Genomic DNA, 115343 nt, shown 5'->3' on the forward strand with positions numbered 1-115343 from the left:
AGAATGGAAAAGTATGTGGAATTTTAGCTGTTTTGTTTGCTTTTCAACATAGGAGACATTTATGCAGAGCATTTAAACCCATTCTTCCCGAGAAACCAGACCCTGTTAGCAGGAAGCATATTTAAATTAATTCAATTTTTTATTGTTTAACAATAAATATTTATTGTTATTTGAAAAATAAACCCCCGAAGACAATGAACTGGAAAGAAGCTTGGAAAAATAAGTGGGAAACCCAACCTGTATTGATGTTACTCACCATCGTAATTTGGTCTATTTTTATAGGAATATGTATCAAAGGCGGAACCTTGTTGTTTACCTTCATATACAGCCTCTTCAATCCGGCGGTGGCGCAAGACCTTTACCAGGGATTGAATTTGTCGGTGGCCAGGGAATGGCATACGGGATATTACCTGGGGGCCGTGTCCTTGCTACTGGGAATTTTGGTAGCTAAGGCCTATATTTTCTATTTGGTAATCCAGGTTTTCCTGACCATTGACCTCGTTCATCCTTTCAGTAGGGAAGTTTCAGTCCTTATTTCCAGAATTGGCAGAGTTACCCTTGAGGTAGGTATTTTAATCATAATAGCCTCCGGGTATTTTCATTGGTTGTCTTCCCGAACGATGCATAGTCCTGCTCTCGGTGGATTCTTGGGTGGGGCGTTTGAATACCTGATTATGGGTGCGGTTATCTATGCCATTGCGTTGGTCTTCAAACGCGGTGTAGAAATCCAAACCGATAACGACCTAACTGTTTAACCATGCCCATTGTCGTAAATTTAGATGTCATGATGGCAAAACGGAAAATGTCCTTAAACGAACTCTCGGAAAAGGTGGATATCACCCTATCCAATCTTTCCATCCTTAAGACCGGTAAGGCAAAAGCTGTACGGTTTACCACCTTGGAAGCAATTTGCAAGGCCTTGGACTGTCAGCCGGGGGATATCCTGGAGTTTGTGAAGGATTGAGGTAATTTAATTTCGGCTAAGTTTTAACTATATAGGAACTACAAAGGCCACTCTGATACAGAAGTAATCGCCAACCGAATACCTAGCGGCAACGGTAATAGAGGTGAAATATCCAAAAATCTCAGTTGGGATATTTTGGTAGAAATCAAATGTTTCAACCATTTGTTTTTATGGTTAGAACGGACGGCCGTCTTTTATACGGATTAAATTGCGCACTTCCCGTCGGTGATCGGTGGGTACCATACGCTGATACCTTTTCGTTGTCTACCAAACTGTCGGGACGAACCACTACCCATTCGATGTACGGATTAGCCTGTCCTACGTGCAACCGTAAATAATCTGCGGCCTCTTCGTTGTCAGGCTGTGGTGGCAGTATCCATCGAAGCAATTGCATTGATAAGATGTACGCTTATGGAAATCCGGTTAATTGTTTTTCTGTCAATCATTGTCTTCGTTTTAATTCGAGATTAAAGGTGCACATGCTATGCTGCGCCAAGGTTCGGAATCTCAAATATAGGTTCGGAATTACCTATCCGAACCAATAAAAGACAGTAAAACGGAATCAACCATATAAAAACTCCTTAGGTATAGCGCCGATTTCCTTTTTGAAATACGTACTAAAAACGTATTTGGAATGAAAAACCCAGCTATTATAGCCTATGGACATCAGTGGTGGGTGTGAAATCTTAAGAAGTTTGGCCAAATCCTTGACTACCTGCACGTGATACTGGTTGAGGAACGCGTTAACGTTACTACCCAATCCATCCTCCAATAACCGGAAAAGTTGGCTGGCATGGATCTCCAGCCTGCCAGCAATAGCAGGTCCAATGCGGATTACCTTAAAAGTAGGAAATTTGTGGTTCCCTAGAATTTTGTATAACGGCCAAGGCTAAGAGCAGGCGGGCATAAAACTCAATTCGCTGTCCGCTACGACAAAAGTTTATTGAGGTAATCTCTTTCGATTTAACACTTTCCGCCCGCTTGCTTTTAGCCATTGTTATCGGTTTTTTATTGGAAAATGCTGTTTCAAGAATGCCAGAATCAGTCCATGATTTCTTGTAAATTCAGCATGGCCTCCCTTTAGTTCTATGTGTTCATAAAAATGCTGAAAATTGTTCCCTTCAAGTCTCTCCACCATTCTGTTACACATCAAAGTAGAAGGCCAAACTTCATCTTGAGAAGCTGAAATGAAAAGGATAGGTGCATTTATCCTTTCAACCTTTATTTCAGATTCAATAATGGCCTTTTGATTCTCAATCATCCTGCTGAATCCACCGTAGAAATCACCATTGTTTATCAAGTCCAAGGATTCTTCAGATGCAGATATCCAAGGTATTTCTTCCTGTTTAAATGACCATGAAGCAGTTTCACCCCATCCCCATCTTGAAGGTAAGGATACATTAGGTGGTAAAATTGCAATTACAGCATCAATCTCATTAAATCTTGACGCTAAGTTAAGCACAAGTTCGCCACCTCTTGATCCTCCAAAAACTGCAATTCGGCCTTGGTCAACCATAGGTTGTTGACTGACACTCTTAATCGTGTCATAAATGGCATCAAGGGAGATTCTGTCTAATTCCTTCGGAGTATTTGGAGTGCCAAAATAACCTACGGCAAGAAAATGGTACCCGAGGGTAAGAATGCTGTCTCTAAGAATCTGAGTTTCTTTATCTGCATACACCATTCCTCCTTCGCTGCCACCAAAGGCGACAACCATTGGTCTTTTCTCCTGAGCAGATAAAAACAACTTATAATCAACTACCCCATGATTCTTAGGATGAACGAAATGGGATAGTGTGATAAATAATACCAATACCAAACTAATCAGCCCGATTCCTATTGCGATCTTCTTTTTCATCTTTAAAATGACCTAAAATTAGATTGATAGCAAAATCACAATCAAAAGAAAGCCAACTATTGGAAAACCCAAGACCATCATTAGTTTTTTGGTAAAGTTCTTTTCTTTGCGAATGGCTCTTATCCCAATTACGTCATACAAAAATCCAATTATTAATTCCCTTTTCTATTCTTTAAGTTCAATTTAATAACGTGATTAGAGATAAGCGGTTCTCAAATTACCGATATCATCCGAATAAAGCGATGTTCCACAACGGGGTTGCGTGTATCCGCACTATATCCAACAAAGCTTCCCCGGCTTGCCGTTGTCAAATTAAGAAATTCGGAGGCAAAAACCGGCAGACTGTTCGCTTTTAGCAGGGAAAATACCAAACGATACGTACAAAACCTCAAAAAAACCCTTCTAACTGCTTCTCAGTCCATGCACCCATTCCCTCTACCTCCCGGGCCCCAGCAGGGTTCTGTCGACCGCCACGGAATCGATTTTCTCCCGGGAATAATACAAGGGGAAGTATTCGTCCCTGGCCCAGGTTTCGAATAAATTGCCGTAAAAGGGACTGTCCGGATCGCCGGACTGCCCGGGGGCATTGCTGGCCTGGGTGGCGTCCCAATCTCCCGTATTCACAATGATCCGAAAGGAAGCACCGGAACTTTGCCGGTTGTTGCCCCCCGTGGAGCCGGGCGTGTAAGCATTGCCGCCCCGCGGCATCGGACCTAGGTTCAGTTGGGCATTCACCTCCTCGGTACTCAGCGTTCCCAGGCTGTGCACCAGATACGCATGTTTGAACCGCTCCTGCCCGTACTGCCAGTTGTCCCGGTCCTCGCCGAGGTTTTCTTCCAGGTAGGCCAGCCCCTGCGCAAAGGCATCTGCCAGGAGGCGGTCGCGGCCGGCCTCCGGGTCGGGACCGAAACGGCTATCCGGCGCGGCGATCCAATCCAGTATTTTCTTGAGCTGTACCCTGCCAATCGTTTCGCTTCCGGCTTCCGGCACCAAGCGTTCGCTAGCCAGGCGCATCAGCGCATTTTCAAAGGCCACGTAGATGGCGGCCGGGATGGAATTCGGGTCCAGGCTATGATCCCAGTCCCGGAGCCTTTCCCGGGCTTCCGCCGCCTTGCCGGAAAGGGGAAGGGCCAGCAGGTAAGGTACCAGCCTCCGGGCAGGGATGCTGTGGTAGTCCACCTGCAGGGCTTTCATTTCTTCCATCGTCAGGGCATTGCCGGCTTTCAGCACTTCCTCCACCCGATCGCCGCGAAAGGGATCCGCCCAGGAAAAGCCGATGGCCTCCCAGTGGGTATAGTCGGCAGGTGTCACGTTCTGATTGGCGGAAGCAAAGTAGCCTTCCGGGGGATTGACGGTATGGGGCTTTTGGGGGATGGGCAGGTAACCCTCCCACTCGTAGCGTCCATCTCCCGGCACAGGCACCAGGCCACTGAAATTCCGGCGAATGGGCGCAATCCCCACGGCCTGCCAGCCGATGGTACCACCCTTGTCTGCCCAGACCATGTTTTCGCCCGGAATATGGCTGTAGGCGCAGGCTTCCCGAAATTCCTCCCAGCTTTTCGCCTGGTCCATGCGCAGGGAGGCCAGGTAGGGAGCCCCTCCGGGTTCCAGCCAGGCGCAGCGTACGGCATAGGCCTTGCGGTGCACGGAGTCCACATAGGTAACCGGTCCGTGACGGGTGTAGCGGAGCGCCACTTCCTCGTCCTCCCCGTTCTTCACCCGGATGGTCTCGGTAAGGATCTCCATGTCCTCCCAGGCGCCATCGTACCGGTATTGGTTCGGATTATCGGGATTCAAGTCATACACGTACAGGTCTTCCCCATCCGTTCGGAACACAGTCAGCCCCCAGGCTCCATAGCCATTGTGTCCGATGGAGATGCCCGGGATCTCGGGTTCCCCTCCCCCGATCACATCCCATCCGGGGGCGTTCAGATGCACCATGTAACGGAGCGAGGGAACGGCTAGGGTCCGGTGCGGATCGTTGGCCATGTAAGCATGCCCGTCGGCGGTACGCGAACCGTTTACCACCCAATTGTTGCTGCCTAGGGAAAAAGGAGCCTCCTCTGGAATCGGCGCCGTTTCGGCTGCGTCTCCGATCGCTGGATTACGGTATTCGGGCAGGATATCGCCGGGCTTGAAGGCAAGGGGTTTTCGGTAGGCATTGTACAGGGCGAGAATATCGTCAAAGAGTAATTCGGGCTCGATCTGCGGATCCAGGGCAAGATCGGGGTCTTTGGGATGAAACCACTTCAGGTCTTTGACCTGCGCATCCCCCAGGCGCGCCACGGCTCGCCCCAGGTCCAGTTCCTCGTTGATATTGCCCAAAAGCCCCTGGTGCCGGGAAATCACCACCTCGGGTGTCCATTTTTCCGGCAGGATACCCAGCATTTGGAACGGCAGGGGAAGCTCATCGGGCCTGGACCGGATTTCCTCAATGTAAGCATTGACGCCGTCCGTGTAAGCGGTGATGATCGCCTCTCCTTCGGGATGGTAGTGATTCATTTCCTCTTGCATGTCTCCCCGAAAGCGAAACAGCCGGGTGCCGATGTCCCGCTGCAATTCCGCCGCTCCCAGGATCTCGGCTACCGTGCCGGTGGCCTGCCGCCTCCAGATCTCAAATTGAAAAAGGCGGTCCTTGGCGGCGGCATAGCCCTGCGCAAAAAACAAATCGTGCTGGTTGTTGGCATAGATGTGGTTGACACCCCATTGGTCGCGGACGATCTCGACGGGTTCCTGCAGGCCGGGAAGCGGGATCCCTTCGGTATCTTCGGATTCGCAGGCCCCAAGGAAGGGCAATAGAAAGGCAAGCGCAACTACTCTCATGAATTTTCTGGTTGGTACGGTGAATGTAAGGGGGAAAACGGGCGAACCCGGAATTGCAAAAAACCCCTTCTGCAAAGCCCCTTCATTAGCCCAGAATGGACAAGGATCATTCCTTTGCGCCAAATGGAGGCAATCACTACTACAGGAAGCTTCCGAAGTAAGGGGCTCTCTTTTTTCCCTGCATTCAATATACGCCAAAAATACCGATTGGCCAACGGCAGCGGGTACTCGGCGCAAGGGGTGCCGGAAGCGCTTGTTTGGTTTAGCGGGAGGTACTCAGGGCAAGGATTTCAGGAATTCCAGGTAGGATTCGCCGCGGATTTCTGCCAGTTGCTCGATTCTTTTTTTTCCTTGTTTTTTCGGTTCTGGCCAGTTTGAGCCATCTCAGTACAAACCGTTTGCAGGAGGGATTTCGTTGATTTACCAGGTCGGACGGCTGAAGGGGGCAGCAAAGAGCTGTGCTTGGTGCCTTATTCGATTTGGAAGTCAAGTTGCCTGCCTTCTTCTCCTGCTTTTTTATCCATGCCGGCGCCAATGGCCATCCCGATAACCATCCCGATGGGTAGTCCGATGGCTAAAAAAGCCATGTTACCGAGGCTGGATCCTAGTGCAACACCCAGCGGCAACCCAAATATAGCCATTCCAAGTGCCAACCACTTATTGCGGTAATGGTTTTTCGTGACCAGTCGGTGTTTTTGTTCCATTCGTTGAATGATGTGAAATTGAACTTTCTTACGTGCCTTTTGCCAGGCCTGAGCGGAGTCCGACACGGCATTCATTTGATCAATTCCATCGTTAATTTCGGCGATGGTTTCATCGGGCAATTCCTTTGCGCGTCATGCCAACAGAAGTTCCTCGAAGCGAGCATGCGCCGCATTGGTTTTCTTATTTTCGGCAATGGCTGTTCGTTTTTTAAGATTTTTAATTTCCATGGTCTTTTTTCGTAAAATGTTCGGGTCAATCTACGTTTCGTCTAGCTAAAATGAGTTTGGGCCCCAGCTGCCAGACAATACTAAGTTTCTGTTTTGCATTGATCTTTCCAAATGCTCAATCCGCGTATTCATTCTTGGCATTTTTTAGGTCTCTGTGCACTTCCACTAAAACAAAGACGTTTTAGTTATTGGTTTTGAGTGAAATGTTCCAATAATTACAAATGGGTTTGGTGCCGTGTTATGATGAAGTTTCGTGGTTCCAAGAAAAAAATACAGATCTTTAGTTCTTGCGAAATCATCGATGTATTTCTTCCTTATACCTTCACAAGCAAGTCTTTCATCGCCACCCTGCCTTTTTAACGAATTCCAATAAAGTTGACCAATTTCCCAATCTTGTATCATCATGGCACTTGTCGAGCCTTCATCTTGGCAAGGACATCGATCGTTTTGGTAGCCCTGGAGGGCGAGATATCTTTCTGCACACCGGTTTTGGTATAAATAAGTGTATTTCGCCCCTACAGGGCTTGGGAGGCCGGAATCGAGACTATTTATCACTGGGCTACATTCTGTGCTGCAGTGTTTCGCGCTTTCAGCACTTGGGTTTTTCTATAGAGCTGGTATTCGTTACTGTTCAATGGGCAGATATCCGGTTTTCGAGCGGGTCTGTTTGCTGACTCAATTAATTCTAGCACTGAAAGTGCGTCATATCCTAGCGATGGGTGCAGCCCATCGATTTAGAAAGCCTCAAATTGCCTGAGCCCTGTAGGGGCGGGATATCTTCCTGCACACCGGCGTTGGGATAGACAAGTATATTTCGCCCCTACAGGGTTTGGGAGGCCGGAATCGAGACTATTTTGACTCGTCCTGAAATAGTTGTTTCGCGCTTTCAGCGCTTGAGTTTTACTATAGAGTACCGGTAAATTAACCATTTTGAATAAAAACACGCTCATTTGATTCATAATTTTCATCACATGCTTTTAACCTGTCGGAAAGAAAGCCGCTTCCCACCCCTGAAAACCAGCCAAAAGGCAAAACCGATCTCCGCAAGTGCCATGGGTAGGCTTGCGATCATTTCGATCAATGCAATCTGTTCCGCATAGCCGGGAAGCATTATTTTAGCCAGGTGGATGCCCGTGTAACAACACCCGGCAAAAAGCAGCAACCAGCCAAAAAAAGAGGGGACGAACCTTGCTTTGATAGACAATATCCCCAGCCCGAACAGGTGAAATCCAAAGAGCATCAATCCCTGGGACCAGATCGCTTCAAAACCCTGTAACGCCAGCAAGACTTCAGTGGCACCTGCAGCGGCTTCCGCCAGGGCAAGCGCCTCCACCAAATGGGCCACTGCCACCAGCAATATGAATGCATATAGTGCCCGGATCAGGGCGGTGAGTGCCGAAAGCCGGGGATGGACTTCTTTCAGGAATCCGTACAAACTGCCTGCTACCAACAGATCCAACAGCACAATCGCTCCCCATGCCACCATTCCATAGCGGAATAGCGTACCTGAAACCCGCAGGTTTCGATAGGTTTCCTCCGGGCGGTTCATATCGATCAGTCCCCCGTACACATAGCCATAAGCGTAACCGGCGGCCAGGGCCATGGCGATCAGGGCCAGGCCGGAAAAAAGGGCCAATTTTCGTTTACTTGACTTCATCCACTTTCAATTTATTGGTAAACAACCCCTTTTTCAAAAAATAGCCAGTAAGGCTTACCTCTCCCAGAACCGCCGTAACCCCCACGACCAGGGCCAGCCATTCTTCATTTCCGGGAAATAGAAAATCGCCAAACGATTCCATTTCGTATCCGATTCCAGCCAGTATCATCAAGGTACCCAGGAGACCGGGCAACGGTGACCGGTGCAGCAACAGCCCCAATAGCAGGCAGTGCAACCCAAAAAACACGCCGGCGATCAGGTATCCTATCCGGTGCGCCTCCATAAACAGCAGGCTCATGGACTGCAGTTGATTCGCATCAAATCCAGCCAGGAAATCCGGTACCAGAGCTGCTTGTAAGGCCAGGTAGTGATTGAGCAGATTCAAGCTGCCTATCGCCGGATGAGCCAGTAGCCGCAACACCATTGCCGTCAGCGCAAGTGTCTCCCCATAGGGACGAAACAGCCGGTACAGCCAAATGGAAATGATCGCATCCAACAAAAAAGCAATCAAATCAAGTACTAACCCCAGGCGAAACAGCCCTTCCGCCCCTACAATATTTATGGAGGTGGCCAGCGCGTCTTCCGGAACGATCAGACTGCTCCGGATGTACCCCTGGCTGAAGCCTGCCAAAACGATTACCAGCAAGTACATGAGGCCCGTTTGCCTCATGTACGCTCTCTTTTTCGCGATTTCAAATAGTCGATTCATCTCCAAATAGGTTCAAAACAAATTATCGGGTGAATTCCACCACCGTTCCACTCACCGTTAGGGTTCGCTTGTAGTAAAAGGGTGGGACCCCACCCACATGTTCCTCGGTAAGAACATTGGTAAGGGTACGGCTACCGGAGGTCAAATCTGCCTCTTTTATCATGGCTGCGTAGGCTTCGTTATAGAGACTTTTCCGGTTCGTCCCTCCAAAAATCAATACGTAGTCGACCGATGCCGATCCTTTTACCTGTCCCAGTACCTCAAAATTTTTGCCTCCCAGGTGTACTTCGGTGCTGTTTTGGTTTTGGTTTAAAATCCAGGCCTGATTGACCCCACAAGATCCCAGCCCGAAAACTACCGTCAGGGCAATAATTGCATTTCGTACGTTTTTCATGTTGTTTGTTGTTTTAGAATTGAATTGGATTGAAAGGATGTAAAGTCATCCGAGTTAATAATTAATAGGTTCCCTTTTTTGTGGCCGGAGTCGATGTATTGGTGTGCTTCGGAAAGCCTGGCCAGTGGATATTGCCGGTCTATCACCGTCCGGAGCTTGCCTGCTTGCTGGAGCTCCAGCACCTCAGCCAATAGGCCGCGAAGTTGTTCGTCGGAAAGTAAACCGGTCGCTTCAAAGACCGCCTTTTTAGAAGAAAAAAACCGGGTAAACAGCATTTGCATCAGCAGGGAAAATTTGAGTACCGGGGAGTAGTAGGTGCCCTGTTCTTTCAACACTCGCTTGCAGTCTGTGAAGGAGCGTTTGCCCAGGGTATCAAACAGGAGGTCATACCTGCTTTCACTCCGCGTAAAATCCTCTTTGATGTAGTCCACCACATGGCTGGCTCCGAGGGATTTCACCAAGCCTGCATTTTTGCCACTACAGACTCCAGTCACTTCGGCACCCAAGTGCCTGGCAATTTGAACGGCAGCCGTGCCGAGACTTCCGGAGGCGCCGTTAATCAAAACCTGATCTCCAGGCTTTACCTGACCGAGACGCTTTAGGTAATTATAGGCCGTCAGGTGGCCATCACAGAAGGTGGCTGCCTCCGAAAAACCCAATGATTCCGGCAGGGGCAATAAGACTCCTCTGGCCTTTAGTGTCAGGTATTCTGCATTGGCACCAAATCCAAGGGTGGTCTCACCAAAAACCCTGTCCCCGACATGGAAGTGCCGCACCTGGCTTCCGATTTCCGCTACGTATCCGGCAAATCCAGTTCCCGGTATGGCGTTTTTTGGTTTTCGTAGCCCCAGAAAAAGACGTGCCAACCAGGGCTTGCCGCTTCGCATCATGGCGTCGGCTGTCGTAGCCGATGAGGTGATCACTTTCACCAACACTTCATCCGGCGCCGGGTGGGGCTTGGCTACCTGCGTTACTTTCAGGATGGAAGCGGGGCCGTACCCTGTGGCCCTGACGGCTTCCATTTTCTCGTTGTTCATGACATTACCTTGTTGATTCGGAACAAAGTTGGGCCAATGAAGCGTCACAAAGGTTCGGGAAAAGTGAAAAGGGGTTCGGAATTATAATTTGGAACCAATTAATCCGATAAACCGCTGTTTTTATGAAATTCTTTGGGCGTCATGCCAGTCTCTTTCTTGAATACCGTATTGAATACCGTTTTGGAATTAAAGCCACTCTCGTAGGCAAGTCCGATCAGGGAAATGGTTGCATTGCGGGGATCTGCCAGCAGTTTTATAAAATGGGCGACCCGGAACCCGTTGATGTAGGCGTTGAAGTTTTTGCCCAGCTTTTCATTCAGTAGCCAGGACAGCTGGTTGGGGTGCATTTCCAGTTGGTTGGCAAGGGACCGAAGGGAAAGGGAAGGGTCAAGAAAGGGGCTCTCTGTTTCCATAAAACCCTCCAATATCTGGAGGTAGTTGATTGCGTCGGCTTCGCTTAGTTCTGCACTGTTCCGCTTGAAAGCCCTGACTGGAGGGTTCGGTAGGGCAAAAATCCGCTTCTGGTAGACCGAAAATTCGGGGCTGCGCCGCAAGGGAGCTGCGAGCGGATCGCCAAAGGAAAGTAAAAGAATGGAAGAGCGGTGCAGAAACAGTTTTTCCAGGACGGTAAAGGCCTTTTTGGCTTCGTTCAGCACTCCATATACCAGAAACAGATAGGCATGCGCCTGAAAAGATGTATCCCCGGAAGCATTCGCTTCCAATTCGGCCAACAATCTCCGATACTCCTCGACTTTCCCCTGCATGACCCAAAGCAGACAGGCCAGGCCCAACTTTTCATCCGGCATGATGCCGTCTTGGGGACCGTCGAAAATCAGCCGCTCTGCCCGCTCAAATGCCTCCTTTTTTAGCAGCACATAGATTAAGGTAATAAGCGCTGGCAGGTTTTTGGCATTGGCTTCCAATAGTTCCAGGAGCAAAACCTCCGCCTGATCGAAAGATTGAGAGCGGTACAGAAAGTACGCCTGGTAAAATTTCGTTTCCGGATTTAGCGGATCAATGGATCGGGCGTAACCCAAATGTTCCCCTGCCTTTTTCAAATCGTCCCTAAGCATAAAAAGAAACGCCAGAAACTGATGCCCTTCGGCATAGGTAGGTTTACTAGCGATGGCTTGCCGGCCAAACTGCATGGACTGTCCGAAGTCAGCTTCGGTGAAGAAAGCCTGATTGGCGAGGAGGTAGTTAAGTGGCGCATTTTGGGGATCAAGGGCTTTGGCCCGCTGAAGGGACTCGATGGCTTTGTTCCAGGCCAGATCACGGGGAGCAAAGCCGGCTACTGCCAAAAAACTGTACGCGTCAGCCAGTCCGGTATGCGCATCGATCAGGTCCGGATCGGACTGAAGCGCCTTTTCAAAATGGCCAATAGCCTGATGTACGTCTTCGGGATTCCACTTGTTAAAAAGTGATTTCCCCTGCAAGTAATGTCGGTAAGCCTCCACCTTGCCGGTAGGTGCCTGCACCAGCTGATCGGCAATCTCCAGGTGGCCGAAGTGTTCGCGCAGCTTGTCGGCAATCCGAAGGCTGATTTCATCTTGAATGGCAAAAATATTCTCCAGCTTTCGATCCCAGGTTTCGGACCAGAAGTGGGAGTCGTCCGAAACATGTATCAACTGAGCGGTAATGCGCAAGCGATCGCCACTTACCCGCAGGCTTCCTTCGAGTAGGTTGGCCACATCCAGTTCACGGCCTATTTCTGTCAGCGGCCGGTTTTGTCCTTTAAAGAAGAAACTGGAAGTCCGGGAAGTCACTTTCAGCTGTTCGATTTTAGCCAGTGCATGGATGATTTCCTCCGTTATGCCGTCGCAAAGATAGTCGTTCTCTTTTCCGGGACTCATGTTGACAAAAGGCAACACAGCAATGGATTTTGGATGGGTCATCGTTCGGTTTCGTTGCGCTGGCAGGCCTACGGTTGAAAGCAGTAAATAAGTGATCTAAGTTATTGATTTTTTTTGAAAAGGCGGCGATCTGTCCGGGTTGGCGTAGCCCTCGTCCGTTTTAAGCGACCGTTCGAATACCGCTTACACATCGTAATCGTGCGGTTTTACTGTACTAAATGCCACCGTTTTCGAATAACCTGATGCAAGTGACCAGGAAACGAATCGATGCTTTCTGATTACCACAAAAACCTTCCCGATGCAGTTCAGGCAAGGTCAACCCACAATCCAGAAAAATGGGGCTGAACGAAAAAAACCTGATGAGCGAGGAGCGGGTATACAGGTCGATTACCTGCCCTGTCAGCTTGGTTACTGCTCGCGAAATACGGCCAATGCTTCAGCCCACTTCTTTTGGATCAGTTATAGCTACCCAAATGGGGCAGGTCAAACGTGGCCTGGATTGTACTTGTTTTTCAAGAAATCGGTAACCTTCATTTCGAAGTGATGATAGGGCGGAAAAACCGTACTTACCAAACCTATCAGGGCCGATATAAAAATGTTTGGGCAACAAGCATCGATGATAATTTCATTATCACGAACGGTTATTTGTACGCCAACCAGCGCAGACTTTCGTACGATGATCGATTTTTGAGGTTTCGAGTCAAAAGTGTAAACGGAGTGATTTGAGAATTGGCGCTTCAAAACCTCAATTAATTCATTAAAGGTCGGTAATGGTGTTCCCTGAACGATCATCTCTTTTCCGGTTCGTAAGCATCTAATATACGAATAAATAGAAAAGTAGTTGGATTTAGTTTGTATGAAATACACCTAAGCCCTATTTAAAGCTACGTTTTAGTAGTCGAGTGGCACGGATTCCCACCGTGTCCATCGAATTTTGTACTTAAAAAAGTCATTTTGGATAAATTAGGCGGGCTGGGCGGACTTTTCTTTTCAGCCATCCTGTCATAAAATCGTAGATATGGGATACACCCTGATTTTTCTGCGTAATGCCTGAATCAAAAGACTCACTTTAGGTCATCGGGTCTGCTTACTTATTTTAAAAACCTTCTTCTGTTACCTCTGCTTGCGTTTGCACCTTTTACATTGCCGCCTCCCCATGTAAGGCCGGATTTTCGTTCTCGAAAGGGGGAATTGTTCATGCTCCAACCTTTGAATTTTGATTTTTCAGCCGTTAGGCGTTCAGTTTTTGCCGGAGTATCTTTGTATGATTTTATAATTCGGTCTATTCTTTTCGCATACCGATACCGGTCTACCATGATAAGCGGAACGCATACCAAGGCTAACAGCAGGACTCCTGCCAGTAGCCATACTTCCGCAAATGGAACAGCCGCAATCCATCCGATGAGACCAATGATCAACAACAATCCACCTAGAATACCTGAAATATAAATGATACGTTTCATCTGTTTATAATTGTCTTGTAATGGTCACAACTTGTCCCGCGCCGAAGGTCGGGATAGCCTGTCTCGATCTTAAATCGGGAGAATCTCGCAATTATAATCATCCCTCTGTGTGTCGATCTCGTCATGCCTCAGGCAGGCTCGATTTCATGTCGCAAATTTAATTAGATTTTAGCTTTGACCTGTTCGACCAGTTCCAGTCTTTTTACGATAGCGCCTTTAGGCAAAATAGTTCCCGGAGACAAAACAGCGTTTGCTCCAATTCTCGAACCATCTCCAACTAAGGCTCCGAATTTTTCCAGCCCCGTATCCATAAACTCATTTTTAAAACGCACTAGAATTCGTTTGTCCTCCCGTTCGTTATAGTGATTTGCTGCAGTGGAACCTGCCTCAAAATTGACATTGCTACCAATGATGCTGTTCCCGATATAATTTAAGTGAGCAATGGCAGTACCGGAAAAAATCAGGCTGCTTTTAATCTCAGAGGAAGGCCCGATTTTCACCGAAGAATCCAAAAAAACACCTTCCCTGAAATAGGCATGGGCCCCTACCCGACATTTTTCTCCTATAATTACCGGGCTCTTTAAGGTTACCCCTTTTTCCACAGTAGCTGTCTTATGGATGGCGATGCCATTTTCCACCGTGTAATCCGGCCCAAGATGGGGTAGCATTCGCTTGATGATTTCTTCTAGGTCTGCCACAACCCTCCATGGCAGGCGATAGGCCTCTGTTTGGAGAAACGAGGGGACATCCGAAACAAAATCCTTGATATCAATCATTTATTGGTTTTACTTTATCGAGATGGTTTACGGCTTAGCAACAGGTTTTTCGCCCAGAACCCTCTTTTTAATCAGGCTCCTTTTTGCATGGACGACATCCACCATGTCCAAAAACCGATTTTCGGAGTCAACCTGGGGAATGAGTCGCTCGTTACTAAGGAGGATTTTATCTGCTAACTGCTCCTTTGAGTTGGTTTCCAGGCTTCGAATGGCATCCGTCTGTATCCACTCTCCACAGATCTCTCTCAGCTCGTTGATGTCCAGAAACCGGGCCTTCTCCAGCGTCACCTGGTCTTTCAGCAGTACCCAGCCCTTTTCTATCTCCTGGGCTCCAACCCCCTCCATGACCTGCCCTTCCTTCTGTGGATATTCCTTTTGAATGCCTTTTAAAAACTGCTGCACCAATTGGGTGATTTTCCAGGTATCAGCCTCGTTCAAGCGCATATCCCCTTCCGGAAAAACCTCCAGCAATGCCTCCATATAGGCCCTGGACAGTACCGGAAAACGATCCGACAACTGCAACCGCAAGCTTCTGGAATCCACGTAACCGATAAATTTTTTGTGTAGGGAATCATGGGAATCAACAAATACCCAGTAGTGAATTACCCTTAATTTTGACAAGATCGTTGAAAAAATATATAATCGCGACGTTAACCAGGCCTTTCCCCCATAAATGTCAATGCTTGCGTAGTCGTAGCGGCCTGCTTTGCTGAATTGCTCCATCAGGTCCATAACGCCACTGGAAAAATCGTCGGACTTTACGCCGGTTCGAATGTCCCCTACGTATTCATTACTCCAGGAGGAGGAAAATTCCTTTGCCATTTCAAATTCCAATTCGACGCCCATTGCGCCGATCTTTGTGGTTCTATCCACCAACTGGGGGATGTATTTCCTCAAAAAAAATAGAATAAGCAATACGGTAATTGGCCAGATCAATTCCTGAAGCAATGGAATCCAGGTATCCATGGAGCTTAAAGGTGTAATTTGTACGGAGTACATTGTCCATTATTTTTGTTTATCAAACAAGTTACACAACAATAATAAACTATTCCCAGGTACTTTATTATAAAAAGGCAGAGAAGTACTTTTTCCCTATTCTAAAACATCAGTTTTGGGTTTCAGGGTCAAAACTAAAAAAAAACCAGCCCTCTATGGTGACTGGTTTTTTCTAGCATACAATCTAGGAAGTTAAAGGGTGATTGACTTGTACCCCAACTCCTGTAATCCAAACATGTAGATCAGGCCGTTTTCCGTAATGGGAGTCTCATCCGGTAACAGCGTTTTATCAATTCCAAATTGCTGAATAGATAGCCCGCAGACCAGAATTTTCAGGCCGTGGTCAGACACGGTGTTTTGTATCAGTTTTTGCAATTCCGCATCTTCAGAAATTTCCTTCACCAGCATACCGCAGGCCACGATTTGAAAATCTATTTCTTCATTTTCGGATTTGAATACAATACCGGTTTTTATTCCGGCCTTCAAATGTTGGGCTTTCTGAACCAACATGGCATACTTGCCATCCTTTCGGACAGCCTGCTCGGTTTGTTTGATAGCCGCTGCCGTTTGTCCATTTGCCAGACCCAGGCCTAGAGTTAGTAGTGCTATAAATGTGATCATGTATATTTTCATTATTTTTTTATTTATTGTAAATACTGTACGCTTTTGGATTATTTAGGATGAAAAACAACAACCCTCCAAAAAGGGCAATGTTTTTCCAGAATGGCCCATGAATCAACCCATTACCTAGCTGTATAGTAATGGTAATTGGAACAAGTACCATAAATAAGGTAAGCGCCGTCCAGCGGGGGTAAACACCCAAAAGGAAGGCTACCCCTGCAGAAAACAGTACGTAACCCGTCATTATTCCTAAGAGGTACGGATCGCCAAGAAAAGTGGCAAAAGAGCTGAAAGCAGCCGACTGTATGCGCTGTGCGACCTGCTCGGGATTGGTCAGATGAGAAATTCCAGCCACTATAAATATCCCGCTAAGCATTATTCGGAACAGGAGTACGGAAATCCCACTCACCACAATTGATTTGTTCATTGTTTGATCATTTCTTTGTTTGATATTAAATCACCTATTCATTCAGGAAGGTGGTATCAAATCAGAAATTGTTGATAAAAAAGATAGGTAGGAATTTTTTCTTTTTGTTGATTATAAAAATGGAATAAAAGATTGGTTTTAAGGCCGGATAAAATAGGTGCTTCATTCGAAAAATGGCGAAAATTAGCGGTATCGATTTGTTTTTCTTCCTTTTTATGCTCCTTTTCCAGCTTAAAAAAAGTCAAACATGCATTTCTATTCTGTTTTTGAGTAGGTTGATTGGAAGTATTTACAAATGATATTTGCGAAAATTCTCTCTTTATTGAACAGGGAATAACCATTAATGCTACCAGCGCAAAAACAATTATTTTCCTGTATCCAAATAGAGAGAAAATCATAACCGAAGAATTGTCATTAATTTAAACAAGGTTTACGGTAAATCAGCCATCATGGTTATTACTTGTTTCCCATCCTTAAAAAATTACCAGAAAAAAGCGTAGAAGCAAGAACCAGTACAACTACCAGCAGAATTTCGAAAAAGCAATTTGTAAAAAGATATCCGGAGGCTGATGCCCCCGGAAACTTCCTTATTGCTACTTCTGCTTTCGTTGGGAGGGAAAGGATTACCTGGTAAACTCTACCACCGTGCCGCTCACCGTGATGGTTCTTTTGTAATAAAACGGGGGGACTCCACCCACATGCTCTTCCGTCAGAATGTTGGTTATGGTTCGCGAACCCGAGGTCAGATCGGCCTCCTCGATCATGGCAGAGTACGCTTCGTTAAATAAATTTCTGCGTTTCTGTCCTCCGAAAACAAAGATGTAGTCCACCTCAGCGGCTCCCTTTACCTGACCCAGTACCTGGAAGTTATTGCTTCCAAGATTCACCTGGGTATTATTTTGATTCTGGTTGAGTATCCAAGCCTGATTGACCCCACAGGAGCCTAGTCCGAAAATAAGTGCCAGTCCAAGAATGACATTTCTGGTTTTTTTCATAGTAGTTGCTATTTGCAAAATAGTTTTAAGAATGAATGGATTTTTGGAGGTAACTGGAAAACAACTTGGGTTCCAACATGAACAGTACCGAAGCCCTTAGCGGTTTCCAGACTTATTCTCCTTTCACGTATTTCCGCCAGTTATGTTGCTCTTTAAATCCCAATATTTCCCGGATTTTCCGATTGGAAAACAAGGCTTCGTGCGCTTCCAAATCTCGCGTAACCGGTACCCCCGGAAAAAACCGCTCAGCCAGTTCCTTGCTGGGGATAATTGCCCCATTGTGGTCGTTCCCGGCATTGAATACCTGGTAACCAAGTCCATCCTTTTTCACGCATAAATCCACAATCTGCCCCAGATCACGCGCATCTATGTAGCAAAAGGCATTTCGACGGCGTACTTCGGGATGCTTGAAATAGTACGGAAACAGTTCCTGGTATTCGTGGGGCTCGATCACGTTTCCTATTCGGAGGGCATAGATATCCACACCCGACCTTCGCTGGAAAGCGCGGGCCGTTTTTTCATTTACCACCTTGGATAGCCCGTAACTATCCATGGGATCCACGTCGTAGTCTTCCTCCAGGGGCAGGGAGTGGGGGTCGGTTGGGCCGTCTGAAAAACAAACCCCATAGGTGGTCTCTGAGGAAGCGATGATAATCTTTCGGATGCCTAGCTTTACCGCCGCTTCGATCACATGATAGGTACCCATGGTATTGACCCGAAAGGTTTCATTATCCGGGTTGATCAGGATGCGGGGCACGGCGGCAAAGTGAACCACCGCATCAAAGGGCGGCACTCCGCCTCCGGGTTCCAGGTCATCCAAGCCGGCATAGGAACTCATGGCATTAAACATCTGTCCGGAATCGGTAATGTCGGCGATAAGGTTGTCTACTCCCAGGTGATCCAGTGGTTTCAAGTCTACATTCATCACCCGATGCCCCTGATCGAGCAGGTAGGGGATCACGTGTTTTCCAGCTTTCCCGGATCCTCCGGTGAAGAATATTCGTTTCTTAGTCATATGGTTTAATCGTTGTTGTTGAGTCCAAATCAGGCGAACCCAATGTCCGCTGCGGCCTTCGCTGAATTATGTTTTAACCGCAATTATTATTCCTGTTGCCCAGTTCTGTTTTGTCACATTCAAATCGCTTCTGCGCTCTAAAGTGTTTACAAAATTGACAGCCTTTTCCTGGTGTCCCTCGGGCCAATTTGCCTGAGGTACCATGTCATCCACTATGTAAAGTCCGCCCTTGTTTAACATTCCTAATACTTCATCCAAAAGTAAATATTTCCCGTGCCAGGTATCAGCAAATATATAATCGAATTTTTGGTCGAGGTGAGTTTTCACCCAAACCTCGCCATCAGAAAGAACTAATTTTAACCTTTCATCCTGTCCCAAAAACTGCTGCGCAATGCCCAAAAAGATTTCGTCATTATCTATCGAGATCAATGTCGAGTTCCTATCCATCCCGTCAAGAATCCAACTTGTTGAGAGCCCTGTTCCTGTACCAAGTTCAAGGAATTTTCCCGCTGGTTTTGAGCTCGCAAGCGTTTTAAGTAACGAACAGGTCAATATGTCAGAAGGCATTGTAAAGCCATTATCAATGGTTGCCCTTTCAATACCGGCATACGCACTTGGGATTTTTTGATTCATCTCTTCCGTCATCTTTCACTTATTATTTTTGAGGGGCTCAATACAGCTATGTTTAGCAATGCCAACCGATAGGTATCGAATATTCTATAACCATGGCATCCCTTCGGGATTTTTCTAGGTAATAATCCAATAAAGAGGAGCCCTACTTCCGAAAGCCTATGGATCCTTTTTTCGCCTGTTGAAAATTCCTCTTTTGATAATTAAATATATCTGAGAGAGTCATCGCATTGTTGGTAGATTCGTAGTTCATCTCGCTGAGCAGCTTATTGGCTTTCTCCGGAACCAATGGTTGGAATTCATAGTATGCGATCATCCGGCCTTTTCTCAGCAGGGCTTTGTCTATTTTATCGATGCTGGTATTAAAGGTACAAATGATTTTAAAGTTCAAATAGTCACTAAACAAGCCGTCTGTCAGTTGCAGAATCGTAGAAACCACCGAGGTTTCATTCACCTGTTCCCGGCTCGTCAGTACTTTTTCCGCATCTTCAATTATTAAAACGGCATTTTGGTTTTTGAGAAGAAAGGAAATAAAGTTGGGGTGGAGCAATTCATTGATAAATTCATTCTGTATAAAGATAAAGGTCTTTTCCTGATGCCTGCTAATCAGGTTTTTAATATAGGAGGTTTTACCTGCTCCCGGAACCCCATGCAGCAAAATTAACCCCGCCTTGTCGATGTCCAATGAGGCTTCTATAAGTTCATTTATTTCGGCAAAGTCATCGTTATACAACTTTTGAATATCACACTCGAAGTTGTCTGTTTTTACCTCCTGGGTGAAAAATCCGTTATCGTTTCTTGACAAAACTTTAAAGCCCGGAGCCTTGTCCAGGCCAAACTTGCTTCTTAGTTTATGGTTGGTCTTGATCACCCAGTTTTCCAACTCCACATCAGAAGCATCATACAGGGTATCCACAAACAATTGGTCTAAATCCAAGGACAGCCAAATGAGCAATTTTTTGGCTTTGCTTTTCAACAGGTATTGGTAGGGAAAATCTTCGCTAATGTCAGCTACTTTGGTATCTTGGGTATTCCAATGTTTGAAAACCACTTCCAACTCCTGCGATGCCAGGTCGATCGCTTCCAGCACGGATTCCATATGTGCCCGATCCATTTTAAGCGGGGTTTCAAAGCCCAAATTGGAAGGCAGTTGATCAAAGCACACTGAAAAGTAGGAATACCTTTCAAAATCATTGAAAGAGTCAAATGAATCTATTAATTCAGCCATTTCTTTTTTTGAGACAGAGATTGCAATAGCTCGATGCTGCGCTTTTTTAAAAGGTATAAATTTAAGCCCGAAAATAATGGGGTCTAAATGCTCATGACTTTGGGAGTTTTACTGTGTTGGTCCAATAATTTTTAAGTGTCGTTACAATCGCATCTAGTTCATAAATATCGTCAGGCTTTACAATATAAGAGTTGGATTGTCCTTTGTAGGCCTTCAAAATATCCTCCTTCCTGGATGAGGTGGTCAGCATAATCACCGGAATGTGTTTGAAAGCATCCATCCCCTTTATTTTTATCAATGCTTCCTGCCCATCCATAATTGGCATATTTATATCCATTAAAATCAAATGAGGTTCTTCTGCATCCTCATAGGGGTATTCTTTCTTTAAAAAACTGATGGCCTTGGAACCATCTGAAACGTGATAGATTTTATGAATAAAATCCTGATCTTCCATGGCCTCTCTTACGAGAAAGGCATCTACCTCATTATCTTCAACCAATAAAATGATTAGCTTGCCCATGATTTTATCATTTAGGTAAAGTAAATTTAAAAATAGTTCCGGCAGGTTGGTTATCTTCATACCAAATTTTTCCTCCCAGGGCTTTCACTATTTTTTTGCAGTTTGCCAGGCCTATCCCGGAGCCACTGTATTCGGTATCAGTATGAAGTCGTTTAAATACCTCAAACACTTTTCCCTGATGTTCAGGTGCAATTCCGATCCCATTGTCAGCTACGCTGAAGGTCCAGTTGGCCTCGTCCTCACAGACATCAACCTTGATTTCGGCAACATTACCTTCAGGCTGGTACTTTATGGAATTGTCTATTAAGTTGGTGAATAACTGAATGAAAGAACTTGTATCACCAGTCAGTACCGGTAAATCGGATTTACTAAGTTTAACTGCGTCGTTGGAAGGATCTTGATTAAAAGTTGAAAAAACAATGTCCAATAGTTCATTGAGGTCTATTTGGTCCTGACCTACCTTACCGGTATTAGAAAAATCAAGAATATCGGTGATTAATTTTTTCATCCTTTTGGCACTCTTGAAGGCATGATCGATATACACATGAGCCCTTTCATCCAATCGTTCACTGTATTTTTTTTGTAGCACGGACAAGGATGCAGTGATTCCCCTCAGCGGCTCTTTCAAATCGTGTGCGGCTATATAAGCAAACTGCTCCAGCTCTTCATTTAATTGCGCTAAATCAATCTGACTCCTTCTGAGCTCCAACAGCTTGACCGTTTGCCTTGCCAGCTGTTGCAGCTGCGTCAGTTGCTCATCGGTCAACTGAGCTGGATGATCATCAATAACGCATAGCGTGCCTAAGGGAAAACCATTGCTGTTGATCAAGGGAATACCTGCATAAAAAATCACATGCGGCTTACCGGTGGTCAGGGGATTGTCAAAGAACCGCACATCCTGACGGGCATCCGTTACTATAAAACATTGATCCGGGGTATTGATAGCATGCGCACAGAAAGAATAATCTCTACTGGTTTCCTTTGCCTCCACTCCATGATGAGAAAGAAAGCATTGCTTCTCATTGGTTATCAGGCTGATAAGCGAAATTTTTGTCTTGCAAATTTGAGCAGCCATGGAAGTAAGAAAATCAAAATCATCTTCTTCGGCGGCTCCGATAATCTTGTAGGCTTCTAATTCCCTGAGCCTGAGCTTCTCATTGACGGGTATCTCTGGTATTTGCATTTTGTAATGAGTTATTTGGCAACATCCATATACACTAATAAATAAATTACTGAAAGAGTTAGATGTATATACCCAATGGAAACTGACTCAATCCCAGATTTCTAAAGTTAAATTAAGCTATCACAATTTAGTATCCAGTTTCGTCACCCTATTTTATTGAACCTCAACAGCAGTAAAGAATGGCCTTTTTAATCAGAAAAACTAATTTCCTCAATAAAAACAGGTTTCCCAAAAATGTACGCTCATTTGATCGACAAACACACGGGAGCACATGTTGGCTCCCCATTTCCATGGTACGACTGAAAAGAATAACGTAGCTTGAATTTCGAATGCGTGAAAAGTTACTGAAGTTGTTTTATCCATTCAACAGCTGAATATAACCAGGTATTAACTGGTGTTTAAAACCCAGGTTCCGTATGGGTATTTATAACAAACGGCAAATAATAGAATGGATACCTGTCTTTAAAGATTCTTTAACGCTGATTCATTGGCCTCCAGAATTTTATCCAGGTGCTCTTGTTCCAGGGCCGTGGATAGAAACAGACTTTCATACTGGGAAGGCGCCAGGTATATTCCTTGCTGGAGCATGGCATTAAAATACCTACCAAATAAGGTCGTGTCACAGGTCTGCGCATCCCCAAAGTCTCGTACCTTCCGCTCGGTAAAAAACAGGCTATACATGCTGCCAATGGTATTGGTGGAATAAGGGAGTCCCAATCGCTCCATGGTGGATTGAATGCCTCCCACCAGGGTTTTACCGGTATTTTCCAAACGGGTGTAAACCGAAGGGTTTTTGCTTAGATGATTTAACATGGCCAATCCAGCGGCCATGGCAATCGGATTTCCGGACAGGGTCCCAGCCTGGTACACCGGACCTTGCGGGGACACGTACTCCATGATTTCCTTGCGACCTCCGTAAGCTCCTACAGGCATTCCCCCACCGATGATTTTCCCGAGGGTGGTTAGGTCGGGGGTAACTCCCAGCACCTCTTGCGCCCCTCCCGGTGCCAGCCGAAAGCCGGTCATCACCTCGTCGAAAATCAGGACGATGCCTTCTTCGTCGCAGATTTTCCGCAGGCCTTCCAAGAACCCGGGCTCCGGCAACACGCAGCCCATATTTCCTGCCACCGGTTCCAGAATCATCGCAGCAATTTCATCTTTATTAGCCTCCACCAGTAACTTCACCTTATCCAGATCGTTATAGGGGGCCAGCAAGGTGTCTTTGGCAGTTCCTTTGGTCACTCCTGGCGAATCGGGATTTCCCATGGTAACGGCTCCGGATCCGGCAGCAATCAGAAAGCTATCTCCATGTCCGTGATAGTTCCCTTCAAATTTGATGAACTTTTCTTTTCCGGTATAGCCGCGAGCGACACGAATGGCAGACATGGTTGCTTCGGTACCGCTATTAACCATCCGCACTTTTTCCACGGAAGGCACCATCTTTACAATCAGTTCGGCGATTTCCACCTCCATGGCAGTTGGTGCCCCAAAGGAAGTACCTTTTTCCATGGCTTTGATCACGGCCTCCCGTACTTCCGGATGATTGTGGCCCAGTATCATGGGACCCCAACTGTTAATTAGTTCTATAAACCGGTTCCCATCCGCGTCAAAGACATAGGGACCCTCTGCTTTAGAAATAAACAGGGGGTTGCCCCCGACTGCTTTAAATGCTCTTACCGGAGAATTCACCCCTCCGGGAATGGATTTTTTGGCTTGGTCAAAAAGGTGTTTGCTTTTCTCTGTAATCATCGGCGATTTATTCTTCTATGGTCAAAACTCCTTCTTCCAGCCGCAGCATGGGTACGTAATTATTGTATTTCACATTGGAGAAATCAAAGCCAAAGGTAAGCTCTCCCTCTATAAATCCGCTTTGGTTCAGGTTTTCCCGAAAATCAAAGCCTTCACTGGCGTTGATCACCCTGCATACCATATCTGCCAACTCGTAACCCATGTACACAAAGGAAGAAGGGTATACTTTAAACTTTTCCAAATAATTTCCTCTAAATTCATCCAGTACTTCATCGTTAAAATCCACCGTATTATTACCGACAAAATGGAAATTTTGAGATTCCATCATTTCGTAGTTGGCAAAGTTAAAATACAGCCAGCTTTCCATGACCACTAGTGGAATGCCCGATCCCAGCGATTCCACCAACCCAAAGGTAGGAGAGGCGATGTTTGGGTCATCTGAAAAAATGACAATCATGTCCACCGAAGGTTCCTCGTCGGTCCCAAGTTTAAGGGTGTCAAAAAAGTCGCGCATTTCCCGAATGGTCACTTTTTGGCTTTCAACTATCTGCAGGCCACTTCTCCTGGCCATCTCGGTAAAAAGATCGGCCAACTGCTCGTCCCTGCTGGTCCCCGAATAGGCCAGTGCTATTCTTCTGCCGTCAAACCTGCGGCAATAATCGATTACCCTTTGGCTTAGTGCATTAACGGAAGGTCTGAATAGGTAAGAATGATTGAATTCCTGAATATTGTCGTCAATGTTGGACAGTGGATTGATTTGAGGGATTTCATAGAGTTGGGCGAAAGAAGCTACCTGTGCCGTTTCTTCCGGATAAATGGGCCCAATAATGACATCCGCTTTCTTGAGGAAAGGATCTCTCAAAATTCGAGCTACTTGCTCACCGGATCGCTCGGTATCAAAGGTTTTGAAATTTACTTCCAGCCCCTCCGTTTTTGCTTGATCCAATGCCAACTGTATCCCCTGATACAACTGTAGTACGAAATTATTCCCCTGCAGGGAGCTGACCCCGTCCCCTCCTTCATAATTAAAGGGTAGCACAATTGCCACATCCAAAATTCCGTCGGTTACGGCGGTTTCGCTTTCTCCTGGACGAGCATGAATTGAACTTCGGATTTCCTGGTAAATTTTTCGATCGTTGGAGGACATGGAACCCTGGGACTCCAGCTTTTCCTTGAGGGCCATCATCAATCCCAGATTTTCCGGATATTGGTTATACTGCACAGTCAATACGCTGGAAGAACTTACCTTCAAAAACTCATAAGTTGCTGCATAGGCTTCTTGTTGCACGGACTCATTACGGATGGCATCAACCAGTTGCAGGGCTTCTGAGGCATCCGAAAGCTGGAAATGAGTGAGCGCGAGTAAGTACCGGGCCTCGTCATCACCTTCCCACGAACGAGGTCCCTGCAAATCGTTTAAGGCATTTTTTGCCAATTCGTATTGGCCATTTCCGTAGGCTGCCCTTGCAAAATGGAACCGGGCATATCCAGAAAGGTCGCCATACTTTTCCGCATCCAGATAAGGCCTGAGCAATTCCATTGCCTCCTCGTGGCTTTCCTGCGCAATTAATCTTTTTGCCCGTTGGTAGTTTGTTGTGTCCTCCTGGGCAAAAAGAGCATGTATGGGAAACAAAAGACAGGCAATGATTAGTGGCCATTTCATAGATGAGCGTTTTTTACGTTTAAGAAAATCAAACATCATACCTGATTTTACAAGAAACAATTTTTGGTAGCGAAATACGAATTTAACAGTTTTTGAACCAATTCTTCATAAAAAAACCTGATATCTTTATCAGGTTTCAGATGGGGTGAATTACTCCCATTCTATGGTAGCCGGTGGTTTGGAGCTGATATCGTAAACTACCCGGTTTACCCCTTTGACTTTATTGATGATATCATTGGAAACCTTGCCCAGAAACTCATAGGGAAGGTGAACCCAGTCCGCGGTCATCCCGTCAACAGAAGAAACTGCGCGGAGGGCTACCACCCGCTCATAGGTTCGTTCGTCCCCCATCACGCCTACCGATTGGATGGGCAACAGGATGGCTCCTGCTTGCCAGACCTGATCGTAAAGACCGGCATCTTTGAGCCCCTGTATAAATATATAATCCACTTCCTGAAGAGTTTCCACCTTTTCGGGGGTAACGTCCCCCAGAATGCGAATACCGAGTCCAGGACCCGGAAAGGGATGCCTGCCGATGATGGCTTCCGGGATTTCCAGCGCTTTACCCACTTCCCTGACCCCGTCTTTAAACAGGGTGTTTAGGGGCTCCACCACTTTCAGATTCATAAAATCGGGTAATCCACCCACATTATGATGGGATTTGATGGTAGCAGATGGGCCATTGACAGAAACCGACTCGATCACATCGGGATAAATGGTGCCCTGCCCCAGCCATTTCACTTCCTTTATCTTATGCGCCTCTTCATCAAAGACTTCTATAAACGTCCTCCCTATGGCTTTGCGCTTTCCTTCGGGATCTGAAATCCCCCGGAGGGCATCGTAAAATTTCTGCCGGGCATCGACACCAATGACATTTAAGCCCAGGTCCTGGTAGGAGTCCAGCACTTCTTCATATTCGTTTTTCCGCAAGAGACCGTTATCGACAAATACGCAGGTAAGTTGCTCCCCAATGGCCCGGTGGATCAAAGTAGCCGCCACGGAAGAATCAACTCCTCCAGACAAACCCATGACCACCCGATCTTTGCCGATGGTTTTTTTCAGTGAATCCACGGTAATGTCAATAAACACATCCGAAGTCCAATCCTGGCTGCAGCCGCAAATCTGTACCACAAAGTTTCTCAACACATTTTTTCCCTCTGTGGAATGGGTTACTTCGGGATGAAACTGAATGCCGTAAGTAGCTTCTCCCCGAACCTTATAGGCGGCAATTTTTACCGAAGGAGTGCTGGCGATGGTTTCAAAGTCGTCTGGTAACGTTTTAATCGTGTCGCCATGGGACATCCATACCTGGGAGCCATGGGTCATTTCTTTAAAAAGATCTGCATGGGTGTCCAGGTGAGAAAGATTGGCACGGCCATATTCCCTGATTTCAGAAGGGGCCACGATACCCCCGTATTTTTGGGCCATTAACTGGGCACCATAACACACTCCTAATACCGGGAGTTTCCCTCTGAAAGTATCAAGGTCGAGGTCGGGAGCCCCCTCGTCACGGACAGAGCAGGGACTGCCAGAAAGGATTACACCTTTGATGTCGGAACTGAGCGGGGGAATTTTATTAAAAGGGTGAATTTCGCAATAAACATCCAGCTCCCGGACACGTCTGGCTATAAGCTGGGTATATTGGGAACCAAAGTCAAGAATTAAAATCTGTTCTGCCATGCGCAAAGGTAATCAGCCCCTGCCAATTCCCGAAACAAAAAAGGGGATTTTCAAAAATTGGAATCCATACCCTGTTCCTCAGGTATCCTCGGAATCGGGGGATTCTCCTTGAAACAGGGTTTCCAAGACCCTGGCATTAAGGCCCCTTTCCTGAAGGTATCGGGCAAAAACATCCTTGAAGCCATGTGTCAATAAAATAGTAGAAGCCCCGGTTCCTTCGATCGCCTGATTCAACCCCGTCCAGTCGGCATGATCCGAAAGCACAAATCCATTATCCACTGCCCTACGTCTTCGGGCACCTCGTATATTCATCCATCCAGAACAAATGGCCGTCCGGTATGGGGAAAACTGCTTCATCCAGGGACTACCAGCGGCCGAAGGAGGGGCCAAAACCAGGGCATTGACAAAGGATGATTTGGGCATTTTTGGAGTTACTTTTTCTACCGGTGGTAAAATAATCCCATCTGCTGCAAGTGCCTCATTAGTGTTCCAGATAGCACCGTGTGCAAAAACAGGCCCCAGCCCCATATCCAGATGACGGAGGATTCGCTGGGCCTTGCCCAATGAATAAGCAAATACCACCGAGCAGCGGTTTTCTTTGCCATTATTAGCCCACCATTGGTTCAGATCCCGAAAAATAGTTTCCTGACTTTCCCAGCGGTACACCGGCAAGCCAAAGGTACATTCCGATACGAAGGTATGGCAAGGCACGGGTGCAAAAGGAGTACTGATGCCATCGGATTCCGTTTTGTAATCCCCACTGATCACAGTAATTTCTCCTTTATATTCCAGCCGAACCTGGGCGGATCCGGGTATATGCCCGGCTGGGTGCAGCGAAATTTTCACACCGTTTACAGAAATATCCTTTCCATAAGCAAGCGTTTCCAGTTGAATTTGGTTTCCCAGGCGGTATTTCAGAATTTGGTTCGATTGCTCGTGCGCCAGGTAGTGCTTCATTCCCCATCGGGCATGGTCTGCATGGGCATGCGTGATGATGGCCCTGGTTACCGGCTTCCAGGGATCAATGTAGATACCCGCCGGGGGACAATAGATGCCCTTATCATCAAGCGTTATCAAATTCGGATTTAATACTGTTGGCAATTTCCTCCAATTCCTCCGAAGAAAGCTTCAGCTTGGGGCGGCTGAAATTAATATCATCCATGGTTTTTAATGGCACCAGGTGAATGTGAACATGGGGAACCTCCAGTCCGATCACGGCTACACCGATGCGGGTACAGGGAATCACCTGCTCCTGAGCTTTGGCGACCTTTTTGGCAAACAGGTGTAGGCTTGTGTACAAGGAATCATCCAGGTCGTAAATATAATCCACTTCTTTTTTTGGGACGACCAATACATGGCCTTTAACCAGGGGCATGATATCCAAAAAAGCGATGTGCTGATCGTCTTCAGCAACGATGTGTCCTGGAATTTCTCTATTAATTATTTTGGTAAATATGGAAGGCATACCTCAGGAAGTTAGTTTGTTGACCGAATAAAAAATCCCGATGCAAAGCAATCGGGATGGAAATTAATAACTGATATCCAGAATTTCAAATTCAAGCTGTCCGGCTGGCGCTTGTATCTGGGCAATCTCGCCGACTTTTTTACCCGTTAGCCCTTTTCCGAAAGGAGAGGCCAGGGAAATCTTGTTGGCTTTCAGATCTGCTTCTTCTTCTGACACGAGCGTGTAGGTCACGGTCATGCCGTTTTTTACGTTCTTGATTTTGACAGTGCAAAGAATTCCCACCTTGGAAGTATCCACTTTAGAGTTGTCCAATACCCTGGCGTTGCCAAGTACATTTTCCAATTTGGCAATTTTCAATTCCAGGTGACCCTGAGCATCTTTGGCAGCATCATACTCCGCATTTTCGCTTAAGTCTCCCTTGTCTCGGGCTTCGGCGATCTGCTTGGCAATGTCGGACCTGCCTTTGGTTTTCAGCTGTTGAAGCTCATCCTTGAGCTTCTTCAGTCCTTCTTCGGTGTAATATTGTATGTTTCCCATATCAAATAATAAATAGCCTGATAGTAAATAAAATAACGGTCTCAACTTTGAGACCGTTCCCATATGCTTCCTGTATTTTGTATCAACAAAGATAAAATAAGAATTCTTATTTTACAATTTAAGGGGCCAATTATTGGGGGATCAACCCTTCCACTCTCCTTCGATTTTGGCTACCAGCACCTGGTTGATTTTCCGGTAGGACTCATGGCTCCAGCCCGCAACATGAGGTGAAAAAAGCACATTGGACCTTCTGCTGAGTGCTTCAAAGGACAGTCGCTCTGAAGCCGTCAGTGCCTGGAGTTTTTCCTTTTCCAAAACATCGAGAGCTGCCCCCTTCAACTTGCCGTTTTGCAGGGCTTCGTTCAAGGTGTCCATCCGGATTACCTCCCCCCGGGCGGTATTGATGAGGTAAAAGGACTTGTGAAAACCCGACAGAATTTCGGGACTAAAAAAATATCTGGTCTCGGTCGTGAGGGGAACATGGATACTCAATACATCTGCCTTTTCTTGTATGGCCTGAAAACTACTCTCTTTTACCCATTCATCCCCAAAACCGGACTTGAATTTATCGTAGGCCAGTATTTCTACACCAAATCCCCGAAGTCGTTGAGCAAAAGCACTTCCCATATTTCCATATCCGAAGATGCCCACCGTTTTGCCAGACAGCTCCACTCCCCTGTTTCCTTCCCGGTCCCAAATACCTTTCCTTACCTGCTGGTCGGATTGCAGGTAATGGTTGAACAAGGTCAGCAGCATACCCAATGCGTGTTCGGCCACCGCATCCCGGTTGCCTTCTGCAGCATGATGCAGAGAGATCCCTTTTTCTTCCAGGTAATCCAGGTCAATGTTATCCAAGCCGGCTCCCGCTCTGGCTAGAAATTTCAACAGAGGGGCTTCTTGCAGCAGTTCTTGATCGATGGGTGTCTTTGATCGAATGATCAAGCCCTCATAATCTTGCAAAACAGCCAGGATCCCCTCACGGTCTATTTCGGGTCGGTAATCCACTTGATGCCCTTTTTCTTCCAGCAAAGGCACAATGCTTTCGTGCATTTGGTCGATGATCAGTATTCTCATGGTTCAATTATAGGTTCAATAGTAAGGTAGCTACCCCAAAATAAACGCCCAGGCCCAGCAGGTCATTGGCAGTAGTAATAAAGGGCCCCGAAGCCATGGCTGGGTTTATCCCGATCTTATCCAATACAATGGGTGTAAGCGTGCCCATAAATGATGCCAGTAAGACCACACTGAATAACGCAATGCTTACGACCAGACCAAATTTGGTCTCCTGCCCGTAAAGAAATACTACCGTTAGAAACACAAACAATGCCAATACCAATCCATTGAGCACGGCCACCAGCAGTACCTTCAGAAAACGTTTGGTCAGGCTGTCTTCAAATACCGATTTATTCGCCAGGCTCTGTACCACCAGGGTGGAGGATTGAATGCCCACATTTCCCCCTGTAGCCGTAATTAATGGAATAAAAAAAGCCAGCGCAGTAACGGCATTCAACCCTTCTTCAAAAAAACCAATAAAGCCTGCTCCCATCAATCCTCCCACCATACCTATGACCAGCCAGGGAAGCCGGGCACGGGAGAGGCGGTAAATGGAGTCGGATTCTTCCACGTCATCCGAAAAACCGGTCATGGCCTGAATGTCTTCTTCTGCCTGCTCCCGGATCAGATCCAAAATATCATCTACCGTTATCCGTCCAACCAACTTATTTTTAACATTCACCACGGGAACCGCTTCCAGATCGTATTTACGCATGATCTCGGCTACCTCTTCCCCTTCCATGTAAGTGGGTACTGAAATAATGTTGTCTTCGTACAAATCAGCTACTTTGGTACCTGAAGATGCCAGAATCAATTTCTTTAGCGCAATTCTGCCTAATAACTTTTCCTTGTTATCCACCACGTAAATCGAAAAAATCTTTTCCACATTTTCTGCCTGCCGGCGGATTTCTTCGATGGTCTGCACCACGGTCCAGTTGAGGTTGGCTTTGATGATCTCTTTGGCCATCAATCCACCAGCACTGTCCTCATCGTACCGGAGCAATTCGATGATGTAAAGGGATTTTTCCTTTTGCTCCAGGTGGCTGATGACGGCTTCCCGGTCATTCACCACCAATTGATTCAGCACATCCACCGCATCATCTGAATCCATGTGGTCAATCAGGGTGGCCAGTTCTTCCGGAGGCATGGAGGTAATCACCTTGTATTGGGAATCTTCGTCCAGCTCGATCAGGATGTCCGCAGAAAAATCCGGATCCAGTGCCCGCAATACAAAGAGTGCCTCCTCCATGTCCAACTCATCCAACAGGGCGGCTATATCGGCCTTTTTGGCATCCTGCATGGACTCCTGAATAAACTGAATGTGGGCTTCCGAGATACTCTCCCGAAGCGCTTCCAAGTATTCCTTGGAGAGTTCGAATGTCTTTATAGCTTCCACGATGCTTCCAATTTTTGAGTTAAATAAACAAACTCCTCCACTCCCAGTTGTTCTGCCCTTAGATCCAGCATGTCCATACCTTTAAATTCATCGGAAAGCCCCATTGGTTTCAGGGCATTTCGCAGGGTTTTCCTCCGTGTGTGAAACGCTTGCTTTACCAATCTGAAAAACAGCTTTTCGTTGCAAGGCAGCTCCCGAACCGAATTTCTTTTCAATTGGATGACACCGCTCTGCACTTTAGGAGGCGGATCGAATACTTCAGGAGGAACGGTGAACAGGTAGGCTGTTTCGTAAAAAGCCTGCAACAATACACTCAAAATGCCATAAGTCTTATTTCCTTTCTTGGCGGTAATTCGTTCAGCAACTTCCTTTTGAAGCATCCCCACCACTTCCATTACCTGATGCCTTTCTTCCAATACCTTGAAGAAGATCTGGCTGGAAATATTATAGGGAAAATTCCCTATTATGGCATAAGGTGTATTATAAAGCGTCCTGTATTGATTGTCCAAAAAGTCTCCCTCCACTATACGGAGCGAATGCTTCGCATATTTCTCCCGCAGGTAGACGACGGACTCTTTATCGATCTCAATCAGGGTTAGCTCCCAGGGTTTTTCTACCAAAAAATCGGTCAGAACTCCCATTCCCGGTCCGATTTCCAACACATTCCGGCCGCCCCCAAATCCTTCGAGCGAAGTTGCGATCCGTTCCGCCACTTGCAGGTCACGCAAAAAGTGTTGTCCCAGATGCTTCTTGGCTCTTACTTTACTCATAATGAAGGTAGTTTGCAGGGATTTAAGACAGCAAAAGTAAAACAATAATCTGTAACGACCATAGGTAAGCGCAATCTCTGGCCCTTAATTTCGGCTAGTCGTAACGTTCCGGTTTGCGTCCGGTTCAGGCTACCGCTTCCTACTTCTTTTGAAGGGATTCTCTCAGGGCACGTTGGATGAGCTTCTCGTCCTTGGTGTAGGCAATCCCGTGAAAATAGCTCCTCAGGCGGATATCCCGCGGAACCACTTTGTACTGCTGCCTTACCCAGTCAATGGCATGATGACTGAGCAACTCCAGGGTCACGGGAACAATTCCATCGTTCACCATTTCCAGGTGTTCTGCTACTCCTTTGGATAGGTCAATAATCCGTGTGGAAGATTTGGGCAAGCGGTCGTTGATCCGCACAACCGCCTGCATTCCGTTTTTCTTATTGGTCACTTTCAGCAAGGTCCCGAAGGGCAGGTGCTTGTGTGCCGCGGTGAATTGCCACATGTCATAAATTTCCCCATTGGCCGTCATCCGGTTATGAAAGCGGGTGCCATAATAGCTGGCAATACCTTCCTGGATAACCAGCAAGGAATCCGGTGCGGTAAACGGGGACTGCGCCTTTGAAGAAAAAATCAGCCAAAAATGAGCCAACAACACGATCATCACAACCTTTTTCATAAACCACATCGCTATCAATCCTTTACACTAGTTATAAAAATTCCTTTCAACGTAACAAATAAATACATTTTTCTTAAAAACCCGATCTTACCTTAGGTAATTTTTACGAATTAGTCTTTGCCTCGCTCCGATATTGAAGTAAATTTAGCATAAAATTAAACTTTTAGCATTTGAATTACCGCCCATGAAACTATTACACACGGCAGACTGGCATTTGGGGAAAAGACTGCAGGACGTTTCCCGCCTGGAAGAGCAGAAAGCGGTATTGGAAGAAATTGTCTCCATTGCAGATAGCCATGAAGTAGACATGGTCTTGCTTGCAGGAGACGTTTTCGATACGTTTAATCCCAGTCACGAAGCCGTGGAGCTACTTTACAAAACCCTGCGCAAGCTCTCCAAAAATGGGCAGAGGCCAATCGTGGTCATCTCTGGAAATCACGACAGCACTCAGTTTATAGAGGCACCCGATCCACTAGCCCGGGAAATGGGAATTTTCTTTTACAGCCGATACGACACGGTGATACCCGTGGGTAAATCAGAAAACGGCACGGAAGTCCTCCTTTCTGATCCGGGATTCGTATCCCTGAAACTGCCCCAGCATGATTTCCCTGTTCGCATCCTCCTCGCTCCCTATGCCAACGAGCTGTTATTGCGAACGTACCTGGGAGAGGAAGACCGCGAATCAGAGCTGAGAACGGTCCTGGGAAACCGCTGGAAGGAACTTGCGGATCGCCATTGCGACGATCGCGGAGTTAACCTTTTTTTAGGTCATTTCTTTTTTGTGAAGGAAGGGGAAACGCCGGAACCTGAGCCCGAAAGCGAGCGACCCATTCTGCACGTTGGAGGCACCCAGGCACTCCACACCTCCCAAATCCCCAATCAAATTCAGTACGCGGCACTGGGCCATTTACACCGATACCATGCCTGTAGCACAGTGCCTGTCCCCGCAGTGTATGCCAGTTCTCCGCTTGCCTATTCTTTTAGCGAAGCCGGACAGCAAAAACAGGTAGTACTCATTGAGGTCCATCCAGGGAAACCGGCCCAATATGAAGCCATCCCCCTCTATCAGGGCAGGCGCCTGGAAAGAAAAACCTTTGACAGCCTAACGACTGCATTGGAATGGTTGGAAGCAAATCCGCACTGCTTTGTAGAACTGACCTATGAAACGGATCATTCCATAGATGCCGAGACCCGAAGATCCCTGATGCAGGCGCACGACGGCATCATCAACCTTATTCCTCAAATCAAAAACAGAGAAACCGAGTCTGATCATCAGTTGCAGGTTCGGGATCTGGAAAAAGACATGCCCAGTCTTTTCAACATGTATTACCAAAGTGAAAAAGGCCAGCCCCCTAATCAGGAATTAATCGCTATTTTCAAAGAAGTCATCGCCCAAGTTGATCCCTCATGATTCCCGTAAAACTCACCTTAAAAGGACTCTACTCCTACAAAGAAACCCAAACCATAGATTTTACATCTCTAACTGCTGCCGGTCTATTTGGTATCTTTGGAGCCGTGGGGAGTGGTAAATCATCTTTATTGGAAGCCATTTTATTGGCGCTATATGGAAGTACCGAAAGGCTTTCCGATAGAGGTGAAAAAAACAGCATGGTCAATCTTCAAAGCGATTCCCTTCAAATAAGCTTTGAATTTAAGGCTGGCAAAAACAATACAAACCATTACCTGGCACGGTACCGGGTAAAAAGAAATCCGAAAAATTTCGATGAAATCCGGCCGGCAGAACATCATTTTTACCTGAAAGAAAAGGAGGAACTGATTCCCCTGGAGGAAAAAGCGGAGGCCATCCTCGGGATGAAAATGGACCATTTCAAACAAACGGTGATCATTCCACAGGGGAAGTTTCGGGAGTTCATTGACCTGACACCCGGACCCCGGGCAGCCATGATGAAGGAATTATTTGGGCTGGAGCGATTTGACCTCTCCGGAAACACCGGAACCCTTTATAAAAAGGCCAGAGAGGAAAAGATCAAACTCGAAACCAAGCTAGAACCACTGGAAAACCTAAGTCAGGACCTGCTTGAAGCACAACAATCCGAACAGGAAAAAACCGACCGACTGGTCAAGGAAAAAGAGCGATCCTTCGAAAAATCTGGTAAAAAATTACAGCAAATGGAAGGCTTCCGGGAAAAATATCAGGAACTCCTTCAATCCAGGAAAATCTGGGAGACCCTTGAAAACCAACTCCCTGAAATAGAAAAAAAGAAAAAAGAACTGAAAGCCTATCTTCAGGCCCGAACCTACCTACTGCCCGTGTGGGAAAAAATAAAGGAAGAAAACCTGGCACTGGAAGAAGCGACGGTAGGAACAATTGACTGCCAGCGCTTTGAACAAGCCTATAACGAGCAAATTAAAACCCTGGAAGCGCAAGAATCCGACCTGAAAAAAAAAGCGGACAAACGGCCTCAACGAGAAAACAAAATCAGAGACTTGCAAAAAGTCCTGGAGATTCAAACCCTCACCGGGGAATGTCAAGCTTCGCAGGGCAAGCTGGAATCCATGCAGCCCCAGTTGGAGGATTTGCTTCGAAAGCAGGAATCCTTGGAAAAGCAATTGATAGCGCTGGACAGGGAAACCGAAAGTTTTGATCTTTCCAGCGACCATCAAGAACTGGCAGAACTGCAGCAGCAGGCAAAGGAATGGAAGGCACTTTTGGCGCAAAAAGAGGTTTTGAAAGGGCAAGAGGAAAATCTAAAAAAAGAGACACGGGCGTTTACCAGCCGGGTGGAGGAACTCCTGGCTTTCCTTCCATCGGATTTTACTGACTTTGAGCAGTGGGTGGCAGCGCAAAAGGAAGGTATTAAAAAATGGGAAGGGGAAAAAGAAAGGTTGATTGAAAAAAAAGCCTTGCAAAACCATGCGCACGCACTTAGGGAAGGGGAGCCTTGTCCTTTATGCGGCTCCCTGGATCACCCGGATCCCTTGGATGCGCACCTTTCCGATAACTCGCTAGCGGAAATTCAATCCTCCTGGGAAAACAGCCGGGAAAAACTAGACCAAACGCAGGAGATGGCCAGGGAGTTACTCCTCCAAAAAACCAAGGAAGAAAACCACTCCGTCCAACTCCGGAATAAAAGCGAAGAGCTAACCCTTCTGCAGCAACAACTGGAACAGCTTCAAAAAAAGCTCGCAGCAAGAGGTATTACCGATCCGGAATCGCTGGATTCCAAACGAAGTCAACTGGAAGAAAAGGTTAAAAAGCAGGCTGCGCTGGATAAAACCATTCGGGAAGGCAGAAAAAATCTGGAACAGGTCCGGAAGGAACGGGAGCTGATACAGCAAGAATTAAGAAAGGCAGAAGAGCGCCTTTTGAGTCTCAAAAGTACGATCAAAGCAAAAGAAGAGGAGATCTCAGACCTGGAATTTGCCCAGTCTTATCTGAAAAAATCGGCTGAAATCATCCGCCAAACGATAACGAAGGTACAGCAGGACATCCAGGAAACGGCCGATTTTCTGGATAGCAAGCAGAAAGTATTGAAGGAAACCAGAGAAAAGGCCGCCACCAACCTGGCCAACCTTTCCAATTATGTGAACAAAAAGGAACGAAGTACCCAAAAACTGGCCGGGCTGAATGCCGATTACGAGACATTACTTTTGGAATACGGCTTTTCCGACAAACAAACACTGGAAGCCCTTTTTACCAGCAGTATGGATGCAGACAAGACCGACCATCAAATCCGGGAATATGAAAAAAAATGTTCCGTAGTAAGGTCTCGAATTTCGGAATTGGAAAATATACCGGGTGTACCGGACTTTCAGCATCAAACTTACGAGGCCCTAAATGCTTCCCACTTGCTGGAAAAAGAGGAACTGGAATTCATGAAAAACAAGCTCATACTCCTCAATCAATCTCTCCAAGAACTTCGGGAAAAACTTGTTTTGAAAGCGGAATTAACCCAAACGTTTCGTAAACTGGAAACCCGTCTGTCGTATCTCAAAGAACTCGATCAGCTATTTAAAGGTAGCGGCTTTGTCAAGTATGTAAGCCGGATTTACCTGAAAGAACTCTGCCATACCGCCAATCTGCGCTTTTCCAAACTGACTAAGAACAGCCTAAGCCTGGAGATAGATGATAACAATACTTTTTGGGTAACGGATTACCTGAATGGAGGAAAAAAGCGTTTGCTGAAAACGCTTTCAGGTGGCCAAACCTTTCAGGCCTCTTTATGTCTGGCACTCGCACTGGCCGAAAAAGTCAAATCCCTTAATCAGGCAGATCAAAGCTTTTTCTTTCTGGATGAGGGGTTCGGAGCCCTGGACCGGAATTCTCTTCGGGTGGTCTTTGAAACCTTGAAAGCGCTTCGTCATGAAAACCGGATCGTGGGTATTATCAGCCATGTGGAGGAACTACAGCAAGAGGTTGCGGTTTATGCCAGGGTGGAGCTGGATCAGGAAAAAGGAAGCCAGGTTGGTTACAGTTTTAGCTAAAAAAACCGGGCTATCCCAATCCCCGACCCGGTGAAGGTCGAAAAAGCGATCGCCCGGTTTTGATTCAAATTCGAATGTTAATTTGAGAATTAACCCGAGACAGCATCTTTCTCAGCCTGTTTGAGCCTTAAAATAAAATCACTCAGGACATTCATATAATTTATAAATGCCTCATAGGGGCTTTCGTAGGGGCTAAAATAAGCATGAATATCCCCGTCAGAAAAAAACTTGGTGCACATATAATAGAAGTGATCGCTGGTTTGCAGGTAGCGCCAATCCCGGTGAATAGCTGGGTCATTGGATTTTTTCACTTTGGCTTCCAGTTCAAATAATCGGTCAAATGCCTCGTCCTGTAGATCGTTACCCAACCAGGCGGTCAGATCCCGCTCCTCATCTGCCCAGGAAATGGGAATGGGGACGTGAATTTTTCCCACCGGCGAAGCATTGGCAATTACTTCCGAAGGAGTGGAAAAGGAAAAGTTGGTCTGATTGAATACCGCATCAGGAAGGTGCCGCATAAATTCAAAAATCCCCGTTTCTTTCCATTGGTGTTCACCAAAGGTTTCGTAATCCATAAACAGGTTAATCACCTCATCTTCCGCCGGTACCTGGTTTAGCCAGCCCATGAATTTATCTGTTGTGAGGGGATAATCGGACCATTTGGTTTCCCCAAACCGAAAGGCAATGTCATCACTCAGGCGGAAGTTTTTGAGCAATACTTTTAGTTTAGGCTCGTTGGCGTTCACGTAGACAAAATTCGGGCTTTTCCAGCCCAGGATATGTTTGGCTCCTTCAGAAAGGATGCCGTCAAAACCCATTTTACCCACCATTTCACCAATACTATCTGAATAAATCAACTCCGTATTTCGAAATACTTTTGGCGTATATCCGTTGAAATATTGCTTTATTTTCTCTTGATGAAGGTGTACCATGTCTTTGAACTCTGATTCACTTTTCAAGGCACAGAGGGAGTGTGAATACGTTTCGTTTAGCAACTCCACATGACCTGTGGCCACCAGTTCCTGAAAGCTATGCAAAACTTCCGGGGCGTAGGCCTCCATTTGGTCCAGAATGGTCCCGGATATAGAAAAACAAACTTTGAACTTTCCCTGGTATTTTCGAATGAGCTCCAGCAAAAGTTGGTTCATTGGTAGGTAACATTTTTTAGCCACCTTTTTCATGATATTTCTATTGGAATAATCATCCCAGTAATCATGATCGTCCCCAATCTCAAAAAATCGGTAGGGTTTCAATCTGTAAGGTTGGTGTACTTGAAAGTAAAAACAAATGGTTCTCATATCCTATTGATTTACGGTTTGCTTGTATATATCGATGACTTTTTTAGCCACGTGCTCCCACTTGAGCTTTTTCAGCTCTTCCCTTCCCATCTCTCTAAACATTTTGGAAATGCCATTGTAATGAAGCAAGGCAAAAATAGCATCTGCCATCGCATCAATGTCCCAAAAATCGACTTTAACGGCATTTTGAAGTACTTCCGCCACGCCGGATTGTTTGGAAATGATCACCGGCGTATTGTGTCTGACCGCCTCCAATGGAGAAATACCGAAGGGTTCGGAGACAGAAGGCATCACGTACACATCACTGAGCGCAAACATCTTATCCACATCGTCTCCCTTAAGAAACCCCGTAAAGTGAAACTTGGTCCCGATCCGCAATTCCGCCACCCGCAAGATCATTCGATTCAGTAAATCTCCGGAACCGGCCATGACGAATCTCACATTTTCATCCTTTTTAATCACCTTATGAGCCGCTTCTACAAAGTACTCAGGTCCCTTTTGAAAGGTAATTCGTCCCAGGAACGTCACGATTTTCTCGGGGACTTTTTTCTCTTCCTTGGACTTGATAATACTGGTGTCCAATACGGCATTGTGTACCACGGTGACTTTCTCTTCGGGGATTCCGTATTTGGCCACGATGGTATTTTTTGTGAGCTGGCTCACGGCGATGATCTTATCCGCTGCTTCCATACCGGCTCGCTCTATATCGTAGACCCGTTGGTTTACGGTTTGCCCGGAACGGTCAAATTCTGTCGCATGTACGTGCGCAATCAGCGGCTTCCCACTCATTTGTTTCGCCGCTATTCCTGCGGGAAAGGATAACCAGTCATGGGCATGAATCAGGTCAAACTCTTTGTTTTTTGCAATTTGTGCAGCTACCAGGGCATACCGGGAGACCTCCAGGATTAGATCTTTGCCATACTTTCCACTGAAAGTAAACTTATTGGCTAATACGCTGGATTCCAATTCGTCCTGATCTTTGAGTAGTCGTTCGGTATGGTTGTGATATTCTTCCGGACTGAGGTAGGGAATCAAAAAAGAGCTTACCTCCAGGTAGGTGAGGTTTTTCCAGATATCCCTGAACCGACGTTCCCGGTAATCGATTTCCACATCACTGGCATTGACAAACTCAGCCAACGGATCCTCATCTCCCCATAATTTAGGGACAACAAAAATCAGGTCTTGTTTGTGGTGGGCCATTCCTTTTACCAACCCGTAGCAGGCGGTACCCAACCCCCCGGAAATATGAGGAGGAAATTCCCATCCAAACATTAAAACTTTCATATAAATCTTTTTTAAAGATTATCGATTAAATATTTCATCCGCAGCAATTCACCCACACTCCAGGCCTGTGATATGGCCCCTTTCGGTCTGTGGGGAGGATCTCCATCGTATATTTCAGCAATGGTTCCGACACCATACTGGGTCATCACCCCATCGAAGCTGCTGATCATGTTTTCAACCAATTTTTTCCCTTGCTTCCCATGCAACTTCAAATATCCTTCCGAAAAATGTCCCAGCAGCCAGGGCCATGCGGTTCCCTGGTGGTAGGTGTTGTCCCGCTCGTATTGATCTCCCTGGTAATATCCTTTATAAAGTGGATCACTTGGTGCCAGTGTCCTGAGTCCTCTGTTCGTAAACAAATTGTTCTTGACTACTTCCAGCACATGATCTTTTTGTTCGTTGCTTAGAGGGCTGTAAGGCAAAGAAGTGGCGAATACCATGTTAGGCCGGATGGACCAATCCTTTTTCTCTCCCTTTACCACATCCGCCAGGTAGCCCTTTTTTTCGCTCCAAAATGTCTCTACGAACGATTCTTCCAACTTATCAGCCAAATTCTTCGCTCCTTCGTCTCCTGAAAGTTCGTGAAAAAACAATAAGGCATTGTACCACAAGGCATTGATCTCTACCGGACAACCGATTCTCGGAGTCACCGGGCCGTCTTTGGTGACCGCATCCATCCAGGTAAGGGCGATCCCTTCTTCCCCTCCGCAAAGCAACCCGTTTTCCATAACATGGATGTTAAAAGCCGTACCCCTGGTAAATCCATCTATGATACCTTTGCATTTTTCCAGGTATCTGGAGATAACGGTCTCCTTGTCACCCGTGAAGATTACGTATTGCTGCAAGGCCCAGAAATACCAAAGAGGGGCATCGATGCTATTCATATTCGTCATTACCCCACTTCCAACATTTGGAAACAAGGGCCCTTTTAAATCTTTGGACATGGAGTCCATCACATCCAAAAAGGTTTGTTTATCTCCCAGGGTCAGTGTCAGGCCTGGCAGGGCTATAAAGGTATCTCTTCCCCACCAACCAAACCAGGGATACCCTGCAATGACGCGCGTTTCTCCCCTTCGCCGGCTTATAAATTGTCCCGCCGCATTTTTCAGACAATTTACAAAATTGTCTCTGGGAATTCTTCTGCTGATTTCCTTCTGGAAAGATTCCTGTAAGGACTCAGGATTCACCTCTTTTAAGCCTGCTGCCAAGATGACCGATTCCCCTTTTTCGATTTCAAATTCAAAATAGCCCGGTACGTACAGGTCTTCCTGATAGTCGTAACCCCGCTCAATTTCCCGGATGTATTCTATGTTATAAAACCAGTCAGGAACCGGTACAAAAACATTCTCTTTGGAGATTTGCAGCGAAAGGGGGTCATAGGCTTCGTAAAGCCGGAATTGAACTCCTTTTTTTATCTTCTTAATTTTTTTATTCACGTAAGTATTGGCCTTGGAAAGTCCGTGATAGCCTCTAAAAGCCAAAAAGGGACTGACCCGCAATTTGGTAGGTATCAAGGCATCCACCAGCGTGTATTTCACCATGACCCTGTCTGCCGTGGAGTCCAGAATGATTTCCTTTTCCAAAACCACCCCACCTACCCGGTACCTGAGTTTGGGAATGGGCTCGGAATCAAAATCCTCCAGGTATTTGTGGCCACGGGGGAAATAATTACCAGGATATTTATTGATACCCAAATTGAATAGGGCATCTTTCTGAGCAATTGTCTCGTGCACGTTGGAAAGCAATACATGCAATTGCCCGTCAATCTGGGGCTGAGGAGCCACCAAAAGGCCGTGATATTTTCTGGTATTGCAGCCGATAATCGTTGTACTCGTATAGCAACCCGAACGATTGGAACGGATTATTTCCTTTTCCAATGAATAATTCAGGTTGATGAGTTGCGTCTTATCGAAATGTATGTAGCTCATTTAAACAAATGTTTGTGGTTTTTATAAAAATACTTGAATCCTTTGTAAAGAAAAATAAATGATCGAAAAACTAATGCAAATAGGGTTTAAAAAAAGACCAAATAAAATTTCCTTTTTTCCAAGACACAAAAAAAGGGAGCAAATCACTCCCTTTTATTTTTTCCTATAAACTTGCAGATCAGGCACTTTCTTTTTGAATTTCTTCTAAATTCCTGATCGACTCCTCGAATTTCATCATATACAAATGAACCTGATTCAAATTGACATACCTGATCTGAGGAAATTTTTTTGAAGATTGAAATAATGTAAACATGACTTCTTAAAATTAATTGAATTCCTACACACCCGTCATAACAAAGAATATGCCATCGTTTTTCTGCTTTAACAGCACAAAAGAAAAAGAGGGAACACCGCTTAAAGCCGCAAACACTTTCCTAAAATCATCCCCACATTTCTTCGATTGCAAACGTTAAAGCCCATTTGATATACCTGACGAAACAAATTCCCAGTCGAAACCAGCGCTTAAAAAAAACAACCCTCCTGATTTAAAGGAGGGTTTTGGGGTGAAAGACCGGGTTCGAACCGGCGACCTCTGGATCCACAAACCAGCGCTCTAACCAGCTGAGCTACAATCACCATTTTATCCCTTCCAATGATTTTATCGGATGGGAATGCAAAGGTAATATGCTTTTTTTAGCCAAGCAATACATTGCTATACATTTCTTGAAAATTTCAGCCGTTGACCCTTTCGGTCTTCATGGAATGTACCGTTTTCGTACGCCAGGTGTCCGGAAACAACCGTATGCGTGATTTTCGACTGAAAGGTCTGTCCTTCAAAGGGAGACCAACCACATTTAGACAAAACGTTCTCCCGGTTTACCTCCCAGGAATCTTCCAAATCCACCAGCACCATATCGGCATGGTAGCCCGGGCGTAGGTAGCCCCGCTTTTCAATCTCAAAAAGTATCGCCACATTATGACTGGTTTTTTGTACGATCTGCTCCAGACTGATCTGGTTTTTGTGGTACATTTCCAAAAGAGCCGGCAAGCAGTGTTGGACCAGAGGCCCGCCTGACGGGGCCGACAGGTAGGGTTTTGACTTCTCTTCCAGGGTGTGCGGTGCATGATCCGTTGCAATGACATCGATATGCCCGTCCAATACTCCTTTCAATATTTCCTTCCTGTCTTCGGCTGTTTTTATTGCCGGATTCCATTTGATAAAATTACCTTTGGCTTCGTAGTCTTCATCGGAAAACCATAAGTGGTGCACACAGGCTTCTGCCGTAATTCTTTTTTCTTCCAGCGGCAGGTCCTTGTCAAAAAGCAATACTTCTTTTCCCGTACTGATATGCAATACATGGAGCTTGCTTCCGTACATGCGGGCCATATCCACCACGGTTTTGGAGGCATCATAACATGCCTTCCAGGATCTGATTTCCGGATGCAATCGCGGAGGGATATTATCTCCGTATTCTTTTTGAAATTTTTCCAGATTGTCTTTGATAATCTGATCATTTTCACTGTGTGTGGCTATCAAAACCGGACAATCCCTAAATATTTTCTCCAGACTATCTGGATTATCCACCAGCATATTGCCTGTGGAAGAGCCCTGAAAAACCTTTACCCCACATATGGTTTCCGGGTTTACCTGTTTGATCACATCAATATTATCATTCGTAGCTCCCAGGAAAAACGAGTAATTAGCCAGTGACTTTTTGGCGGCCAAATCGTATTTATCCTCCAGAAATTCAAGGGTGGTTGCCTGTGGCACGGTATTGGGCATTTCCATATAACTGGTAATCCCTCCGGCAACGGCGGCCTTACTTTCTGTGTAGATCTCCGCTTTATGAGTCAATCCGGGCTCCCGGAAATGAACCTGATCATCGATCAGGCCCGGTAAAAGGTATTTTCCATCGGCATCTATCTCTATATCGGCTTTATGCCCCGACAAATCGCCACCCACTGCAAAAATCAACCCCTCCTTTATATATAGGTCTCCCTGCATTATCTTACCTTCATTGACTATATTTGCATTCCGGATTAAAATTCTTTTCATACCATTGGTTTTTGAGCGGGAGGGGTTTCCAAAATCAACCCCTGAAATATTTCCATAAAATTATAAAATCATGTCCGATCGACTGCAATCTTTTGAAAATTTTAATCTCAACAAGCAACTTTTGAATGCGGTGCAGGAAATCGGCTACGAAAAGCCTACGCCAATTCAGGAAAAAGCCATCCCTCTGGCCCTGGCCGGGCATGACATCCTGGGCATTGCCCAAACGGGTACCGGAAAAACCGCTGCTTTTGTCTTGCCCCTATTGTTCAAAGTAAAATATGCCCAGGGGCAGCATCCTCGGGCCTTGATACTGGCTCCCACCCGGGAGCTGGTCATGCAGATAGAGGAGGCGGTCGTTGGTTTTGGGAAATTCACCGACCTTCGCTATGTCTGCCTTTACGGCGGGCTGGGCCCCAAGCCGCAAATAGAAAAAGTGCTGGAGGGAGTAGACATTGTGATTGCCACGCCGGGCCGCTTTCTCGATCTATACAGACGAGAGGTCCTCTATACCCGGGATATCAAAACCATGATTCTGGACGAGGCGGACAAAATGCTGGATATGGGATTTCTGCCCCAGATACGTGCCATTTTGGAAATCATCCCTGTGAAACGCCAAAACATGCTTTTCTCTGCCACCTTCAGCGATAAAATTGAAAAGCTTTCGCATGAATTTCTGGAATTCCCGGAACGAGTAGAAGTGGCACCGCAGGCCAGCACTGCCGATACCATCGAGCAAGCCAAATACTTTGTTCCCAATGTAAGGACAAAAATGGACCTGCTTGAAAAACTGGTAGGCGAGCCTGCCTTTGAAAGAGGGATCGTTTTTACCAAATCCAGAAAAAATGCTGAGGAGGTCTTTCGCTACCTCAAACAACGGCAACGCGGGAGCATTCGGGTCATTCATGCCAATAAGGGTCAGAATACCCGGATTAACAGCATGGATGAGTTTAAGAAAGGAGAGGTAAAAATACTGGTAGCCACCGATGTAGCGGCAAGGGGACTGGACATCAGCATGGTCAGTCATGTGGTGAACTTTGATGTTCCCTTGATTTATGAAGATTACGTCCACAGGATCGGAAGAACTGGAAGAGCCGAAAACGAAGGCAAGGCGGTTACCTTTATCAATCCTGCCGAGCGTTTTCACTTCGAAAAAATTGAAGGTATCATCCAGAAAGAAGTGCCCGAACGGAGCATTCCGAAGGATATCCCCCAACATGAAACCCCTTATGAGGAGCAACAGGGATATGAAAGGGAAATCGACAACCAGAAACGAGGGGAAGATCCCGACTTCAAAGGCGCTTTTCACGAAAAAAAATCCCCTGCCAAACCACGGGTAGAGAAACCCAAAAAACGGGGAAACAAAAACAGCAAAGCCAAAAGGAACCGAAACCAAATGAAAACCAAGGGAAAGTGGAAAAAATAATTCTGCGCACGGATTGTTTTAATGGGCGTGTATTCTTTTTCCTTTTATACTAAAAAACACTTTGATATTTGTAGCCAGTAAAATGCTATTTACAAATTAAAAATTGTAAATAGTTTTTTTTTAGTATTTTATATCTTACATTTTTTAATAATACTTTTTTTATTTCGATTTATACAACGATCTTTGAGATGTCGTTCACCGTCCTATTTTTAGTGGTGACATCAAGATAGCAGCAATCGGTCCTGGGTTATTTTTTCAATATCCGGGTAAAAATACAAGCGTAGCTTTTAAAACCATTTCTAATTACTGTCATGAAAAAAGTAGTTTCTATCTTTTTGTTGTACTTCCTTTTTGTTCTTCCATCAAATGCTCAGAGTCACTTTTTCAAAAATGCTGATTTTGAAACCATCGCTGAAAATCACAAAACCATCGCCATCCTTCCCTTCCTAACCCGGGTGACCTTAAGACCGAGTCAAATGGAAAACCTCTCCACCGGGGACCTGGCGAGCCTGGAAAAACAGGAAGGCGAAAGCATCCAAAATGCCATTTTTGGTTGGTTTCGGGAACATGCTGAGAGGGGAAAATTAGCCGTAAAAGTACAGGAACCGGGTCTCACAAATAGAAAACTGAATACAGCAGGAATTGGCCTGGAAAATTACCAGGACTTCAACCCTTCGCAACTTGCTGCTGTGCTGGGTGTGGATGCCATTGTAACCGGCAGTTTCGAGACCAATCAGCCCCTAGCCGCTTTTAATCAGGATAGCAATGAGGACCTGCCGAAGATCTCCCCGGAGAACAGCCTGGCATTTATCAATTTATTGATTTATAATGCCGAAGATGGGGAATTGCTGGTTCAATTCCATAATGGAATTTACGGCTACAAAGCGAATTTGAATGAAGCAATTATTCATGCCTTGCTGAAAAAAGTCTCCCGAAAAATGGTCTATTCCAAGATCTAATCCCTTTACCTGCCGTAGGTTCGTCTAATTTTCGTATGTTACCCTCCGAACCAATTCAGTAAAAGATGGATAAATGGATGCAAGCCGCCATAGAGGAGGCGAAAAAAAGTTTGGACCAGGGAGGAATTCCCATTGGTTCAGTCTTGGTATATCAGGATCGGATCATCGGGAGGGGCCATAACCAGCGCATTCAAAAAGGGAGTAGTATCCTCCATGGAGAAATGGATGCCCTGGAAAATGCTGGCAGGCAACCGGCTGCCGTATACAAACAATGTACCCTGTATACCACCCTTTCTCCCTGCCCGATGTGCTCCGGGGCGATTTTACTCTACAGCATCCCAAAGGTAGTCATCGGTGAAAACCGCACTTTTATGGGAGCCGAAAGCCTCCTGGAGCAAAAAGGTGTCCAGCTTTCCGTGCTTCAGGATGAAATTTGTCAAGGGCTGATGCAGCGATTTATCCAGGAAAACCCCAATCTCTGGCTGGAAGACATTGGTGAATAATTCCCTTTTTGGACTGCTTGCTTCCGTTTATTTTTGCCGGAATGTATCCGAAACAAAACTCAAAACGTGGGGAAGGGATTCTCTCCAATAGGTCCAATTGTGTGCACCGTCGCGGATTCTGAATTCATGCGGAATTTCTTTTTTCTTCATCGCAATGTGCACCAAACTGTTCCCCTCGTATAGAAAGTCATCGTCGCCGCAGTCAAAAAACCATTTTACCGATTTCATGTCTTCAGGAGCGTTAAGGGCGATCTGCCGTAGCGCCTGATGCCTGTCATAGTAAGCTTCCAGGCCAGAAGGATCCTTCACCTCAGTTTGGTTGTTTTCCAATCCCTGTTTAAAATCTTCAAAGCTGCTGTTTCGTAACGACGCACTTAAAGGGCAAGCAGATGAGAATAAGTCGGGCCGGTGCATGGCATAGAAATAGGTGCCACCCCCTCCCATGGACAAGCCGGCAATCGCCCGGTAGCGTTTTTCTTTTTTGATCCGGTATTGAGATTCCACATAAGGCATCAGCTCCTCGAAAAAGAAATCCTCATATCTCCAATCGTTATTGACGTCGTTGAAATAGCCCCTACGCCCGGAATTGGCATCGGGCATGACGATGATCATCTGCGTAGCTATTCCTGAAGCAAAGGCCTGATCGGCGATGTGCTGCACCTCTCCAAACTGGACCCAGCCAGTCTGATCATCTCCTGCCCCATGAAGCAGGTAGAGGACCGGATATGAACGCTGGGAATATTCATAGCCGGGAGGAAGGTAAATGGCAAATTTTCTTTCCATATTCAGAATCTCGCTTTCAAGGCTAAGGGCATCAAATACCCTGCTTTCCTGGGCAAATGATGCGGCAAGTGGCGTTAAAAAAACCAGGCAAAACAATCGAAATAATTTCATAGGTATCGGGTCAATTTTAGGTTTAGGTAGTAGGAAATTCAAAACATATCTGCACACAAGCTACTCAATTAGTTTTTAAACTGGTAAAAAATGGTGCCTTTTTGGCAAAAAAGAATGTAAACAGAGCGGTTTAAGCTTACATCAAACCAGGTAGACCGGGAATTAAAATTGAAAAATCGGCAAGCAAACTCTAAGCAACCAATGGATAAGATAAGTGGATCCCGATGCAGAAAGGCTGCCTGCAAAACTCAACTAATTCACTTCTTTTTCGTATAAAGCATTGTTCTAACCTTTAAACTTCAAATCAATGGTAGCGAGTCTATCCAGACTTTCATTCGTTCTTTTTCTCATGATCCTTCCGGGTTTTTCCGGCAAGGACCTCCCGGAACCCGATTTCAAGATTATTTCTTTTGAGGAGTTTGAATCGCTGGCGGCTAAAGAATCCGAAAAGCTCCGAATCTTTAACTTCTGGGCAACCTGGTGTGCGCCCTGCGTTCGGGAAATGCCCTATTTTGAAGAAGCAAACAAATCCAATACGGATATGGAGCTGTATTTTATCTCCATGGATGATGCCCGGAGACCCGAACGAGTCACCTCTTTTATTGAGAAGCGGGACATTCAGTCACCGGTTTACCTTTTAAATGACGTGGATTTCAACTCCTGGATCGATAAGGTTAATCCCGACTGGACCGGAGCCATACCGGCCACCCTTTTTGTTCAAGCAGACGGCACCCGGCATTTTCACGAAGGTGCCATGGAAGAACCTGAACTGCTATCACTTATCAACCAACTAAAATAATACCAACATGAAAAATTTTCGACCCCTATTCCTATTGCTCTTTTCCATCCTCCTGACACCTTCCCTGGCCCTGGCTCAAAATGGCGGGTACGAAGTGGGAGATACCGCTATGAATTTTGATTTGCCAACCGTGGATGGATCTCAGGTATCATTAGATGGCCTGGAAAACAACCAAGGTGCTATTGTGATCTTTTCCTGCAATACCTGCCCCTACGTACAAGCCTATGAGGACCGCATGATCGAACTGCATCAGCGCTATGCTCCGAAAGGATACCCCATTATTGCGATCAATTCCAATGACAGCGCGGTTAGTCCGGGGGACAGTTTTGATGCCATGAAGAAACGGGCACAGGAAAAAGGTTTCCCTTTTGCGTATTCTTATGATGAGAGCCAGGAAGTGATCAAAACCTACGGGGCTACCCGAACTCCACAGGCATATTTATTAGAAAAACAAGGGGACGAGTACCTTGTACGCTACATCGGTGCCATCGATAATAACTACCAGGATGCAGCTTCAGTGAGTGAGCCATATCTCGCCAATGCCGTGGATGCCCTGCTGGAAGGATCTGAAATAAACCGCCAAACGACGAAAGCCATCGGCTGTAGCATCAAATGGTCTCGGAATTCTGAATGATAGTGCTGAACTGGGGAATATCCATATAACGTTTAATTTCAGTCGCATTTCTAAACTGGATTTATTTGTTTTCCACAAAAAGACCAATCCATTAAGTTTATTAATCAAAGTAAAAAAGAAGTTACGCATTTTCTTTATTGACAGGGTCAATGTAAGGTGGCCTGACATTGCCGCCTGTTCAGGTCTAACTGGTAACGATGGTGAAACGCTTTCCCGCTTGCCCTGCATTATTCCTTAACTCTGGAAAAAATGAATGATAAGCAGCATTTGCGCCCGCATTGGTAACTGCCAAATAGTGGCTCAGAGCACGGTGGCCTTCAAATCGCAGGAAGGTGTCAAAGAAGACAGGCACATTTCCAAACTCATTTTTCACCCTTGCCAATCAGTGATTTATTTACATTTTTTTGCAGTTCAATAATAACCACTCAACTTCCTTCTATTTCAAACAAACTAAGGATCTATTCACGATTTACCCGTTCTATTCCTTTGGCCATGTTTGCAGAAATTAATAGTTACATTTGAAATAATTACATTCTTTTTTCATATTGTGGGCTCATACAATAAAAGTTCAGTTAAATGAACAGCCCAGATAACAAAAAATTTAATTCTGAAAACCAGCAGGAAAACGATAGTGTCCTTTGGATAGAATTCAAAAGAGGCAACCCACTTGCCTTTTCAACACTTTACGATTGCTATGTAGATGACCTCTATAGGTACGGCTGTAGCTTCACAAAAGATAGACAGATGGTGGAAGATGCCATCCAGGATATTTTTATCTATCTGTGGAATAATCGTAAAAATACGACAGACTTAGTCAATGTAAAGTATTACCTCATTAAGGTACTTAGGAACGATTTAATAAAAAAGATTAAAAAAAATTCCGTACAGTCTATTGCTCTGGCGGATCAAAAAGTAGCGATACTGGAACAGCGTAATTTTTCTTACGAACATGAACTTTTTTCACAACAACAAGAGGAAAGTATGGAGCGTCGCATCCGGCAGTTGGTAAACTTATTAAATGGCAGACAGCGGGAAGTGCTTTACCTTCGGTTTTTTCAGGAAATGAGCTATGAGCAAATTGCATCCATTTTGGAAATAGACATAAAATATACATATAACATTTTTTCGAAAGCCATCAACCAGCTAAAGAAGCACCTGGCAGAAGGATTTGACCTTTTTGCAGATCAATAAAAAGATCAACTATTTACCTTATTTTTTATCAAATTCATATTTTTTTAACCTTATAATATTTATTCAATATTATTTTGTTGAATTTTTATTCGGTATAGTGAAAAACCCACCCCGCTGCTACTCTTATTGAGGTAAAGTATCTGAAAATGAGTTATAAAAATTTCAAGGTCGAGGATTTGGTCCAGGATGCGTGGTTTAGGGCATGGGTAAATGGAAATGATCCTGAGGCAAATGTATTTTGGGAGAAGTGGCTCATAAAAAACCCTGGGGAGCAGGAAAAAGTAGAACAAGCGCGCCAAATTGTAAAGTCGCTGTCGCATTTGGAAGCGCCAATGCCCGCAGACCGAAAAATAGCGGTTTGGAAAGCTATCAGCTCCAAAACGACCCTACCTCAACCTCAAAAACGTGTTGAAGATTCGACTAAAAAGAGTAATAATGAGACAGTGAATACCTGGTTGAGAGCCGGATTAAAACTTACGGCCTCGCTTTTACTAATTCTTGCTGCTGTGTTTGTGTTTACCGCTATTAGGGATTCGGTAAACCAAATAAAATTGGCTAAAAACAATCAGTCAAACAGCTTTCAAAAAGAAACCGGTGAGAGGGAAAGGATCAGGTTCAAGCTTCCTGATGGCAGTTTGGTTTATTTAAATTCAGAAAGTAAGCTGACTTATGATAGAGGGAATGACGGATTCGCAAGAGAAGTATACCTTTCCGGAGAAGCCTACTTCGATGTAAAAAAAGATGAAGAAAATCCTTTTAAAGTATTTGCAAATGGATCGGAAATAACTGCTCTAGGTACTGAATTTAATGTCAAAATTGGAAAGTCAGACAGCATTACCGTGGTTTCATTGGTGGAAGGAAAGGTGGAAGTGCTCAACCTGAGCTCAGAAAAGAAAGAAGCACTCTACCTTAATGAAGGGGAACGTGCTTCCATTACCCCCTCCGAAAAAACAATGACCAAATCGACTTTTGATATCATTTCAGTCACCTTTTGGAAGGAGGGTTTACTTCAATTTGACAACACCTCCATTCTTACAGTGAAGGAGGTATTGGAACAATGGTACGGGATAAACATCGTTTTTCAAAACACCCATAAAGTGGACTTGAAAGTTACCGGCCGTTTTGATAATGAGTATCTGGGAAATGTTCTTCAGAGTTTAAGTTATTCTGCCAGGTTTGATTACAAGGTGGAAGAAAAAACCGTTTACATAAAGTTCAAACCCTAATAAAGTAGTAGCCTATGAAATAAAACAGCAGACCACTTACCAAAATACCGGCAATGCTTGCACATTGCCGGGTTAAAACACCTTCCCTGAAACGTAAATCGACCAAAATTCTGATTTCAGGGACTTGCTATCATTATGTTTTACCATAACTAATCAAAAGTATGAAAAATAAACTTTTACACCAACTGTGGATGTTTACGAAAAATTTTCTGTTTGGATTGCTAATCCAATGCATTGCATTTACAACGTTGATGGCCAACGATGGAAATGCCCAGTTAAGGGTTATCAACGAGGTGTTCGTTGAAGTTGGCTTCGAAAAAGCCAGGCTCCGCCAGGTTTTCCAGGTTCTGGAAAATAAAACCGGTTATAATTTTGTCTACAGCAATAAAGAATTCAATCAAAACACCAGGGTAACCATCCCTGGGAAAAAGCAAACGTTATTAGATCTACTTACTGATATTGCCCGACAGACGGGGCTTCAGTTTAAGCAAGTAAATAATAACATTAACGTCAAAAGATCTAATTACAGCAATAGCTCTGCTACAACGGAGCTCGAAATCCCTGTACCCGTATCCGGTACGGTGACGACCGCTGATGATGGTACCACCCTGCCCGGTGTAAATGTGACCATCAAAGGAACAACTACAGGCACCGTGACGGATGTGGATGGGAATTTTACACTAGATGTTCCGGACGGCGATGCGGTATTGGTTTTCAGCTTTGTTGGATTCATTACTGAAGAGGTAGTAGTAGGTAATCAGTCTACAATAAATATAGAGTTAGAGCCTGATGTAACAGCCTTGGGTGAGGTAATTGTGGTTGGTTTTGGAGAGCGTAGGGTAAAAGATCTAACTGGATCGATTAGCACGGTGGGAGCAGCGGCTATCGAAAAAACCAATATGGTATCTCCCCAATTTGCCCTACAGGGAAATGCAACCGGCGTTAGAGTGGTCAATGCCAGTGGGGATCCAAATGAAGCACCAAAAATATACGTTAGAGGAATAGGCACATGGAATGGTGATGCCCAGCCTTTGTATGTGGTGGATGGGCAAATATGGGAGCCCGCCAGAGCAGGAAACGAAGATTTGATAGGTGGTGCAGGCAGGAGTACTCCCCCCAATATATTCAACCTGATCAATCCCAATGATATTGAAACCATATCTGTCTTAAAGGATGCTTCTGCTGCCGCAATCTATGGAAGCAGAGGTGCCAACGGCGTAGTGTTGATCACGACAAAAAAAGGGCAAAAAGGAGAGCCAATTATCGAATTCAATTCAAATTTCGGTGTCCAAAATTCCCCAAGATTTGATATGTTGAATACAGCGCAGTATGTGGACATTACCCGGGAAATGTATGCCAATAACCTGAATCCGGATATTTCTATAGAACAAAACCTGTATGGCAGAAATGACCCCAGCCAGGCGATTAGATTAACCAGTTTCAGCCCACAATTTGATCCAGAAAGCCCTTATTATATCAATGATCCTACCACTTACGACTGGCAGGAAGAACTGGTAAGGTCAAATGCCTTAAATCAATCCTATGATTTAAAAGTTTCCGGAGCCAATGACAGGATAGATTATTATGTTTCTGTTGGTTACCTGGACCAAGAAGGGATACTTTGGGGAAATGACTATAAAAGATACACAGCTGCCGTAAATTTAAATGTCCAAGTAAAGGATTGGTGGAAAGTTGGAATCAATTATAAATACACCAGGCAAGAGGCTGATTTAAATGACCGTGGGAAACTGACGGATTATGCAGCTGCAGCTCCCTGGCAGCCGCTTAGGGACCCCAATAATCAATATGGTTTTGCTCCTGTCATTGATCCTTTTTTATTTGGAGATTCATGGCAGCCAGCAAAATTGTATGGGCAGGGTTCGAGGGCTAATTATCTGGCCCTTGGCACACTTAATTACCAGGGGTTTGATTTGGACAGGAATATGGGGCAATTATTTACCGAATTTACCCCTATAGAGGGCCTTACCCTTCGAGGAAGTTTAAACCTTGATTATACCAAACAAGTAAGATATGGTTTAAATGCATTTTCCAGAGCCAATTTATTTTTACCTACTGGAATAAACCCCAGAGAGGTAGCGCCGAATGCACCCAATAGCTTAGGTAGTTTTGAAAGCAGGGGCAATAACATCATCAACTACCAGACGGATTTTACAGCGACTTATGATCGATTAATTGCTTCCAAGCATCGTATTACCTTAACGGGAGCTGTTCAGGATCAACGGCATTATTTACACAATGTAAACCTTTCCTCCTCAAATTTGAACAACCTTGTGGAAAACCCAAAAAAGAACGGATATGGCAATGACCTCGAAAACAACAGCAGCTTTACCGGTTGGGGACAGCGATTTTGGTTTGGTCTGGTGGGACGTTTGAATTATATCTACGACTCAAAATATTATTTTGACTTTTCCTATCGGCGAGATGCCAGTAATGGATTCGCAGAAGATTATCGTTGGGGAAATTTTTATTCGGTTTCAGGAGCCTGGCGAATCAGTAAGGAGGATTTTATGAACAATGTCTCATTTATTAACGATTTAAAAATCAGAGGTGGCTGGGGAGAGGCTGGCAATGACCAGGCGGCAGTGGGTCAGTACGCTTTCTTATCAGGTGCTAATCTCGGGCTGTCCTCCTACCGATGGGGTTCAGGCAATGGTGATCCTCTTGGGAATTTGAATTTAGGAGGGGTGGTTGCAGATTTTCCCAATGCCTCATTATCATGGGAAGTCGTGACTACAAGTACTATCGCCGTCGATGCGCTGCTGTTCAACAACAAGATCAATTTAACAGCTGAACTGTTTAACAGGGCCACGAGCAATATTTTGCAGCGGGTAAATTTGCCATTAACAGTTGGCACCAATAATCCACTATTCAATATAGGTAAGCTGGAAAATCGTGGGCTGGATTTATTGGTAGGTTTCAATGATCAGGTATTCGATTTTACCTATGGTATTTCGACAAATATCAGTTTCCTCACCAATGAGGTCACCCGATTGTATCAGGATCAACCCCTTTCAACAGGGTTTGGAAGAGTAGAGGTAGGAAGATCGGTGGGCCATATCTGGGGTTATAAACAAGGCGGTATTTTCCAAACTCAGGAGGAAGTGGATGCTTATTTTGAGGAGTATGATGAGGAAATTGTGGGCAATTCTGATTTCGTTGCACCGGGAGATATGTATTTTGTGGACGTATATGGAAACCCTACTGAAGAGGAAAGGTTCTACAGCACTACCCCGGATGGCACAATTAATTCCTTTGATCAAACTGAAATAGGTAACACTATTCCGGGTGTCACTTATGGAATTAACCTGAATGCCGGTTGGAAAGGTCTCGACTTTTCCATGAACTTTTATGGAGAAGGTAAAGTGGATAAGATCAACGCTGTACGCCGAACCTTCGAAGGAATGAGTGGAGCTGGGGCCACCTACTTTGCGACCACCCTCAATCGCTGGACCCCAACCAATACGGATACTGATCTGCCTAGGGCGGTGGTAAATGATCCCGCCGGAAATAACCGTTTGTCCGATCGATGGGTTGAAAGTGCCGCTTTCTTTAGGTTAAACAATTGGCAAATTGGATATTCTCTTCCCGGATCATTGTTAGCACTGACCAAAAACAGTATCAGGTCATTGAGGATTTATGTGGGCGGGCAAAATAATCTCTATATGTTTAGATGGAGAGGTTTGGATCCTGTGAACGATGAATTTCCATTACCACGTTCATTCAATATGGGTCTCAATGCCAGTTTTTAATCAAAAAAATTCAACCTCCACTGTTATGAAAATAAGTATTTTAAATTCGATAAAAGCCAATAGTTATAAATTATTATTTCTTATTTGCACAATTCCTGCAGGATTTGGATGTAACCCCGATCTGGTAGGTGAGCCTCCCATGGGAAGGACAGAGGAAACCTATTTCAATAACGCCACAGAGTTTAGAACCAAATTGGTAAGCGTATATGCATCCCTATATGATCATTACCATTTTGCAGCACCGTCCACCAACTTTAATGGTTGGATTACGGGTACCTATTTGTTACCAGGTGATGACTTAACCGAAAACCTGGCGGCAAGAACAGGCGTGGAACTCTTTGACGGAAGTTTGAATCCAACAAACACGCAAGTAGGCTTTTCTTTTCAATCTTGCTATAAAACCGTGGCCCGTGCCAATGTAATCCTTGACAAAATTAGAAATAAGGATATTTCAGGAATGGATGATCCAGAGGAAATAGCTATGATGGAAGGAGAAGCTCTGTTTTTGAGGGCTTATGTCTACTTTAAGCTATTCAATGTATTTGGGGGTGTGCCGATAGTCAGAGAGCGGATACAATTGGAATCTGAAACCAATACACCTCGTAGTACCCCGAATGAAGTAATCACCCAGGTCATTGACGATGCCCGTGCCGCGATACCGTTTTTACCGGAAAGCTGGCCTGAAAATTATGCAGGGAGGGCAACCAAAAATTCCGCCAGGGGATTATTGGCTAAAGCCTTGGTATTTAGGGCAAATTACAACAATGATGAATCGGCTGATTTGCAAGAAGCGTTAACCATATTCAATGGCATTACCGCTTCATTGGTTCCTGATTTTATCGATAACTTCAGTGCTTTTACAGAGAACAACCAAGAATCATTATTTGAAATTCAAGCCGGGCAAGCTAGTGCTATAAGTAACCTGATTCTTCACAATGATGGCGCTTGGCGGGGCGTTGAAAACCTCACTGTATACAGAGGTTATATGATGGAAGCAGGCGGAAGAGGCGACTTTAATGATGCCTCTGCCACAAAATTTCTTATTACAGATAAGTTGAGAAATGGTTTTGGTAATGATCCGCGCCTCAGCGTTTTTTCCAATGCAGACGATGGTTTTGATGGACTAATTTTTCAAAAGTATAATAAACCTGACGGGGTAAATGAACTTACGCCTCCCCATGGGGGCTCGGCAAACAACGAACGGGTGCTTAGGTATGCAGATCTTAAATTAATTGCAGCGGAAGCTGCAATTAAAACCGGCGATGCAACGGCTGCCATCAATCATATCAATGAGGTAAGAACCCGGGCCAGGAATTGGGCAGGGGAATCGGGATATGGGGATGGCATTAATCCTGCAAATTATCCAACAAGCGAAACCAGTGAAACCACCATTATGCAGTGGATCATGGACGAACGCTTTGTGGAATTGGCAGGTGAGGGCCAGCGTTGGTGGGACCTCAAGCGCTGGCATGCTTCAGGGGACATGGACCTGACCGGATGGGATGGAAGTGAAGCTAATTTCAGTACCGCTCTGGTCTCCCCTGTGCAGTTTGATGTGAACAAACACCTGCTTTTCCCCTTACCTCAAGCCGAAATCGAAAGAAATTCGGCCATAACCGAAAACAATCCCGGTTATTAATTGCTGATCTATTTGCGGACCATGAAATCACATGGTCCGCATCTATTTTTTTACTTTTGTCCTAAACCTATAGCATGACAAGTGCAAATAGAACGTTTCCTGCTGTTTCCACCTTATAATTATAATCCTGATGAAATTTCAGCCTCCCCTTTTTTTAATCCTTTATTTTATTTGCCTCAGCAATGCAAATAGCCAGGATACGGTATGGTTCCCATTTCAACCGCAGAACTACTATCAAACCGACAACCTGGATCTCACCGATTGGCTGGATGCACCTGCAGGAAAACACGGGTTTGTGCAAATGAAAGGCAATGACCTGGTCTTTGAAAATGGGCAGCCGATCAAATTCTGGGGCACCAACATCAATGGCAGCAATCCATTTTCATCACACGAAAAGGCCGATGAATGGGGAAGGTTTTTAGCAAAATATGGCATCAATGGCGTACGGTTTCACAAATTTACCTGGGAAGCCACAGATGATCACCAATCCACCCAAATCAAACCTGAGAAATGGGAGCAATTCGATTATTTCAGCCAGGCCCTGCGTCAGAAAGGAATTTATTATGGCTGGTCTCCCATTTATGGACACCGGATCAAACCGGCGGATAGCACCCGGGTTTTGGCTTACAATGAAGTAGTTAATACTGATTTCCCATGGGCACACCTAAATGGATCCACTGCCTCATTGGTCAATTTTGCCGAGGATTTGCAGGCGCTTAATATAGAGCTGCTGGTTAACATGCTCAACCATAGAAACCCCCATACTGGCCTTCGCTATGCCGATGATCCTGCACTGGCCTTTGTGGAATTCCAAAACGAAGACAATATTTTCTGGGGCGCTATTGAAAAAACCCTGGAACAAACCCCTACTTACAGGGCCTTGCTTTGCCAGAAATTTTCCACCTGGTTACAGGCAAAATACGGTACGCATGAAAAATTAAGACGGGCCTGGAATGGTGAAGGAATTTCAGAAGGAGAACATCTGGAGAAAAAAAATATCTATCCCCATCCCAACCATGGGTTTTTCAGTCATGAATACCAGCAAGCCATCATTGAAAAAAGACCCGTAAAACAACATGTATTGGACAAACTGAATTTCCTTTTTGAGGAGCAGGCAAAATTTTACCAAAAGTTCCAGAAAGCAGTAAGGGATACTGGCTACAAAGGCACCATTGTGGCCAGTTGTTGGCAGGCGGGAACCGGACTTTCGCATTTGTATAACCTGTATGCCGACTATCAGGTGGGAATGATCGATCGACACAATTACTTTGGAGGAGGCACCGGGCATAACCTCCGGGCCGGAGAAATGTCTAATACCGCTATGGTATCCAAAATTGGCTCCGGATTATTAGGAACGGGCTTGCAACAGGTGAGCGGCAGACCTTTTGCGCTTTCAGAATGGATGAGCCTAATTCCTTCGGAATGGACAGCAGAAAGTTCTCCGATCATTGCTGCATACGGAATGGGGCTTCAGGGATGGGATGCCTCTTTTAGCTTTGCCATAGACCAACCCTCCTATACCCCCACCATTCAAACACCTCCCTGGGGAGGAGTCTATAACGTAACTTCCCCCACTCAATTGGCATTATACCCAGCATTGGCCATGATGATTTATCGCAAAGACCTTATGGAAGGGGAAACCATCGTAGATCGGAAGGTTAATTTTGAAGCGTTGAATGCAGGGTCGAATTTTTTTGACGAAACGGTAGTGCAAGATCATGACCGAAAAGTTTTAAATACCCCTTTTCCCCTGGAAGCAATGGCGGCTGGCAAAGTCACCCTCACATTTACTCCTGAAAATCTCCCTGATGAAATAGGTAGTTTGGATGTTTTCAAACAAAATAACGGGATCGTTTCCAATACGGGCCAACTTTATTGGACTGAGGAAGACAATGGGCATTTTACCATCAATACAGCTGGCACCAAGGGGCTGGTTGGTTTTGCCAAAAACCAAAAAATTGACCTGGGTTCATTCAGTATACAAACCGAAAACGAGTTTGCCATTGTTCTACTGAGCAGCATGAATCCCTCCAAAGGACTCGAAGAAGCGGAAAGTATACTGGTCACCACCATCGCCCGCGCAAAGAACTCAGGCATGAAATACAATGAAGAAAAAACGGAATTGATTACTCCGGGAGAAGCCCCTTTATTGATCGAAGCGGTAAATGTAGCCATCAACCTACCCGATGACCGTGATTTTACCGTACATGTGCTAGACCACACCGGTAACCGAACAGGAAAAACCTTGCCCTCAACAAGCAACAGTATTAAGATCGATGGAAAAGAAACCAAGGCCATTTACTACGAAATAGTTTTCTGATTTGTTTATTTCTTTTTCAATCGGGATTAGGAAATGGCTTCCGGACAATAGTGCCCCGGAAAATTTGCCACTGGAAAGCAAAAGGGGTTGGATAAAAGATTTTTGGAAAGCGGAATCAACGATGGATTTTAGAATGTTCAGAAGGTATTCTTTTTCCATCGGAAAATACTGCAATCCTACTGATTCCCTCTAACCTACTTATTTCCAAACAAAATCACCCGTTTCCACACCCCAGTCATTGCCAAAAAAACCGGAAGCCACCACCGCCTCGTATTCGTTTGAAAATACCTCTGTTCCAATTACCGTCAGATCGGGAAAAGCGGTACCCGCCATAAAATACTGGTTGGCATGGACCGCCTTAAAGCCCTTTAGCCCGGTTCCTGCCACCACGCCTACCGAGGCAATATCGCTGTCCGGTCGTGGTTGAATAAAATAACACCCCCAGCCATCGCCGGTCAATACTCGATCCCCTACCTTCATTGCTCCATTGGAAACCTGAACCGGGCTTTCCCCCAGCAAGGCTTTCCAGGCTTGGTTGGTATCTGCATTTCCATAAAGGATCACCCCCCTGTCGGCATATTTTTCCGGTGAAAACTGCTTGTCCGATACCATTTCTATAGAGCCATTTCCCCGATAGCTAAAGGTTTCGGCATCGTACCGTGCCTTGTAAAAATTCCAATCGTTTTCTGCTTTACCTCCCTGGGTGCCGTACACGAAAACTACTTGGTGACGAAACGCATCTTTGAAGTATCCATACCGATGCGGGCCTTTTTTCTCCAGCCCGGGTAGGTCACCGAGCTCCCAGGCTCCGCTATCGTTGCGAGCCAGGACTAATTTAGAAACGGACTGCTCCAGGACTAGCTTACTATCATCCAATTGAATGGACAACGGAAAGGCCAGGCCCGCCATACTTACATCCAATCGCAGGACGGCAACATTCTCCGTTACACCTGAAAGGGATACGGAATCCTCTCCAATATCCAGCTCCACATGGCTGAGTTGGTAGGGATGCGTTTGCTGGTAGATTGTCAGCCAGTTGGAGCTGGAGGAAACCCCCGGACTGGCGGTGTAAAATTCCAGGCTGCGCACTTCTTCCGGTTTGGGGAGCGCATGACTTTTTAAAAAGTCAAACAGGGGCGGCCAATCGGCCGAATGATTTCCGTACCAATGCCCCCCGTCCGGGTATTCGTAGTAAGCAAAATCCGGGTGAAAATCCGCCAGAACCTGCTTCATCTGCCGGGCATGACGCACCGGAACCACCTGGTCGTCATTGCCATGGTTGATATAAACGCCAAAATGTAGGTAATTTCGACTCAGAAGGCGGGTACGCTGCGTATTACCAGCCCTTTCAAACATTCGCTCCGTGGCCGTGCCTACTTTTCGTGTATGTTCTATCCAGTCATGAAGTTCCGCATAACCGGCACAGGGCCCAATGGCTGCCCAATAGTCAGGGTAAGTCGCTCCCAGGTACCAACTGGCATGCCCTCCCATGGAATGGCCGGTGAGGTATATTTTTTGAGGATCGGGCTGAAAGAGTTCCTTTCCAATTTCCAGTACTTCCAGGGCATCCAACCGACCCCAGTCCTCCCAGGCAAAGCCAAATGGCCCTCGGTTGGTGGGAGCTATTATATGTCCCCAATCCTTGGGAGTGTAGACCGCAGCCTGACCTCTGGCCTCTACCCCTGCCCCATGGGTAGAAAAGATGAGCGCAGGCTTTATTTCTTCCGGCACCTTGCCGGGCTGGACGGAATAATACTGAACACTACCGTCAATTCCGCTAATAAAGGTCCGGTCATGTATACTATCAAAAGGCCGGTTTTTCAGCGTCAAGGTCAGCGAATTCAATTTTTTCCCGGAGGCTGAAAGGAGATTTACCTGTACCTCCACTTGCTCGTCCTGTACACCCTGCAACTCAGGTATCCGGAATGGAACGCTCCTGGAAGTCAGCTTTTCAATGGTCGGTACTGGGGTACTCATTTTTTCCATGCCCTTAACGATGCTCTCTACCCGATAGCCGGTAGCCGCTTTTTCGGTCCCATTGATGACTTTTATTCCCGCCCATTTAAATCCTTTTTCTTCCCACACCAGATCCGGCAGGGTCAGTTGATCAGGGCTCAACTGTAAGGGCGATTCCGGAGCGTAAAGAGAGGCCCTTATTTCCGGATTTCTGCCACTTGTCAAATAAAACGAATTCAGCCCTTTTTTCAGCTTTACAGGATGCTTGGTGGTTCCAAAGCCAAAGTGGTCCCCTTCCCGGGGCACTCCATTGATATAGGCTTTCCCATGGCCGGAGGCATCAAAAATCACAACCTTTTCAGCAGGGCTGGTGTATTCCAGGTAAAGGCCTCCGGAAGCAAGTAGGTCGTGCTTGAAAAGGCCGTTCTCATCCGCTGAAATGGCTTCCCAATTGACTCCAGAATCACCTTTTTGATCCGCTGGCTGAATCGATTGGTCTGCCAGCAGCAGCGGAATGACTGGATCGGTAGGGAATTCGCTGCGGGCATAGCGGGGGTATTTTACCGGAGCGCCAAAGCCTGTCACCCACCCTTCTGTAATTACAATTTGATCAGTGTTGGTTTGTGCCCGGATGCCGGAAAATAGTCCGGATAGTAAAATCAGGAACAGTAAAGGGACTAGGGGTTGCTTGCGCATGCAAATTTATGGTTGAAGTGGAAAGGCAACTGGAAATGGTCCTCCAAAACCTGTATTTGTTAAAACAGGTCAAATAACGACATTTTCAATTAGAAAAAGCACCTGTTTATTAAATTAATACATCTAAATGACCTTTTGTGGTGACAAATTTCACCACTTCTGGCAAAATTTTATCTACTATTACTTTTATAGCGTTGACCTTTCACCTTCTGATCTTGTTAAGTGCGATTAAAACCGCCACCAAGATCCCGAAGCGCTAAAAAAAATGTATCGTTACGTGACTTAGGTTGGCACCCTCTGTTGCTGCTTTAGATACGGATAATTATTCCTCCAATCTTGCGGAAACCAGCCGACTTTGTGCTGTGGTATAATAGATCTCGTCACCTGAAATCTTAAAATAAGCCTGGCCGAAATACTCCTCTACCCGATCGATGGAAAAAGAAATAGTCGCGCGATCGAAGGGGAAAAGTTCTTTGGTTTCTGTTTCGGAAAGGGTCTGTCCGTTTTCCATATCCAATTCAAAGAGCTTTTGGCTTTTTGTGTAAAGGAATAGCCGGTCTTTGACAAGGAAAAGTTGTCCTACATCGCGGCTTTGGACTGCTGATTCCCAAACCTGATTGCCGTTAATCCAATCGTAGGCAAATACTTTCCCGCTTCCATTATCATGGTAAAGGAAAATGTTTTTCCCTTCATGGTGTAAAAACTGAGTGATTTCAAATCCGTTCCCATCCCCGGCAGGAAATTTGGTCTCAACCTGTCCGGTCAAAGGAGAACGCAGCATAAAATAGTTAGGCCCAACACTCAAAATTTTATTACCAAAATCTACAGCGAACGAATAATAATTTAAATGTCCAAAATTCCCCGTATCACCTTCCGTTATTTCCCAGAAAACAGTGCAAGCATTAGGATCGATATTCAGTAAACTCCTACCTCCACGAATTGCCATTAACGTCAGCCGGTTATCTTTAAAGAGAAAGTTTCGGACGTTATCTACCCTGAAATCGCCACAAACAGCCACATCATTTCCAGTTTCCAAATCCACCTGGTATAGGGAGGTTTCTCGTTTTTAAATCCAAACCAGGTGCCATCAGACTGACCGGATGGAAAGGTCCCGGAGGGTCTTTCCAACAAAATACTCCCGTCCTCCGGATTCAACTTTACCACCGAAGGATTGTTGATGTCATAATACATTCCCCACAAAAAATCTCCAATTTTCTTTAGTATAAAAGCAGAATCCACCGTTCCTTCGGGAAGTTCCCATACCGGTTCCCCCGTTTCCTTTTCCAGGGAGACAAGACTATTCGGTCCTAGTGGACTGGCATAGTACAGCCCCGCTTCGGAAGCATGAAGAAAAGGCTCCATAGAGAACCCCACTTCTTCTTCTGTCTTATTAACGGACCATTGAACAACAAAGGGCAGTCCTTCAGGATCTTCCAGTAGTGCTTCCTCCTCTTCAATTTCAGGCTCTTCCTCTTCCGGATCGACCACCTGCGGAACATCAATGCTGGTTTCCACACAGGATAAAAAAAACTTCGGAATCAAAACAAATGCAAGAATAGGATTGGAGATCTTCATCGGTTTGCGTTAGAATGAGGAGAAGGTTTTATAATGCTAAATTATCACTAATTTTTGTTTTAATCTTGAAAAAATAAGAAGAAATTAGTTTAAAAATTAATTTTCACCAGTTTTCGTGACCAAGCGCTTATCCTTAACATCTATTGAGTTAATTATCCGACTTAAAAAATTACCGTTCTTTTTTTTCTCAGTCGCTGGAAGGCGAGTCCTTAATCCCAAAAAATCTGGTTTGGATTGTTTTCTCTAGTAATAGACAAAGCAAAATCCAGCGGGCGAAAATTACCTTTTGCAAAAGAATACTTTGAATCCGAAAAAAACTACTCCTTCGGTGGATTGATCATGATATGGGCGCGGTGGGTGCCAGGATCCATGATCCAGGGCATGCCGGGGGCTTCCGGCTTAAGGGCCAGACCGGTGCTTTCCTGGGTAGCCCAGGGAATGTAGACCACATAGCGCAGGTAAGTGTTTTTTACTTCTCCCTTTAGTGCATCGTAATCCTCAGCAGCCGCTGAAAGGGAGTACAGCGTGGCACCCTCTTTGGGCATCTGAAGCGTGCCAGCCTTGGCTTCCGCCTCCCGGGTATCGAAGATTTCCTTAAAACTTTTACCTTCCTTTTTCAATTCCCTACCCCTTTCCATAAATGGCTCCAACTGCTTGTGGTAGCAGGCCACACTAAAACCCTCAGCTGTGGGATCGTCAGCTATGCAAACCATTTCATTACTGCCTTCCCGCAAGACGGCCCAGTTTCCCCGGCTGTCATAGCCATAAACCATGCTTCCTTCTCTCAGCGTTTCGGGAGCTGCCAGGACGGCCGTCTTGATCTGCATGGCTTTAGAGGGTGTTTGCTGTGCTTGGACCTGAAAGAAAAGCACCAGGGCGAAAAGGCTTAGACAAAGTTTTTTCATGGTAGGAAGGTATCTATTTATTCGTTTTATTACGTCTATTAATATAGGGGCTATTTTTATAAAAACAAAAAGCCGCCGGACATTATCCAGCGGCTATTAAAAACCATTCCTGAAAGGATTACCTGGCCAAGCGGGTATTGGTCCCATCCACCGGCGTGCGGTGTTCCCGGTTGGCCAAATCCCAGGCGGTATGAAAGATCAGCCGGGCGCGTTTCTCCATCAGGTCAAACTCGATCTTGTCAACCGTGTCTGAGGGCTGATGGTAGTCGTCGTGCACCCCGTTGAAAAAGAAAATCACGGGAATGTTGTGCTTGGCGAAATTGTAATGATCGGAGCGGTAGTAAAACCGATTGGGGTCATCCTCCGCATCGTAGCGGTAATCCAGGATCAGGTTGGTATAGGTAATATTGTTGTACTCGTTAATGATTTTGAGCTGTGAGGAAAGCATCTCGGAGCCAATCACATACACGTAATCCTGGTTTTCGGCATTTTGGTATTCGTAGTCAATGCGTCCTACCATATCGATATTCAGGTTATTAACCGTATTTTCCAACGGAAATACCGGATTATCCGCATAATACTCCGAACCCAGCAGGCCTTTTTCCTCGCCTGTGACGTTCAGAAAAAGAATACTTCTGCGGGGACGATATCCGTCTGCTGCTGCTTCCGAAAATGCTTCTGCTATTTCCATCACCGACACGGTTCCGGAACCGTCGTCATCCGCACCGTTGTTAATTTCTCCTTCGCTGTTAATGCCCACATGATCGTAATGAGAGGAAATAACCAATACCTCCTCTTTTTTATCAGTGCCTTCCAGGTACGCCAGCACGTTTTCAGTGCCTACCATTAATTTATCCTTTTGAACCTGATAGCGGACCTTTTGAGAAGGGATGGATTCAGGGTTGTTTTTGGCAGCCTCCTTAAGTTGGTCCACGGGAGTTTCAAATAATTTTCCCATCATCTCCGAACTGACCAAAAAAACGGGTTTGTGTTCGGTAGCCTTGTCAAAGCCCAAGCGGCCCCTTCCGGAGAGCGTTTTGTACCGGTTAGCTACCCGATCATAATTAGCCTGTCCTTCCATGGTTACAAGCACCACACCTTCCGCGCCGGCTTCAAAAATCCGATCCACCACTTCCGGGGATCGGGACCCGATGGCCCAGAGTCCGACCAGCTTGCCTTCCACATCTACTTTTGCCAGGTTTTCTTCTGAGGACAATCCCAAAAACACCAAATCGGTGCGGGACCTTCTCTTCATATCGGCATCGCCAATAAAGACAAAATCTTCATTTAGCACCAGCTTCGTTCGGCCTACTCTTAGCTCCACTTCTTCCCAACGTACGCTGGAGAGTTCGAATGGCTGCAGAAAGCTCCCTGCGACGGGTCCGGCCAAGCCCTTTTCCTGGTAAAAGTTGACCAGATACTCGGCCGCCAACTTCTGGCCCTTTTCTCCGGTATCCCTGCCTTCCAACTCATCGGATGCCAGGTAGCTGAGGTGCTTTTCCAAATCTTCCGCCTCAATGGTAGCGGCGTATTTTAAAGATAAGTCTTCCTGCCCCATTACAGGCACGGCAAAAAGGACCAACAGCCCTGCTGCGGCTATCATTGTTTTGTTTTTCATGATGAATGTTTAACGATTCGAATTATTGGTACTAAGTAAACCAATTCCCACCCCAACTGGTTAATAAGACGATATTTAAGGTTAAAATAAATACCTTAATCAGCTAATATTTCTACCTTTGCGGCTCGATTCAGGACAATTTGGTTCGGCCAAAAATAATCATATTTTACGGTATATATGAAAATCAACCTTGCTTCTTCGGAAAAATTTAAAAACAGGCACATTGCTCCCTCGGAATATGACATCCAATACATGTTGGATACCATAGGCGTTTCTTCGCTGGATACCCTGATTGATGAAACCATTCCCCAGAGCATTCGCCTCAAAAAACCACTGCAACTTCCCAAGGCATTGTCGGAAACGGCATTTCTCAAAAGTTTTAAACAAACTGCCAGCAAAAACCAGCTGTTCAAGTCCTACATTGGTTTGGGCTACTACGATACCCTGGTGCCGGGGGTCATCCAGCGGAATATCCTGGAAAATCCGGGTTGGTACACGGCCTACACGCCTTATCAAGCCGAAATTGCTCAGGGCCGCTTGGAGGCACTGATCAATTTTCAGACCATGGTCAGCGAACTTACCGGCATGGAACTTGCCAACGCCTCCCTTTTGGACGAAGGTACCGCCGCGGGAGAAGCCATGACCATGCTGCATGCCAGCAAGCCTCGGTCCAAAAAACAAGCCAACCGCTTTTTTGTGGACGAAAAGGTATTTGAACAAACCAAGGAAATCCTGAAGACCCGGGCACTACCGGTGGGAATCGACCTGGTTTTTGGCTCGCTAAATGAGTTGGATCTTACCGATCCCGAAATTTTTGGCCTGCTACTGCAATATCCCAATGCAGATGGAGAAGTCATTGATTATAGCAAGCTGGTGGAAACTGCCAACGAAAACCATATTTTTACGGCTTTCAGCACCGACCTGTTGAGTCTGACTTTACTGAAGCCGCCTGGGGAAATGGGGGCAGATGTGGTGATTGGTAGCAGCCAGCGATTTGGTGTTCCCATGGGCTTTGGGGGACCACATGCCGCTTTCTTTGCTACCAAAGAACCTTTTAAACGACAAATTCCCGGACGCATTATCGGCGTGTCCGTCGATAAACACGGTAAAAATGCCTACCGCATGGCCCTGCAAACCCGGGAACAACACATCAAACGAGAACGGGCCACCTCCAATATATGTACCGCACAAGTGTTGCTGGCTGTTATGGCCGGGATGTATGCCGTATACCACGGTCCCAAGGGGTTAAAGGCCATTGCTTCGCGCACACATGGCCTGGCGGTGATGACGGCTAATTGGCTATCTCAGCTTGGCTACGAGCAAGTGAATGAGGTGTTTTTTGACACCATCCGCATTCGGGTGGATGAGGTACAAAAGGAAAAAATCAGGGCTTTTGCCTTGTCCAAGAAATTAAATTTCCGCTACGAAAAAGACCATATCCTTCTGAGTTTTGATCAAGCCAAAAACCGGGCAGATGTGGTGGAGATTTACGAAGTTTTCGCCAAATCTACCAATTTACTGCAAGTAGCGACCCCTGAAATACCCAGTGAGATAGATGGAATCCTTCCGGCAGGGTTGGAGCGTAGCTCCGGTTACCTGGAACATGAGGTCTTTCACCGCTTTCATTCCGAGCACGAAATGCTCCGCTACCTGAAAAGACTGGAAAATAAAGACCTATCCCTGGTTCATTCCATGATTTCCCTGGGTTCTTGCACCATGAAGCTGAATGCCACGGCAGAAATGATCCCAGTCACCTGGCCGGAAATTGGCCAACTGCACCCCTTTGCCCCCCAGGATCAGGCCGCAGGCTACTACGAGATGTTTCAGGAACTGAGAAACTGGCTCAGCGAAATCACCGGCTTTGCGGATACCAGCCTGCAACCTAACTCCGGAGCGCAAGGAGAATACGCAGGGCTAATGGTCATCCGGGCCTATCATCAGAGCCGTGGAGAAGATTTCAGAAACATCGTCCTTATCCCTTCCTCTGCACACGGTACCAATCCCGCATCAGCAGTAATGGCCGGTATGAAGGTCGTCATAGTGCCCTGCGATGATAAGGGCAATATCGACGTGGATGCCTTCAAGGCAAAAGCAACCGAACACAAAGATAAACTTTCGGCATTGATGGTGACTTATCCCTCCACGCACGGGGTTTTTGAGGAAGCCATTCAGGAAATCTGCGAGCTGGTACATGAATATGGCGGGCAAGTGTATATGGACGGTGCCAACATGAATGCCCAGGTAGGACTGACCAGCCCCGGAATGATCGGGGCGGATGTTTGCCACCTGAACCTGCATAAGACTTTCTGCATTCCCCACGGAGGAGGGGGTCCGGGCATGGGGCCGATTTGCGTGGCCAAACACCTGGCTCCTTTTCTGCCGGGCAATCCATTTATCCGTACCGGGGGAACTGCTGCCATCAGTCCCATCTCGGCTGCTCCCTTTGGAAGTGCCAGCATCCTGCCCATCTCCTATGCCTACATCGCCATGATGGGAGAAACAGGGCTTTCCAATGCCACTAAGATGGCCATTTTGAACACCAATTATATCAAGAAGCGTCTGGAGGGCAACTATCCCATCTTGTATACCGGTAGCAAAGGCCGGGCGGCCCACGAAATGATCTTGGATTGTCGCGGATTTAAGGACTGCGGCGTGGAAGTGGAAGACATTGCCAAGCGCCTGATGGATTACGGTTTTCATGCGCCGACGGTTTCCTTTCCCGTGGCAGGTACCCTGATGGTGGAGCCCACTGAATCGGAATCCAAAGCCGAATTGGACCGTTTTTGCGATGCGATGATTGCCATCCGCCAGGAAATCCGTGAAATTGAAGAAGGTCAGGTAGATAGCACCTCTAATTTATTAAAAAATGCGCCCCATACAGCTGCCGCGCTTCTTGGTGATAGCTGGGACTATCCGTACTCCAGGGAAAGAGCAGCCTATCCGCTACCTTTTGTGAAAGAGAATAAGTTCTGGCCTTCTGTTGGGCGAATTGACGCGGCTTATGGAGACCGAAACCTGATGTGTAGCTGTATTCCTACGGAGGTCTATGAAGAAGAAAAAGAGGCAGTGGAATAGTATAGTATAAGTAAAAGCCCCTTCGCAGGAAATGCTGAAGGGGCTTTTATTTTTCTGATCAGGAAGAATGTTATTTCAGGCTTCCGGTCATGTCTTCCGGTTTGACCCATTCGTCAAATTGCTCACTGGTCAGCAGGTCTAATGCGATGGCCGCCTCCCGGAGACTTGTGCCTTCTATATGGGCTTTTTTGGCGATCTTGGCCGCATTTTCATAGCCGATATGTGTATTCAGTGCGGTTACCAACATCAGACTATTTTCCAGGTGACGCTGGATAAAGGGCTTGTTGGGCTCAATCCCGATGGCACAGTTGTCATTAAAAGACACACAGGCATCCCCCAGCAGGCGGGCAGAGCTCAGTAGGTTATTGACCATCATGGGTTTGAACACATTCAGTTCAAAGTGCCCATTGGCCCCTCCTACGGAAACTGCGGTATCATTTCCAATTACCTGCGCACAGACCATGGTCATGGCCTCTGCCTGGGTGGGATTAACCTTTCCCGGCATAATAGAGGATCCCGGCTCGTTTTCCGGTATCAGTAATTCGCCGATACCCGACCGGGGACCGGAAGAGAGCATGCGGATATCATTGGCAATTTTCATCAGGCTGACCGCCAGTTGCTTCAGGGCACCGTGCGTTTCTACCATGGCATCGTGCGCTGCCAGGGATTCGAATTTATTCGGAGCGGTGATAAACGGATTGCCTGAAAAGTGGGCTATTTTTTCGGCTACCTTTTCCGCATAGCCCTTTGGCGTATTTAATCCCGTCCCCACGGCAGTACCACCCAATGCCAATTCTGAAAGGTGCGGAAGGGTGTTTTTGATGGCCCGCATGGCATGATCCAGCTGCGCGACGTATCCGGAAAATTCCTGACCCAGCGTCAGCGGCGTGGCATCCATAAAATGGGTTCTGCCAATTTTTACCACCTCCATGAATGACTCGGATTTTGCTTTCAGGGTATTCCGGAGTTTTTGCACGCCAGGAAGAGTCGTTTCTGCGACCATCTTGTAGGCCGCAATGTGCATGGCAGTCGGAAAGGTGTCGTTGGATGACTGGGATTTATTTACATCGTCATTGGGATGGATCTTTTTCTTTTCGTCCTGCAGACTACCTCCCAACAATACATGGGCGCGATAGGCCACCACCTCATTGACGTTCATATTGGACTGGGTGCCGGAGCCCGTTTGCCAAACCACCAGCGGAAATTGATCGTCCAGCTTCCCTTCCAGAATTTCATCGCAAACCTTGGCAATGATGGAAGCCTTTTCCTGCTCCAATACCCCTAAATCCGCATTGGTGAGGGCAGCAGATTTCTTTAGGATGGCAAACGCATGGACGATTTCCAAAGGCATCTGGTGCCTGGGGCCGCCGATTTTAAAATTGTTCACAGAGCGCTGGGTTTGCGCTCCCCAGTATTTTTCTGCGGGCACCTCAACGGGCCCCATGGTATCTTTTTCTATTCTGTAATCCATAAAATGGGCTATTTGACTAATTAAAATGATTCGACTGCTAAATTACAACAGGCAGGGCATAATCCATAAATCCCGGGATAATCTTGCTCCACAAACCTGAAAATTTACCAGGAAGCATTTTTTCCCGCTTTCAATCCCATGGCCTCATGAAAAAGTGCCTGGCTTTCGCGGACTTTTCTCCGAAAATGCCAAAAAGCAAAGCCATAATTGGCCATGCCAGCAAGCAGGCTTGTCAATGCCAACTTCCAATCCTGCATTACAGAAAGAAAAACCACGGTAAGTGCAAAGCTAATAATACCCCAGAATCCAAGTAAAAAAGCCGTGCTCGGAAAAAAGGAATACTCAAGGGATATCAGGCATCCCTTGGACAGAGGCGCCACCTCTCCTTTAATCAGGGGAAGAAAACTATCGGCTTTATCGATCTTTTTAGAAATCCGAAAACAGTCTTCTTTAAGACTTCCGTTAAACACCGCCGTCTCCTGTCGGGTGATCTCGGTTCGGTCCAAAAAATTTACCCATTGGGTGATCCCATCCAGTTTTTTCATTACCTGCCTGTTGTCCATGGTAGACACAAAAGATTCACTGTATTTTGGCACCAATCTCACCATTAAACAACAAACAGATTAAAAGAAAGTTTATACCGCTGCTATACAGGATATCTCCACATTTACGTCTTTTGGAAGGCGGCTTACTTCTACCGTTTCGCGTGCGGGTGGCTCCTGATTAAAGTACTGCCCATAGGCTTCATTTACTGTCACAAAATCATCCATGTTTTTTACGAAAATACTGCATTTAACCACCTTATCAAAAGAGGATCCCGCCTCCCGCAAGATGGCTTCCAGGTTTCTCATCACAGCATGAGTCTCTTCTGTGATGTTTTCATTAATGAGTTCTCCACTTTCTGCGTCCAATGCAATCTGCCCGGAGACGAAGAGCATCCCATTGATTTTTACTGCCTGACTGTAAGGGCCGATAGGAGCTGGAGCTTCTGAGGAATGGATGATTTCTTTAGCCATGTGCTTACTGGATTTAATGAAGCACAAATTAAACTTTAATCAGGGAATAAATCAATTTCGAGAGCAAAGATATCAGTTGGACACCAACTTAAATCCCTCTCCATGCAAGGTAATGATCTGTACTCCCCTATCTGCTTTCAGCAATTTACGGATTTTACTTAGGTAGACATCCATGCTCCGGGCATTAAAATAGCTGTCATCTCCCCAAATCTGTTTGAGCGCAAAGGAGCGACTCACGGTTTCATTTATGGAAGCGGCTAAGAGGCGTAGGAGTTCATTTTCTTTGGAGGTCAGTTTGTGAACTCCTTCGGGCCCTTCCAGTTGTTGCTTGTCGTAATGCAAGACAAATGCTCCAAAGGTATAGGTTTTCAAAGCCGCTTTTTCACTCTGATTATGGGTTCTTCGCAAAATGGCCGAAATCCTCATCAACAATTCCTCCATACTAAAGGGCTTGGTGATGTAATCATCCGCACCTATGCGAAAGCCCTGGATCACATCTTCTTTGAGGTTTTTGGCAGTAAGGTAAATGATAGGAACGTTCTCCTCTACTTTTCGAATTTCTTTTCCAAGGGTAAATCCATCCTTTTTGGGCATCATCACATCCAGGATGCACACCTGAAAATAATCCTTCTTGTACTTATTCCACCCCTCCTCGCCGTCCCGGCAAAGGGTTACTTCAAAGCCCTTAACACCCAAATATTCCTTCAAAATTTCTCCCAGATTGGGATCATCTTCCACCAGTAAAATCTTCGTTTTGCTCATTGTTTTTTGGGTAAGTTGATCGTAAAAATGCTTCCCTGCCCCGGCTCACTTTCCACCTGAATACTGCCTTTGTGGGCTTCCACCATCGTTTTTACATAAGACAGTCCCAGACCAAAGCCCTTCACATCATGAATATTCCCGGTTGGGACCCGATAAAACTTATCAAATATTCGTTTCTGTGCTTCTTTGCTCATGCCTATTCCCGCATCCCGAATTGCCAATGAATACCCCTCCTGTTTTTCTATCACAGATACGTGTATCGAAGGCGCATGATCGGAATACTTGTTTGCATTGTCCAGTAAGTTATTGAGAATATTATTCATATGGAAGGCATCCGCCTCTAAGAAGCCGCTTTGCACCTGATAATTGGTGGTAATCGACCCACCTCTTTTTCCCACCAGCAGTTCAAAATGCTTTTTAGCTTCCTCTACCGCATCTACCAGGTTAATGGATTTCATTTCCAGTTTAAAATCCTTTTTATCAAGGGCTGCGGCCTGTAGCACCTGCTCTACCTGTTGCCCTAAACGGCTATTTTCGTCTTTGATGATTCCCAGATACCGGGACCGAATCGATTCCTGATTCAGTAGATCTGGGTCCTGAAGGGCCTCTATCGCCAAACTTACCGTGGAGATGGGGGTTTTGAACTCATGGGTCATGTTATTAATGAAATCATTCTTGATTTCAGAAATTTTCTTCTGCCTGATGATTACCTTGATGGCATAAACAAAACAACTAATAATAATCACCATAAACAGCAGGGAACTGGATAGCGGCAAAAAAACCTGCTGCAACAGGTAGTTTTCCTTGGTAGGGAAGTAGATGACCAGAAAATTTTCGAGTCCCAACAGATCACTTGGGAAAAGCTCCGCCCGAATTCCCTGAGACTTTAAAAAATCCAGATCAGCTACCTCTCCTATCCCTACGATTCGATTATTCCCGTCAATAATGCCCAGTTCAAAAGGCTGGTCGATGTTTCGGTTAATCAGTTGGTCCCTGACCTCCGATCGGACCATTGCTGTATCTAACCGGCCTAGGATATGCTGATTTCCCTGCGACAATAATTGGTGGATGACTACCTCTACCAACTCAATTTTCATGTTGGCCTGCACAATGGTTTCGGCCACGTTCTGGGATACATTGAATTCCTCAATGATGAATTCCTGCCGGTTGCTGGCATACTGCCTTTTACTGATATAATTGTCATTGTTACTTAAAAACTCCAGGTACTTTTCCTTTTCCTGAAGCAGAATGGCCAGTTCATCCGGAGTGAAAAGTGTGGAAGCCACGGAGGGTGACATGTAAAAATATTTCTCTATTTGACTGAAACTTTTAGGTTCCCCCTCCTTGGAGGCGATCAGTTTACGAAAAGTAGAAGAAATCTGAGGCAGGTCTTGGTCGAATAGGGAATCCACCATGGATGGACGATTTACGGCTACCTGACGGTGCCGGACCTGTACTTGAATGGGCTCGATCGGCTCTAGTAAGGCTTTTTGAAACAAGGTGTCTCTGGCCAGGGAGCTGAGTAATATATCGCTGGCCTCACCTTTCTCCAATCTTTCGGAGGTCGAAGCCAGTGCCTGAAAGACGTTTTGCTCGAAACGCTCTTCGTTGATCTTTAATACATTGCCGACCCAGTAAAACTGAAACCCAATTAATCCCAGGCTGGCCAGGGTCATCAAAAAGACAATGATTTTAATACTGGTTTTTGACATGATACAAATTTAAACGATATCCACCAGGAAATCATTTCCTTAACTATTTTTAACAGCGCACCACCTAATTGCTGTTATCGGTTAAATAACATGTCTGTTCTCCTCAAAATTCTCTGCTAAAACTGTCACCCAAAATTGATTTTAAGTTTAAGTTGCTTTATCTATCTTTGCCAGCTAAATCAGAACCAATGGAAATCAACAACCAACGCTATTGCATTCAGGAAATTCCCTTGTTGGATATCGCCAAAAAATACGGCACCCCGGTTTATGTGTATGACGGAAATAAGATTCTGAACCAGGTGGAATCACTCAAGCAGGCATTTTCCGGGGTGAAGATGAAAATCAAGTACGCGACCAAGGCACTCTCCAATATTTCTATTCTTCAGCTGATGCGGAAAGCCGGCACGGGTGTGGATGCAGTTTCCGTTGAGGAAATTCAGCTTTGTCTTCATGCCGGATTTTCACCCGAAGAGATCATGTATACACCAAACGGTGTTGATTTTGAGGAAATCAAGCAGGCGGTGGAATTGGGTGTCATGGTAAATATTGACAACATACCCATGTTGGAACATTTTGGTACTGAATACGGTCATCAGGTGCCCTTATGCATCCGGCTAAATCCCCATATTCTGGCCGGAGGCAATTCCAAGATCTCGGTAGGACATATCGATAGCAAGTTTGGTATTTCGATCTTGCAGTTAAAGCATGTGCTCAAGATTGTGCAAGCGTATGAGTTGAACGTGGTGGGCTTGCACGTGCATACTGGTTCGGATATATTGGATGCGGAAGTCTTTCTCAAAGGTGCTGAAATCCTGTTTGATGCTGCCAGGGAATTTGATGGGCTTGCCTTTTTGGATTTTGGGGGCGGATTTAAAGTAGGGTACAAGGAAGGAGACATCACCACCGATATTCAGGAAGTAGGGAAGAAGGTCTCCGCTGCATTTCGTGATTTTTGTAAGGAATATGGAACAGAACTGGAAATCTGGTTTGAGCCGGGCAAATATCTGGTTAGCGAAAGCGGCTACCTGCTGGTAAAAGCCAATGTGGTGAAGCCTACACCGGCGACTACTTTCGTAGGAGTGGATTCCGGGCTTAATCATTTGCTTCGTCCGATGATGTACGATGCCTATCACGGGGTGGTCAATATTTCCAAAATGGATGGTCCGGAGAGAGTGTATACCATCGTAGGGTATATTTGTGAAACGGACACCATCGCAGCAGACCGTAAACTCAAAGAAGTAAAAGAAGGAGATGTATTAGCCATAAAGAATGCCGGCGCTTACGGATATAGCATGGCTTCCAATTACAATTCCCGATACAGGCCTCCTGAAGTATTGGTTTTAGACGGTGCCGATTACCTCATTCGAAAGCGAGAAACGTTCGAAGACTTAATTAGAAACCAGACCGTAATCGAATTTTAAAAAAAGTGGGTAAAAAAATTACCCACTTTTTTTATTTAATTTTTTGGTAGTTATTTCAAATTTCCAACTAGTAAATCCATTTTTCATCCGTCCAAAGAAAAAATGGTTTTTTGCTCAAAAAGCCATCGTTGAATAATTTTTCAGAGAATTTGCGAATTCAAATTTTATTCTATTATTTATAGAAATAAATCATGTTTGTAGTATTTCATTTAAAAGTATTCTAATTACATAAAATAATATTTCAAAAAATAAATTACAAAAAAGATTTTATGTAAAACAGAAATCCAAGTTTAAAATGGAAATACTGGAAGGAAATGTCGGCCGGCAAGTGGGTCGGATACCTGGTATCCGAAAAATGAGGTAACAATAACAATTTAACTTTTAACATATCATAGAAATGATGGCGTCCAAAACAAAAGCGATTATGCAGATCCACCTGGACCAGAAAGATGCGCGCATTATAGGGGAGGACCTGCTGGAATACGCTGAGACTTTAAGCGAAGCGTTGGGCATGGACACCCTGAAAATCCAAAGGGAAATGCAATCTGGTGATTTAAACCATTTGATCATCACGTTCAACTATTATTTTGGAGAGTACATTGAGCTGCTGGATTCCGATCACAGAATCAGTTCATGAAGGGATCCGGCTTACAGCTACTTTTATTTGAAAAAAAATGTAAACAAAGGAGGTAAAAAGCGGCTTTATTTAGAAAAGAAATAAAGCATAAATGGAAAAAACAGCACGGCTTATATTGGGGGATCAGCTAAACCAACGACACTCCTGGTTTGGAAAAAAGGAGGAGTCGGTGGTTTACCTGATGATGGAGATAAGACAGGAAACGGATTATGTAAAGCACCATGTACAAAAGGTATTGGCATTTTTTCAATCCATGCGAAACTTTGCTGATTGGTTGGAAAAGCAGGGACATCAAGTCATTTACCTGCCTATCGACCATAAAGAAAACCGGCAACATCTGGAAGAAAACATCCTGCATGTAGTCAAAAGCGAAAAGTTTAAGCGGTTTGAATACCAATTACCCGATGAGTACCGGCTTGACATACAGCTTCAAAAGATCTGTAAACAGCTAAACATCAAAACCAAAAGTTTTGATACCGAACATTTTTTGAGCGACAGGGAGTCGGTTAAAACTTTTTTTTCAGGCAAGAAAAGCTACCTGATGGAATCGTTTTACCGATCCATGCGTGAAACGTTCGACATCTTGATGCAAGGCCAAAAGCCGTTGGGAGGGAAATGGAATTACGACCAGGAGAACCGAAATAACTACCGGGGAGAGGTGCCGGTCCCCCCCCTGCCGGCTTTTGGCCGGGATCTCAACGAGCTTCTCAAAACCATTGAAAAAGCGGAAATAGAAACCCTCGGAACCGTGGACCCTAAAAATTTTCCCTGGCCCTGCTCCCGTGAGGAATCGGTTACCGTGTTGGAATTCTTCCTGGAGGAACTATTGCCTTATTTCGGCACCTATCAGGATGCCATGCATAGCGGGGAGCCTTTTCTTTTTCATAGTCGGCTCAGTTTTGCATTGAACAGCAAGATGCTCCAGCCCCTGGAAGTGATTCAGAAAGCGGAAAGCTGCCTGCAGAAAAACCCGGAGAAATATGGCATGGCTCAGGTGGAAGGCTTTATCCGGCAAATTCTGGGTTGGCGGGAGTTTATGCGGGGAATTTATTGGGCAAAGATGCCGGATTATGCCCAGATGAATTTCTTTGGTCATAAGAGACCCTTGCCCTCCTTTTTCTGGGATGGAAACACCAAAATGAATTGCCTGAAACATGCCATCGGCCAATCCCTGGAGCATGCCTATGCCCACCACATACAGCGGCTGATGGTCACCGGCAATTTCGCGCTGCTGGCCGGAATTGATCCGGATGAAGTGGATCAGTGGTACCTGGGCATCTATATAGATGCCATTGAATGGGTGGAAATCACCAATACCCGGGGCATGAGTCAGTTTGCGGATGGGGGCATCGTGGGCACCAAGCCCTATGTCTCCTCTGCCAATTATATCGACAAAATGAGCAACTATTGTGGTTCCTGCCATTATTCCAAAACCAAAAAAACGGGAGATAAGTCTTGTCCTTTCAACAGTTTGTATTGGGCTTTCTACGAGCGAAATCGGGAAAAACTGCAAAATAACCCCCGCATCGGCTTCGTGTACAACACCCTCTCGAAAATGAAGCAAAAGGATGAAATCCTGGAACAGGCGGAAAGTTATTTGGAAAGGCTGGAGGAGCTTTAAGGGTTTATAAGCTTATTTTTGGTTGAAAAGTTTGAAACCATATAAGGAACATAAGAACATTTAAGGAGCCATCCCAACGATGCCGGCGTTCGGTGAAAGTCTGAAAAATCTCAGACTGATTGTCGATTGCATCTACCTCTCTGCGATCCGCTGGTACACTAAACAAACGGCATTTGTGATACCGGGTCCTACCGAAAAGACGGAACGATATTCGTTCTCAAAAACACACTGGTTGAGCCAGTGCAAATGGCTTTTTGGCAGCTATTTTTTGTTTATGACAACGTCGATATAAGGGTGAAGTGGCATTCTTCACCCAGTGTCGTGGCTTAACCCTCGTCGCGGAATTTGTAATCCCCGGTAGCCGTCCATTTATCAATGTTTATCTAAGAAATCCGCGATAGACCCAAATTTGATCACGAAAACAGGATTGCAAATCCTGTTTATCTGGAGTTCGACATTGCAAATGTCGGACAGCGGAGCTTCGCGGAATTTGTAATTCCGTGGTTCAGATAAAGGGGATTTGTAATCCCCGGTACGGTCCATCTATCTGTACTAATCTGCGTTGCAACCTTTTTATGAGATTCGCTACACACCCCTGCTATTTGTTTATTTTAAGCCATTCCGTTACAGCCAGCGCATTAGAAACTGGGTGATTTTCTTTTCCTTTAAGCCATAGGGAGGGTACAACACACGAAGTGCCGTCCGGCCGGATCTCTGCTTCAAAACGGCCTTTTCATTGGAAAAAGCAAGGAAACCATACTTACCATGGGCCTTTCCCACGCCACTTTGTCCCACTCCACCAAAAGGAAGTCCGGGATGACCAAATTGGACCGCGCAATCATTGACGACCACGGTACCCGAACTCGTGTGGGTGGAAACATGATCGGTTAAATGAGGTTCCTCGGAAAATAGATACAGGGCCAGCGGCTTTGGCTGGGCACTGACCATGGCAATCGCCTCGTCGATGTTTCTATAGGTAAAAAGAGGCAAAATCGGACCAAAAATCTCCTCTTCCATCAGCTTCATTCCGGTAGTTACCCCCTCAAGGAGGGTAGGTTCCATATACCGTTCTTCTTCATTTACCGTCCCACCTACGATAATCGTGGCGCCGCCAACCAAGGCCTCAGTCAAAAGCGACTGAAGCCGATTCAGGTGACCGATATTGATTAACCTACCGTAATCCGGATTGGCAATAATCCCTTTGTCTCTGGGGTTGTAGAGCTCATTTATTTTTTGCTTCAGCAAGGAAATCAAGTCTTCTTTATCTGTCTCGTGAACGAGCAGGTAATCCGGCGCCAGGCAGGTTTGCCCGCAATTAATAAGCTTCCCCCAAACGATCCGCTCCGCTGCCTTTTCCAGGTCTACCCCTTTGTCTACGATCACGGGGGATTTTCCTCCCAACTCCAGGGTAACACTACTCAGATGCTGAGCGGCTGCTTCCATCACCTTTTTCCCTACCTTCGGACTGCCCGTAAAAAATACATGGTCGAAAGGCTTTTGCAACAATTTTTGCGCCAGGTATACCCCACCGTTAAGCACCGTCACTTGTTCCCTTCCGTACAACGCTGCGACCATCTTTTCAAGCAAAGCGGCGGTGTGTGGAGCCATTTCAGAGGGCTTGAGCATGACCGTGCAACCTGCAGCGATTGCTGAAACCATAGGACCTACGGATAAATTGAAGGGGTAGTTCCAGGGGGAAAGAATAAGTGCAGTTCCCTTAGGTTCGACCTGCACATAAGACTTACTTCCCAGCAGGGAGAAGGGAGTTTTTACTTTTTCCGGTTTTGCCCATTTGGGTAAATTACGGAGGGCATGCTGTATTTCAGACAAGACCACGTATATCTCCGTAATGGCTGCCTCTGTCCCGGATTTTTTAAGATCCTGATATAGGGCCTCCTTTATCCATTTTTGGTTAGACTTGATCCAGTCCTTTAAGGCCTCCAATCGGTCAATTCTGTCCTGAAGCGGAGCGGCCCTGTTCCTCAATCCAGCTTTACGCTGAAGCACAAACGATTCTTCCATCCAGGTATCGCTGACTTCATGAATTTCATTTCCCATCACCATTTTGACACTCTTTTAGCCCCTTATTTTACAAGATAAGAAAAAAAAGCGTCGGTATTGAATCTAAATAACCAAATAAAGCGTATATTAACGTGTAAAATAAACAATTAAAAAAATGCAATGGAGTATAGATGCGTTTTTTCAGCCCTATCCGGGCTTGAATGAAAACGAAAAATTGAGAGTAATTAAGACCTACATTGAAAACTTAAAAAATGAACGTAAAAAAAGGGGCTGAACGCCCCTTTTTTTGTTTCAATGAATTAGTCCTTTTTTATAAGCCCTTCTGTTAGTTTATTCAAGGCCTCTACTTTGTATTCAAAATCTCCTTTTAAGGTATCTCTATACTTATTGATGTTTTCTACCATTTCGTTGATGTCTTCCGGGATGATTTCCTCTAACATCTGCCGCAGCCTCTTGGCAGTAGTAGGGCTTTTGCCATTGGTGCTGATGGCGATTTTTACATTACCCTTCGTCACTATTCCACCCAGGTAAAAGTCACAATATTCCGGCGTATCAGCCACATTGACCAGTAAATACCTTTCTTTGGCATCCTTGTAGATCGTTTTATTGACCTCGGGAAAATTGGTCGCAGCGATCACCATATGTTTTTGCTCCAGGTAGCGGGAATGGTAGGCATCCTGTATCAACCGAATCCGGGGATTGTCTCGGGCGATTTCACGGATTTCGTCCGAAATCTCCACGGATACCACCGTGACGGTGGCATGGGGACTGGACTTAAGCAAAAAGGTGAGCTTTTCCAGCCCTACAAACCCCGCACCTACCAAGAGTGTTTCCAATTGGTGAACTTTCAAAAAAACAGGATACAATTCATTCATTGTGTAAAGAAATCAGTTTATGCTCACAAAGTACCTCCTCGTAAACCGCTTTTAATTGGGGACTTTCCCGGACCACTTCACCGATGATAATGATCGCTGGGGCACCCACCTTTTGCTTGCTGGCCTTGTCTAGAATATCCATCATGGTACCGGCTACTACTTTTTCCTCACGGGTAGTTCCCCGTTCAATAATGGCAATGGGTTTGTCTACCAAGCCCTGAGCCTCGTATATTCCTACTATTTCTGACAGTTTTTTGGTTCCCATCAACAGTACCACTGTAGCCTTGGAACGACTGGCTAGTTTCAAATCGTTGGAAAGTGCTCCACTACTGGTAGTGCCCGTGATCACCCAATAACTCTCAGAAACTCCTCGTTTGGTAACCGGAATTCCCGCAGCAGCAGGGACGGCTACCGTGGACGAAATGCCAGGAACCACATCCGTGGTGATCCCGAATTGATGGATGTAATCCAATTCCTCAGCTCCTCTACCAAATACGAACGGATCGCCCCCTTTCAGACGGACCACGTGACCGTATTCCTGAGCATAACGCACACAGAGCCGGTTGGTATCCTCCTGTGGGTTTTTGAGACTGCCATGCCTCTTCCCTACAAATACCTTCAGTGCCTTGTCCGGAGCATGATTTAACAACGAACGGTCAATCAATGCATCAAACAGCACCACATCGGCTTTGTTAAGTGCCAGGACACCTTTCAGGGTAATCAATTCCGGATCCCCCGGCCCGGCACCTACCAACGTCACTCTTGGTCTCACTTCACTCCTCATGCATGTACTTCTTTTGATCTGAATTCGCTAATCGCCTCAAATACCCTTTCCGCAGTTCGATAGTATGCAGCAGCAAACGCTTCGGTAGGCGGATTTTGCTTGATTTGATACACCAGCTCTGCAAAGGGTTTATCCAGGTCAATTTTTCCACTGGCAATAAACTGATTTTCAAATTCGGAAACAATGCTGGCGTAACTATTGGTATTTACGCCCTCCGCTGTCAAAATGGCTTTGGCAGCATTTACCATGCTCGTGTAGGACTGGTAAATGCCATCAGCCCATTTTTCGGCTTTCAAACTATCCTCTGAGTCGGCCAGCTTTTCCCGGGCTTCCAGCAATAAGGTGGAAACCAAGTCAATTACCACACCGGCACATTCACCCACACCAATGGCTTTGACATACGGTTCCTCATTGCCCCAATCGATGAAATCCGACTCGGTAATGTTGTCTGTTCCCGCAAGGGGCTTGAGTAATTCGTAGAAATACATTTGTCCTTTTCGCTCGTAATAGGAAGCGTAATTCTCTGCTTTTTCCCCCTGGGATTTGTAATCGTCCAGAAGAATTCGCAAGGCCTGAGGACCTCTTTTACTCGGAATTTTGATCACCTTGTCTGAGAAACGGCCTTTCCCGTCACCAAAAGTGGCACCGCCCAGCAGTACCTGCAAGGCAGGCAATACAGACTTACCGGCTTTCATGGACATGCCCTGAAATCCGATCGAAGCCATATTGTGCTGCCCACATGCATTCATGCAACCGGAAATCTTAATCGTCAGGTGTTTGTCCAGCAAAAACTCCGGGTACTCGTCCAGAATTACTTTCCCCATTACATCCGCAGCACCGGTACTACTGGCAATGCCCAGATTACAGGTATCCGTACCGGGGCAAGCCGTAATGTCTCCGATGGAATTATAACCATAGTCAGAAAGCCCCAGTTTTTTTAGCTCCTGGTAAAAAAACGGTAGCAATTCCTCTTTCACGTCCCGGATCAGAAAATTCTGTCGCAGGGTGAACCGCAGTTCGTCATTGGCAAAGTCCTTAACGAGCTTTGCCAACTGACGGGCCTCTTTGGTATAAAAATCTCCTAAGTGGATTTTTACTCCTACCGCAAAATAACCCGGCTGCTTTTGAGGCAACACATTCGTTAGCTTCCATCGTTTGTAATTTTCATCCGCAGGAACAGTAAACTCGGGCAAAGCCGGGTCCGGCAGGGATTTGGATGCCTCAAATTCGCTCACATCAATGGGATAGGATTGATGCTGTAAGGCAGTTTGTTCTTCCGCTACCAATGCCAGAAACTCCTCAACCCCCAATTTATTGATGAGAAATTTCATTCGGGCTTTCATTCGCTTGGCTCTTTCACCATGTCGGTCAAAAACCCGAACCACTCCCTCGATAAACGGAATCAACTGATCGGTAGGCAAAAACGCATGCACCGCATCTCCGTGCCGGGGCTGAGAGCCCAATCCACCACCCAGAAGCACTTTAAATCCCCGTTCTTCCACGCCATTTTCCCCTTTTCTCACTTTGGCGATGAAACCAAGGTCGTGCAGGTACGAGAGTGCGGTATCTTCCTCACTGGACGAAAAGCTAATCTTAAATTTCCTTCCCATTTCCTGAGAGATGGGATTACGCAACATGTACCGGAAGGTAGCATCTGCATAGGGCGTTACGTCAAATGGCTCCGCAGGATCAATCCCCGCTGTTTCTGAAGCTGTCACGTTCCGAACGGTATTACCGCAAGCTTCGCGTATGGTGACATCATCCTTTTCCAGTTCGGACCAAAGTTCAGGTGTCCTGTCCAGACTGACATAGTGAATTTGAATGTCCTGCCGCGTGGTAATGTGAAGCCGGCCGGTCGAATATTTCTCGGAGACATCACAGATTCGGTTGAGCTGTGAAGATGTCACCCGGCCAAATGGAAGTTTGATCCGGATCATTTGCACGCCTTCCTGCCGTTGCCCGTACACTCCCCGGGCTAATCGTAGGCTTCTGAATTTTTCTTCGTCTATTTTTCCGTTGCGAAAAAGGTTGATTTTATCTGCTAATTCGACGATATCTTTTTCTACAACTGGATTTTCTATTTCGGTTCTGAAACTTTGCATGGTACTGATTTTTCGGTTTTTTAACCTTTTAAAGTTGATTAGGATTTGTTGGTCAACTGACCCGGCTCGTGGAGTCCGCATTCCTTATGAGAAGCCTCCCACCACCAACGTCCGGCTCGTGGATCCTCTCCCGGAGAAATGGCCCGGGTACAGGGAGCACATCCAATGCTGACGAAGCCCTTGTCATGTAAGGGATTATAAGGGATCTTATGCTCATTGATATAATCCAGCATTTGATCCATGGTCCAGTGCAGCAAGGGGTTGTATTTCAGGATTTGATTCCCTTCATCCCATTCCAATAAGGGCATCCTCTTCCGGTTAGCACTTTGGTCGGCCCGAAGACCGGTAACCCAAACACGGTTCCCTTTCAGGGCACGCTTAAGGGGCTCTACCTTGCGTACGAAACAACATGCCTTCCTGTTCGCTACGGACTGGTAAAAACCATTGATGCCATTCTTGCTAACCAGGTCCTGGACAGCCTCCGTCTCCGGGTAATAAGGCTGAATGTCCAACCCGTACTTAACGATGGTTTTAGCCAGCAAATCATAGGTTTCGTAGAAAAGCCTGCCTGTGTCCAGCGTGAAAACTTTGACTGGCAACTGGTGTTTAGCAATGACTTCGGTAATCACCTGATCTTCCTGGCCTAGCGAGGTGGAAAAAACCACTTCTCCGGGAAAGAGATCAGTCAATAAAGTTAAACCCTCTGCAACAGGCAATTTTTCTACTCGCCGGGTCAGTTCCTTCATTTCGTTCGCTTCAATCATGGTGTTTCGGTTTTAATCTAAGGGTTGCCCCTCCGGTCGTGCTATCTGCTTCTTACACAGGGCTGCAAATACAAAAGTACATAAAACCTACAAATTATATAGAGTAAATGGAAAAAAATTTACTCGTTAGATAAAATATCCTGCAACGTCTTCATTTCCAATATTTTGAGTGTTTCATCCCGCACCTCTATCATCACCTTATTCAGGCCACATTGCTCCTGATTCTCACATTCCTCGCAGGGTTCGTAGTAATTGAGACTCACACAGGGTAACAAGGCAATCGGACCATCCAGCAAGCGGATGATGCGGGAAAGGGGGATTTCCTTGGGCTCTTTGATAAGGTAATATCCCCCACCTTTTCCCTTTTTACTTCCCAAAAAACCGGCTTTTTTGAGTTCCAGCAGGATATTTTCTAAAAATTTATGGGATATATTATGAAATTCTGAAATCTCCTGAATTAAAATGGCCCCCTGATCTTTGTTTTTTCCCAGATAAGTCAGAGCGTGAAAAGCGTATTTGGTTTTTTTTGAAAGCATGCGTCGTGCAAAAATGGTTGTATTGATTAAAGATAATTACTTTCGGTAAAAATGAGCAGTTTATCGGATGATTTATGAAAAAAGACGGGGTCTTATGGAATTAAATCCTTCCAGTATGGGATAAACCCTGATGATTGACAATCTCCAATGGAAGTAAAAAGGTACGTATTTTTTACATTGACTCAGGTGGTTATAGTTTGATTTCACACGTTTTAAAAAAGATTATTTCAGAGAAAAGGTGATTACGACAAACCCATGGTCCGAAGGGTAGGGTATTTCCTTTTCGTTAATCCGAAGGGTTTCACCAAAATAGGCCATGTAGGAGGCAGAAGCCAACGGTTTTAAATCCCCTTTATAAAAAATGTAATCGATGCGGTGGGAGTCCATTTTTCCCTTTACATCCCAGGTAATGCCGGGATGCCAGATGGGATTGGGATGCACTTCCCGAAACGAATCCCTAAAGCCCATATCGGCCAATACCTTTGTCGCATACCAGGGTACGACCAGTCCATTATGGCGCGCCTGGGTTTCCTCGTTCCAGTCAAGGTGGGAGGGGGAATTCATGTCACCGCCCAAAATCATGGGAATCGAGTCGGTGGCAGCTGCGTATTTTTCGAGGTAGGGCAGCACATTTTGAATCATTTCGGTACGTTTGCCGGCGGCTTCCCAGGCCAGCAGTTCTTCGACCGATTTTCCCATCTGCTCCGGTGCATCCTCCCAGGGCAAATAGTAAAACCAGTTCGAAAAAACATTGATTTTTTGCTCATCGATCAGGACTTCGCGTCCGCCCAGGTAAAACGGATACCCGGTATCCATTCGCTCCCCAAAGGGGTGTTTGGAATAGATGGAAAGGTTGATGCTTTCGTCGTCCGGATCGGTACCCTTTGGCGCTATCAGATGAAAATGATACCCTAAAGTCTCCGCGATATGGGGTCCGGAGCCGTAGGTTTCCACCATGAGTATCAGGTCCGGGTCAATTTCCCGAATAATGGCTATCACCCGGTCCGGGCCATTGGGAAGGTCGTTGCCACCGTGCAAAATGTTCCAGGCCATCACCTTCAGCGTCTTTGTATCGGATTGCGCCCAGGCATCGGCTTCCATCAATAATAAAGCGGCAAGGCAGGCAAACAGTACGATTCGTTTCATCGGTTACGTTCAGAAATGGTGGATGCGATGGGCCGCTCATTTTGATGAAAAGCGGCTACTGGTAAATATACACAGGTTTTCTGTTCCGGCCAATCGCTTTTTTTTTGATTTCATCCTGGCGGCAAGGGGATTGGATAGCCTTCCTGGAAACCCGAACGATAGTACCAGCGACTAATAGTAGCCCTGAGAACAAAAAAGGGAAAGCAAGTTCCTAGACTCACTTTCCCTGATAATTAATATATTTTTTACTTTCAAATCAACTCCACACTTCTTTTCACAAAGGCGGTAAGCTCCTTGCCTGTCAATAGGCCCTGCGAAAGCAAGGCCAAATCAAAGGACTGTTTGGCGAGGCGTTCCTGCTCGGCGGCATCTTCAGATTTCAAAATCCGATCGATCACCGGGTGGTTTCCGTTCACGCCTACCTTGTAATTATCCGGCATGGCACCATAAAATCCCATTCCTCCCCCGTTTTTCGCCATGTCCTTCATACGTCTCATAAACTCATCCATGGTGACCGTCACCGGCAATTCTTCGGGGCTGGAACCCTCTACCTCCACATTATAGGTCTGGCTTCCAATGGCTTTTTCAAATATTTCCTTGACCTTTTTGGACTGCTCTTCAGTCAGCAGGTTTTCATATCCGCCTTCTTTATCAATCAGCTTGTCCACTACATCGGCATCCACCCGCTTCAGGCTGGCATTTTCCAACTTACCTTCCAGGTTTTGGATAAAATGACTGTCTATGGGAGAATCCATCAAGAGCACATCGTAATCTTTTTTATTGGCCGATTGGATAAAGGTATCTTGTTTGTCGGCATCCGTGGCATACAGGTACACCAACTTCTCGTCCTTCCCGGTTTGATAGGGTTTGACCTTTTCCTGGTATTCATCCAGGGTAAAATGCTCCCCGTTTGTATTGGTGAGTAGGGCAAAGTCCTTCCCTTTTTCGTAAAATTTGTCCTCCGAGATCATTCCGTACTTCACAAAAAGGCCAATGTCCTTCCACTTTTCTTCGTACACTTTCCGGTCTTTTTTGAATAATTCGCCCAGCTTATCGGCTACCTTTTTGGTGATGTAACTGTTGATTTTCTTGACGTTGCTGTCCGACTGCAGGAAACTACGGGAAACGTTCAACGGAATGTCCGGAGAATCGATTACCCCGTGCAATAGCATCAGGAATTCCGGCACGATATCTTTTACCTCATCGGTGATAAATACCTGCCGGCTAAACAGTTTGATTTTATTTCGCTGCAGGTCAAAGTCGTTCTTAACCTTGGGGAAATACAAAACGCCAGTCAGGTTAAAGGGGTAGTCCACATTCAGGTGAATCCAGAAAAGCGGATCCTCGCTCATCGGATACAATTCCTTGTAAAATTTCAAGTAATCCTCATCCGTCAACTCGCTTGGTGCCTGTGTCCAGATTGGGTTGGTGGTATTGATGATATTATCCACCTCTACCGATTTCCACTTTTTCTCTCCTTTATCATCTACCCCGTCTTCTACACTTTCGGTTTTGGTTTCAAAGCGGATAGGCACGGGAAGGAACTTGGCGTATTTGTCCAGGATTTCCTGCAGCTTCCACTTGTCCAGAAATTCCTCGGACTCGCTGTTGATATGTAGGATCACATCCGTTCCCCGGTCGGTTTTGTCGCCGGGGCTGATTTCAAATTCGGTGCTGCCATCACAGACCCATTTGGCCGGCTCCGCCCCTTCCTCACGGGACAGGGAATGGATTTCTACTGTATCGGCCACCATAAAGGCCGAATAAAAACCCAGACCGAACTTACCAATGATCTCATTGGCATCCTTAGCATCTTTGAACTTCTCCACAAATTCGGATGCGCCGGAGAAGGCAATCTGGTTGATGTATTTTTTGATTTCCTCAGCAGTCATGCCCAAACCCTTATCCGATACGGTAATGGTCTTTTTCTCCTTGTCAAAGCTGACATCGATGGTCAGATCACCCAGTTCTCCTTTGTAATCCCCTAAAGCGGCCATCCTTTTGATTTTCTGGGTGGCATCCACCGCATTGGACACTAATTCCCTTAGAAAAATTTCATTATCCGAATAGAGAAACTTCTTGATAATGGGGAAAATATTTTCGGTATGGATCGAAATGGTACCTTTTTCCTGCATGGTATTTTTTATTTTTATGTAAACAAAGTCTTTATTGTATTCTTGCCTTGTTCAAGTCTTGTTCCAATTTTATTTTCGTGTCAAATTGTCAGTCTCCGGTCAGTGTTAATTAATTCAATTTCCATCCGCAGGATGCGTCAAACGAATTCTTTTCCAAGGTTTCAGTTTAGTGATTTCCTCCAACAATTCAGAATATTTTGGTATTATGCGACATCATCAACACCAACTCAACATGCGACAGCTTCTCCTGCTGCTATTCATCAGCCTCACTCCCCTTGCCAGTACCTGCCAAATAGCAGGTAATGAAGTAAATCCCTCACCAAGGATGGAACTTTGGTATACTTCCCCTGCCGACGCATGGCTGGAAGCCCTTCCCATTGGCAACGGGAGATTAGGAGCCATGGTATATGGAGGGGTGCAACATGAGCAAATTCAACTTAATGAGGAAAGCCTTTGGGCCGGTATGCCAGAGGACCCCTACCCTGAAGATGTGCGCCAGCATTACGCTGAATTTCAGCGGTTAAATCTGGAAGGAAACTATCAAGAGGCCCTGGACTACGCCATGGAATACCTGGCCGTCTCCCCTACCTCCATACGTTCCTATGAGCCTCTGGGTGAATTGTTTATTTCTTTTGACCATCAACGTTCCCCGGAGAATTACCGCCGATCACTGAATATGGAGACGGGCCTGGTCACGGCTACTTATTCCATCGCAGGGAAAAGGTACCGCCGAGAGGCTTTTTCCTCCAATGAATACAATGTCATTTTTTACCGCTTTGAGAGCCTGGATAGAGCGCCGGTAAGCAGCACGATTCGTTTTGAACGGGAGAAAGACATTGTCCAACACATCGGAGAAGAAGAAATTCTTTTCGTAGACGGACAGGTATTTGATGATCCCAATGGGTACGATGATAACGTGGGCGGTTCCGGAACACCCGGCCATCACATGAAGTTTTCTTCCCAAATCACAGCCGTTTTGGATAATGGAACGATACGCGGAAATGAAAAAACCCTTAGCATCGAAAACAGCACCGGCTTTACCCTGATCCTAAGTGCAGCAACGGATTATAATGTAGCAAAGCTGAATTTTGACAGAAACATAAACGCCAAAGCGACTGCGTTACAGCTACTGGAAGAAGCAAAAGCAACACGGTACGAGACAGCCCGGGAAATGCATGTATCTGAGCACCGTGACATGTTTAACCGGGTTACGCTTTCCTTAGGCAGCCCGCATCGGGACAGCCTTCCAACCGATAAGCGGCTGGAACAGGTGCGGGAAGGGACGAATGACAACCAAATCACGGAACTGTTTTTTCAGTACGGAAGGTACCTCCTGATGGGAAGTTCTATCAACAGGGCGGTTCTTCCTGCCAACTTACAAGGCATCTGGAACAAGGAAATGTGGCCCCCCTGGGAATCGGATTTTCACCTGAACATCAATTTACAGATGAATTACTGGCCTGCCGACCTGACCAATTTATCCGAGGCCTTTGTTCCCCTGTCTAATTTTATGGTAAAATTAGCGGAAAACGGAAGCACTACCGCAAAAAATTTTATTGGCTCCTCCGGCTGGATGGCCCATCATGTAAGCAATCCGTTTGGACGAACCACACCTTCCGGGTCAACCAAGGAATCTCAGGTCACTAATGGTTATTCTAACCCCCTTGCAGGTGCCTGGATGTCCCTTTCCTTATGGAGGCACTATGAATTTACCCAGGATCGAGACTATTTAAAAGAAACGGCTTACCCGGTGATTGCCGGTGCTGCCCGGTTTATTTTGGACTTTCTGAAGGAGAATGAAAAAGGCGAATTGGTCACTTCCCCCTCCTACTCACCGGAGAACGCCTATATAGATCCAACTACCGGCAAGCCAACGAGAAACACCACGGCTGCCAGCATGGACATCCAAATAATAAATGACATCTTTACCGCCTGCCTGGAAGCAGAGGGAATCCTGGGAGCGCAGCAATTGACAGCGGAAATAGAAAAAGCAACCACTAAATTACCCCCAATAAAAATTGGCAAAGACGGCACCCTTCAGGAGTGGTACGAGGACTATGAAGAGGCGGAGCCGGGCCACCGGCACATGTCTCACTTATATGCCTTGTACCCTTCCAATCAAATCACCGCAGCAACACCCGAATTATTCAGGGCGGCCGAAAAAACCATCGAAAGGCGACTGGCTTATGGTGGCGGCGGGCAAACCGGCTGGAGCAGGGCCTGGATTATCAATTTTTATGCGCGTTTACAGCAGGGAGACGAGGCCTTGGATCACATCCACCAAATGATGGCCACCCAACTGGCTCCCAATATGTTTGATCTGCTCGGAAAGATTTTCCAGATTGAGGGCAACTTTGGAGCCACAGCAGGTATTGCCGAAATGCTCCTGCAGTCACATGAGGAAGGAATCATCCGCTTATTACCCGCACTGCCCGAGGCATGGTCCAGGGGCCAGGTAACCGGACTGAAAGCACGAGGGAATTTTGAGGTAGGTATGGAATGGGAAAACGGGGTACTTAAACAAGCTGAAATTCTGGCAATTGCTGGTGGAAAGACTAAGGTTTTATATCAGGGAAAGGAATGGGAAATAGACCTGGAAAAGGGGAAGTCAAAATCGCTTTTTTAACCAGGGTGGTGCCACTGCAAAATCGTTATTTTCTATTTTCCCATTTTTCCGAATCCTGAGAAGTATGAAAAATGGCCAAAATCAGGATTTGATTGTCATTAATTTGAAAATGAATTCCATATGGGAATTTCCTTAGGAAGGAAATCCTTGTGCTACCATATCGAATCTGAAATTTTAAGGGATTATTTTGCATATTGTTAACCGCTTGATAAACATTTTCCTCAAACAGCCTGCCCAAATTCTCCTTTTAGTCTTCGTACCAAAGGAATGCATCCCGAATATCCCTTTCAGCTGCATGAGCAATTTTAATGCTATAGGGCATTATTTTTTAAAAATCTCTTTTTTAGCCAATTCCCAATCCCGGGTTTTCATTTCACCACTTTCTATTAACTCTAAACGACGATTCACCTCCTCTTCCTGCCATTGGGTGGGCGATGATTCATCTGTTTTGATAGAAACATAATCAAACGTTTGGATGAAATCCATAAATGTCTTAAACCGCTCGTCTTGAATTTCCAACGTAATTTTCATGTGTTTATAATTGTCTTTAAATGGCCATATGCCCGCCCGGATGACGCCAGTCGGACGGGGAATCTTCGCATGATGTATAATCATCCCTTTGTGTGACGATTGCGTCATGCTCGAATTCATGATATCAAAATTTAAATTTGATGTCTGATTCCTTAGATTTGCTCCTTTTAATCAAAAAGGGGAAATAATATGATTATCAAAGTTAGGCAATAATTAGATATCTTAATAATCAAAAATCACCACATTCGGATCCTTATCGGATGAAATACCAAAAAAGCGCTTGTTTTTCTCGTCCACTGCCAGGGAAAATAGGGCATGGTCCAGGGAATAGGTTTTAAGCAAATTGCCGTCATAGTCGAAAACAAAGATCTCCCGCGACAACTCTCCTTCCTGAAAAAATAAATCCACGGACTTGCCAAAATATAACGCATAAATATATTCCTCTCCTGCTACTACAGAGGTGTAAAAAAAAGCCCTACTCATATCTGTTAACTGTGCCATGGGGTAGCCTGCTGAATAGTCTACCTCAAATTCGGGAATAGTTTGTTCCGGCCCACGAATAGTGTGCCGTCCGGTAACTGGTTGTCACATTCTTTAGGAATGTACCTTGTACGTAGACGTATTTTTCTTTTATTACATCCATATATTAATGTATTACAGGCAAGACCAATTAAAGAAAACAGTTTAAATGGGATTTCGTATATTTGAAAAAAGCAGGGACCATGGCAAACGCAGAACGTCATATTGTAGAAACTTATTCAGCGCTTTTTGAACGTTTGAGTTCAGCAAGTAAATTAGAGTTGCTCGAACGACTTGCAAAATCAATTAAGAAAGGTAGAAAGTCTAATGAAAAAGATTTTTTCAGTTCTTTCGGGGCATTTGCATCAGACAAGCCTGCCGAAGAAATAAACAAAGAAATCAGGGAAAGCAGGAAGTTCAGAGCAAAAGACTTGAAATTTTAGCATATGCAATATTTGTTTGATACGAATATCTGCATATTTTTTTACGCGGAAAACTGGGTAGAAAGAACCTGACTTCCCTGTAACATCATCTTGGATAGCGCGTCATACTGTAAATTCCAACGTGAACTAAACTATAAGAGAAAGGGGGATTTCGTCAACGGTCTGATTTCCAGGTACCTAAACACAAGCCAGCTGCCGTACATGATGAACGGTGCTGACCTTTCCCCATTCAGCCATAAGGAAATCTCGAAAGCAAACTCCCCTTATAACCAATCATTTCGAATCCACTATCTCGCCAATCGGCTGACCGGAAGCTCCATTGGGAAGCCTGGTTTTTAGCAGCATGGCCAGCGTAGGTGCAATATCGGTAATGGTGGCATAGCGGCTGCTGCTTCCGGCCGGAACACCCCAACCGTAAAATACAATCGGCACATGCGTATCGTAGGTATAGCCGGTGCCATGGGTGGTGCCCCGGACGGAATTGGTCAGCCAGGCCGGTTCCAATATGACCAGCACATCCCCGGAAGCCTTGTGGTTGAAGCCCATCTGTAGCAAATGCTTTCTTCCATGGTTGTATTCCAATCGCTTCAAGTCCTCCGCCGTATAGGTTTCCTTGATCCCGTCAAAGCGCAGCAGGAAATCGGCCACTTCCTTTTGCATGTCGGCCAGCACCAGGCCTTTCTCTTTGGCCAGCTCCCGGTTTAAGAATACCTGCTCGTTGGAGTAATTGGAAATCCAGTCTCCCTCTCCGAATTGCTGATTGGTAAATCCTTTTAATTGGGTTAGCACAAAACGCGTATCCAGGCTTCCCGCGGCCACTCGTTCGCTCTGCATGTAACTGACCACATCCGCCACGCCATGGTCTGCCGTCAAAAACACCAGGTATTCGCCCTCGCCGATCTCCCGGTCCAGGTAATCAAAAAATTCCGCCAATTCCCGGTCCAGGCGTAGGTAATTGTCCTCCACCTCTACCGAAGAGGGGCCAAACCGGTGTCCGATATAATCGGTAGAAGAAAAACTCATCGCCAGAAAGTCCGTCTCTCCCCTTTTTCCCAATTGCTCCCCTTCCAGAGCGGCATAGGCCAGGTCCAGGGTGAGGGTATTGCCAAAGGGAGTGGTGCTTATCAGGCCCAGTCCTCCATTGTCCTCCGTCAAAGCGGGCAGATCATAGGGAAAAGTAGGTGTTTCCATGCCAATGAAGGGGGATTCAAACACATTGTCATCCGCTGCCCCCTGCACATAGGTTTCTACCGGAAATAGTGGTTCCCAGGTTTGGGACAAATATTTCTGAGGTAATTTTCTGTCGTTAAACGCCTTGGCCCAATCCGGCAAGGCACCGTAGTAATAGGTGGACGTCATGAATTCCCCGGTTTTGGCATCGTACCAGTAGGCATCCCCCATGTGTCCAGCCGGCAAGGCCGCCCCTCGATCCTTAATGGCGATCCCAACCACTTTCGACCGCTTCCCGGTGGCAAACATGAGCTCGTCCGTAATGGTACTGCTCAATAGGTTTCGCGGGGAAATCTCGCCGCTTGAAGCGGTGCCGGCCACTCCTGTAACGGTACTGTCTTCGGCGCAATAGATGGACCGCCCTAATGACCTTACATACCAGTTATTACCGATAATTCCATGCGTGGCCGGGGTAGTCCCGGAGTAGACAGAGGCATGCCCCGGTCCGGTGTAGGTAGGAATATAATTATAATGTCCGTTTTCCATCACAAAGCCGGATTTCAACAGACGCTTAAACCCGTTTTCCACAAACCTGTCCTGGTAGCGGTAAAAATATTCCTGACGCATTTGATCCACCACGATCCCTACGACCAGTTTGGGTCGTTGCAAAGAACCTGATTTCTCTTCCTGGGCAAACCCCACTTGAGAAAGGATCAATAATCCCAGAACAACTATTTTTTTCATAATGCTATTGGTTTCTGATTTGCGCAAATATACCGGATTGCCCCTTCAAGAAATGCATAAAAGGTGCTGCAATTCCAAAAATTTGGATTAACGGACGGAAAGTGATTCAAAGCTTTGTCGGAATCAATCCCTGTTTTTCAGGTCTCCGTTTTTGATGGATTTGATAAATTGGGCCCAGGCAAAGGGATTAAGCAGGGGCAGGGGTCTTGGCCCGTACCGATCCAGGGTTTGCTGGGTCTGCTGGTTAGTAAATTGCCGGAAATTCTCATTGCCGGATGCGGGCATTTCTTCCGCCCAGCGCAGAAGCAATTGCGGACTCAGGTTGCCCCGGTTGAGGGGTGGTTCTGCGTCTACGTTCACGGCCAGAATGGCATTTTTAAATTCCTCTTCCGTAGGATACGGCATCACCTGTACTTCCTGCAAGGCAATTTCATCCTCCACCATGGTCAGGATGTAACTTACTTTATCCTCTTCGATGTTCTCAGGAATGGAGATGGTCTGCCGTTTCAGGCCGATAAAGGAAAACACCACACTATCTCCGGCCAACACCGGCATGGAAAAATACCCAAATCGATTACTACTGGTACCCCTGCCCTTTTTGGGCACGTAGATGTTCACCCCGGGAATGGCAATGGTGCTATCCGCATTAAGAATGACTCCCGAAAGTTGTACCACTTTCTGATCCGGGTCATCCTGAGCCTGAGCTTGTAAGGTTACTCCTACGTAAGCTATTAGTAATAGAAAGAGTATTTTTATGGATGGTTTCACGTGATTCATTTTTCCGTTAGCCTGCTTCTATACACAACGAGAAGAAACCAGGCCTGTTTAGTAACAAAGTCAATGTTTTTACGATAATAAGAGAAAAACCCCTGAATTCATTAACTTCAATCCGTTTAATTTGTTAAAGTTAATTAAATGCGGCTAAAAAACATAAGTTTAAACTATGGGATGCGTGTCTTCAAGGCCCTTTCAGAGGAGTCGAGGGTACGAATCCTCCATTTATTGATTCAAAATAAGGAATTGTGTATTTCTGACCTGGAACACATACTGGATTTTACGCAGACGAAAACAAGCCGTCACGTAACTTATTTAAAACATGCGGGTTTAATAGGAAGTAGAAAAAACGACCAATGGACTTTCTACTATATTTTGGAAGAAGCGCAGGAAATCCTAGGGCAGATCCTGAAATTTATCCAAAAGGACCAAAACTTATTGCGGGATCAGGAAATTTACGATATCCTTTACTCCAACCGGGAATTGGCCAAAAATAAAATTGAAAACAACCTGTACCGAAAGTAACTTTCCATGAAAGCCTACCGACACCTTCTTTTTGACCTGGATCATACCCTATGGGACTACGACAGCAATGTCAGAGATTCCCTTACTGAATTGTATACGCAGCACCGACTGGCCGATCTGGGGGGATCAAGCTTCGAAGTATTTTTTCATGCCTTCCAGGCCACCAATCTCGAACTTTGGGATCAGTTTAACAGCGGGCAGGTAGACAGAGACCAGCTAAGGGCCATCCGGTTTCAGAAGGTTTTTACCAAAGCCCGGCTAGCTACTTCCCAAATACCCAAATCCCTGGAAGATGATTTTATCAGCCTTACCTCTTCCAAAGCAAAAGTAATGGACCAGGCCATCGAAATCCTGCAATACCTGGGGGAAAAATACGACCTACACATTGTCACCAATGGATTTAACGAGAGCCAATATGCCAAATTAAAGGCCTCTGACCTCGAAAGGCATTTCAAGGTAATTGTTACCTCCGAAAGTTCCGGATTCCGGAAACCCGATCAACGGATATTTGCCCATACGCTACGGGAAATTGGCACTATTTCTGAGGAATGCCTGATGATTGGCGATAATCCCAATTCGGACATACAAGGAGCAAAAAACGCAGCTATCGACCAGGTCCACTTTAACCCCGGAAATATCCAAAGCCCGGTTCCGGCCACTTTTACCATTCGCCACTTATCAGAACTAAAAGACTTCCTGTGAACCCTGCGCCGGAGCAGTTCGTTTATAAAACGAAATCCTGATAAAACCATTTCTTTTAACAAAACATTTACATTTTATGCTTAAAGGCTTTTTTACCGTACCCGAACCGACCAATGAAACCGTTAAGAACTATGCTCCGGGATCCGCAGAACGAACTTCCCTTCAGGAAGCTATCCATACTGCCCGGTCTCAGGTTGCCGACATTCCCATGTATATCGGAAGCGAAGAACTCCGGACCGAGAGTACACAACCCATTCACCCCCCACATGATCATGGACACCTGTTGGGACATTATCATGTAGGAGACAAGGGCCATGTTACCCAGGCGGTTAATGCTGCACTTGGTGCCAAACATGCCTGGGAAAACATGCAATGGGAGCAACGGGCAGCCATTTTTCTAAAAGCAGCCGATTTGCTTTCGGGCCCCTACCGGGACAAGATCAATGCCGCCACCATGCTGGGGCAATCCAAAAATGCCTTCCAGGCAGAAATCGATGCCGCTTGCGAGCTGATCGATTTTTTACGGTTCAACGTGAAATTTATGAGCGAAATCTACGCGCAGCAGCCCCCAATCAGCAGTGATGGCGTGTGGAACCGTACCGAACACCGGCCGCTGGAAGGGTTTGTATTTGCCATTACGCCCTTTAATTTCACGGCGATTGCCGGTAACCTGCCAACGGCACCCGCCATGATGGGCAATACCGTCATTTGGAAACCGGCGCATACACAGATTTATGCTGCGAATGTGTTGATGCAGGTATTTAAGGAAGCAGGCGTCCCGGATGGTGTCATTAATCTGATCTATGTGGATGGACCGGATGCCGGAGAAGTGATCTTTTCGCATCCCGATTTTGCAGGCTTGCATTTTACCGGCTCCACCGGCGTATTTCAGCATCTATGGAAAACCATCGGGCAAAACATCTCCCGCTACAAGTCTTACCCGAGGATCGTTGGGGAGACCGGCGGAAAGGACTTTGTCATCGCCCACAAATCGGCCGATCCGAAGGCAGTCGCCACAGCACTCAGCCGGGGAGCCTTTGAATACCAGGGACAAAAATGCAGTGCCGCTTCCCGTGCCTACATTCCGGCTAACTTGTGGGAAGATGTAAAGGGCTTTTTAACAGCCGACCTGAAGTCCATGAAAATGGGAGGAACGGAAGATTTCGGGAATTTCATCAATGCAGTCATTGACGAAAAAGCCTTCGACAAAATTAGCGGTTACATTGAAGAAGCTAAAAAATCGCCCCATGTGGAGCTGATTGCCGGTGGAAATCATGACAAGTCAAAGGGTTACTTTATAGAGCCTACTGTACTACTGGTACAGGATCCGCTGTATAAAACCATGGTCGAGGAGATTTTCGGTCCCGTATTGACCATTTACGTGTATCAGGGGGATCATTTTGAAGAAGCCCTTGAGCTGGTGGATCAGACCTCTCCTTATGCCCTTACCGGAGCGGTGTTTTCGCGGGATCGCTACGCCATCGAACTGGCCACCACCAAACTCCGTCATGCCGCCGGGAATTTCTACATTAATGACAAACCTACCGGTGCCGTAGTAGGGCAACAGCCGTTTGGAGGCGCCAGGGCTTCCGGCACCAACGATAAGGCAGGCTCCATGGTCAACCTGCTGCGCTGGGTTTCCCCCCGAACCATCAAGGAAACCTTTGTTAGTGCAACTGACTATCGTTATCCCTTTCTGGGAGAATAATAAAAGAATTAGTTCACGTGGCGACCGCAGCGGATACGTGGCGGGCGCTGCGTGAAATCTACTAGTATTCCCTTACGGTAAATGCTAATCTTTACCCCCTCTGCGACTCTTTATCTAAGGCGGTGTCAATGAAGAGGAGATTGGGATGGATGCCCAGGTGATTGCCCTTTCAGGTGATAACCCATTTGTTTCGGAAATTGGTTTTTTTGAACGGTTGTGTATTTGGTTCCGGGCTAATGTTCAACCCACTTTGGGGTTGCTGGAAAGATAGATTGGCTCATAAACCCCGGGTTTCGCCCGGGATTATTATTGTTGAAGCCCTGCAGGCTTCGGAGTTGAATAGGAGCTTGTTTCTTGGGAAGTGATTTGGGACTTCATTGCGTTTGATTGGGCTCAATTTGGATTAATCTTTCTAGATACCTTTCATGGTCGTTTTTAATTCCCATAAAGACTCCAGGCCTGAAGGGCCTGAACAACAATAACTGTGGGTGCAACCCGCGGAAAGCTACCAAAAACGAACCTCCAACCCCGGACGGGGTTGAACCTTTTTACGGAACATAGATCGTACTTAGGTTACTATTTTATTAACGAACGCTGGTTACCAAATGGACTGCAGGTAGTGCAACCGATTTTCGTCAGCAAAGCCCTTCAGTTCGATTTGTGTATACCTATGCTGTGGAAACAGCAGATCCGTCATCACCAATTCGCCCTCATTGATAAATACCTCGATGGAAGACCGGTCCAGATAAATACGGATACGCTGAACCGTTAGTTCCCCCAGCGGTGCCTGGTGTCGAGCTGGAAAACGTACGTTAAAATCCACCAAACCTGATTGTGTCCTGTCCAGTATCAGCATCCCATCCGCTTTTTCCAGAATTACCTGTTCCCCTTCAGAATTATTGAAAACGATTCTAAAAGTTTCCTCATCAGGAGTCAGTACGAGTTCGACCAATTCCTCCTCCAATAAAATAGTATCTCCGGAGATCTCATGGCTGCTTTTTCGCAATTTTTCCAATTCTTTTACCGGCCGGGAAGCGAGGTGCCATTCCGGTGATTTGCCCCAAAGAAATAACTCCCGGGGAAGGGTAGTGGCCGATCGCCATACTTCGGTAGGTACTACATTGGCATAAAGCCAGTTACTCATCCATCCAATAAACAGCGTTCTTTCGTCTGAGGCGGGAATATTGGACCAGGTCACGCCGGCATAATTATCGGCCCCGTAGTCCAGCCATTGTATTTCGTTTTGATCGGTGGAAAAGGTTTGTCCGTCAAAATCTCCAATGAAATATTGCGTAGCGGAGCCTCCACTCGGTCCTCCCGGATTGATACTTACCAGTAACACCCATTTTTCCTGACCATCAGGAGTCGTCAAGGGAAACAGATCGGGGCATTCCCAAACACCTCCATAGGCTGCCCAGGGAGGATTGAAGTCGCTTTCATGTGTCCATTGGAGCAGGTCTTCAGAGGAATAAAAACTAATCTTATCCTTTACTGCCAGGGACATCATCCATTTATCCCGACCCTCTACCTGAATTTTACTCACCTTTGGATCTCGAAAATCCCGTATCCCGGGATTGGCTAAAACGGGGTTATCCTCATATTTTTTCCAGGTCCTGCCCTTGTCCAGGCTAAAGGCGATCCCTTGCGTCTGAAAATCATCCCGGCCGGCATCGGCTCCTACCGGATCGTGGTAGGTGTAAATGGCTACCAGCGGCGGGTTATCCTCCGTACCCAGGCCGCTGGTATTTTCAGCGTCAAAAACTGCTGACCCTGAAAATATCCATCCCAATTCATCCGGCTCAAGCGCTACAGGAAGGTGCTCCCAATGAACCAGATCCGTGCTTACCGCATGGCCCCAATGCATGGGTCCCCAAACGGTGCTATCCGGATAGTATTGATAGAATAAGTGGTATTCCCCTTCGAAATACACCATGCCGTTGGGATCATTCATCCAGTTGGCTTTCGGACTGAAGTGAAATTGGGGCCGGTGTGGCTCCTGATAGGTGTTCCCGGAAGATTCGGAAACCGTTTCCGACTGATCGTTTTGGCAAGAAAAGACCAAAAATAAGGCCGAGGCAATTGCGATATGTTTTACCAGTTGATTCATTGGTTATTTATTTTCTGTTGGCTCATTCTTCCGAATCCCTCACACCGAGCAATACGATCCGAAAGGTAGTGCCTTTGCCCAATTCGGACGCATTGACAAAAATCCTTCCGCTATGGTATCCTTCAATGATCCGTTTGGCCAGGGTGAGTCCCAGCCCCCAGCCACGTTGACGCGTGGTGAAGCCCGGATTAAATACCTTGGTGAACATTTTCTTTTCCATGCCCTTCCCGGTATCGCTGATATCAATAAAGACATATTTTTCGCTTTCCTTCACGATGTTTATCCGAATAGCTCCTTGCCCTTTCATGGCATCTACTGCATTTTTACAAATATTCTCGATTACCCATTCGAACAGGGAGCGATTCATCTGTGCGTAAATATTTTCCGCGTGGGAATTAAGATCAATGCTAACCTTACTGGAAATCCGTGGTCGAAGATAATTGATAGCATCTGCAACTACGCCGTATACATTTTCGGGTTTGATGACCGGGGTGCTTCCGATATTGCTAAATCGTTCGGTGACCATGCTTAGCTTCCGGGTATCCTTTTCCAGTTCCGTGATTACTTCCTGGTTTTCCTCAAAAACCGGGGAATTTTTCAGGTAATCGACCCAGGCCATCAGGGAGGCCAGGGGCGTACCCAGCTGATGAGCCGTTTCCTTGGTCAGTCCGGCCCAAAGCCGGTTTTGTTCGGCTACTTTGCTTTGGTTAAAAAAGGCATAGGCCAGTACCCCAAAGACCAAAATAACGGATAACTGTACATAGGGGTAGTATTGCAAGCGGGTAAGCAGGTCAGAATTTCGGTAAAAAATAAAAGCATCGTCCGACAGGCGAATCGGTTCATAAAGGTCCTTCATCGCTGCCAATTCTTCCAGCAGCTGATCCCTTTTTTCCTCCTCCGTACTATTTTTCCTGAAGTGAACATTTTTATATTCAATGGGTTCGCCTTCGGCATTGACGGTGATGACGGGTATGGACTTATTTTCCTGAATGATTACCTGAAAAATAAAGGTAAGGTTATCGGAATTTAACGAGGCGTACTCCAGCGCTTCCGCATACAAATCTACCTGCCGTTTCTCTCTTATTTTGAGTTCTTCTACCAGGGTATTGGTATAGTAGATGGAGCCCAATCCAATGATGATGGAGAAGGCGAATACCCCCCATTTAACTTTTCCCCTGTTTTGGTAAAGGTCCAGTGAGGTCAGGTCTTGAAATTTGTTCTTCATTAATTAAACGTGTGTCCCAACTTAAAGAAGTTCATTAACAGAAACAATAGATCTCCCTCATTATTGCCTGCAAAACCAAAAAAATACCTGGGAAAGGATGTATTACCCAAAGGCCTACAAATCCGGGGCTTTACCCATTATCCTTAAGCCACTTCCATAACACTTTGTATCCCACCTTGGTACCATGCACCAGGATACCAATACGGTAAATTTTGCCGGCCATCCAGGTGGTGGAGAGAAATCCCGCCACTAGTAGCCCAATCGAAAGGGCAAGTTGATGCCAGGGTACGCCAAAGCTAACCCTTCCCATCATCGCGACGGGAGAGGTAAACGGAATAATGGAAAGCCAATAAGACACGCGGCTATTTGGATCGTCCAAAACAAAAATAAACAAGCCCATATAGGCGATCAAAAGGGGGATGGTCACCGGAAACATAAATTGCTGGGCATCCGAGGGACTATCCACTGCTGCACCAATGGCGGCAAAGAACGCACCATACAACATGTATCCTCCGATAAAATAAATCAGAAACGTAAGCGTCAATTGAAAAAAATCGATACCCTGTACCAGTTGGACCATTTCCATCAGACCTTCTTGCCCAGTATCGGGAAAAAGCTCCTGCTGCCCGGACATTTCCAGCATTTGCTGCTGAGGCATGGTCATTCCAAAATAGCCCATTACCAGGGAAGAAATGGCACTGATCAGCACAATCCAGATCAAAAACTGGGTCAAGCCAACCGCTCCAATCCCCAGGATTTTACCCATCATTAGTTGGAATGGTTTGAGGGAGGACACCAGGATTTCGATAATCCGGCTGGACTTTTCTTCGATGACGCCTTGCATAATTTGATTTCCATAGACAAAGATAAACGTGTAAATCAAAATCCCGGCTATAAAGCCGACGGCATAATTGACGACGGAATTGGAAACCCGTTCCCCTCCCGGTTCCCCTACGATGACGGATTGAATATTAACATTGGTCTTTAGCGAAGACAAGACCGCCGGGTCGATACCGGATGCAAAAAGCCGAAACTCTTCAATTTTTTGTTTTAGGGAAGCTTCCAGGCTACTGATCATGGAGAGCGCCGGGGTTTCTTCACTGTAAAAAGTAATGCCCTGAGGCCTTTCCAGGTTCAACTCGGGAACGTACAGAAAACCAAAGCGCTTCCCTTCCTGCACCAGGTTTTTAGCTTCCTCAGGACTCAGCTCGCCATAGGAAAAGGTGTACATTTCGTTACTCTCCAGAAAATAAGCGTTGTTTTCATCCACCACTTCGATCAATTTACGGGTCTCTGTCGAAGTATCCGACAGGGCTATCCAAAGAAAGAGCCCCAATATTGTGGGGAAAATTAGCGGAGTAATCAGGGTAGCCAGTAAAAAGGATCTTTTTTTCACCCTGGCCAGATATTCTCTTTTGATCACTAGAAAAATCTTACCTGACATGGCTCTCGTTTACTTTTTGGATGAAAATTTCTTCAATGCTGGGGATAATCTCTTCGAATCCCAGTATTTCACCGTATTCCATAAGTTCGGTAAGCAGGGTGTTTGGTTGGCGTCCATTCAGGTCCGTGGTAAATTCCTCATACCCTTCTTTCTGTTCCATATTTCCCCAGGGAACCGCATTCCCATCCTCATTTCGAATCATTTTCACCCGGAACCGGTTGGTTTTGGATTCATTTTTTATGGTCTTGACCGGACCGTCCAGGATTTTTTGTGCCTGGTTTATCAGGGCAATATGGTCACATAGCAATTCCACCGACTCCATGCGATGGGTGGAAAAAATAATGGTCGTTCCCTGCCGTTTTAATTCCAGAATCTCATTTTTTATGATTTCGGCATTCACGGGATCAAAACCCGAAAAGGGCTCGTCTAAAATCAGCAGATCGGGTTGATGAAGTACGGTAGCGATAAATTGCACCTTCTGGGCCATTCCTTTGGAAAGATCCTGGATTCTATTTTCTTTCCACCTACTCAGGTCCAGTTTGTCCAGCCAGGCGGTTATCCGTTCCTTCGCATCCTGCTTTTTAAGCCCTTTGATTTGGCCAAAATAGAGCAATTGCTCTTTGACTTTCATGGCTTTATAGAGCCCTCTTTCCTCAGGCAAATACCCGATATTCCGCACGTGCCGCATTTTTAGCGGTTGTCCTTTTATCAGGATCTGTCCAGAATCCTGTTCGATGATTTGATTGACGATTCGAATGAGGGTCGTTTTTCCGGCACCATTCGGACCTAAAAGTCCAAAAATGAGCCCTTGCCCTACCGACAGGTCGAAGTCTCTGAGTGCCACATGGGCCCCATAGGATTTATTTAAAGAACGAACACTTAATAACTCCAACTAAAATCTTTTTTAACGATACAAATCAGCCCGGACACAGGCCTTCTCCTGTTTTCATTCCAAAGATACAGATCCCACGGAAACGTCTATCAAAAAGGTCATGAGGTTTTTGGCATCTGCCTGATATCCCTGGCTTACATAGGTTTTTTCTCCGATTTCCTTGAGGTGTCCTGGTACATTGGTTCTGCACATGGCAGTAGATTTGATCTTTACTAAATAAGGGAGATTCCGGGAAGGAAGTTTGATATTCACGGACCCTGCTCCCACCATTGCGTTCACCGTGGTAGGTCCGGCCATGGCATCCCCAAAAGAAAGATTTAAGGAGCCATAGTTGATGTCAAGCAGCAATAACCTGGCGTTTGATAGCTGCAGGTCCTCGGCATACAGCGAACCCATATTAATGCCTACGGCCAGGGTATCCATGGCTACCGAATTGGGTATTGGCCTGGAATAGGCCAGGTACACATCCGCGGAAGCGGTTTTTATCACGCAGTTGGAAATCGGTAGATTTGCAAAGTCCAGTCGGGCCTTGCCAATCCCAAAATGAAGTTGCAGATCGTATAAAAAACTGGCATCCAATCCTACGTTCCATACGTGATCGAAATCATCATCACTACTGGAAAATAGTCGATACGAAAGGTTTTTGCTCAGGCTTTCGGATTCGACATTTTTGTGTTCCAATGCTGCATATAGAATACCCTCCGCAAAATGGTGGGAAAAGGATGGCAAAATATTTACTTTTCCTAATTCCGCATTTGCTTGAAAAGGCATGCCAGCATACCCTCTTTGGATCGTGGAAACCCCTTTGTAACTGGAGAAGGTAAGGTTAACAAGGTTGATTCCTTCCCTTTCTTTCACCTCAAAATGCCTCACAATCTGTCCCTCTGTGGAAATGATCAGGCAAGTGACCAAACTTATCGCTACAATCAATCCCTTAAACATACGGAATTAATACGATTGGGCTTCCAAAAGGTTTCTTAGAAATAAAAAGGACCGATATCCGGCCGTTCACTTTCAAAAGAACTCCTTTACCTTATCAAAGATGCTTTTTTCGGATTTTCCAGGGTTGGGTCTGAAGTTTTCCGAACCTCTAAGGGATTCTAATTTTGCCCGCTCCTCTGCGGTAAGCTCCTTCGGAGTCCACACATTCACATGGATTAACTGATCTCCTTTGCCATATCCATTGAGTTCTTTTATTCCTTTCCCTTTTAGGCGCAGGATTTTTCCTGCCTGTGTACCGGGCTCGATTTTTATTTTTACTTTACCATCGATGGTAGGTACCTCCAGCGATACTCCCAGGGCCACGTCTACAAAACTTAGATATAAATCATAGACCACGTTATTTCCATCTCTTACCAACACCTCATCTGCGATCTCTTCGATGAGTATCAACAAGTCGCCAGGAACACCTCCGGGGGTTTCATTTCCTTTCCCAGTCAGGCTCAGTTGCATTCCATCCGCAACACCACCGGGAATGTTAATCGGAATGATTTCCTCCTTTATAACCAAGCCTCTACTGTCAGCATTGGCAGGTTTTTTATCCACGGTTTGGCCACTGCCCTCGCAGGCAGGACAAGTACTGGCAGAAACCATTTGGCCCAGCATGGTATTCACGACCTTTTTGATTTGGCCACTACCCTGGCAGGTACTACAGGACTTAAAAGTAACGCCATCGGCAATCATGTGCCGCTTGACTTTGATCTTCTTTTCTACGCCATGCGCCAGCTCCCGCAGATTAAGTTTGAGTTTTACACGAAGGTTGGTGCCTTTCTTGGTTCTCTGCGAACCTCTGCCTCCTCCTCCAAAGAAAGAGTCGAAACCACCGCCACCAAAAATGTCTCCAAACTGCGAGAATATGTCATCCATATTCATTCCGCCGCCACCGAATCCGCCGTTTCCGCTGACACCCTGATGGCCAAACTGATCGTACCGCTGTCTTTTTTCCGGATTACTCAATACCTCGTAGGCTTCCGCTGCTTCCTTAAACTTGTCTTCAGCGGTGGGATCGCCCGGATTTTTATCCGGGTGATGTTTAATGGCCAACTTTCTGTATGCTTTTTTTATTTCTTCAGGGCTCGCGCTTTTTGATATGCCGAGTACCTCGTAATAGTCTCTTTTTGCCATAACTATTTATTTTCCAATTACCACTTTGGCAAAACGCACCACTTTACCAGCCAGTGTGTAGCCTTTTTCCACCACGTCTACAATTTTGCCTTTTAATTCTTCTGACGGGGCAGGTATTTGGGTAATTGCCTCATGATATTCAGCGTCAAAATCCTTACCTACCAATTCATCCATGGGCTTCAATCCCCTGGCGGTAAGCATACGTAATAGCTTGTTATAAATCAATTTACTCCCGGCATCCTTTTGTTCTTCCTCATTGGCGATATTTTCGGCCTTGAAAGATCGTTCAAAATCGTCCAGGACGGGTAATATCTCTTGAATCAAGTCCTGAGAGGCGGTATTTACCAACTCCAATCGCTCCTTAGCCGTCCTTCGCCGGAAATTATCAAATTCGGAATACAACCTGACATATTTGTCTTTCAGCTCTTGGTTTTCCTTTGCCAATTTGGCTGATTCAGACGCGTCGGACGCATCGGACTCATTGGAAACTTCCTTCTCCACCTCTTGGTTCACGTCTCCTTCATTAACAGGATTTTCTGCCGTTTCTGTCTGTTCCAGACCTTGTTCCTTATCTTCTTTCGCTCTATCTGTCATTTTTATTTCTGTTTTTCAAAAATCCATTTACCATGGAACAATTAACTTGCCATTCTTTTTATGTATGCCAATCTGACACGCTTACTGCAATGACTTCCAAATCAAGTCTTTGAGTTCGGGAAGTTGAAACCCGGTTACGGAGGAAATAAACAAATGGGGAACGCCTTTTGGAACTTCAGCTTCCAAGGCCTTCATCAGTTCGGTATCCAATAAATCTGCTTTGGATATGGCCAAAATTCTCCGTTTATCCAATAACTCCGGATTGTACTGTTCCAGTTCCGATACCAGAATCCGATACTGCTCCCCCAGATGTGCCGCATCTGCCGGGACCAGAAAAAGTAAAATGGAGTTTCTTTCTATATGGCGAAGAAATCGTAAGCCCAGGCCTTTTCCTTCGGCAGCTCCTTCGATTATTCCCGGAATATCCGCCATAACGAAGGATTGGTCTCCCCGGTAATCTACCACGCCCAGATTGGGCACGAGCGTGGTAAAGGCATAATCAGCTATTTCAGGTTTGGCAGCCGAAAGGCTGGCCAATAAAGTAGATTTCCCGGCATTAGGAAACCCCACCAGTCCCACATCTGCCAATAATTTCAATTCCAGGATAATCCATTCTTCCACCCCATCTTCACCAGGCTGTGCATAATGCGGGGCTTGGTTGGTTGCCGTCTTAAAATGATCATTTCCCAAGCCTCCTCTTCCTCCAGGCGTAAGAATAAATTCCTGACCATCTTCGGTGATTTCACATCTGACTTCTCCCGATTCAGATTCTCTGGCAACGGTTCCGATCGGAACTTCCAAAACAATATCCTTTCCATCCGAACCTTTCCGCCTACCGCCTTCTCCGTTCTTTCCTCTTTCTGCGATGACATGCTTTTTATATTTGAGATGCAGCAGTGTCCAAAGCTGCGCATTACCTCTAAGAATGACATGCCCACCACGGCCCCCATCTCCACCGTCAGGCCCGCCCTTGGGAACGTGCTTTTCCCTACGAAAATGCACAGAGCCATTGCCCCCTGCACCCGAACGGGAACAAAACTTCACATAATCAATAAAATTAGACCCTGCCACCTCGTTTTTAATTTACGATTCGTTTTTTCCATTCTCCAGCTCATTGACATTCAACCGCCCGGAAAAGAAAATGGCTAAGCGCTGAAGCTTAGCCAAAAACAATGCTACAAAGGTACAGATTAATAATTATCTATAACAGTGCAAATTTTTTGAAAAATCTCATCGATCGCTCCGACACCGTCTATTTTGGCTAATTTCCCCTGTTCCTGATAATAGTTGGCCACTGGAAGGGTTTCGTCATTATATACCTTTATCCGGTTATTTATTTTCTCCTCATCCTGATCGTCTGCCCTTCCGGACGTTTTTCCACGTTCTCTGATTCGCTTTTTAAGTTCATCTTCCGGAACTTCCAGTGCGACCATCCCGGAAATGCGCGTTCCCTTTTTGGTCAACAATTCATCCAATGCCCTGGCCTGAGCCACTGTACGGGGAAATCCGTCAAAAATAAACCCGGTCAGGTCAGCAGTAGAATTGATTTTATCATCCACCATGCCGATGACTACTTCATCGGGGACAAGGTTTCCTTCATTCATGTACTTTTGGGCCAACTTCCCTAATTCCGTGCCTTCACCCAAGTGCTTCCTGAATAAATCCCCGGTGGAAATGTGTTCAATTTTATATTTTTCAATCAATTTCTCGCTTTGGGTTCCCTTTCCGGCACCGGGAGGACCAAATAAAACAATATTCAACATAGGTTCATTCTTTTAAAATGGATTATTTAGAATTCTGTTTTTTGATAAAGTTGTCGAAGATTTCTGCCCTGTCCTTTGTAATCCAATCCATAACCGATCACAAATAAATCTGGGATTTCAAATCCAATATATCGGATACCTATCCTTTCTTTTAATGCATCCGGCTTCAAAAACAAGCTCGCTATTTCCAGACTGGCGGGATTACTGCTGCCAAGCAGATCCAGAAGGTAAGACATGCTTCTTCCCGTATCCACGATATCTTCTACAATTAATACATCCTTTCCTTCCAAATCGGTATCCAAGCCCATCAACACACGGACATTTCCGGTACTTTGGGTACCCGAATAGGAGGCTAACTTTACAAAGGATACCTCCATCGGAAGGTCAATCGCCTTGCAAATATCAGACATAAACATGAAACTACCGTTCAAAACGGCCAAAATTACCAGTGATTTACCCTTATAATCCTCATTTATGGCATCCGCCAACTGGTTTACCCGATTTACAAGTTGCTCTTCAGAGATAAATGGCTTAAAAAAAAGGTCGTGGATTTTGATCATGTAACTACGATTTCCCTGAGCAGCAAGGCTACTATCAAAATTTATTTTCGAATAAAAGACATTTTCGAATCCATTACAAATTTTGCATTAAATATTGATACAATTTAACCATGCATTCCAAATCATAAAAAGCGGCTTTTTCGGCTGGGGTGTGCGGGTTTTCTTCCGCGACACCTATAAAACACCAGTCTATGGGATAGGGGGATAACTGGATTTCCCTTCCGTCGCTCCCTCCATAAGCTTCTACCTCCAATTGGTAGGGGACAGCACTTTCATCGGCCTTTTGAATAATCCTGTCCAAAAAACTTTTTCTAGGTATGTGACTATCCCTTAGTGAAATCACGGCTCCTTCATTCAAATGAACACCATCCGTCACCCATGTAACGTCTGCGATTAAGGCCTGCCGGATACCCCATTTCTCAAAAATAAACCGGAGAAGAAAAGGCATGGATCCTCCTCCATGTTCCTCATAAGTGCTGAATACAACCAATCCGTTTTCCAGGGTTTCGCACAGTTTCAAGAGCGCATAAATACCCAATCTATTGTCCAGATAAGCGGCTTGAATAAACCCCCCGAAAAGCTTAATATCCTGTTCAAAAGCCAATAATGTACCTCTTTGGATACCCCTGGGGAAATCGTGGAAGAGATTTCCTTCTTTTTCCCAAAGCCGGCAACGGATGTCTCCCGCCGGATCCCTCCCTTGCAACCAGGTACCTTCCCAAACCTCGGGACCTCCTACTGGAACCAGTTGGTTTTCATACCTGCTTGTAAAGCCTACTGTATCCATGTGCGCAAAAGCGGCGGTTTGCGGATTACCAAAAGCCAGGATGATATTATCCTGAAAATCTGGACCAAAAAAAAGTTCTGGTGAAACATTCCATGCGCTTCTTCGTTTTAGAATTTGTCCTATTAGATACGATGCTATTTTGGATTCATCACCTGAAACGCTATTTAAATAAAGAATTTCTTTCAATAAATTTTCCATTGGCATAGTTTATGTTAAAATATTTTATAAATTTCGGGTCTGCTATCCTTTTTATCGAAACAATTGAGATAGATGTTTAAAGTTCCCATAATTTAATATACATTTGTATCACAAACCGAGTAAAAAAACTAGTAGCAATCAAAATCAATTAAAACACTGAATGTTGTAAAAAATTTTTTATCATGAAAAAAATAATACTATCAACACTAATGGTTGGTGCTTTAGCATTAGGTGCTAATGCTCAAGACGACTTCAACAAATGGTCCATAGAAGTAAATGGAGGGTTTAATAAACCAATGGCGCCAATGACGCCGGGATATTATTCTCCGACGTTAAATCTGGGCCATGTGGATCTGGGAGCCCGGTATATGTTCAACGAAAAATTTGGAACCAAACTTGATTTTGGTTTCGGTAGCTTTAGTAGCGCTAGCGATACACCTGATTTTTCTTCCAACTATTATCGAATAAACCTACAAGGAGTAGCCAATCTCGGAAGAATAATGAATTGGGAAACCTTTTCTCAAACGTTCAACCTATTGGGGCACTTTGGCGGGGGAATCGGAAGATTAACTCCCCAAGAAAATCAGTGGGCTGATTTTCAGGATAATCAGTACAATATTATCTCTGGAATGACCCTACAAGTTCGCCTGAGCGACCGCATTGCACTTAATGGCGATATTTCCAACATCGTGGCAGGAAGACAAGACGTGGCCTTTGATGGTGCTTCTTCGATCAATCCCGCCTCTGAAAATGGATACTATGGTGCGAATTCTGTTTGGTGGACAGGAACTGTAGGTTTAACTTTCTACCTGGGTAGCAATGCTTCTCATGCAGACTGGTATCTTAGAGACAGTAAATATGCTACTAAAGAAGAGCTAGCTACGCAGATTGGCGAGATCAAGGATATGTTGAAGGATTCTGATGGAGACGGTGTTCCGGATTACCTGGATAAAGAGCCTAACACTCCAGCTGGAGCAAGGGTAGACTCTCATGGTGCAACCATGGATTCTGATGGTGATGGTATCCCTGATCATGTAGATAAGTGTCCATTCGTACCAGGTCCTGCTTCTTTAGACGGTTGCGCTCCTGATGATACAGAGGAGATCGACTACCTGGCTAAGGCAATCAATGATGGCTACGTAAACGTATACTTTGCATTCGACAGTGCCAAGCCACTTGGATATTCTGCATCTTCCGCTCATTATGTGTCGAACTTCATGAAGCGAAACCCTGGCGTACAGGTAGAGCTTAAAGGATATGCAGATGAGTTAGGCCCTGAAGATTACAACATCAAACTTTCTGAAAGGAGAGCCAAGTCGGTATATGACTTACTAATCGCCTCCGGAATTTCTGAATCTAGATTGACTTACAAAGGCTATGGTGAGGATACCAGCGTAGACAAATCATCTGCAGATGCCCGACAAATGGCAAGACGAGTAAGTTTTGAGATCAAATAAGCACGAAATCAACTAAATAATGAAACCCGATCTTAATAGATCGGGTTTTTTTGTTTTAATTTGTTTCAGCATGCATATTTTAAACAATCAAAACTCAATTGCCAATCATTACCTGGCGGAGCTAAGGGATGCTTCGGTCCAAAAAGATCGGATGCGATTTAGAAAAAATATGGAACGACTAGGTGAGATCCTCGCCTATGAGATTTCTAAAACACTTCCTTACAAAAAGCGCGTCATTTCGGGGCCCTTTGGTGACATTCAAACGGATTTACTGACCGAACAGCCGGTCATTATTTCCATTCTCCGAGCCGCCGTCCCATTTTATCAGGGAGTCCTCAATTTTTTTGATAAGGCTGAAAGTGGGTTTGTGGGTGCCTACCGCGTAGAGAATGATGAAAAAAATGAAGCCATAGAGATTAGTTTAAATTACCTGGCTGCTCCATCCCTGCAGGACCGAACCGTGATCATCGTAGACCCCATGCTTGCGACAGGAAAATCCTTTGTTAAAAGCATCCAACACCTCGTCGCAAATGGAACCCCGAAGCAAATTGAGATTGCAAGTGTCATTGCCGCTCCGGAAGGTGTCGCCTACATTAAACAGAACCTTGGCCTCCCGCATCGGTTCTGGACGGTTGCTTTGGATGAAAAGTTAAATTCACAATCTTATATTATTCCCGGACTGGGAGATGCAGGAGATCTTGCTTTTGGTCCTAAACTTTAATGGAATTTCAGAACATGAGTTACTTACTATTGGCAATTGGTCTGCTAGTCCTGTTACTTGGGGGGAAATTTTTAGTGGATGGCGCTTCCTCAGTGGCCTCCCGCCTCGGGTTGAGTCCTGGATTAATCGGGCTTACCATCGTAGCGTTTGGTACCTCTGCACCTGAATTATTGGTAAGTATCACGGCAGCACTTAGAGGGGCTAGTGACATAGCTATCGGTAATGTGGTAGGAAGTAACATTTCAAACATCACACTCGTGTTAGGAATAAGTGCTGTAATTTATCCGATCTATATCGAAAAATCTACCTTAAAGCTGGACTACCCATTTACGTTATTCAGCTCATTGCTCTTTTTTGTTTTTGCCTTGAATGGCCTCATTTCCTTTACCGAGGGTGTCGTATTATTGATTTGCTTTGTATCCCTAAATTGGTATTTCTTCAAAAGCATCGAGCGGGTGGAATTTTCTGAAGAGGATGCAGAACAAATGAAAAAACAGCCGGTTTGGCTCGCTATCATTCAATTGCTGGGCGGTGCAGCGGGTCTGTATTTTGGTTCGGACCTGGTGGTAGGCAATGCCACCTCTATTGCGCAGGCCCTGGGAGTCAGCGAACGGATCATTGGGGTGACCATTATTGCCATTGGAACAAGCCTTCCTGAGCTGGTTACGTCTGTCCTTGCAGCGCTAAAAAAGGAAACGGCAATGGCCCTGGGAAACATTCTGGGGAGTAACATCATGAATGTATTTTCCATCATAGGTTTTACCGCCGTGCTCAAGCCCATCGCTGTCACTCCCAATTTTATCTCTTCGGATTTTATTTGGATGCTCGGGTTTACGATTCTCCTGCTGCCCATTATGCGTATAAACTACATTATTTCCCGGCTAAATGGAGTCTTCTTAATTTTGGGGTACCTGGTGTACGTATACCTGCTGGTGGCATGAGTGAATACCTGATTACTTTCTTGGGCATATATTTTCTCTGCCTGTTTAAATTTATCGCGGGACCCCTGTTAGGTTATGCAGCGGGGTTTGGGTTATGGGAGATCGTGGCGGTTACCGTTTCCGGAATGATGACATCTGTGGTGCTTTTTTCGTTTTTAGGAGAGTGGTTCAAAAAAAATTGGGTTTTAATTACTCGAAAGAAATCAAAAACATTTTCCAAAAAAACCCGGAGTATCATAAAGGTCTGGCATAAATTCGGGGTTTGGGGCATCGCATTCCTAACACCGGTCATTTTGACTCCTATCGGAGGAACAGTGGTGCTCACGTCTTTTGGTATCGACAAAAAAAAAATCCTGTTCGCCATGCTCATCAGCTCCCTCTTTTGGGCTATTCTATTTGGAATAAGCATTGATAAATTACTTGAAATACCTTTTCTAAAAAAAATGTGGACCTAAAAAAAGCGGACTTTAAAACCAAAAAGCCCGCCTAAACTATTTTATTGTTTTTTTATCATTGTACGGCCAAAACTTCCGCTTTAAACCAAACCGGAGTAAAGGGCTTTACCAGATCTATCTGCTCTCCCTTTTCGATCAGGTCCTCTCTGATTTCTTCCGGAAGGATCTGAATAGAATTGTCATAAGCGGCAAATGAGGTAGCCATTACCTCTACTTTCTCTTCCGGCAACACTCCATTAAACCCCTCATTTAAGAAAGTCAAGCCCGAATTTCCGATTGAAATAGTGGTAGGCTGATTGGAGGTATACGATTCAAAAACGGGTTCGGTTGCCCCTAATTCAAACATCTCAAAATCTACCGATACATTACTTCCCAGCTTGGATTCAGATTTTGAGTCATCCCCCGGTTCCACAGACCTGAAATAAACACCCTCTGCCACTTCTTCAAACCCCTCCAATTCATTTTCCTCAATGTACGCCTGAATCATGTCAACCTCTCTTTGTTGAAGTTCTTCTTCGGTGTACTTTTTATCAAACTTCAATTGGATTACCAGGTTCGAGGCGGGCAAAATCAACTGCTGGTAACTGTAATTACCAAAGGCCAGATAGGAAGGAGTGTATAACATCATTTCTTCACCTTCCCTGGCCAGTCCGGCAGCATAGGTAATCGCAATGGGCCAAAGCCCGTCCTGACTGTACCGAAAAAACCTGGGCTCCTTTGATTCATCCAGATAGGAATCAATCAGTTGCCCGTCAATGGTTCTGATTTCGTAGTATATCCCAATATAATCTGCATTTACAAACTGAGGAGCATCGGGGTTTTCCTGCGTTTTTTCATAGTAGAAACCAGACTGAGCCTTGGTGGCGTCGATATTATTGGAAGTAATGTATTCTTCCATCACGAGGTTGTCTCTGGTAATGGCCCGGTCCAGGTCTGTTTCGGTTTCTTCAATACAAGAGGTCATTAAAACGGCGGCCAGGCCTACTGACCAGCCGAATCTGTTGGATAAAATCATGGTAAAATAGCTAATTTAATAATATGGTTTATTTATTCTTAAGGTTAAAATTCATGCGTAGGTTCACGCCCCCAATGGAAAATTGCTGATCTGCGAACGTAAGATTACTCAATGGTACTTTATAAAAAGGTTCCAGGGAAAAATAAAACTCGTCATTCAATTGGTATTCGTATCCAAAAGAGATGTTTAATAATCCGGCCAGGTCGGCACCCCGGTTCCCAGCCGCTGGTGTAATAACGTTGCTGAATTTCTGTGTGTTTGGGGCGTATTCAAGTGTTCCACTAAGACTATTAGCTGAAAACAAGGATTGCGCTTCATAGGTTTCCACCGTATTCTGTTCCAGGTAAACCATACTGGATAAACCGGTGATCAAATAAATGCCTGTCTGTTTCCGGTCAAACACCTTATATTTTAGGTTAATCGGAATATCAAGCGAAGCAAAATTTAGCTGGTAATCGGTATCAACTATATTGCTGTTGGCTCTCATATCAAAGCTTGGAGATGCGGATTCTTGGGCCAGTGGCTGCAGGCTTTGCTGCGAAACGCTTTGGTTAGCATAGGCCAGGCCCACATCCAGCTTCAACTTTCGGCTCAGCGATATTTCGGACATCAGCCCGGCTCCCAGATTCATTCCGGATACCGGATTGGAGTTGGATTGAGGACTTACCATTAGCCCCACTTTAAAAGCCCTGGATTCATTGGACCCAGTTTGGGATTCCGGTTCTTTCTCCTCTGCTTTCCATGCTTCTATCATTCGCTCCGCATCCGCCTCTGACAGGGATGTCATTTCCCTGGGGTCGGAAGTTTCCCCGGAAAGAAAATTAGAATCGACTTTTTGGGTTACTGCCTTCTGAAACCCATCCCAGGTTTCAGCTAGGGCGGTCGCCCAAAAATTCCTTCCGTCTGCCGCTACCTTTGCTACTTGCTCCGAAGGCCGTCTATTAGTACCTTTTTCGTAGTTGCGGGGTTCCCGGTCCTGCAGGGTAATGGATTCCTCCCAATTTCCTGAATTTATAGAATTCTCCGGAATACCTTCCAGTTCCCGGAATTTTCCGGAA

99 protein-coding genes and 1 tRNA gene (1 of these 100 running past the window's edge) are annotated in these 115343 nt (G+C 45.6%); 27 read left to right on the forward strand and 73 right to left on the reverse strand.

The genetic code is table 11. The annotated features are described in order from the left end of the window. Positions 1–194: 194 nt before the first annotated feature. Positions 195–755, forward strand: coding sequence for a DUF2975 domain-containing protein (locus GJS45_RS07295; RefSeq protein WP_162340826.1), 561 nt, complete (start codon positions 195–197; stop codon positions 753–755). A 2-nt stretch (positions 756–757) separates the two neighbouring features. Further along, on the forward strand, positions 758–964 hold the full coding sequence (locus tag GJS45_RS07300; RefSeq protein WP_162340827.1) for a helix-turn-helix domain-containing protein: 207 nt from the start codon (positions 758–760) through the stop codon (positions 962–964). 154 nt (positions 965–1118) lie between these two features. Here the strand turns inward: GJS45_RS07300 and GJS45_RS07305 are convergent, their stop codons facing one another. The 31 genes from GJS45_RS07305 to GJS45_RS07460 form a co-directional block, all read right to left on the reverse strand. Continuing rightward, positions 1119–1358, reverse strand: a complete 240-nt coding sequence (locus tag GJS45_RS07305) for a hypothetical protein (RefSeq protein WP_162340828.1) — start codon at positions 1356–1358, stop codon at positions 1119–1121. Positions 1359–1961: 603 nt separating this feature from the next. Further along, positions 1962–2822 carry an acyl-CoA thioester hydrolase/BAAT C-terminal domain-containing protein gene (locus GJS45_RS07310; protein ID WP_162340829.1) on the reverse strand — a complete coding sequence of 287 codons (861 nt, stop codon included), beginning with the start codon at positions 2820–2822 and terminating at the stop codon, positions 1962–1964. A gap of 435 nt (positions 2823–3257) precedes the next feature. Further along, a complete protein-coding gene (locus GJS45_RS07315; protein WP_162340830.1) occupies positions 3258–5645 on the reverse strand; it encodes a penicillin acylase family protein in 2388 nt (795 codons plus the stop codon). A 470-nt stretch (positions 5646–6115) separates the two neighbouring features. Continuing rightward, positions 6116–6469, reverse strand: coding sequence for a hypothetical protein (locus tag GJS45_RS07320; RefSeq protein ID WP_202928050.1), 354 nt, complete (start codon positions 6467–6469; stop codon positions 6116–6118). Positions 6470–7544: 1075 nt separating this feature from the next. Continuing rightward, the gene (locus tag GJS45_RS07330) at positions 7545–8234 is read right to left on the reverse strand and encodes a DUF4386 domain-containing protein (protein WP_162340831.1); all 690 of its coding nucleotides are present in this window, start codon (positions 8232–8234) and stop codon (positions 7545–7547) included. Further along, a complete protein-coding gene (locus tag GJS45_RS07335) occupies positions 8221–8943 on the reverse strand; it encodes a DUF4386 domain-containing protein (protein WP_162340832.1) in 723 nt (240 codons plus the stop codon). The genes GJS45_RS07330 and GJS45_RS07335 overlap by 14 nt, the downstream gene beginning before the upstream one ends. 22 nt (positions 8944–8965) lie before the next feature. Then, positions 8966–9337: a DUF6567 family protein gene (locus GJS45_RS07340; RefSeq protein ID WP_162340833.1), complete on the reverse strand. Its 372-nt coding sequence runs from the start codon at positions 9335–9337 to the stop codon at positions 8966–8968. Then, positions 9334–10374 (reverse strand): NAD(P)-dependent alcohol dehydrogenase, encoded by a 1041-nt coding sequence (locus tag GJS45_RS07345; protein WP_235954670.1) that lies wholly within the window; start codon positions 10372–10374, stop codon positions 9334–9336. The genes GJS45_RS07340 and GJS45_RS07345 overlap by 4 nt, the downstream gene beginning before the upstream one ends. A 98-nt stretch (positions 10375–10472) precedes the next feature. Beyond that, on the reverse strand, positions 10473–12269 hold the full coding sequence (locus tag GJS45_RS07350) for a helix-turn-helix domain-containing protein (protein WP_162340834.1): 1797 nt from the start codon (positions 12267–12269) through the stop codon (positions 10473–10475). A gap of 1049 nt (positions 12270–13318) precedes the next feature. Beyond that, the gene (locus GJS45_RS07355; protein WP_162340835.1) at positions 13319–13690 is read right to left on the reverse strand and encodes a hypothetical protein; all 372 of its coding nucleotides are present in this window, start codon (positions 13688–13690) and stop codon (positions 13319–13321) included. A 161-nt stretch (positions 13691–13851) separates the two neighbouring features. Then, positions 13852–14466, reverse strand: a complete 615-nt coding sequence (locus tag GJS45_RS07360; protein WP_162340836.1) for a DapH/DapD/GlmU-related protein — start codon at positions 14464–14466, stop codon at positions 13852–13854. Between the two features lie 27 nt (positions 14467–14493). Further along, entirely contained in the window at positions 14494–15465 is a 972-nt protein-coding gene (locus tag GJS45_RS07365; protein ID WP_162340837.1) for a hypothetical protein, read from the reverse strand. Between the two features lie 189 nt (positions 15466–15654). Next, positions 15655–16095 carry a DsrE family protein gene (locus GJS45_RS07370; protein WP_162340838.1) on the reverse strand — a complete coding sequence of 147 codons (441 nt, stop codon included), beginning with the start codon at positions 16093–16095 and terminating at the stop codon, positions 15655–15657. Between the two features lie 7 nt (positions 16096–16102). Continuing rightward, positions 16103–16510, reverse strand: coding sequence for a DoxX family protein (locus tag GJS45_RS07375; protein ID WP_202928051.1), 408 nt, complete (start codon positions 16508–16510; stop codon positions 16103–16105). A gap of 56 nt (positions 16511–16566) precedes the next feature. Then, on the reverse strand, positions 16567–16908 hold the full coding sequence (locus GJS45_RS07380; RefSeq protein ID WP_162340839.1) for a hypothetical protein: 342 nt from the start codon (positions 16906–16908) through the stop codon (positions 16567–16569). A 225-nt stretch (positions 16909–17133) separates the two neighbouring features. Further along, on the reverse strand, positions 17134–17505 hold the full coding sequence (locus GJS45_RS07385) for a DUF6567 family protein (RefSeq protein WP_162340840.1): 372 nt from the start codon (positions 17503–17505) through the stop codon (positions 17134–17136). A gap of 112 nt (positions 17506–17617) precedes the next feature. Continuing rightward, positions 17618–18520 carry an NAD-dependent epimerase/dehydratase family protein gene (locus tag GJS45_RS07390; protein ID WP_162340841.1) on the reverse strand — a complete coding sequence of 301 codons (903 nt, stop codon included), beginning with the start codon at positions 18518–18520 and terminating at the stop codon, positions 17618–17620. Between the two features lie 66 nt (positions 18521–18586). After that, on the reverse strand, positions 18587–19165 hold the full coding sequence (locus tag GJS45_RS07395; protein WP_162340842.1) for an O-methyltransferase: 579 nt from the start codon (positions 19163–19165) through the stop codon (positions 18587–18589). Positions 19166–19295: 130 nt separating this feature from the next. After that, positions 19296–20378, reverse strand: a complete 1083-nt coding sequence (locus GJS45_RS07400) for an AAA family ATPase (RefSeq protein ID WP_162340843.1) — start codon at positions 20376–20378, stop codon at positions 19296–19298. A gap of 91 nt (positions 20379–20469) precedes the next feature. Then, positions 20470–20898, reverse strand: coding sequence for a response regulator (locus GJS45_RS07405; RefSeq protein WP_162340844.1), 429 nt, complete (start codon positions 20896–20898; stop codon positions 20470–20472). Positions 20899–20905: 7 nt separating this feature from the next. Next, positions 20906–22081: a sensor histidine kinase gene (locus GJS45_RS07410; protein ID WP_162340845.1), complete on the reverse strand. Its 1176-nt coding sequence runs from the start codon at positions 22079–22081 to the stop codon at positions 20906–20908. Positions 22082–22543: 462 nt separating this feature from the next. Then, on the reverse strand, positions 22544–23830 hold the full coding sequence (gene hemL, locus GJS45_RS07415; protein ID WP_162340846.1) for a glutamate-1-semialdehyde 2,1-aminomutase: 1287 nt from the start codon (positions 23828–23830) through the stop codon (positions 22544–22546). Positions 23831–23837: 7 nt separating this feature from the next. Continuing rightward, entirely contained in the window at positions 23838–25493 is a 1656-nt protein-coding gene (locus GJS45_RS07420; RefSeq protein ID WP_162340847.1) for an ABC transporter substrate-binding protein, read from the reverse strand. Positions 25494–25643: 150 nt separating this feature from the next. Then, on the reverse strand, positions 25644–27173 hold the full coding sequence (gene guaA, locus GJS45_RS07425; RefSeq protein WP_162340848.1) for a glutamine-hydrolyzing GMP synthase: 1530 nt from the start codon (positions 27171–27173) through the stop codon (positions 25644–25646). A 78-nt stretch (positions 27174–27251) separates the two neighbouring features. Then, positions 27252–28250, reverse strand: a complete 999-nt coding sequence (locus GJS45_RS07430; protein ID WP_235954671.1) for a ligase-associated DNA damage response exonuclease — start codon at positions 28248–28250, stop codon at positions 27252–27254. After that, positions 28237–28638 (reverse strand): HIT family protein, encoded by a 402-nt coding sequence (locus tag GJS45_RS07435; RefSeq protein WP_162340850.1) that lies wholly within the window; start codon positions 28636–28638, stop codon positions 28237–28239. The genes GJS45_RS07430 and GJS45_RS07435 overlap by 14 nt, the downstream gene beginning before the upstream one ends. A 63-nt stretch (positions 28639–28701) precedes the next feature. After that, positions 28702–29175: a transcription elongation factor GreA gene (gene greA, locus GJS45_RS07440; protein ID WP_162340851.1), complete on the reverse strand. Its 474-nt coding sequence runs from the start codon at positions 29173–29175 to the stop codon at positions 28702–28704. A 141-nt stretch (positions 29176–29316) separates the two neighbouring features. Next, entirely contained in the window at positions 29317–30249 is a 933-nt protein-coding gene (locus tag GJS45_RS07445) for an NAD(P)-dependent oxidoreductase (RefSeq protein ID WP_162340852.1), read from the reverse strand. Between the two features lie 7 nt (positions 30250–30256). Beyond that, positions 30257–31624 carry a magnesium transporter gene (gene mgtE, locus GJS45_RS07450; protein WP_162340853.1) on the reverse strand — a complete coding sequence of 456 codons (1368 nt, stop codon included), beginning with the start codon at positions 31622–31624 and terminating at the stop codon, positions 30257–30259. Beyond that, positions 31612–32394 (reverse strand): 16S rRNA (adenine(1518)-N(6)/adenine(1519)-N(6))-dimethyltransferase RsmA, encoded by a 783-nt coding sequence (gene rsmA, locus GJS45_RS07455; RefSeq protein WP_162340854.1) that lies wholly within the window; start codon positions 32392–32394, stop codon positions 31612–31614. The genes mgtE and rsmA overlap by 13 nt, the downstream gene beginning before the upstream one ends. A 139-nt stretch (positions 32395–32533) precedes the next feature. After that, entirely contained in the window at positions 32534–33061 is a 528-nt protein-coding gene (locus tag GJS45_RS07460; RefSeq protein WP_162340855.1) for a septal ring lytic transglycosylase RlpA family protein, read from the reverse strand. Positions 33062–33245: 184 nt separating this feature from the next. Between GJS45_RS07460 and GJS45_RS07465 the strand changes: the two genes are divergently transcribed. Both GJS45_RS07465 and GJS45_RS07470 read left to right on the forward strand, forming a co-directional pair. Then, positions 33246–34472, forward strand: a complete 1227-nt coding sequence (locus GJS45_RS07465) for a metallophosphoesterase family protein (protein ID WP_162340856.1) — start codon at positions 33246–33248, stop codon at positions 34470–34472. Continuing rightward, positions 34469–37507 carry an AAA family ATPase gene (locus tag GJS45_RS07470; RefSeq protein ID WP_162340857.1) on the forward strand — a complete coding sequence of 1013 codons (3039 nt, stop codon included), beginning with the start codon at positions 34469–34471 and terminating at the stop codon, positions 37505–37507. Before GJS45_RS07465 ends, GJS45_RS07470 begins: the two co-directional genes overlap by 4 nt. Positions 37508–37596: 89 nt before the next feature. On the opposite strand, the gene GJS45_RS07475 is transcribed toward GJS45_RS07470, so the two are convergent. The 5 genes from GJS45_RS07475 to GJS45_RS07495 all read right to left on the reverse strand — a co-directional run bounded on the left by GJS45_RS07475 (position 37597) and on the right by GJS45_RS07495 (position 44073). Next, complete coding sequence (locus GJS45_RS07475; RefSeq protein ID WP_162340858.1) at positions 37597–38805, reverse strand: glycoside hydrolase family 57 protein; 1209 nt, start codon at positions 38803–38805, stop codon at positions 37597–37599. 3 nt (positions 38806–38808) lie between these two features. After that, complete coding sequence (locus GJS45_RS07480; RefSeq protein ID WP_162340859.1) at positions 38809–40089, reverse strand: glycosyltransferase family 4 protein; 1281 nt, start codon at positions 40087–40089, stop codon at positions 38809–38811. A gap of 11 nt (positions 40090–40100) precedes the next feature. Continuing rightward, positions 40101–42017, reverse strand: a complete 1917-nt coding sequence (locus GJS45_RS07485) for an amylo-alpha-1,6-glucosidase (protein WP_162340860.1) — start codon at positions 42015–42017, stop codon at positions 40101–40103. Positions 42018–42576: 559 nt separating this feature from the next. After that, positions 42577–42653: transfer RNA gene (locus GJS45_RS07490), tRNA-His, on the reverse strand. Positions 42654–42729: 76 nt separating this feature from the next. Then, positions 42730–44073: a dihydroorotase gene (locus GJS45_RS07495; RefSeq protein WP_162340861.1), complete on the reverse strand. Its 1344-nt coding sequence runs from the start codon at positions 44071–44073 to the stop codon at positions 42730–42732. Between the two features lie 70 nt (positions 44074–44143). Between GJS45_RS07495 and GJS45_RS07500 the strand changes: the two genes are divergently transcribed. From GJS45_RS07500 to GJS45_RS07510, 3 genes are all read left to right on the forward strand, one after another. Next, entirely contained in the window at positions 44144–45496 is a 1353-nt protein-coding gene (locus GJS45_RS07500) for a DEAD/DEAH box helicase (protein WP_162340862.1), read from the forward strand. Positions 45497–45807: 311 nt separating this feature from the next. Continuing rightward, entirely contained in the window at positions 45808–46455 is a 648-nt protein-coding gene (locus GJS45_RS07505) for a hypothetical protein (RefSeq protein ID WP_162340863.1), read from the forward strand. Positions 46456–46520: 65 nt separating this feature from the next. Then, positions 46521–46958: a nucleoside deaminase gene (locus GJS45_RS07510; protein WP_162340864.1), complete on the forward strand. Its 438-nt coding sequence runs from the start codon at positions 46521–46523 to the stop codon at positions 46956–46958. A 27-nt stretch (positions 46959–46985) separates the two neighbouring features. Here GJS45_RS07510 and GJS45_RS07515 read toward each other — a convergent pair whose 3' ends face one another. Then, entirely contained in the window at positions 46986–47852 is an 867-nt protein-coding gene (locus GJS45_RS07515; protein WP_162340865.1) for an alpha/beta hydrolase, read from the reverse strand. Between the two features lie 307 nt (positions 47853–48159). Here GJS45_RS07515 and GJS45_RS07520 point away from each other — a divergent pair, with 307 nt between their 5' ends. The 7 genes from GJS45_RS07520 (at position 48160) to GJS45_RS07550 (ending at position 59431) form a co-directional block, all read left to right on the forward strand. Beyond that, positions 48160–48651 (forward strand): TlpA family protein disulfide reductase, encoded by a 492-nt coding sequence (locus GJS45_RS07520; protein WP_162340866.1) that lies wholly within the window; start codon positions 48160–48162, stop codon positions 48649–48651. A 7-nt stretch (positions 48652–48658) separates the two neighbouring features. Then, positions 48659–49285: a thioredoxin family protein gene (locus tag GJS45_RS07525; RefSeq protein WP_162340867.1), complete on the forward strand. Its 627-nt coding sequence runs from the start codon at positions 48659–48661 to the stop codon at positions 49283–49285. A gap of 576 nt (positions 49286–49861) precedes the next feature. Further along, entirely contained in the window at positions 49862–50476 is a 615-nt protein-coding gene (locus tag GJS45_RS07530) for an RNA polymerase sigma factor (protein WP_162340868.1), read from the forward strand. 146 nt (positions 50477–50622) lie between these two features. Then, positions 50623–51702: a FecR family protein gene (locus GJS45_RS07535; protein ID WP_162340869.1), complete on the forward strand. Its 1080-nt coding sequence runs from the start codon at positions 50623–50625 to the stop codon at positions 51700–51702. Positions 51703–51863: 161 nt separating this feature from the next. Continuing rightward, the gene (locus tag GJS45_RS07540; protein WP_162340870.1) at positions 51864–55472 is read left to right on the forward strand and encodes a TonB-dependent receptor; all 3609 of its coding nucleotides are present in this window, start codon (positions 51864–51866) and stop codon (positions 55470–55472) included. Positions 55473–55497: 25 nt separating this feature from the next. Further along, positions 55498–57111: a RagB/SusD family nutrient uptake outer membrane protein gene (locus GJS45_RS07545; protein WP_162340871.1), complete on the forward strand. Its 1614-nt coding sequence runs from the start codon at positions 55498–55500 to the stop codon at positions 57109–57111. 130 nt (positions 57112–57241) lie between these two features. Continuing rightward, positions 57242–59431: a hypothetical protein gene (locus GJS45_RS07550; RefSeq protein ID WP_162340872.1), complete on the forward strand. Its 2190-nt coding sequence runs from the start codon at positions 57242–57244 to the stop codon at positions 59429–59431. Between the two features lie 198 nt (positions 59432–59629). Here GJS45_RS07550 and GJS45_RS07555 read toward each other — a convergent pair whose 3' ends face one another. The 5 genes from GJS45_RS07555 to GJS45_RS07575 form a co-directional block, all read right to left on the reverse strand. After that, positions 59630–62083, reverse strand: a complete 2454-nt coding sequence (locus GJS45_RS07555) for a carboxylesterase family protein (RefSeq protein WP_162340873.1) — start codon at positions 62081–62083, stop codon at positions 59630–59632. 322 nt (positions 62084–62405) lie between these two features. Beyond that, a complete protein-coding gene (locus tag GJS45_RS07560; RefSeq protein ID WP_162340874.1) occupies positions 62406–63125 on the reverse strand; it encodes a PQQ-binding-like beta-propeller repeat protein in 720 nt (239 codons plus the stop codon). After that, positions 63074–63658 carry a hypothetical protein gene (locus GJS45_RS07565; protein ID WP_162340875.1) on the reverse strand — a complete coding sequence of 195 codons (585 nt, stop codon included), beginning with the start codon at positions 63656–63658 and terminating at the stop codon, positions 63074–63076. Before GJS45_RS07565 ends, GJS45_RS07560 begins: the two co-directional genes overlap by 52 nt. A 317-nt stretch (positions 63659–63975) precedes the next feature. Then, positions 63976–64563, reverse strand: a complete 588-nt coding sequence (locus tag GJS45_RS07570) for a hypothetical protein (protein ID WP_162340876.1) — start codon at positions 64561–64563, stop codon at positions 63976–63978. Between the two features lie 118 nt (positions 64564–64681). Continuing rightward, the gene (locus GJS45_RS07575; protein ID WP_162340877.1) at positions 64682–66181 is read right to left on the reverse strand and encodes a M28 family peptidase; all 1500 of its coding nucleotides are present in this window, start codon (positions 66179–66181) and stop codon (positions 64682–64684) included. Between the two features lie 177 nt (positions 66182–66358). On the opposite strand from GJS45_RS07575, the gene gcvP reads away from it, so the two are divergent. After that, positions 66359–69256, forward strand: a complete 2898-nt coding sequence (gene gcvP / locus GJS45_RS07580; RefSeq protein ID WP_162340878.1) for an aminomethyl-transferring glycine dehydrogenase — start codon at positions 66359–66361, stop codon at positions 69254–69256. 70 nt (positions 69257–69326) lie between these two features. Here the strand turns inward: gcvP and fumC are convergent, their stop codons facing one another. The 5 genes from fumC to GJS45_RS07605 form a co-directional block, all read right to left on the reverse strand. Then, complete coding sequence (gene fumC, locus GJS45_RS07585) at positions 69327–70727, reverse strand: class II fumarate hydratase (RefSeq protein WP_162340879.1); 1401 nt, start codon at positions 70725–70727, stop codon at positions 69327–69329. A 104-nt stretch (positions 70728–70831) separates the two neighbouring features. Next, positions 70832–71335: a hypothetical protein gene (locus GJS45_RS07590; RefSeq protein WP_162340880.1), complete on the reverse strand. Its 504-nt coding sequence runs from the start codon at positions 71333–71335 to the stop codon at positions 70832–70834. Between the two features lie 27 nt (positions 71336–71362). After that, on the reverse strand, positions 71363–71743 hold the full coding sequence (locus GJS45_RS07595; RefSeq protein WP_162340881.1) for a RidA family protein: 381 nt from the start codon (positions 71741–71743) through the stop codon (positions 71363–71365). A gap of 72 nt (positions 71744–71815) precedes the next feature. Continuing rightward, positions 71816–72505 (reverse strand): response regulator transcription factor, encoded by a 690-nt coding sequence (locus GJS45_RS07600; protein ID WP_162340882.1) that lies wholly within the window; start codon positions 72503–72505, stop codon positions 71816–71818. Beyond that, positions 72502–74217, reverse strand: coding sequence for a sensor histidine kinase (locus tag GJS45_RS07605; RefSeq protein WP_162340883.1), 1716 nt, complete (start codon positions 74215–74217; stop codon positions 72502–72504). Before GJS45_RS07605 ends, GJS45_RS07600 begins: the two co-directional genes overlap by 4 nt. 188 nt (positions 74218–74405) lie before the next feature. Here GJS45_RS07605 and lysA point away from each other — a divergent pair, with 188 nt between their 5' ends. The 3 genes from lysA (at position 74406) to GJS45_RS07620 (ending at position 77896) form a co-directional block, all read left to right on the forward strand. Then, the gene (gene lysA, locus GJS45_RS07610) at positions 74406–75638 is read left to right on the forward strand and encodes a diaminopimelate decarboxylase (RefSeq protein ID WP_162340884.1); all 1233 of its coding nucleotides are present in this window, start codon (positions 74406–74408) and stop codon (positions 75636–75638) included. A gap of 397 nt (positions 75639–76035) precedes the next feature. After that, positions 76036–76275 carry a hypothetical protein gene (locus GJS45_RS07615; RefSeq protein WP_162340885.1) on the forward strand — a complete coding sequence of 80 codons (240 nt, stop codon included), beginning with the start codon at positions 76036–76038 and terminating at the stop codon, positions 76273–76275. A 91-nt stretch (positions 76276–76366) separates the two neighbouring features. Then, positions 76367–77896, forward strand: a complete 1530-nt coding sequence (locus tag GJS45_RS07620) for a cryptochrome/photolyase family protein (RefSeq protein ID WP_162340886.1) — start codon at positions 76367–76369, stop codon at positions 77894–77896. A gap of 624 nt (positions 77897–78520) precedes the next feature. Here the strand turns inward: GJS45_RS07620 and GJS45_RS07625 are convergent. From GJS45_RS07625 to htpG, 8 genes are all read right to left on the reverse strand, one after another. Then, a complete protein-coding gene (locus GJS45_RS07625; protein WP_235954672.1) occupies positions 78521–79960 on the reverse strand; it encodes an aldehyde dehydrogenase family protein in 1440 nt (479 codons plus the stop codon). Between the two features lie 257 nt (positions 79961–80217). Continuing rightward, positions 80218–80793 carry a precorrin-2 dehydrogenase/sirohydrochlorin ferrochelatase family protein gene (locus GJS45_RS07630; RefSeq protein WP_162340887.1) on the reverse strand — a complete coding sequence of 192 codons (576 nt, stop codon included), beginning with the start codon at positions 80791–80793 and terminating at the stop codon, positions 80218–80220. Then, positions 80786–81577 (reverse strand): uroporphyrinogen-III C-methyltransferase, encoded by a 792-nt coding sequence (gene cobA, locus GJS45_RS07635; RefSeq protein WP_162340888.1) that lies wholly within the window; start codon positions 81575–81577, stop codon positions 80786–80788. Before cobA ends, GJS45_RS07630 begins: the two co-directional genes overlap by 8 nt. After that, a complete protein-coding gene (locus GJS45_RS07640) occupies positions 81574–83679 on the reverse strand; it encodes a HEPN domain-containing protein (protein WP_162340889.1) in 2106 nt (701 codons plus the stop codon). Before GJS45_RS07640 ends, cobA begins: the two co-directional genes overlap by 4 nt. Positions 83680–83717: 38 nt before the next feature. After that, the gene (locus tag GJS45_RS07645) at positions 83718–84443 is read right to left on the reverse strand and encodes a phosphoadenylyl-sulfate reductase (protein WP_162340890.1); all 726 of its coding nucleotides are present in this window, start codon (positions 84441–84443) and stop codon (positions 83718–83720) included. Between the two features lie 119 nt (positions 84444–84562). Then, positions 84563–84979: an RrF2 family transcriptional regulator gene (locus GJS45_RS07650; RefSeq protein WP_162340891.1), complete on the reverse strand. Its 417-nt coding sequence runs from the start codon at positions 84977–84979 to the stop codon at positions 84563–84565. Positions 84980–85201: 222 nt separating this feature from the next. After that, the gene (locus tag GJS45_RS07655; RefSeq protein WP_162340892.1) at positions 85202–86125 is read right to left on the reverse strand and encodes an endonuclease/exonuclease/phosphatase family protein; all 924 of its coding nucleotides are present in this window, start codon (positions 86123–86125) and stop codon (positions 85202–85204) included. A 251-nt stretch (positions 86126–86376) separates the two neighbouring features. Next, positions 86377–88260, reverse strand: a complete 1884-nt coding sequence (htpG, locus tag GJS45_RS07660) for a molecular chaperone HtpG (RefSeq protein ID WP_162340893.1) — start codon at positions 88258–88260, stop codon at positions 86377–86379. 232 nt (positions 88261–88492) lie between these two features. Here htpG and GJS45_RS07665 point away from each other — a divergent pair, with 232 nt between their 5' ends. Then, positions 88493–90886: a glycoside hydrolase family 95 protein gene (locus tag GJS45_RS07665; protein ID WP_235954674.1), complete on the forward strand. Its 2394-nt coding sequence runs from the start codon at positions 88493–88495 to the stop codon at positions 90884–90886. Between the two features lie 25 nt (positions 90887–90911). Here GJS45_RS07665 and GJS45_RS24080 read toward each other — a convergent pair whose 3' ends face one another. The 3 genes from GJS45_RS24080 to GJS45_RS07680 form a co-directional block, all read right to left on the reverse strand. Further along, positions 90912–91124: a type II toxin-antitoxin system RelE/ParE family toxin gene (locus GJS45_RS24080; protein WP_394366579.1), complete on the reverse strand. Its 213-nt coding sequence runs from the start codon at positions 91122–91124 to the stop codon at positions 90912–90914. An 83-nt stretch (positions 91125–91207) separates the two neighbouring features. After that, a complete protein-coding gene (locus GJS45_RS07675) occupies positions 91208–91537 on the reverse strand; it encodes an addiction module protein (protein ID WP_162340896.1) in 330 nt (109 codons plus the stop codon). Between the two features lie 102 nt (positions 91538–91639). Beyond that, complete coding sequence (locus tag GJS45_RS07680; protein WP_162341189.1) at positions 91640–91978, reverse strand: BF3164 family lipoprotein; 339 nt, start codon at positions 91976–91978, stop codon at positions 91640–91642. A gap of 161 nt (positions 91979–92139) precedes the next feature. Between GJS45_RS07680 and GJS45_RS07685 the strand changes: the two genes are divergently transcribed. Next, the gene (locus GJS45_RS07685; protein ID WP_162340897.1) at positions 92140–92379 is read left to right on the forward strand and encodes a hypothetical protein; all 240 of its coding nucleotides are present in this window, start codon (positions 92140–92142) and stop codon (positions 92377–92379) included. Between the two features lie 273 nt (positions 92380–92652). Here GJS45_RS07685 and pafA read toward each other — a convergent pair whose 3' ends face one another. After that, positions 92653–94293, reverse strand: a complete 1641-nt coding sequence (gene pafA, locus GJS45_RS07690) for an alkaline phosphatase PafA (RefSeq protein WP_162340898.1) — start codon at positions 94291–94293, stop codon at positions 92653–92655. A 123-nt stretch (positions 94294–94416) separates the two neighbouring features. Then, positions 94417–95025 carry a carboxypeptidase-like regulatory domain-containing protein gene (locus tag GJS45_RS07695; protein ID WP_235954691.1) on the reverse strand — a complete coding sequence of 203 codons (609 nt, stop codon included), beginning with the start codon at positions 95023–95025 and terminating at the stop codon, positions 94417–94419. Positions 95026–95208: 183 nt separating this feature from the next. On the opposite strand from GJS45_RS07695, the gene GJS45_RS07700 reads away from it, so the two are divergent. The 3 genes from GJS45_RS07700 (at position 95209) to pruA (ending at position 98002) form a co-directional block, all read left to right on the forward strand. Beyond that, entirely contained in the window at positions 95209–95592 is a 384-nt protein-coding gene (locus GJS45_RS07700) for an ArsR/SmtB family transcription factor (RefSeq protein ID WP_162340900.1), read from the forward strand. A gap of 6 nt (positions 95593–95598) precedes the next feature. Continuing rightward, positions 95599–96294 (forward strand): YjjG family noncanonical pyrimidine nucleotidase, encoded by a 696-nt coding sequence (locus GJS45_RS07705; protein ID WP_162340901.1) that lies wholly within the window; start codon positions 95599–95601, stop codon positions 96292–96294. Positions 96295–96370: 76 nt separating this feature from the next. After that, positions 96371–98002, forward strand: a complete 1632-nt coding sequence (gene pruA, locus GJS45_RS07710) for an L-glutamate gamma-semialdehyde dehydrogenase (RefSeq protein ID WP_162340902.1) — start codon at positions 96371–96373, stop codon at positions 98000–98002. A 598-nt stretch (positions 98003–98600) separates the two neighbouring features. On the opposite strand, the gene GJS45_RS07715 is transcribed toward pruA, so the two are convergent. The 11 genes from GJS45_RS07715 to GJS45_RS07765 all read right to left on the reverse strand — a co-directional run bounded on the left by GJS45_RS07715 (position 98601) and on the right by GJS45_RS07765 (position 109696). Next, a complete protein-coding gene (locus GJS45_RS07715) occupies positions 98601–100109 on the reverse strand; it encodes a glycoside hydrolase family 32 protein (protein ID WP_162340903.1) in 1509 nt (502 codons plus the stop codon). Positions 100110–100131: 22 nt separating this feature from the next. Further along, positions 100132–101334, reverse strand: coding sequence for a sensor histidine kinase (locus tag GJS45_RS07720; RefSeq protein WP_162340904.1), 1203 nt, complete (start codon positions 101332–101334; stop codon positions 100132–100134). 130 nt (positions 101335–101464) lie between these two features. After that, positions 101465–102778 carry an ABC transporter permease gene (locus GJS45_RS07725; protein ID WP_162340905.1) on the reverse strand — a complete coding sequence of 438 codons (1314 nt, stop codon included), beginning with the start codon at positions 102776–102778 and terminating at the stop codon, positions 101465–101467. Beyond that, positions 102768–103670, reverse strand: coding sequence for an ABC transporter ATP-binding protein (locus tag GJS45_RS07730; protein WP_162340906.1), 903 nt, complete (start codon positions 103668–103670; stop codon positions 102768–102770). The genes GJS45_RS07725 and GJS45_RS07730 overlap by 11 nt, the downstream gene beginning before the upstream one ends. Positions 103671–103724: 54 nt before the next feature. Then, a complete protein-coding gene (locus tag GJS45_RS07735) occupies positions 103725–104612 on the reverse strand; it encodes a hypothetical protein (protein ID WP_162340907.1) in 888 nt (295 codons plus the stop codon). A 72-nt stretch (positions 104613–104684) separates the two neighbouring features. After that, complete coding sequence (dnaJ, locus tag GJS45_RS07740; protein WP_162340908.1) at positions 104685–105794, reverse strand: molecular chaperone DnaJ; 1110 nt, start codon at positions 105792–105794, stop codon at positions 104685–104687. 6 nt (positions 105795–105800) lie between these two features. Beyond that, positions 105801–106388: a nucleotide exchange factor GrpE gene (locus GJS45_RS07745; RefSeq protein WP_162340909.1), complete on the reverse strand. Its 588-nt coding sequence runs from the start codon at positions 106386–106388 to the stop codon at positions 105801–105803. Between the two features lie 81 nt (positions 106389–106469). Then, on the reverse strand, positions 106470–107459 hold the full coding sequence (gene obgE, locus GJS45_RS07750; protein ID WP_162340910.1) for a GTPase ObgE: 990 nt from the start codon (positions 107457–107459) through the stop codon (positions 106470–106472). A 119-nt stretch (positions 107460–107578) separates the two neighbouring features. Next, a complete protein-coding gene (locus GJS45_RS07755) occupies positions 107579–108151 on the reverse strand; it encodes an adenylate kinase (protein ID WP_162340911.1) in 573 nt (190 codons plus the stop codon). A gap of 26 nt (positions 108152–108177) precedes the next feature. Beyond that, a complete protein-coding gene (gene hpt, locus GJS45_RS07760) occupies positions 108178–108711 on the reverse strand; it encodes a hypoxanthine phosphoribosyltransferase (RefSeq protein WP_162340912.1) in 534 nt (177 codons plus the stop codon). A gap of 73 nt (positions 108712–108784) precedes the next feature. Further along, complete coding sequence (locus tag GJS45_RS07765; RefSeq protein ID WP_317165095.1) at positions 108785–109696, reverse strand: aminopeptidase; 912 nt, start codon at positions 109694–109696, stop codon at positions 108785–108787. A 182-nt stretch (positions 109697–109878) separates the two neighbouring features. Here GJS45_RS07765 and GJS45_RS07770 point away from each other — a divergent pair, with 182 nt between their 5' ends. From GJS45_RS07770 to GJS45_RS07785, 4 genes are all read left to right on the forward strand, one after another. Continuing rightward, complete coding sequence (locus tag GJS45_RS07770; RefSeq protein WP_162340914.1) at positions 109879–111153, forward strand: OmpA family protein; 1275 nt, start codon at positions 109879–109881, stop codon at positions 111151–111153. 70 nt (positions 111154–111223) lie between these two features. Beyond that, positions 111224–111874, forward strand: a complete 651-nt coding sequence (gene upp / locus GJS45_RS07775; RefSeq protein ID WP_162340915.1) for a uracil phosphoribosyltransferase — start codon at positions 111224–111226, stop codon at positions 111872–111874. A 14-nt stretch (positions 111875–111888) separates the two neighbouring features. Then, the gene (locus GJS45_RS07780; protein ID WP_162341190.1) at positions 111889–112815 is read left to right on the forward strand and encodes a calcium/sodium antiporter; all 927 of its coding nucleotides are present in this window, start codon (positions 111889–111891) and stop codon (positions 112813–112815) included. Then, positions 112812–113270, forward strand: coding sequence for a hypothetical protein (locus GJS45_RS07785; protein ID WP_162340916.1), 459 nt, complete (start codon positions 112812–112814; stop codon positions 113268–113270). Before GJS45_RS07780 ends, GJS45_RS07785 begins: the two co-directional genes overlap by 4 nt. 55 nt (positions 113271–113325) lie before the next feature. Here GJS45_RS07785 and GJS45_RS07790 read toward each other — a convergent pair whose 3' ends face one another. Further along, a complete protein-coding gene (locus GJS45_RS07790; RefSeq protein ID WP_162340917.1) occupies positions 113326–114285 on the reverse strand; it encodes an FKBP-type peptidyl-prolyl cis-trans isomerase in 960 nt (319 codons plus the stop codon). A gap of 28 nt (positions 114286–114313) precedes the next feature. Then, a protein-coding gene (locus GJS45_RS07795) for an outer membrane beta-barrel protein (protein WP_162340918.1) crosses the window boundary here: on the reverse strand, positions 114314–115343 show its 3' portion. Its footprint extends 299 nt past the window's final position; 1030 of the gene's 1329 nt are visible here — the last part of the coding sequence; the start codon falls outside the window, past its right edge; it ends in the stop codon at positions 114314–114316.

This window comes from Cyclobacterium salsum, from assembly GCF_010119245.1.
Taxonomy (GTDB): Bacteria; Bacteroidota; Bacteroidia; order Cytophagales; family Cyclobacteriaceae; genus Cyclobacterium; species Cyclobacterium salsum.

Bases quoted from the DNA above. Each gene is read 5' to 3' on its own strand.
- GJS45_RS07295 (WP_162340826.1), top strand. From the start codon at position 195: ATGAACTGGAAAGAAGCTTGGAAAAATAAGTGGGAAACCCAACCTGTA.
- GJS45_RS07300 (WP_162340827.1), top strand. From the start codon at position 758: ATGCCCATTGTCGTAAATTTAGATGTCATGATGGCAAAACGGAAAATG.
- GJS45_RS07305 (WP_162340828.1), bottom strand. From the start codon at position 1,358: ATGCAATTGCTTCGATGGATACTGCCACCACAGCCTGACAACGAAGAG.
- GJS45_RS07310 (WP_162340829.1), bottom strand. From the start codon at position 2,822: ATGAAAAAGAAGATCGCAATAGGAATCGGGCTGATTAGTTTGGTATTG.
- GJS45_RS07315 (WP_162340830.1), bottom strand. From the start codon at position 5,645: ATGAGAGTAGTTGCGCTTGCCTTTCTATTGCCCTTCCTTGGGGCCTGC.
- GJS45_RS07330 (WP_162340831.1), bottom strand. From the start codon at position 8,234: ATGAAGTCAAGTAAACGAAAATTGGCCCTTTTTTCCGGCCTGGCCCTG.
- GJS45_RS07335 (WP_162340832.1), bottom strand. From the start codon at position 8,943: ATGAATCGACTATTTGAAATCGCGAAAAAGAGAGCGTACATGAGGCAA.
- GJS45_RS07340 (WP_162340833.1), bottom strand. From the start codon at position 9,337: ATGAAAAACGTACGAAATGCAATTATTGCCCTGACGGTAGTTTTCGGG.
- GJS45_RS07345 (WP_235954670.1), bottom strand. From the start codon at position 10,374: ATGAACAACGAGAAAATGGAAGCCGTCAGGGCCACAGGGTACGGCCCC.
- GJS45_RS07350 (WP_162340834.1), bottom strand. From the start codon at position 12,269: ATGACCCATCCAAAATCCATTGCTGTGTTGCCTTTTGTCAACATGAGT.
- GJS45_RS07355 (WP_162340835.1), bottom strand. From the start codon at position 13,690: ATGAAACGTATCATTTATATTTCAGGTATTCTAGGTGGATTGTTGTTG.
- GJS45_RS07360 (WP_162340836.1), bottom strand. From the start codon at position 14,466: ATGATTGATATCAAGGATTTTGTTTCGGATGTCCCCTCGTTTCTCCAA.
- GJS45_RS07365 (WP_162340837.1), bottom strand. From the start codon at position 15,465: ATGTACTCCGTACAAATTACACCTTTAAGCTCCATGGATACCTGGATT.
- GJS45_RS07370 (WP_162340838.1), bottom strand. From the start codon at position 16,095: ATGAAAATATACATGATCACATTTATAGCACTACTAACTCTAGGCCTG.
- GJS45_RS07375 (WP_202928051.1), bottom strand. From the start codon at position 16,510: ATGAACAAATCAATTGTGGTGAGTGGGATTTCCGTACTCCTGTTCCGA.
- GJS45_RS07380 (WP_162340839.1), bottom strand. From the start codon at position 16,908: ATGATTTTCTCTCTATTTGGATACAGGAAAATAATTGTTTTTGCGCTG.
- GJS45_RS07385 (WP_162340840.1), bottom strand. From the start codon at position 17,505: ATGAAAAAAACCAGAAATGTCATTCTTGGACTGGCACTTATTTTCGGA.
- GJS45_RS07390 (WP_162340841.1), bottom strand. From the start codon at position 18,520: ATGACTAAGAAACGAATATTCTTCACCGGAGGATCCGGGAAAGCTGGA.
- GJS45_RS07395 (WP_162340842.1), bottom strand. From the start codon at position 19,165: ATGACGGAAGAGATGAATCAAAAAATCCCAAGTGCGTATGCCGGTATT.
- GJS45_RS07400 (WP_162340843.1), bottom strand. From the start codon at position 20,378: ATGGCTGAATTAATAGATTCATTTGACTCTTTCAATGATTTTGAAAGG.
- GJS45_RS07405 (WP_162340844.1), bottom strand. From the start codon at position 20,898: ATGGGCAAGCTAATCATTTTATTGGTTGAAGATAATGAGGTAGATGCC.
- GJS45_RS07410 (WP_162340845.1), bottom strand. From the start codon at position 22,081: ATGCAAATACCAGAGATACCCGTCAATGAGAAGCTCAGGCTCAGGGAA.
- hemL (WP_162340846.1), bottom strand. From the start codon at position 23,830: ATGATTACAGAGAAAAGCAAACACCTTTTTGACCAAGCCAAAAAATCC.
- GJS45_RS07420 (WP_162340847.1), bottom strand. From the start codon at position 25,493: ATGAAATGGCCACTAATCATTGCCTGTCTTTTGTTTCCCATACATGCT.
- guaA (WP_162340848.1), bottom strand. From the start codon at position 27,173: ATGGCAGAACAGATTTTAATTCTTGACTTTGGTTCCCAATATACCCAG.
- GJS45_RS07435 (WP_162340850.1), bottom strand. From the start codon at position 28,638: ATGCCTTCCATATTTACCAAAATAATTAATAGAGAAATTCCAGGACAC.
- greA (WP_162340851.1), bottom strand. From the start codon at position 29,175: ATGGGAAACATACAATATTACACCGAAGAAGGACTGAAGAAGCTCAAG.
- GJS45_RS07445 (WP_162340852.1), bottom strand. From the start codon at position 30,249: ATGAGAATACTGATCATCGACCAAATGCACGAAAGCATTGTGCCTTTG.
- rsmA (WP_162340854.1), bottom strand. From the start codon at position 32,394: ATGAGTAAAGTAAGAGCCAAGAAGCATCTGGGACAACACTTTTTGCGT.
- GJS45_RS07460 (WP_162340855.1), bottom strand. From the start codon at position 33,061: ATGAAAAAGGTTGTGATGATCGTGTTGTTGGCTCATTTTTGGCTGATT.
- GJS45_RS07465 (WP_162340856.1), top strand. From the start codon at position 33,246: ATGAAACTATTACACACGGCAGACTGGCATTTGGGGAAAAGACTGCAG.
- GJS45_RS07470 (WP_162340857.1), top strand. From the start codon at position 34,469: ATGATTCCCGTAAAACTCACCTTAAAAGGACTCTACTCCTACAAAGAA.
- GJS45_RS07475 (WP_162340858.1), bottom strand. From the start codon at position 38,805: ATGAGAACCATTTGTTTTTACTTTCAAGTACACCAACCTTACAGATTG.
- GJS45_RS07480 (WP_162340859.1), bottom strand. From the start codon at position 40,089: ATGAAAGTTTTAATGTTTGGATGGGAATTTCCTCCTCATATTTCCGGG.
- GJS45_RS07485 (WP_162340860.1), bottom strand. From the start codon at position 42,017: ATGAGCTACATACATTTCGATAAGACGCAACTCATCAACCTGAATTAT.
- GJS45_RS07495 (WP_162340861.1), bottom strand. From the start codon at position 44,073: ATGAAAAGAATTTTAATCCGGAATGCAAATATAGTCAATGAAGGTAAG.
- GJS45_RS07500 (WP_162340862.1), top strand. From the start codon at position 44,144: ATGTCCGATCGACTGCAATCTTTTGAAAATTTTAATCTCAACAAGCAA.
- GJS45_RS07505 (WP_162340863.1), top strand. From the start codon at position 45,808: ATGAAAAAAGTAGTTTCTATCTTTTTGTTGTACTTCCTTTTTGTTCTT.
- GJS45_RS07510 (WP_162340864.1), top strand. From the start codon at position 46,521: ATGGATAAATGGATGCAAGCCGCCATAGAGGAGGCGAAAAAAAGTTTG.
- GJS45_RS07515 (WP_162340865.1), bottom strand. From the start codon at position 47,852: ATGAAATTATTTCGATTGTTTTGCCTGGTTTTTTTAACGCCACTTGCC.
- GJS45_RS07520 (WP_162340866.1), top strand. From the start codon at position 48,160: ATGGTAGCGAGTCTATCCAGACTTTCATTCGTTCTTTTTCTCATGATC.
- GJS45_RS07525 (WP_162340867.1), top strand. From the start codon at position 48,659: ATGAAAAATTTTCGACCCCTATTCCTATTGCTCTTTTCCATCCTCCTG.
- GJS45_RS07530 (WP_162340868.1), top strand. From the start codon at position 49,862: ATGAACAGCCCAGATAACAAAAAATTTAATTCTGAAAACCAGCAGGAA.
- GJS45_RS07535 (WP_162340869.1), top strand. From the start codon at position 50,623: ATGAGTTATAAAAATTTCAAGGTCGAGGATTTGGTCCAGGATGCGTGG.
- GJS45_RS07540 (WP_162340870.1), top strand. From the start codon at position 51,864: ATGAAAAATAAACTTTTACACCAACTGTGGATGTTTACGAAAAATTTT.
- GJS45_RS07545 (WP_162340871.1), top strand. From the start codon at position 55,498: ATGAAAATAAGTATTTTAAATTCGATAAAAGCCAATAGTTATAAATTA.
- GJS45_RS07550 (WP_162340872.1), top strand. From the start codon at position 57,242: ATGAAATTTCAGCCTCCCCTTTTTTTAATCCTTTATTTTATTTGCCTC.
- GJS45_RS07555 (WP_162340873.1), bottom strand. From the start codon at position 62,083: ATGCGCAAGCAACCCCTAGTCCCTTTACTGTTCCTGATTTTACTATCC.
- GJS45_RS07565 (WP_162340875.1), bottom strand. From the start codon at position 63,658: ATGAAGATCTCCAATCCTATTCTTGCATTTGTTTTGATTCCGAAGTTT.
- GJS45_RS07570 (WP_162340876.1), bottom strand. From the start codon at position 64,563: ATGAAAAAACTTTGTCTAAGCCTTTTCGCCCTGGTGCTTTTCTTTCAG.
- GJS45_RS07575 (WP_162340877.1), bottom strand. From the start codon at position 66,181: ATGAAAAACAAAACAATGATAGCCGCAGCAGGGCTGTTGGTCCTTTTT.
- gcvP (WP_162340878.1), top strand. From the start codon at position 66,359: ATGAAAATCAACCTTGCTTCTTCGGAAAAATTTAAAAACAGGCACATT.
- fumC (WP_162340879.1), bottom strand. From the start codon at position 70,727: ATGGATTACAGAATAGAAAAAGATACCATGGGGCCCGTTGAGGTGCCC.
- GJS45_RS07590 (WP_162340880.1), bottom strand. From the start codon at position 71,335: ATGGTGAGATTGGTGCCAAAATACAGTGAATCTTTTGTGTCTACCATG.
- GJS45_RS07595 (WP_162340881.1), bottom strand. From the start codon at position 71,743: ATGGCTAAAGAAATCATCCATTCCTCAGAAGCTCCAGCTCCTATCGGC.
- GJS45_RS07600 (WP_162340882.1), bottom strand. From the start codon at position 72,505: ATGAGCAAAACGAAGATTTTACTGGTGGAAGATGATCCCAATCTGGGA.
- GJS45_RS07605 (WP_162340883.1), bottom strand. From the start codon at position 74,217: ATGTCAAAAACCAGTATTAAAATCATTGTCTTTTTGATGACCCTGGCC.
- lysA (WP_162340884.1), top strand. From the start codon at position 74,406: ATGGAAATCAACAACCAACGCTATTGCATTCAGGAAATTCCCTTGTTG.
- GJS45_RS07615 (WP_162340885.1), top strand. From the start codon at position 76,036: ATGATGGCGTCCAAAACAAAAGCGATTATGCAGATCCACCTGGACCAG.
- GJS45_RS07620 (WP_162340886.1), top strand. From the start codon at position 76,367: ATGGAAAAAACAGCACGGCTTATATTGGGGGATCAGCTAAACCAACGA.
- GJS45_RS07625 (WP_235954672.1), bottom strand. From the start codon at position 79,960: ATGGTGATGGGAAATGAAATTCATGAAGTCAGCGATACCTGGATGGAA.
- GJS45_RS07630 (WP_162340887.1), bottom strand. From the start codon at position 80,793: ATGAATGAATTGTATCCTGTTTTTTTGAAAGTTCACCAATTGGAAACA.
- cobA (WP_162340888.1), bottom strand. From the start codon at position 81,577: ATGAGGAGTGAAGTGAGACCAAGAGTGACGTTGGTAGGTGCCGGGCCG.
- GJS45_RS07640 (WP_162340889.1), bottom strand. From the start codon at position 83,679: ATGCAAAGTTTCAGAACCGAAATAGAAAATCCAGTTGTAGAAAAAGAT.
- GJS45_RS07645 (WP_162340890.1), bottom strand. From the start codon at position 84,443: ATGATTGAAGCGAACGAAATGAAGGAACTGACCCGGCGAGTAGAAAAA.
- GJS45_RS07650 (WP_162340891.1), bottom strand. From the start codon at position 84,979: ATGCTTTCAAAAAAAACCAAATACGCTTTTCACGCTCTGACTTATCTG.
- GJS45_RS07655 (WP_162340892.1), bottom strand. From the start codon at position 86,125: ATGAAACGAATCGTACTGTTTGCCTGCCTTGCCGCTTTATTATTGATG.
- htpG (WP_162340893.1), bottom strand. From the start codon at position 88,260: ATGCAGGAAAAAGGTACCATTTCGATCCATACCGAAAATATTTTCCCC.
- GJS45_RS07665 (WP_235954674.1), top strand. From the start codon at position 88,493: ATGCGACAGCTTCTCCTGCTGCTATTCATCAGCCTCACTCCCCTTGCC.
- GJS45_RS07675 (WP_162340896.1), bottom strand. From the start codon at position 91,537: ATGAATTCGAGCATGACGCAATCGTCACACAAAGGGATGATTATACAT.
- GJS45_RS07685 (WP_162340897.1), top strand. From the start codon at position 92,140: ATGGCAAACGCAGAACGTCATATTGTAGAAACTTATTCAGCGCTTTTT.
- pafA (WP_162340898.1), bottom strand. From the start codon at position 94,293: ATGAAAAAAATAGTTGTTCTGGGATTATTGATCCTTTCTCAAGTGGGG.
- GJS45_RS07700 (WP_162340900.1), top strand. From the start codon at position 95,209: ATGCGGCTAAAAAACATAAGTTTAAACTATGGGATGCGTGTCTTCAAG.
- GJS45_RS07705 (WP_162340901.1), top strand. From the start codon at position 95,599: ATGAAAGCCTACCGACACCTTCTTTTTGACCTGGATCATACCCTATGG.
- pruA (WP_162340902.1), top strand. From the start codon at position 96,371: ATGCTTAAAGGCTTTTTTACCGTACCCGAACCGACCAATGAAACCGTT.
- GJS45_RS07715 (WP_162340903.1), bottom strand. From the start codon at position 100,109: ATGAATCAACTGGTAAAACATATCGCAATTGCCTCGGCCTTATTTTTG.
- GJS45_RS07720 (WP_162340904.1), bottom strand. From the start codon at position 101,334: ATGAAGAACAAATTTCAAGACCTGACCTCACTGGACCTTTACCAAAAC.
- GJS45_RS07725 (WP_162340905.1), bottom strand. From the start codon at position 102,778: ATGTCAGGTAAGATTTTTCTAGTGATCAAAAGAGAATATCTGGCCAGG.
- GJS45_RS07735 (WP_162340907.1), bottom strand. From the start codon at position 104,612: ATGTTTAAGGGATTGATTGTAGCGATAAGTTTGGTCACTTGCCTGATC.
- dnaJ (WP_162340908.1), bottom strand. From the start codon at position 105,794: ATGGCAAAAAGAGACTATTACGAGGTACTCGGCATATCAAAAAGCGCG.
- GJS45_RS07745 (WP_162340909.1), bottom strand. From the start codon at position 106,388: ATGACAGATAGAGCGAAAGAAGATAAGGAACAAGGTCTGGAACAGACA.
- GJS45_RS07755 (WP_162340911.1), bottom strand. From the start codon at position 108,151: ATGTTGAATATTGTTTTATTTGGTCCTCCCGGTGCCGGAAAGGGAACC.
- hpt (WP_162340912.1), bottom strand. From the start codon at position 108,711: ATGATCAAAATCCACGACCTTTTTTTTAAGCCATTTATCTCTGAAGAG.
- GJS45_RS07765 (WP_317165095.1), bottom strand. From the start codon at position 109,696: ATGGAAAATTTATTGAAAGAAATTCTTTATTTAAATAGCGTTTCAGGT.
- GJS45_RS07770 (WP_162340914.1), top strand. From the start codon at position 109,879: ATGAAAAAAATAATACTATCAACACTAATGGTTGGTGCTTTAGCATTA.
- upp (WP_162340915.1), top strand. From the start codon at position 111,224: ATGCATATTTTAAACAATCAAAACTCAATTGCCAATCATTACCTGGCG.
- GJS45_RS07780 (WP_162341190.1), top strand. From the start codon at position 111,889: ATGAGTTACTTACTATTGGCAATTGGTCTGCTAGTCCTGTTACTTGGG.
- GJS45_RS07785 (WP_162340916.1), top strand. From the start codon at position 112,812: ATGAGTGAATACCTGATTACTTTCTTGGGCATATATTTTCTCTGCCTG.
- GJS45_RS07790 (WP_162340917.1), bottom strand. From the start codon at position 114,285: ATGATTTTATCCAACAGATTCGGCTGGTCAGTAGGCCTGGCCGCCGTT.